This is a genomic window from Pseudomonas sp. PDM22 (assembly GCF_014851965.1).
GTDB lineage: Bacteria > Pseudomonadota > Gammaproteobacteria > Pseudomonadales > Pseudomonadaceae > Pseudomonas.
On record NZ_JACVAR010000005.1, the window covers coordinates 514,528 to 617,379 of the forward strand.

Below are 102,852 nucleotides of genomic sequence, written 5' to 3' on the forward strand. Positions count from 1 at the left end.
GCGGGGACCTGCAGGTGGTGTTGCAGGACTACGCGGCGCCAGGGTTGCCGGTGCAGCTGATCTACCGCGAAGGCCGCCGCGCGGCAGCGCGGGTGCGTACCTTCCTCGATTTCGTGGTGCCGCGCCTGCGGGCGCATCCGGCGTTGCGCGGGTAGGTTCGCCCCTCGCCTGTGGCCCCGCCGCTCGGGCTGTCGCAGGCAGGGCCGGCGCCCGCCCGGCATGCAAACGCCACCGGCATTCACCTGCACCGCCCATTCTTCCGAATTCTGAAACGCTGGATTGCCCGCCGTGGTGATTCTGCGCGCCGGTCATCGGGCGCAGCATTCACCCATCAGCTCGAGCAACCCACCCCGGACCGACTCGCGCTGCCCACCCACTCAAGCCAACGGAGTCACGGTCATGTCCCACACCATCAAACTCTTCCGCCACCCGCTGTCCGGCCACGCCCACCGCGTCGAGCTGATGCTCTCGCTGCTGCAGCTGCCCACCGAACTGATCTCGGTGGACCTCGCCAAGGGCGCCCACAAGCACCCGGATTTCCTCGCCCTGAACCCTTTCGGCCAGGTGCCGGTGATCGATGACGAAGGCGTCATCGTCTCCGACTCCAACGCCATCCTGGTCTACCTGGCGAAAAAATACGGCAACGGCCGCTGGCTGCCGGAAGACCCGCTGGGCGCCGCCCGCGTGCAGCGCTGGCTGTCGGTCGCCGCCGGGCAGGTTGCCTACGGCCCGGCCGCTGCGCGGCTGATCACCGTGTTCGGCGCCGCCTTCAACCCCGAGGAAGTCGCCACCCGCGCCCACACCCTGTTCCAGGTGATGGAACGCGAACTGGCGAAGACGCCCTTCCTGGCCGGCAGCGAGGCGACCATCGCCGACGTGTCCAACTACTCCTACATTTCCCATGCGCCGGAGGGCAACGTCTCCCTGCAGGACTACCCCAACCTGCGCGCCTGGCTGGCCCGCGTGGAGGCCCTGCCGCACTTCGTACCGATGCAGCGCACCGCCATCGGCCTGCAAGCCTGATGCAACCTTCGCTGCCGGGGTGACCCGGCAGCCCCTTCGTCGCGAGGTGCCCGTCATGTTCCAGCTGCCCAAACACCGTACCTCCCCCTGGCACGCCGGCGAGAAGGCGATCCAGGAGCGCGTCGGCGTCGCCGAGCGCATGGAAGTCCATGGCCAGAAAGTCATCCGCGACTACATGCCCGACCAGCACCGTGAGTTCTACCACCAGCTGCCCTTCATCATCGCCGGCGCCGTGGATGACCAGGGTCGGCCCTGGGCAACCCTGCTCGAAGGTGCGGAAGGCTTCGTCACCTCGCCCGACCCGAAAAGCCTGCTGCTCGACAGCGTCCCCGACAGCCAGGACCCCGCCGCCAGCGGCCTGCAAGCCGGCCACCCGATCGGCCTGCTGGGCATCGAGCTGCACACCCGCCGGCGCAACCGCATGAACGGCGTCCTCCGCGAAGTGGATGGCGGCCTGTTGACGGTGGCGGTCGAGCACTCCTTCGGCAACTGCCCGCAGTACATCCAGAAGCGCGAGTGGAGCCGCGACGAGCAGCGCTACAGCCAGCGCGCCCCGCGTGAGGATTTCGGTGCGCTGAACGAGGAGCTGGCAACCATCATCCGCAACGCCGACACCTTCTTCGTCGCCAGCTATGTCCAGCACGAGGACGGCGAGCGCTCGGTGGACGTCTCCCATCGCGGCGGCCGCCCCGGCTTCGTCCGGGTCGACGGCAATCGCCTGACCATCCCCGACTATGCCGGCAACCTGCACTTCAACACCCTCGGCAACCTGCAGGCCAATCCGCAGGCGGGGCTGCTGTTCGTCGACTTCACCAGCGGTGACGTGCTGCAGGTTCACGGCCGCACCGAAATCCTCTTCGACAGCCCGCTGCTGGCGGCCTTCGAAGGCGCCGAACGCCTGTGGACCCTGGACGTACAGCACGCGGTGCTGCGCCACAACGCCCTGGCGCTGCGCTGGAACTTCCGCGAGTACTCGCCCACCAGCCTGATGACCGGCACCTGGGCCGAGGCCGACGCCAAACTGCAGGAGCGCGAGCAGCGCCAGCAGTGGCAGGACTGGCAGGTGCTGCGGGTGGAACCGGAAAGCGAAGACATCCGCTCGTTCTACCTGCAACCACCCACCGGCCTCGCCGTGAGTTTCGTTCCGGGCCAGCACCTGCCGGTGCGCCTGGCGGCCGGCGAACAGGCGCTGATCCGCACCTACAGCCTCTCCAGCGCGCCGTCTGACGGCCAATTGCGCATCAGCGTAAAGGCCCAGGGCCCGGCGTCCCGGTACCTGCATGAAAGGATTGCTGTCGGCGATCACCTGCAGGTCCGCGCCCCCATGGGCAGCTTCACCCTGAAAAGCGACAGCACACGGCCAGTGGTGCTGATCGGCGCTGGCGTGGGCATCACCCCGCTGCTGTCGATGCTGCGCGAGCTGGTGGCAGGCCCGGCGCGGCGTGTTCACCTGTTCCAGTCTGCGCGGACGCTGGGCCAGTTACCGTTCCAGCGCGAGATCGCCGAGCTGCGCCAGCGCGCGCCGCAACTGCTGGTCCACCGCGCACTCAGCCGTCCGGAGCCCGAAGCGCTGGCCGGTCGCGACTTCGAACAGGTTGGGCGCCTGGATATCGAGGCGATCAAGGCGCGGCTGCCGCTGGACGATTACGACTTCTATGTCTGCGGCCCCGGAGAATTCACCCAGGCGATCTACGACGGCCTGCGCGGCCTGAGCATCGCCGACGCACGCATCCATGCCGAAACCTTCGGTCCCTCGACGCTCAAGCGCCGGGGTGACGGCCAGGAGCCGACGCTGATGCAGCCGCCCGCTGCCACCGAACCGGTGCCGGTGTACTTCGCCGGCTCGGCCAAGGAGGCCCGCTGGAAGCCCGAGAGCGGCAGCCTGCTGGAGCTGGCCGAGGCCCGTGGGCTGGCACCCGACTTCAGCTGCCGCGGCGGCTCCTGCGGCACCTGCAGGACGAAGATCGTCAGCGGCCAGGTGCACTACCCCAATCCACCGGCGGAACTGCCCGAAGCGGGCAGCGTACTGATCTGCTGCGCCATTCCGGCGCAGGACGACAGCGGCGTGCAACCGCTGGTGCTGGACCTCTAGGAGGCGAAACGATCATGAACGCACTGACTGCATTCGAAAGCGGGAGCGAGCGCTTCCCGCGCTGGGACGAGGAAGTCGTCGAATCGGCCGCGCCGGGTCTCTGCGGGCCGAACGAAGCGGAAGTGGGTTTCCTGCTGCCGCAGCTGCTCTCGACGCCGGGCTGTCCGTCGCGCTCGCGCGCCATGGAGATTAGCGCGGCACTGGTCCGCTGGCTCAAACGCGCCCGATAGGCGCTATTCGCGCCTATGTACAACCGCGTAGGGCGCATAACCCGGAACGGGTTATCCGCCGATGCCATGACGGCGGATAACGCTGGCGCGTTATGCGCCCTACGGAACGGGTTCAGGCGCGCCCAACCAACCACGCCAAATCACAAGGGAACGCCAACGTAGGATGGGTGGAGCCTGCGATACCCATGCTGTATCGCAGGCAGGGATCGATGGGTATCGCTGCACTCCACCCATCCTACGTGCGCATTTCCTGGCGGGTTCGGTAGCTCGGGATCACTCGTCCTCGCGCGCCGGAATCCACCACTCCTCGCCGCGCACCGTGCGGATGTACTCCGGCCAGCGGAAGCGGTGCGGGACCTTGAAATCCTTCGGCAGCAGCGGCGCCTGCCACTGTTCGCCGCCGATGCCGCCGCCGGTGCGCTGGTTGAATTCGCGGGTCGCCTCGGCCAGCAGGTCGGCATCGGTAAACAGCTCGATCAGCGTGCTGCCGATGGTCTTGGAGGCCACGTCGATCATCGGGTCGATGGTCTCGCGGATGCCGCCCAGGGCGTTGGACACCCAGTCCGGATAGGTGAAGCCGGAGGGCGCGCTGAGCATCGGCCGGGCCACGTAGAGGCGCACGGTCGGGCAGTGCCAGGTGTATTCGGGGTAGTCGTCGGAGGTCAGGTACTTCTGCCACGCCGGCATCTGCAGGCGCATCTGCCGCTCGCATTCCTGCGGCTCGATCAATGCCTGAGTGGCCGGCAGGAAGGGTTCATCCATGGGCTCGAGACCGAGGTTCACCTGGATTTCCCGCGCCACCGCGATGGCCTGTTCACCCCAGCTCGGCGCGCCGATGGCGGCGAGGTTGTCGTAGCAGGCCTGGGCCAGCGCATGGTTGGCCAGCCCGCCACGGGACTTGCAGACCCAGGTCTTCTTCCACTGGCAGCCGGTGGCCATGGCCGCGGCGGCGGCGTTGTTGTCCATCACCGTGGAGATGGTCTCGGCCTGTTCGATGGAGTCGCAGCGCAGCAGGTACTGGATCTGCGAGACGTGCGGCGGCAGGTTGTCGGCGGTGGCTTGCCCGGCAGTGAGGATGGCTTCGTTGAAGCTCCACAGCCCGGTGAACGGCAGGGTCGAGCGACGCAGGCTCTCGTTCAAGGTGTAGAAGTGCACCAGCGCATCATTGGCGCCAGGAGCGCGGGCGGCCAGGTGGTTCTGCGGGATCGGACTGTAGCGGTCGGCAGCGATCCAGTTCTGCGGCTCTTCGCAGGTGAAGGTGTAGATGTACGAGTAGGCGATGCCGCAGTGGGTGTCCCAGGTGGTGGTGTTGTTCAGCGGCAGCATGTAGGTGGGATGGAAGCTGACGGCGGCATCGAGGTCGTCGTAGTAGCCCTTGGCGGCGTGCACGGGCTTGGACGCGCGCAGTTTTTCCGCCGGTTCGCCGAAGAACTTGATGGTGCCCCGGATACCGAATTCCAGCATCGCCGCCTTGGCCGCCAGCACCCCGCCCAGGGCGCTGATACCCAGCGCAGAGTGCGGGTCGGTGTGGCCCGGCGCGTACCTGGACAGGCCATCGCGTGGCATCGGCCTGGTCGCCGCCGCCTGGCAGTTGCCGGGCACGGCGTCGTATTCGGCGTAGGTGGCGAGGATCGGCCCGTCGCCCTGGCTGCCATCGCCATTGCTGAAAGTGGCGACGAAGGCGGTGGGCATGCCGCCGCTGCCCTCTTCCACGGTGAAGCCTTCGTTACGCAGCAGCTCCACGTACCAGGCGCAGGACTTATATTCGCGGAACGCCGGTTCGGCGAAATGCCAGATCACCTGGTGCCAGTCGGACAATTGCTGGCGGTGTTCGTCGATCCACTGCTGGACGTAGGCCTTGAATTTCGACATGGCGGCTTCCTCATCGTTGCCTGTTGTTGTTGTCGTGTGGCCTAGTATTGGTGAAGCGGAATTTGCAACAAGCGCAGTATTTCGCCACCTCATGTCCTGATAGTTTCACCAATCGCCCATTGGAATCCCCATGCACTTTCCCTCGATGACCGCCCTGCGGGCGCTGGATGCCGTGGCCCGGCTGGGCAGCGTGTCTGCCGCCGCAACGGAGCTGAACCTCACCCGCAGCGCGGTCAGCCACCGCATCGCCACGCTGGAGGAACGCCTCGGCTTCGCCCTGACCGAGCGCACCGGGCGCGGCATTCGCCTGACCTATCGGGGGGAAAGGTATGCCCGCGACGTGCGGCGCATCCTCGCGGAGGTGCAACTGGCCGGCAGCAGCTTCGACGAGCAGCAGGTCAGCGGCCCGTTGTGCGTGAGCTGCAATCCCGGTTTCGCCACCTACTGGCTGTGCCAGCACCTGGGCGACTTCCTCGCGCAGTACCCGCAGGTGCAACTGCACGTAGTGACGCCGCGCGTGCCGCAGGACACCAGCGCCAGCGACGCCGACCTGTTCATCGCCTACGGCAGCGGCGACTGGCCGAACCAGACGGTGGAGCAACTGGTGGCCCTGCACTTCTTCCCGGTCTGCAGCCCGCGCCTGATCCACTCGCGCGGCGGCCTGCAGCAGCCGGCGGACCTGGCCCACTACACGCTGCTGCACATGAATGATTTCGCCGACTGGCGCCTGTGGCTCGGCGCGGTGGGCGCGAGCGCCATCGATCACCGCTCCGGCGTGCTGTTCGCGGATGCGCCCTGCACCATCGCCGCGTGCATCGCCGCCCAGGGCGTGGCCATCGGCGACAACCTGCTCAGCGGCGATGCCCTCGCCCGTGGCCTGCTGGTGCGCCCGTTCGACATCACCATCCAGTCCAGCCGCGGCTACTTCCTGGTGACCGACCCGGTGAAGGCCGAACGTGCGGTGGTGAAAGCCTTCAGCCAATGGCTGAAGGCCCGCGTCGTCGCCACCACGCAGAGCGCCAGCGACCTCAGCCGCCCGCCCCTGGCGATTCCACCAGAGGCAGAGCTGGCGCGCTGAACATCAGGCGATGCGCCGCAGCCCTTTGCGCGCCTTGGCGGAGCGGGTGTAGCGGAACAGGTCCTTGGGGTCGTTGTCCTCTTCCTCGCTCCAGGGCACCAGGTCGATGCGCTCGCCGAGGCCCAGGCGACTGGCCTGCTCATTCACGTAGCGCAGCGCGGAGTAATCCTCGAGGGCGAAGCCGACCGAGTCGAAGATGGTCACCTGCTCGGCGCCGTCGCGCCCGGCCAGCTGGCCCGCCAGCACGCGCCACAGGTCAGTCACCGGGAAGTCCGCCGGCATCTGCTGGATCTCGCCCTCGACCCGCGATTGCGGCTCGTACTCGACGAACACCTTGCCGGCGCGCAGGACGTCGGCGTGCAGTTCGGTCTTGCCCGGGCAGTCGCCACCCACGCCGTTGATGTGCATGCCCGGCTCGATCATCTCCGGGGTAAGAATGGTCGCGTAGGCCTTGTCGGCGGTCACCGTGGTGACGATGTCGGCGCCGCGTACCGCCTCGGCGGTGGAGCCGGCGCGGATGATCTTCAGGTTGGGGACATCCGCCAGGTTGCGGATCAGCTTTTCAGTGGCCTGCGGGTCGATGTCGTAGACGGCGATTTCCTCGATGCCCAGGTGGTGATGGAAGGCCAGCGCCTGGAACTCACTCTGCGCGCCGTTGCCGATCAGCGCCATGCGTCGTGAATCCGGGCGGGCCAGCGCGCGAGCCGCCATCAGCGAGGTGGCGCAGGTGCGCAGCGCGGTGGCCACGGTCAGCTCGGAGAGCAGCACCGGGTAGCCCGTCTCGACATCGGCCAGCACACCGAAGGCCATGACAGTGAACAGCCCGCGCTGGGTGTTCTGCGGGTGGCCGTTGACGTACTTGAAGGCATAGCGGGCGGTGTCGGATACCGGCATCAGTTCGATGACGCCGATCTCGGAGTGGTTGGCGACGCGGGCGGATTTGTCGAAGGATTCCCAGCGCACGAAATCCTGGGCAATGGTGTCGGCAAGTTCGCCGATGAAGCGGGCGACACCGATCTGCTGGACCAGTTGGGACATCGTGGGGACGTCGACGAAGCGAGTCATGGTGGGACCTCCGATTGTTGTGATTGGACTTTTCTGTCGGTGTATTCGAACGGCACCGCCCCGCTCCAGCATGCCTCGAACAGCGGGCACAACAACGTCGCAGAGGCCCTGGATCAGGTCTGCACTTCAGGAGAGGGGCCACACGATTCTCCCACCGGGCAAGGGGAAAACCCGGCTGTAATGCAAGGCTTCACCGGCCGATACGGCTGTATTGAAGGGTCACGACAGCCGATTCGGCTGTGCTTGAGGCAGCCGCTGGCGGGGGGATATCAGCGGAGGAAAACGCAGGAGAAAAGCGAGTCCACAGCGCTAGCTGGCGGACTCCTTGATAGTCGTCAGCTCAGGGTGGGCAACCAGCTTGTCGATGTGCAGGCTCTCATCGTTCAGCCAGGTTTCGGTGAGCGCGCGGTAGTGCTCCATGTCGCGGCAGCGCATGCGCACGCTGTAGTCGAAGGTCCCGCTGATCAGCTGGCAGTGCAGCACTTCCGGGCAGGCGATCATGCGTGCCTCGAAGGCCTTCTGCGCGGTGCGGCCACTCTGGTTGGACAACGCGACCAGCACCAGCAGCGACAGGCCCGAGGCGATCTTCTGTTCGTCGATGACGGCGCCGTAGCCACGGATGATGCCGTGCCGCTCCAGCTTGCGGACGCGCTCCTGGCAGGGGCGCGGGGTGAGGTGGACCAGCGCGGACAGCTTGCCGTAGGTGATGCGGCCCTGGTGACGGAGGATGCGGATGATCTCCTCGTCGATGCGGTCCAGGGTGAAGGGCGTACTGTCCTGATCTTTCCTGCTCATGCTGTTTCACGCTGGTTCGTCGGTGTTGGCGGCGTCCCTGCACCGCCCGATCTTTATGGGGCACGCCCCGCCGTCTGTCAAAGCGCGCCGTGCCGTCTGCGACAGCACGGCGCACCCCTTCAGATTTCCCGCGCCAGCTCGCTGCCGTTGCCGCGTCGGCTGAGCACCGCGAGGTACACCAGGCCGATGGCGATCCAGCCTGCGCCCAGCTCCTGCGCCTCGCGGCTCATGCTGAACAGCACGTAGGCGATGATCACCAGGCCGATCAGCGGGAACACCAGGTGGCGCAGCACCTGGCCGCTCTTCTGGCGAATGAAGTAGTGGTTGATCACCGCCAGGTGCAGCAGGCAGAAGCCGGTCAGCGCGCCGAAGTTGACCAGCGAGGTGAGCACGTCCGGCGAGTCGAGGAAGTAGATGCCGATGCCCAGCGACAGCACGCCGACCAGGTACAGGCTGATGTGCGGGGTCTGGTATTTCGGGTGCACCTTGGCCAGCACCCGCGGCAGCTTGCCGTCGCGGGCCATGGAGTACAGCAGGCGCGAAACGGCGGCTTGCGAGGTGATCGACACAGTCACGCCCCAGGCCAGCGCGGTGGACACCGCCGTCAGCGTGGAGAGCCAGCTACCGCCGGCCGCTTCGGCGATCTCGTAGAAGGCGGTGTCCGCCGACTTGAAGGTCATGCCCGCAGCCAGGTCAGTGGCCAGCCAGGTCTGCACGATGAAGATGGCGCCCATGACGAACAGCGCGATCAGCGAGGCGCGGCCGATCTGCTTGGCCGGGTCGCCCTTGACCTCTTCGGCGAGGGTGGAGATCGCATCGAAGCCGAGGAACGACAGCACCGCGATGGACACCGCCTTCATCACCAGGCCGAGGTTGAAATGCTCCGGCTGCAGCAGCGGTTCCAGCGTCAGCCGACCATTGCCCAGCCCGCCTTCCAGCGCGTGGTAACCCACCGCCAGGAAGATCGCCAGCACCGCCAGTTCGGCGATCAGGAACAGCAGGTTGAAGCGCGCCGCCAGGGTGATGCCGCGCAGGTTGATGAGCGTGGCGGACACCAGGAAGATCAGCATGAACACCAGCTTGGGGATCGCCGGGAACAGGTGGTTCAGCGCCAGCGCACTGAACACGTAGAGCAGCGGCGGAATCAGCAGGTAGTCCAGCAGCAGGACCCAGCCGGCGATGAAGCCAACATTGGGGTGGATGCCGCGCTGGGCGTAGGAGTACACGGAGCCGGCGATGGGAAACGCGCGGGACATCGCGCCATAACTCAGCGCGGTGAAGAGCATCGCCACCATGCCCACCAGGTAGGCCATGGGCACCATGCCGTGGGCGTCGGCATGCACCCAGCCGTACACGCCGAAGGGGGCGATCGGGATCATGAAGATCATCCCGTAGATCACCAGGTCGCCGAGCGTCAGGCTGCGGCGCAGTTGTTGCTTGTATCCGAACTGTTCGATAGCCACGGGGCACTTCCTCTGGGAACGGCAGCATTCAGGGTTCGGCGCTCATGCGCTGAATTGTTGTTGTTTTCAGAACCCGCCCGCCCCGGCCGAACGCACCAGATCGGGCTTGGGTCCTCAGAGCCAGGGAGCCAGGCGTACTGCCCAGGCTTCCACCCCTTGCGGGGTCCGCAGTCCGTCATTGCGGATTTCGATCAGCACGGCGTCCACGCCGCGCTCGTCGCCATGCACCGGGACAGTCATGTCCTCCAGCGGGTCGATCACATAGGGCTGGTTGGCGCCGATTTCTTCCCCGCTCTGGCGCAGCCCGGCAACCATGCGCTGGGCATAGGCTTCGGCTTTTGCATAGAGCACCCCGGCGACCCACGGGCGCGGCTCGCCGCGATAGCTCGGGGTGAAGCTGTGCACGCCGACCAGCCGGGTTGGCCGGGCGACGGCCAGGCGCTCGTCGAGCAGCGCGGTCAGTTGCCGGTGGAATGGCTCGAACAGGCTCGCCACCCTCTCCTGCCGGGCCGCCGCGCTCAGGTTGCGGTTGCCGGGAATCGGGTAGATCTCGCTGTGCTCGGGGATCAGGTCCGGAGCCGACAGTGGGCGGTTGAGGTCGATCAGCAGGCGCGAGTAGTTGGCCACCAGCAGCGTGGCATCCAGGCGCGCCGACAGCTCGCGGGCCAGGTCCAGCGCGCCGATGTCCCAGGCGATGTGCTCGGCGGCCGCCGCGTCGTCCAGGCCCAGCTGCGCCAGCTCCTCGGGGATGTAGCGGCTGGCGTGCTCGCAGACCAGCAGCACCGGGCTCTTGCCCTGCGGGTTGACGATCTCGAACGGTGGGCGCCGGTAGAGGCCGGATTCAGTAGAACTTTGCATAGGATTCACAGAGTTGTTCTTCGCTGAGTTCACGGGTCAGGGCCTGCTCCTGGCGCTTCATGGAGACGTAGGTCTGCAGCAGCGCCGGCGGCAGCTGGGCGCACAGTTCGCTATCGGCGAGCAGCAGGCGCTGGGCCTCCTCCAGCGAACCCGGCAGCGATTTGATCCCCAGCTCCTCGCGCTGGGCGTCGCTGAGACTGTGCGGATCGACATCGGTGACCGCCGACAGCGGCAGTTCCTGCTGCATGCCCAGGCGCCCGGCAATCAGCACGGCGGCCATGGCCAGGTGCGGGCTGGCAGTGGCGTCCATGGGGCGGAATTCCAGGTTGAACTGGCGCGCCTTGGGCTTGCCGCCGATCTCCACCACCGGGCAGATGCGCAGAGCGGCTTCGCGGTTGCGCAGGCCCAGGCAGGCGTAGGCGGCGCTCCAGTGGTGCGGCTTCAGCCGCAGGTAGGACACCGCCGTCGGCGCGGTGAGCGCGCACAGCGCCGGCAGGTGGCGCAGCACGCCAGCGGCCCAGTGCTCGGCGAGCTTCGACAGGTTGCTCGGCGCGGCTTCGTCGTAGAACACCGGGGTACCGTCCAGGCGTTGCAGGCTCAGGTGCAGGTGCACGCCGTTGGTCACGGCGCCGGGCGCCAGCAGCGGCGTGAAGGTGCTGCGCCAGCCGAACTGGCGGGCGATCTCGCGGGTGACTTCGCGGACGTTCACTGCGCGGTCGGCCGCAGCAACGCCCTGGGTCGGCCGGCAGGTGACTTCGTACTGGTTGCGGCCGTACTCGGGCAGGAACATTTCCGGCTCGGCGCCGATCTGTTCCAGCGCGCTCATCAGCCAGCCGCCGAAGTTGCCGGTTTGCCGCTGGGCTTGCAGGGAGAAAGCGGCGGCGTGTTCGTCCGCCAGGCCCAGCAGGTTGAATTCGTGTTCGAAGGCGGCGGTGACTTGCAGATCGAGCTCCCGGTAGCGGGCGATCTCCTCGCGCAGCAGCGTGCGCGGGCACACCGGCCAGGGCGCGCCGGTGGTGGTCACCAGGTCGCCGTGCAGGTAGTCCAGCGGCGCGGCCTGGGCGTCCGGGCCGTTTTCAAGACGCACCCGGCTGCTCGGGTCGGGCAGCAGGCGCAGGTCGCCGTGACTGCCCCAGGGATTGTCGTCGGCGATGATGTCCTGGGGCGTCAGCGCGCTGTTGGCGGGCACCCAGCCACAACCAGTGACAAGCTGCTCGGCGACTTCCGATTCGGGAAGCGAGCGGCCACGGGTGATGCCGCAGAGGTCGGTGGTGACGAAGCTGGTCAGGCGCATCGGAGCGGGATTGTTATTGTTCTGACTCATGGTGTTCTCCCGGCCTCAGGCCAGCGCGGCGATACGGGCCAGCACGCTGTCGGTGTCGGCGATCCAGCAGTAGCCCTTGATCGCTTCCAGGCAGGCCTGGTGGCGTTCGGCGGTGTGGGTGGCGCAGGCGTCCTCGACCAGGGTGACGAGGTAGCCACGGTCGGCGGCGTCGCGCACGGCCATGTCCACGCACTGGTCGGTGACCACGCCGCAGATGATCAGGTGGCGGGTATTCAGGTTGCGCAGCACGTAGTCGATGGCGGTGGAGTTGAAGACTCCCGAAGACGTCTTCGGCAGCACGATCTCGTTCTCGCGCGGCGCCAGGGCGTCGATCACCTGGGCGTCCGGGCTGCCCTTGGGCAGGTGCATGTCGGAGAGCTTGTGGTCCAGCGAGCGGTCACGGCCATCGGCGGTGAGGCTCTCGATGATGGTGTGCAGCACCTCCCCGCCCACCTCGCGCATGGCCGCCAGCAGGCGCTGCTGGTTGGGTATCACACTCGCCTCGACACGGTCGTAGAAGTAGCGGTGCGTCGCTGGATCGACATGAGCATCGCGACCGGGGATGACCCAGGCGTTCTGCATGTCGACGAACAGGATGGCGGTCTGGCCGCGAGTGAACGGAAGGTCACGGGGCGATTGGTGGGGCAAGCTGAACACGGTCATTCCTCGAGGATGTGGCTGCCGAAGGCAGCTCTCAGGTGGTCGATGCCTTCCAGGCGTTCGTCGAGCTGGCCGTCCATGCGCGCTACCAGGCTGGCGATCAGCGCCTCGACCTGGGCCATGGTCGGCACGAGGGTGTCGAAGGGCGATGGGGATTCCACCGGGGCACTGATGATCAGGTCGGCGAACTCGCGCAGCGGCGAGTCATAGATATCGGTGAACAGCACCACGCGGGCGCCACGGGCCTTGGCCGCACGGGTCACGCCCAGCGCCTGGGCCTGGTAGCGGCGGTAGTCGAACACCACCACCAGGCTCTGGCGGTCGAGGTCGCCCAACTGGTCGGGCAGCGCGGCGCCGTCGTCCAGCAGCAGGCAGCCACTGCGCAGCATGCGCAGGTGCGCCACCAGGTAACCGGCGAGGAAGCGGCTGAAGCGGCCGCCGTGGCAGAGCACGCGCAGCTTGGGGTCGAGCAGCCAGTCGCCGAGCAGGCGCACGTCGTCGGCCTGGGTCAGCGCCAGGGTGCGCTGGATGCCTTCGCTGGCGTCGCTCAGGTAATTGGACCAGACGTCGTCGCGGCTCATGCCTTCGCGACGCCCGGCGAGCAGGGTGCGCGGCGAGCGCAGGCGGTCATCCACCTCGGCCATCAGCGCGTTCTGGAAGTCGCTGTAGCCGCTGAAGCCAAGCTTCTTCACCAGGCGCAGGATGCTGGGGTCGCTGACCCCGGCCTGGCGCGCGAGGCGCGACATCGGCCCGAGGCCGGCGCGCGGGTAGTCATCGAGCAAGGCGCGCAGGACCTTGCGCTCGGCCTTGGTGAGCTCGACTTCCGGGGAATTCAGGCGATCTTTGAGTGTGAGCATGGAGGCGCCTCTTGTTATGGCGCCATTTGTATAATGCGCTTCAGAAACTTTCAATACGTATTTTTTGTAGCATTCACTACAAATCACCGGCGCACTCTTCCGCTCCGCGACACAGAGCCCTGGAGGCTGTTGCCCGGGGAGGGAACCGGCTTGCCCTGTGCGCGTCGAACACCTCTCAACGCAACAAGGACCCGCCTCGATGAACGAACTGGAAAAAGCTGCCGCCGGGCTGCTCTACGACGCCAACCACGACCCGCAGGTACTGCGCCAGCGTGCCGAGGCCAAGGCGAAGCTCTTCGAGTTCAACCACAGCCACCCGGATGACGGCGAGCGCCGCGAGGCAATTCTCCGCGAGCTGTTCGCGCGCATCGGCGAAGGCTTCGTGATCGAAGGCCCGCTGCATTGCGACTACGGCTTCAACATCGAGATCGGCGAGCGCTTCTACGCCAACGTCAACCTGGTGATCCTCGATGGCGCCAGGGTCACAATCGGCGACAACGTGTTCATCGCGCCCAACGTCGGCATCTACACGGCGGGACACCCGCTGGACGCCGAGCGGCGCAACCAGGGGTTGGAGTACGCGCACCCGGTGAGCATCGGCGACAACGTATGGATCGGCGCCGGGGTGAACATCCTCCCCGGCGTGAGCATCGGCGCGAACAGCGTGATCGGCGCCGGCGCCGTGGTGGTGCGTGACATCCCCGAAGGCGTACTGGCGGCCGGGAACCCGGCGCGAGTCATCCGGCCGATCAGCGAGGCGGACCGCCAGCGCTACCGCTGACGGCCGTACCACGTTGACTCAGGCGTCGTCGAGGCGCTCGACCCAGCGCTCAGCGGCGTCATGGGACGCCTGGAAGGCTTCCTCGTGGGACTCCCACGGGCCGACCACCACATCCAGCGGCGACACGCCGGCCGGCATCTTGGCCAGCGACAGCAGCACCTCGCCGACCTTCCCCGGGGCGATGTAACGCGGCGACATCAACACGGCGACGCCCGTGGACGTCAGGTATTCACTGGGTGCCATGAATTCCGGCTCGACTGACTGCTGCATGCGCTTCTCCCCCTGGCCGCGGATGGCCCGCTCTGCTCTGGATGGCGGCGACGAGGCGCACAACGCGCACTCTTCCTGATTCCTGACCCGGCCGAACGAACCACAGTTCCGGCAACTACCGCCGTCCCGCCGGCAAACGGACAAACGGCCGTTTCAGGCCGGCACCGGCTCATGTGCCGGCATCGGCCGCTTGAGCAGCGTGCCCACCAGCACGGCGAACACCAGCGCCGCGACGCCCGCCGCCAGCAATACACCCTCGAAACCGCCGATGAAGGCCTGGCGCACAGCGGGCGCCAGCGCATCACGCAGTGTCGGATCGACCAGCGACAGCGCCGCCGTGAAGTCCCCCGCCACCGCGCGGGTCGCCATCTCGGCAGCCTTGTCCAGTTGCGCAGGGGCAAGCTTTGCCAGTGCGTCGCGCAGCAACTGGGCACTGCGTGCGGCCAGGACGCCGCCGAGAATGCCGATGGCCAACACGATGGCGGCGAAGCGCGTGGTGGTGCTCAACCCCGAGGCCATGCCGGTGCGCTCGCGGGGCACGCAGGCCATGATGTTCTTCTGCGTGTCGCCGTTGAGCAGCCCGGCGCCGGCACCCAGCACCAGGCTGGCGAGGGCGAAGGCCAGGTAGCCGCCCTGCCCGGCCGCCAGCGCGCACAGCAGGTTGCCCGCGCCGACCAGCACCAGGCCGAAGGCAAAAATCTGCGCCGGGCTGAAGCGCCCACTCAGGCGCATGCCCACCCGTGGCGCCAGCAGCATCGCCACGGCGAACGGCAGCATCCCCGCGCCCGCCGCCACCGCCGACAGCTGCAGGCCGTTCTGCAGGTACAGCGGCAGCAGGGTCATCATCACCTGGGCACAGGCGGCGTAGGCGAACATGCCGAGCAAGGCGCCGATGAAGCGGCCGCTGCGCATCAGCCGCAGGTCGATCATCGGCCGCGCCTGGCTGCGCTCCACCAGCACGAACAGGCCCAGCAGGCCGGCGCTGACCAGCAACCGCGCGAGGGTCGGCGGGCTGTCCCAGCCGACGCGGTTGCCATCGATCAGCGCCCATATCAGGTAGCCCAGGCCGCCAGCGAAGGTCAGGCTGCCCAGCGGGTCGAGGCGCGCGGCAGCGCTGTCGCGGGACTCCTCGATGCTGCGCAGCGCCATCGCCCCCAGCAGCACCACCAGCGGCAGATTGAGGTAGAAGATCCAGCGCCAGCCCAGGGTGGCGGATATCACCCCGCCCAGCAGCGGCGCGAAGGTGATGGTGGCGCCCATGCACGCGCCCCAGAAGGCCCAGGCGCGCAGGCGCTCCTCGGGTTCGTGGAAGCGATGGCCGATGGCGGCCAGCGCCGAGGTCAGCAACAGCGCGGCACCGACTCCCTTGGCGGCGCGGGCGATATCCAGGAACAGCAGGCTCGGCGCCGCACCGCAGGCCAGCGACGCTGCGCCGAACAGCACCAGCCCGAGCAGCAGCATGCGCCGCCGGCCGAAACGGTCGGCCAGGCTGCCGGCGGACAGCAGGCAGGCGGCGAAGGCCAGCAGGTAGGCGCTGACCACCCACTCGATATCGGCGAAGGAGCCGGACAGATCGCGGGCGATGCTCGGCAGCGAAACCGCGACGATGTTGGTGTCGAGGATGATCAGCGCGCACACCGCCGAAGCGGTCAGCAGGGTGAAACGGGCGGAGGGTCGTGGGCGAATCACAGGGTCGGACATGGCAAGGCTTCCCGCGCTGGCCGGCGCGCCGGGTTTTGCCCTCGTCGCGCCAGCCTTGTAGTGTTGCCTCCACGGTAACGCCCGCGTGCGCCGGGCTTGTTAGCCACGGCGGCCTTCGTCATTAGCCTGCGACTAACGAACATGGAAATCCGTCATTTCCGCTACTTCCTCAGCGTCGCCCACCACGGCCACTTCACCCGCGCGGCCGAACAGCTGGGCATCGCCCCGCCAACCCTGAGCCGGCAGATCCAGGACATGGAAAAGGAGCTGGGCGTGCTGCTGTTCCAGCGTAGCCAGCGCGAGGTGCGCCTGACCGCCGCTGGCGAAGCCCTGCTGGCGGAAGCCGGACTCGCGGTACGCCAGTTCGACGCCGCGCAACTGGGCGCGCAGCGCGCCGGCCGGGGCGAAACCGGGCATCTGCGCCTGGGCTACGTGGCCTCGGCGGCTTACTCCGGCGTGCTGCAGCAGCATGTCGAGGAATTCACCCGAGCCCTGCCGGCGGTGGACCTGGACATCAGCGAAGCGCCCATGGCGCAACTGCCGGCGCAGGTACGCGACGGTACGCTCGACCTCGCCTACGTGCGCTCGCCGATGAGCCTGCCGGAGGAGCTGGAAGCCATCGCCCTGCAGGAGGAAGGCTTCGTCCTCGCCCTGCCCGCTTCCTCGCGCCTCAACGAGCTGCCGGAGATTCGCGCCGCGCGCTTGAGTGGTGAAACCTTCATCCTTCCGGAGCAGATCTCCGGCACGCTGGAAGTGGCCAGCGCCGGCGGCTTTGCCCCGCGCCTGGGCCAGCAGCCGGGCAGCCTGGTCGCGGTGATCGCGCTGGTGTCCCTCGGCCGCGGCGTCGCCATCGTCCCCGAGTCCGTGGTGCGCCGGGTGCAATTGCCGCAGGTGAACTACCGTCCGCTCGCCGACTGCGCGCCGCGCTCGTGGCTGTCACTGCTGCACCGGCGCTTCGAGAAATCACCGCTGGTGCGGCGCTATATCGAACAGGTCCGGGCTCAGTCCGCCGACCACACCGCCAGCTCGTAGCCGTCCGGGTCGATGAAGTGGAAGCGCCGGCCGCCGGGGAAGGCGAAGGTCGCGCGGCTGATGGTGGCACCGGCGGCTTCGAGTCGGGCCTGGGTCTGTGCCAGGTCGTCGGCGTAGAGGATCACCAGCGGACCGCCGGGGCGCACCGGTTCGCCGGTGGTGAAACCACCGGTGAGGCGACCGTCGCTGAATTCGCTGTAGGTGGGACCGTAGTCGGTGAAGCTCCAGCCAAAGGCGCTACCGTAGAAGGCCTTGCTGCGCGCGATGTCGCTGACGTTGAACTCGATGTTGTCGACCTGACGGTCGTTCCCGCGGATACCCATAGTCGCCTCCTGGCAAGTCATGTGGGCCTGATCCTACGGCAAATACCGCGCGAGCAAAGCGCACCGCGCCAGTTGACCGCAGGCTGATTGGCCATCTTGCGCGGATTGGCAAATAATCCTCGCGACTCAGCCAGATTCGCCGCCATGCTCAACATCCCCCTCGCCAGCGTCGACGACGTCGACCGCGCTGTGCTCGCCATCGGCACCGATTACCCGCTCGGCACGCTGCTCAAGCCCCACGCCCACCGCCGGGCGCAGTTCCTCTATGGCATGAACGGGCTGATGGAGGTGGAGACCGAGGACGGCGCCTGGGTGATCCCGCCCTACAGCGGCGTGTGGATTCCCGCCGGCAAGCAGCACCGGGTGCTGATGCGCGGGGTCAGCACACGCAGCCTGTACATCGACCCGCAGGTGCCGGTGCGCGACACCCGGCTGTGCCAGGCGCTGACCGTCTCGCCGCTGCTGCATCACCTGCTGCTGGCCAGCGTCGAGGTGCCGGCGCTGCACGACGAGCGCGGCCGCGACGGCGACCTGATCCGCCTGCTGCTCCACGAGCTGCGCCAGGCGCCGAGCCTGCCGCTGTTTGCCCCGCTGCCGGCGCACCCGCGCCTGCTGGAGCTGTGCCGGGAGTTCCTGCGCGCACCGGCCATCGACGTCACCGCGGAGCGCTGGGCCGGCGAGCTGCATTGCAGCACGCGCACCTTCAGCCGGCTGTTCCGCCAGCAGACCGGCCTCTCCTTCGGCGCCTGGCGCCAGCAGGCCTGCTTGCTCGCCGCCGTCACCCGGCTGGCGGCGGGCAACCCGGTCACCCGCGTGGCGCTGGAGCTGGGCTACGACAGCCCGAGCGCCTTCTCCAGCATGTTCCGCCGCAGCCTGGGCGTGGCGCCCAGCAGCTACCAGGCCTCGGCGGACAGCACTGCGGTGACCGCCTAGCGCCGCTGGCGCAATCGGACTGAACCCTCGCCGACCCTCTCCTTCGATATGCACATGTCGCATCCGTCGAACCACCGCTGTCGAAGGAGCCTCCATGCACAACCTGGAAACCCCGACCCTCAAGCTGGGACTGTTCAAACCTTCGGGCAGCTTCGGCCAGGCGCTGATAGCAGGCGCCCTGCAACGCCAGCACGAGGTGACCGTGCTGCTCGACGACCTCAACCGCCTGCGTGCGCGCCCCGGCCTGCGCTGCAAGCTGGGCAGCCTGGACTCGTCCATCGTGGTCAGCCAGGCCGTTTCGGGGTTGGATGTAGTCTTCGCCTTCCTCGCCGACCAGCCGGCGCAAGAGCTGCCGCCGCAGTGCGGCGCCCTGATCGACGGTGCGTTGCGCGCGGAAGTCCCGCGCCTGCTGCTGGTGGGCCATTGGGGCTGGCTGGTGGAACCTGCCGATGCCGAACAGGAACAACTCGGCGCCGGCCTCGCCCGCAGCCTCGAAGTGAGCGGCCTGGACTGGACACTGGTGGAAGCACCGCCAATGCCCGAGGGCCTGCGCATCGACGACTTCAGCCGCGCCGGAAGCGCCTCCGCCGAGGACTCCGCCCTGGCGCTGTCTTACGCCGAGGCGTTGCTGGACGAGATGCAGCTGAGCCTGCACAGCGGCCAGTGCCTGCGTCTGCGCAGCGGTGAGGAGTAGCCGCCATGTCCGGCCCCGATGCACTCAGCCAGTTTCTCGGCACCCTGCTACTGGCGCTGGCCTTCAGCGCCTTCATCCTCTTCGTGCGCGGCTATCGCCCGGCCGGCGTCAGCGGTATCTGGTACGACCTGGTGCTGGTGTTCGTCGGCCTCTGGCTCGGGTTGTGGCCGGAGCTGGGCAATTACCTGCGGAGCATGAGCATCGACAGCGCCATCGGCCTGCTGGCGGAGCTGCTTGCCACACTGCTGGGCGGAATGCTGGGGGCGGGAGTGGCGTATGGATTGCGCCGGGTCATGCGCGAAAGCCGCAGCGACAGCCGGCCGGGGGGATGAGTGAAAGCGGTGCGACGGCGGACGATGGCCTGGACCACCGTCCGCCGCGCCCTCGAGCCTCAGGGGTGATCCACGATCTGAGTGACTGCATGGGGGTAATAGGCCACCTTCAGCGTATGCGGCTGGCCCATCAGCTGGCCATCGCCGTACCAGGTGACGTTGTCCTGGCGCAGGGTCATGCCGTCGCTGGTGTATTCGTATTCACCGCCGTTGGAGGTGCTGAAGGCGAAGCGCTCGCTGTCCATCTGCTTCAGGTCGAAGCGGGTGCCAGCCGGCGGCATCTGCTCCTTCACACGATTGAGGTAGGCCGGCGCCAGTTCGGAGAACAGCTCGCGGGTGCGTGACTGGTACTGGGCATCGGTGAGACCGGGAGTCTGCTGCAGCTTCTCGGCGATCAGGGTGAAGTACTCGGCGTCGGTGCGGGCCAGGGCCATGCGCACGGCCATGACTTCGCCCAGGCGGGCCTGGTCGACCTGCAGCTTGCCGTCGGCGCCTTTGCGCGGAGCAATGAACTCGTTGCCGTCCACCTGGATCATCGGCGCGGTCGCCAGGTAGGCGGCACAGGCGATCTGCTGGCCGGCATGATTGCCGTTCACCAGCAGCGCTGTGACGCCGCCCTTCTCTTTCAGGTGCTGCGCGCTTTCGCCACTGGCCGCAACGAAGCGGTCCACATCCGCCTGGGTGGATTCACCTCGGGCCAGGCCGCAGATCTGCTGCATCACGGCGGGGTTGCGCTTGCCGTCCACCAGCGGGCTCATGCTGAACACCGCGTTGCGGATGATCGGCAGCGCCGGGTAGTCCAGCGTGCCCAGGTGTTGCTGGGCGGTGGCTTTGGCATCGCTGGCGGGAGTCTGGTCGGAGCCTTTGCAGCCGGCCAGCAGGCAGACGGGGATCAGCATCGCGGTCAGCCATTTGCTCTGGATGTTCATGGCGTGTTCCTCACTCTTGGGCTTGCGCCGCAACGGCGCTGGATTCGATGACGACCCGGCGGTCGGCCGCCAGGCAGTTGATCAGTTGGGCGCGCGGCAGGTCCGGGCAATCGGCTACCGGCTCAGCGGCCCCGGCACCGCGTACGTGCATCGAGGCGAACGGCACGCCAGCGGCGGCCAGGTATTCGCGCACCGCTTCGGCACGGCGCCGCGACAGCTCGAGGTTGTAGGCCGGCGAGCCAAGACGGTCGGTGTGCCCGGTGATGCTGATCTGCGATGGCTGCTGCGCCTTCAGTTGTTCGGCCAGGGGCGCCAGGCTGGCGCGGCCGGCCGGGCTGAGTTCAGCGCTGTTGAAGGCGAAGGTGGCGTCACCGCCGAGGGTGACGCGCTGCGAAGCAGTTGGTGCCGTCACGGGTGATTGAGCCGGGGCCGGTCGGGCCTGCTCCAGGCAGTCGGCCGGCGAGAACAGGAAGGTCTGCGCGTGCATATCCTTGTCGAACAGCACCTTGTACTGGCAGAGCAGGTCCTGCTGGCCCGGACGGCGGAAGCGCAGGACGTAGTCCCACTCATGCACGCCGAACAGGCCCTCCTGGAAGTGCGGGGTGCCGAGCAGTTCGTAGAGCTGGGCCTTGCCCATGCCTGGCTGCACCTTGCCGAGGTTTTCCAGGTTCACGTAGCTGCCCTGCGGGCGGTAGGAGTCGCTGATCGCGGGGAATTGCGGATCGGCACTGTGCCCCTGGGCATCGACCACGCTGTGGCTGCCGCAGGCCGCCAGCAGCAGTCCGCTGCAGGCCAGGGCCAGGGTGCACAGGTTGCGGATGGTGAAAGTGTTCATCTTGACCTCCTTCGCGCAGCCCGGCCGGAGCCGGGCCGCGACGCAATGACTTACCACTGGTAACCGAGACCGACTGCGACGCCGGCTTCACCCTGGCTGCTGGTACTGCCCTGCAGCTTGGTGACCCACTTGCCGTTGTCGGAGATACGCGAGACGCCAATCGCCAGCGCACCCTGGCCGCGGTAGTTGCCCAGCCCGACGGTGGCCATGCTGGCTCCGGCCGAGTGCGGCTGCGGCAGGGTCGCCATGGCCATGGCTCCGGCGATACCGGCGCTGAGGATGTCGTCCTGTTTCTTCAGGTCGTGGCGCAGCGCGTTGTAGCGGGAGTCGGTGTAGTCGTAGAACTGGTTGGAGATGTCACCCATGCTCTGCTGCAGCTGGCTGACGTTCACCGCGTCGGTCGGCGCGGTGCCGGCGGCAAGGTTGGTGATCTGCCGCTCGTTGCCGGCGCTGCCCACCGAGACGCTGTTGGCGCGGTCGGCCACCGAGTTGGCGCCCAGCGCCACCGAGTTCTGCGCCTGGGCGCTGGAGCCGTTGCCCAGCGCCGTGGCATTACTGCCGCTGGCCCGCGCACGGGTGCCGATGGCCGCACTGTTGTTGCCCGAGGCCTCCGCTCCCGCGCCGCCGGCCACCGCATCGGTGCCGGTGGGGCTCGGCTTGGGCAGGCTGCTGCTGTTGTTCACCTGGAACATGCCATCGGTGCCGTTCTGCAGCTGGGTGATGTCGGTCTTCGCCTGGGTGACGCGGTTGTCGACGTTGTTGATGGTGCTGTTGACCGTGTCGCCGTGGTCGCGCAACTGCGAGACGTTGACCGCATCGGTGTCGGCCTCGCCGGCCTTGACGTTGGTGATCTGCCGTTCGTTGCCGGCGCTGCCCACCGAGACGCTGTTATCGCGATCGGCCACCGAGTCGGCGCCCAGGGCCACGCTGTTGGTGGCTTCGGCACTGGCTCCGGCGCCGATGGCCGAGCTGCGCTCGCCGGTGGCGGCAGCACCCTCGCCCATGGCCACCGAGGAACTGCCAGTGGCGCTGGCGCCGGTGCCCACCGCCGTGGCGCTGTCAGCGCTGGCGGTTGCATGGCTGCCGATGGCGCTGGCATTGCTGGCACTGGCATTGGCGCCATCGCCCATGGCCAGGGAGGACGTCCCGGAAGCCTGGGCGGCCGGGCCGACGGCGATGGAATCGGCGCCGCTGGCGATGGAGTCGGGTTTCTGCGAATTGGCGTGGAAGTACCTGATGCCGCCCAGGGTGATGTTGTTGATCTGGGTGGTCACTTCGTACAGCTGCGAGCCGTTCACTGCGTCGGTGGAGGTGGAGTTGACATCACCGGCGGCGACGTTGGTGATCTTGTTCGGCCCGCGCCCGCCGTGGTTGGCGCTGAAGGCCCCGTTGCCGCCATTGGCGGTCGGGTCCCAGAGCAGCGCATCCTGGCTCAGTTGGTCGGTGCGGTCGGAGACCCCCTTGAGTTGCGAGACATTCACCGCGTCGGTCTCATCCGCGCCTGCCGCGACACCCGTGACACGGCGGTTGCCGACATTGACTTCACCTGTCGCACTGCCGCCCACCAGATACGCCTGATGTCCCAGGGTGCTGCCATCGGCGACGGAACCTGCGCCCAGCGCCACGCTGCCGTCATGGCTGGACACCGCGCCCATGCCAATGGCGACGGAGTCCTGGCCGAGCGCCGCCGAATCAGTGCCGGTGGAGTTGGCGTGGAAGTACTTGGTGCCCGTGTTGTAGATATTCTCGACGTGGTCGCCCAGGTTGGAGACATCTCCTTCCACGTTGGTGACGCGGCCACCCAGGTTCGTCACCTGAGTGTTGGTCGCGGACAACTGCGAACCGTTCACTGCATCGGTGGAGTTGTCGTTGATATCGCCGGCTGCGACGTTGGTGATCTTGTTCGGCCCGTTGCCGTGGTGGGTGGCGCTGAAGCTGTTGCTGCTCCAATCCCAGAGCAGCGCATCCTGGCTCAGTTGCTCGGCGCGCTCGGCTCGTTCGGAAACACCCCGCAGTTGCGAGACGTTCACCGCATCGGTGTCTTCGGCGCCGCCGGCGAGGTTGGTGATACGGCGCTCGGCGTTAGGAGAGCCCACCGAGACCTCGCCGCTTGCCCGGCCCCTGGCCGGTTGGCCGCCACCCATGAAGGCCTCCAGGCCCAGATTGGCACCGGTGCTGCTGCCCGCCCCCAGCGCCACGCTGTTGGTGGTGCTGGCGGTGGCATTTTGTCCCAGAGCCAGGGAGCCTTCAGCGGTGGCCCGTGCTTGGTAGCCCACCGCCGTGGAACCCGGGTGGGTGGCATAGGCGTCGTCCACCGGCAGGCCATTGTCATTGGTGCGAACATAGCGGATGCCGCGTCCGTTATCGGCAACGTTGGCGTCGCTGTCGTTGCCGAAGACATTGTTCACCCGGTTGTCGACATGGGTGACTCGGTTGTCGACCTGAGTGACGCGGTTATCGACGTTGGTGACACTCTCGTTGGTCTCGTTGAGCTGCGACATGTTCACCGCGTCGCTGTCATCCGCACCACGGGCGACGTTGGTGATCTTCGTGCCACCGGTCCTGGTCACCGAGTTGTAGGTATCGCCCTGCATCACCACCTTGTTGTAGTTGATGGTGCCGGTGACCGGGTTGCGCTCGTACTTGACCGCGCCGGCGTCGCCGTCGGCCACCTGGTCGCCCAGGGCTTTCAGCTGGCTGACGTTGACGCCGTCGGTATCCTGCGCGCCAGCGGCAAGATTGGTCAGGCGCCGGACGATGGGAGTGTTGGTGGTGTCGCCAGCACGACCGATGGAGAACTCGCTATCGGCAACACTGCCGGCAACGCTGGTGGCGCCAGCCGGAACGTAGGCAGTTTCCGTGCGTATGCTTCTGCCGGCAGTGCTGGTGCTGTTGGCGCCCAGCACGATGCTGTTCAGCCCGTTGGCTTGCGCACCATTGCCGATGGCCACCGAGTTGGAGCGACTGGCTGAGCTCGCGTTGCCCAGGGCAATTGCGTTACTGGCATCCACCGCAACACTGCTGCCGTTGCCCAGCGCCATGCCGTTGCTGGCACGGTCACCGACCATTGCCTTTGTACCCAATGCCACCGTGTTGCTCGCGCCGACTCCGATCTGACTGCTACTCCCCAGGGCCAGGCCATTGCTGGAGTTGGTACCAACCACGGCAGAGCTGCCCAGCGCTACGGAATTGGTCGCGCCGGTCACGGCGGATGTGCCCAGAGCCAGCGAGTTGTTGGCATTGGCAGTCGCGCCCTTGCCAAGGGCTGCAGCGTTCTGGGCACCGTCGGCGATCAGGCTGCCGCTGCCCAGCGCGAGGCTGTCGGTGGCGCTCTGGCCGACCTTCGCAGCGCTGCCCATCGCAACGGAGCCCGCTGCACCCGCCACCGAACTTTCGCCCAGCGCCGTGGACCGGGAAGCTTGAGCATTGGCTCCGAAGCCCAGCGCTGTCGCTTTGTTGGCGTCCGCGGCAACCTGGCTGTTGTTGCCCAGCGCCATGCTGTCGGTGGCGCCGTGATTGACGGCCGCGCCATTGCCCAGCGTGAGCGCGTCGTTGGAAAGGGTCTGCGCGCCGTTGCCGATGGCGATGCCCTTGCTGCCCTGCACCAGGGCGTTGTTGCCCACGGCCAGGCCCTGGCTCGACTCGCTGCCGACCTTCGCCCCTGTCCCGAAGGCGCTGGCATACTGGCTCAGGCTCTGGGCGTTGTTGCCGATGGCGATGGCATCGGCGCCAGTGGCGCTGGTGCCATTGGCATCGTTGACGTTGCCGATGGCCATGGAGTTGCTTCCATCGATCTTGTTGTTCAGACCGATTCGGCCGCCGTTGACGAAGAGTTCGTTGCCCAGGGTCAGCGAATTGGTGCCGTCTTTCTGCACTCCGGTGCCGTAGAAAAGCACCCGCCCAGTCTGGGTCGACTTGTCATCTGACTGGCACTTGGCGTTGTTGCCGTCATATTTCCAGCCCATTTCTCCGGTCATGCCGGTGTCATGCATGAAGTTGCAGCCAATGTCGGTGCTGTCGTTGACGTACAGACCGGGGTTACCTGCCACCGCACCGACCATCCCGCTGACGGCAAGGCCGACGCTCAACGCCAGCAGAGACAGGGCCTGCATTAACGGACGCCCCGCGCCGGCACCGCGATGACCACTCTTGCCGACGCGACTGGTCAGCTCCGAGGCAACACACCAGGCAGCGCGACTGCGCGACCACACCAGACGATAAATCCTGTTCATGAGAAGCTCCTTCCAGGGGCGCTGCCCCCGGATTCAGCAAAGGGAAATCAGCGGGAAGACAGCTGCAGGGCGCGGCTGGACTGGATCAGTTGCGGGCGTTCCATGGCCGTCGGGCGCGACTGCTGCAGCGCGCGCTCGTAAAGGCGCAGTGCCCCGGCGTGGTCCTGGCGGACGTAGTCGAGGTAGCCACCGGCGAACAATCCGGCCTCGGTGCGCAGGTCACGCTTGACCGCGTCGGGGGCCTGCAGGCCATCGATCTGGGCGAACACCGCGGAGCTGTCGGACTTGCCCTGGAACAGCGCGAGCATGGCGCGCTGGTGCTCGTCGACCGGTTTGATGGCACGGGCGAGTTTCTCCACACGCGCCTTGGTGACGGCCGGCTTGACTCCGGCATCGCTGGCCTGGCGGGCGGTTACCCAGAGGTTCCAGAGGCCGGCGTAGGCCTGGACCTGCGGGTTGGGGGAGGTCTTCTGCAGCTCTGCGAAGGCTTTGCCGGCCTGCTCGAAGCGGCCCAGCGCGGCCAGGTTCACTGCCGACGGCAAGGCGATCACCGCCGCCTGGTCGCTGCCCTTGAGGGCGTCGTAGAACTGCCGGGCGCGCATGTGGCGGCCGCCGGCATCCTCGATGAAGGCCTGCTCGGCCAGGGCGCGGCTGCCGCCCTGCCCTTGCGCGCCGGCTTCGCGCAGCAGCGCCTGGGCCGAAGCGAGGTCGCCTTCGAGCAGTTGCTGGTGGGCCAGCAGCACCAGGGGTTGTGCGACGGTTTGCGCGGGCGCCTGCGGCACCGGTTGCGCCGGGCCGGCCAGGGCCGACCCCGTGGCGACCAGCAATGCCAGGGCGATGGTGGAAAGCTTGCCGGAGCGACTGCGATCGGCGGTTTTCGAGAGAGGGTTCATGGCGGCAACTCCTGTAAATGTTCGAGTTGCCGTCATGCTAGGAATGGCGCGTGCGGAGCGAACTAGGAGTCCTCCCCGCCCCGGCATCAGAGTTGTTCCGCAATCAGCTGGCCGCCAGGCGCAGCTCCAGTTCCAGATCGATGGCCAGGTGCTCCGCGCTGCGCTGGATGCCCATGCGCGCATTCAGCCGCTGCGCCAGGCGCAGGACGTACTGCTGGAGGATGATGCTGTTGCCTCCGCCCACACCACTCAGCTCCAGGCGCACCAGCAGTTGCCCCTGCTGCACCGCCCGGGCCGCAAGCATCACACCCCGTGGCGCGACAAGCAGCTCCAGCGCGCCGTTCAGCCAATGGGAAAACAGCTCTGCATCCAGCCAGCTGCGCAGCCGTTCGCTGCACTGGTTGTCGAAACGGCAGGCCGGGTACTGAGCCAGGCCGCGCTCGATGAGGTCCTCCAGGTCACAAGGCGTCAGCGACGGTGCGGGGTGATCCTCTTCCGGGTTGCTGGTGCTCTTGAGCCGACGCAGCGCTTCGACGACTCCGTCCAGGCCCGGTGTTGCCGGGTGCAGTTCGAGCCCGTCCAGGCGGGAGTGCAGCTCGTCCAGCGCTGCCGTGCTGATCTCGCGGAGCCGGTGCAGCCCGGCTTCGGCGGCCAGGGCGCGGTCGCGCCATTCGAGCAGCTCGTCCTCGCTGTCGGTAATGTCCTGCAAGCCACCCAGCACGCCGCTCGGCTGGCCGCTGGAGTCGCGGCAGGGCACCATCCAGTTGTGCAGCACGCGATGCCTGCCATGCAGCTCGGCGCGCAGGGTGAAGGTCACCGGAACACCCTTCTCTATCACGGTCTGGAAGCGGCCCGGCAGCGACTCGCGATGCTGTGCCGGCAGCCAGGTGCTGCCGGCCAGCGTGGCGCCCAGCGCTTCGTCCGCGCTGACCTGGTGGAAGTCGAGGAAGCGCTGGTTGCAGAACAGCAGGCGGCTGTCGACACCCCGCACGAACATCGGGTTGGGCGCGGCATCGACCAGTTCGCGCAAAAGGCCGATCTCGGCGGGCAGCGCTTCGGCCACCGCCGCACCCGACGGATAATCCGCTACCAGGCCTGCACGACGGGCGATTTCGGCCAGCTCGACGTTGGAGCCAACGCGCAGCTTCTCCAGCAGGTGCGCCTTGTAGGTGCTGACCGTCTTGAAGCTGATGCGCAGCTGCTCGGCGATGCGCACGTTCGACTGCCCCTCGGCGATCAGTTGCAGTACCGACAATTCGCGCGGCGTCAGGCTGCCCAGCACATCTCCGGGGCCTGACTGCATGTGCTCGCGGGCGAAGTGGCCGCGCCCGGCGAGCACATCGACGATGGCCTTGCGCAGCAGGGCGGTGTCTTCATGCTTGCTGACGAAGCCACTGGCGCCGGCCTGAAAGCACAGCGGGGCGAAATGCGCCGGGTTCTGCCGGCTGTAGACCAGCACCTTCTGCCGGGCATCGCGAGCGCGCAGGCGCCGCAGCAGGTCGAGCCCGCCTGCCCCCGGCAGGTTCAGTTCGAGGATCACCAGGTCCGGGCGGGCTTCACGCGCCAGGCTCAGGGCACTGGGCACATCGATCGCCTCCGCCGCCACCTCGTGGCCCATTTCTTCCAGCAACGTGCGCAAGGCATCGCGCACTATCGGTGTCGCATCCGCGAGCAAAACCCTGGCCATAGCTACCCTGCCCCGAGCCGGTTTCCGTCCGCAACAGCATAGGCACCGCCGACCATCCACGCAGCGCCTTTATCGAGAAGATCAGCCCCCCGCCATGTCCAGCGCCGCGGCCTGCTCGTCGACCAGTTGGCGGAACAGCTCCAGCGAGCGAGAGCGCGAATCGCTGCGCCAGATCAGCCAGGTGTTCAGCCGGGCGAAGTCGCCGCTCATGGGCCAGGCGCTGACCGAGGCGCTGCCGGGCATGTTGCTCAGCATGCTGCGCGGCATCACCGCCAGGCCGCCGCCGGCGCTCACGCAGGCGAGCATGCTGTGGTAGGACTCCAGCTCGCGGATGGCGCCGGGGGCCGCGCCGTCAGCGGCGAACCAGCGTTCGAAGTGATGGCGGTAGGAGCAGTTGTCGCGGAACACGTAGATCATCTCGCCGTCGGCATCCTGGCCGCGCTGGATCGGCGCGTGGTGTGACGGCGCGACCACCAGCATGTCCTCGTCGAACACCGGCACGCCCTCCAGTGCCGGGTGCTTGATCGGCCCGTCGACGAAGGCGGCGATCAGCTCGCCGGCGATCACCCCGTCGATCATGTCGCCCGACGGGCCGGTGGAGAGGTCCAGCTCCACCTTCGGGTACTGCTGGTGGTAGCGCGCCAGCAGGCGCGGGATGCGCACCGCCGCCGTGCTCTCCAGCGAGCCGATGGGGAAGCGCCCCGTGGGCTCCTTGCCCGACACCACCACCCGCGCCTCTTCCACCAGGCCGAGGATGCGCGTGGCGTAGACGAGGAAGTCGTGCCCGGCCAGGGACAGGCGCAGGCGATTGTTCTCGCGGATGAACAGGTCGGCGCCCAGGTCCGCTTCCAGCTGCTTGATCCGCGTGGTCAGGTTGGACGGCACGCGGTGCATGGCCTGGGCGGCGGCGGCGATGCTCTTGTGGGCAGCCACGGCACAGAAGATTTCCAGCTGGACGAGGTCCATTTCATTCTCCAAACGAGAGCGTAATCGTCATTATTATTCAGTTTTCATAAGCATGATTCAACGCGACACTGGCTCCACATCCTGCAACCCACCCTCCAGGAGCGAGCCATGAGCATCTCCCCGCAGACCCACGCGATCTCCCGCAACCCCACCACCGGCGAGGTGATCGACAGCTACGCCTTCGAATCCGCGCAGGCGCTGGAGCAGTCCCTGGCCCGCGCGGCCCAGGGCTACGCGACCTGGAAGCGCACCCCGCTGGAGCAGCGCGCCGCCGCCCTGGTACGCCTCGGCCAGACGCTGCGCGCCAACGCCGATGCCCTTGCCGCCACTATCACCGCCGAGATGGGCAAGCCCATCACCCAGGCCCGTGGCGAAGTGGAAAAGTGCGCCGGCCTGTGCGACTGGTACGCCGCCAACGGCCCGCAGATGCTCGCCCCGGAGCCCACCAGCGTGGAGCACGAGCGCGCCTGGATCGAGTACCGCCCGCTGGGCCCGATCCTCGCGGTGATGCCGTGGAACTTCCCGATCTGGCAGGTGCTGCGCGGCGCGGTGCCGGCGCTGCTGGCAGGCAACACCTATGTGCTCAAGCACGCACCGAACGTCATGGGCAGCGCCTACGGAATGCTGCAGGCGTTCCAGCAGGCGGACTTCCCGGCCGGCGTGTTCGAGGTGATCAACGTCGGTAACGACCTGGTATCCCAGGCCATCCGCGACGACCGCATCGCCGCCGTCACCGTGACCGGCAGCGTGCGCGCCGGCTCCGCCATCGGCTCCCAGGCCGGCGCCGTGCTGAAGAAGTGCGTGCTCGAACTGGGCGGCTCGGACGCCTTCATCGTGCTCGCCGATGCCGACCTCGACGTGGCCGTAAAGGCCGCCGTCGCCGGACGCTTCCAGAACTCCGGGCAGGTCTGCGCCGCCGCCAAGCGCTTCATCATCGAGGACAGCATCGCCGACGCCTTCACCGAGCGCTTCCTCGCCGCGACCCGCGAACTGCTGATGGGCGACCCGACCCAGGCGCAGACCTACGTCGGCCCTATGGCCCGCTACGACCTGCGCGACGAACTGGACGACCAGGTGCAGCGCACCCTGGCCGAAGGCGCCACCCTGCTGCTGGGCGGCGGCAAGGCCGAAGGCGCGGGCAACTTCTACCAGCCCACCGTGCTGGCGGACGTGACGCCGGAAATGACCTCGTTCCGCGAGGAGCTGTTCGGCCCGGTGGCCTCGATCATCCGCGCCAGGGACGCCCGCCACGCGCTGGAACTGGCCAACGACAGCGACTTCGGCCTGACCGCCACGGTGTTCACCGCCGACCTCGCCCGCGCCCGGCAGATGACCGCCGAGCTGGACGTCGGTGGCGTATTCATCAACGGCTACAGCGCCAGCGATGCCCGCGTCGGTTTCGGCGGCGTGAAGAAGAGCGGCTTCGGTCGCGAGCTGTCGCACTTCGGCGTGCGCGAGTTCTGCAACGCACAGACCGTGTGGGTCGATCGCCGCTAAGCGCTGAGAACGCAACGGCCCGCCATGAGGGCGGGCCGTTCACGTCGCTTGGCCTTAAGGCAAGCTAAACGGTTGTCGGGTCATCGCACGAACCAAGAGCCAGCTTTCCTGCTCGATATCCCGTTCGTGCTGCCAGTCCTGGGCCACGGAATGGAACGTAAGCCGGTTCCAGGACTCCGCAACAGCACCCGCCATAGGGACTACCTGCCCCTTGCGCGTCACCCACAACATTCCCCACCGCGGTGGCAACTGGTAGGGCTGAATGGCCCCCTCGGGGCAGAGATAATAGCGGTACAGCCCCATCCCCAGCGTCTTCGCGGGTGGCTGCTTGCGCGCCGATTCATCGGCATCGGACCAGGCCAGCCGAACCTGAATCGCCACGGATTCGACCCGCTTCCCGACCGCCTTGAACCCCAATACATCGGGCACATGCGCCCCCTTCATCCACTCCCGTCCCAGCAAGCCCAAGTGGCAACCGTGGTTGCACAGCGTATTTCGCCGGGTAAGCCACATTCGGGCAATCTCGCAAAGCTCTGCGTGCGTCATGTCCATTTCTCAGCCAAAACCTCCGCCGCGGATGTCGATTGCCTGCCCGTTGCCGAGCGGGCAAGCGACTCGCGACCGTTTCAATAGCCCATCACCACCATGGGCCTCGCGGACTTCAGGTAGCCAATGCTCCCTGTCGAGTGGTCAACGGAGCCACCGTGGCCGAAGGTACCTAGGAAACACGTCAGCCTTTTCCCAAGCCCCGACCAGATAGGGAGGAATCCATTCCAGCGCCTGGAGCCCTCGCATCGGGAGTAGATAAAATAGCGACACATTTCCGGCAGTACGCCGCTCATTGCAGGCACGTTCCTGAGCGTTCGTCTTGGGCAAAGGAGCGGCGCACCGACACAGACATGATCCAGAGGTGCCGAACGGCGCGGATCAGGTAAAGGAGTTTGCGAAAACGCAAAAGACGCGGGCCGTGAGTGCGTCAACACCCACGGCCCGCTAACCACAACCAGCTATCAAGGAGCTGACCATGGCTGACGCGAATCATACGTCACACACCGCCCCAACTGAACGCCGCAACGCAGAGCGGTTCGTCCCGTTGGACACAACGTCACAACACAGCATCAACCCACGCAATGCCACGCTGTACCTGAACGCGGACGCCCCCGCTGATGCGCTGTATGAGGCGGCGGAGTGTCGCTTGCGGTCCGTCATCGAGCTGCTTACCGCAATGCGCCTGGGCGACCCGGAGCTGAATCCGTACTGCGCGATCAGTCGCTCGTTGTTGCTGCTGGCCTCCGATGCCTGGTCGTTGTACCAAGCGGACTACGAACAGCGAGTGAGGCGGTAGTGAATCGCAGGTAATAAAAAACCCCAGCTCAGTGGCTGGGGTTCTATTTCAATAGAGCATTACAACGGGTTTTCTTTTAGATAAGACCTTAAATCTTCATCTGCAATTCCTGGGGCCCCGGCATTCAACCAAGCCTCAAACTCCCCAGGGTGCGGACTTAAATATTTACCATTCTTTTGCTGGATCGTTGAAATATCACCAAACTCTGACACAAACCTTAGATGATGAACCATCAAAATCCAAACCTTTCTAAGCTCCGGACTCTGAGGAACTCCTTCTGAAGCATCCGAGATATAGACAGAATCACCTTCGACAAAATCAAGAACGTCTTTCACTCTGTCAGAGCCCATTAGGCTTCTGATTACTTCAATTTTATCCATGACCTAGCCTCACTGAAGAAACTTCACACTAGCCCCAGAAACATCAACATTTCTGAAACCCAGTGAGTTCATTGTCTTTCCTAGTGGGGTGCTCCATACAGCCTGCTCTTTAGAAAGCCCCGCAGCGGCACCAGCCCTGAAAGCATCGAGATTGTCCTTTCCTAACTGTGCTGAAACCGTCTTAACCTTATTCGGCCCAACTGTTTCAATTGCTCTCGAAACCATCTCGCTGCCAACACCCTTCCCAGAAACAGTAGTACCGTACCAGTCAATATGCAGGTTTCCATCAGGTGAATAACGAGCCACTAGATCACTTTGAGCAAATTTACTATCTACAACTGCACCTGATTTATCGAATTTCTGTCTAGCGGACAGCTCAACGTCGATATACCCATCTGATTTATTTGCAACTTTTTTTCGAAATTAAGGCCTGTTCTCTCTGCTGGGACAAATCCTTTCGTTGTTGCAGCCCCTTTTGCAACAATCTAATCTACTTTATTACGCATCCTAAGCGCATTTCTCGCCCCACAGGATGGGCAACTAATCAAGCGCTCAAATTCAACTGAGCCCTCATCTTTTTGTATATCGATCGTTTTTAACATCCCTACGAGGCAAACAGGACACTTGACTTCTGCCATTGGGTCCTTCGCTAGAGTTATCCCTGCATCAACCCAACGCCTAGATATCTCTCTACTACTCACTTGGCACCTCCGCTGAGGTACTGGCTGGCTTTTTCAGCAAACTCAAAAGCAGCTTTTGTCTCCTGCGCAGCCAATTCAGCAGACACACCTGCTGAAGATTGAGAAGTACTCAGGCGGTGTAATTCATACAAGACCGTTTTCTGTAGCTCAACTGGTGAACTGAATGCTTCTCTACCGATGAGGAAACCATTTTCACCGAACTTTATCATGCCCGAGGCTGGCAACCCTGGCTCATATTGAATTAATCGCCCTCCAATACTCACCTCTATAGGTGTACCTGCGGCATGAGCAGCTTGAATCTTAGCTAACTCACTAGAGTTAAGAATCAATTTTTCCTCATTAAGAACCCCAGACTCAACTTGACTGAACCCCGGGATCACTTTTGCAACAAATTATCTATTAAGAAAAATCTTCGTTCTCCAATGCCTGCGGCAGGAATTTCTTAGCTCTATCAAGTAACTCATTAAACTCCTCAACCCCAAGAGACAAGTTTACATCTCGCGAATAGAATACGAATTTAATATCACGACTTTCACTCACAGATATCTCCATAAAAGGCTCTTTTTCTCCCGAAAAATACACACATAAATATGGATATTCACTGTGAATATCTCCGACCTTCTCGAAAACTAAATTTTTCATCTACTTTTGCACCCCTCTAAACCCAATGAACTCGCCACTAGCTCCCCAGCTAGCCGCTCTTCCGTCTGGAAGAGTGTAGGTAACCCATCCACTGGGGTACCTGCCGCCAGCTCCCGTAGTTCTTACGCCCCCTGAAGAATCTCTTGAATCGCCTTTCCTGCGACCTCATTTAGCTGAGCATCGGTCCTATATACTTGACGCAACTCTTGAGTTGTCTCAAACCCAAAATACTCAGGATGCTTGGTTACGGCTCTGCCTGCATTACTAATAGTTTGCCCAGCTTTAAATGGTTCTTGGGCAACTTGCAAAAATGCATTGGACTCTTTTGCAACCCATCCGCCTGGAGGTGGGAAAGTCGTTTAGACACTTGGACGGGACAATAACCCCCTACAAATAATATTTTAAAATTATCTTCGCATCTATACTCTGCGCACCAGTACCGCTAGCCAGCTTTATCATTTCAGCTTTAGGTATAAAATTAAACTCCAGAAAATCGATAAATTCTCTCGGAACCCTCCCAGAGTCGACAGCAATAACACCAAATTCATCATGTGCGCTCTCGATCGCCACCCAATCATACATATCATTAAATAAAAATATTGGATAACCCACCTTTCCACCAAAGAAATTCGAGAACTTCCTACTCACCAAATCCGTGTCCTCTTCAATATTTCCCCCATCAAATCGAACACAAGAGCCAGCTATATTTTCTCGACCAGAAAATTTTACATATGGGCTAGAACCAAATGCCGACAAGCTAATCGAAATAAGACCCGAAAACAAAAATAAATAATCAACTATAGGCCTTTCAAAGAACCAGAAAGAAAGCCCCTCCTTGATAAAAACATTTAAAGGAAGATCCCTCTCAAAGAACACAACCTTAGCAAGACCATCTACAACCTTAGACATCTCGCTAGACTCAATCTCTATGATAGCCATCTCACTGCCCCGAAAACCTAATTTTAACTACTGGCTTCTTTATTCCCTCGACTGTCAAAGAGGCAGACGGTTGGCCGGTAGAAGTTGCCGACGGGTAGAATCGGTATGTTTTCTCACCATTTGTCAACACAGTAACCGTTCCATCCTGCGAGATCGTTTTATTATAGCCACTGGATTCAAGTGTCTTGATGGCACTACTTTGCGTAATATTAGCTTCCACCTGCCCCGCACTATAACGTGTTGCTTTTGGTAAAAACTCAACACCGGTTAATTTTCCGCCACCACCAAAAATTCGCCCCATTGCTCCAGCGGCGAAGGCCCCTCCCGCTGTCGCCGTATTGGGGGCAATCTGGATGCCATCGCCTTCAGCTGCGGCATCTAGCGGTGATTTTCGCTTCCCAAGCTGCTCTTTGATTTCCTGCAGCTTGTCGTTGAAGTCAATTTTTCCGTCGTGATCATGATCTTGGCTGTTATAGGCGGTGGCATTCTTGGCAATCTCCGCCCCCTTGTTCACATCGCCATTCACCGCCATGGCGGCCAGCACGCCAACGATCTGCGATTCCATCAGCTCGAACTTGGGATCGTTCTTGGCCCACTGGCTCAAGGTATTGGCCATGGCTTCGTTGGCGCCGGCGGCCATGGCGCCGGTCTTGAAGTCGCTACCGGTGGCTTCGGCGAGTACGCCACCCATCAGGACGTGGGCAATGACTTTCTGTGGGCTGCCGGGGGCGTAGCGGCTACCGCCGTAATCGCCCTGCGCCCAATTGCCCACGCTGTTGAAGCCCAGCGCCATGGCGAGGCCGGAGCCCTGGGCGCCCATGGCGTCGCCGAGGTTGTCGGCAAAGCTGCCGCCGTAAGCGGCCTGCTGCATGACCGATTGCGCAAAGCCTTCAGCGAGGCTGTAGGCGGCAAAGCCACCCACACCATCCATGCCCCAGGTGTTGAGGTTGAAGCCCTTGGTGACGTTGTAGGTGGGGTCGGTATGGACCTCGAACTCGCCGTTCAGGTAGGGGTTGACCACATAGGCGGTGGCCGCCGTGATGGCATACCCCTTGAGGCTGTCGGCGCTGGCGGCGTGTTGCAGGCCCTGGCCGATATCCCCGCCGTTGTTGATGGTGCCGATGGCAAGATTGCTGGCCATGGCGCCATAGACCGGGCCAAGGTAAGCGGCAGCGACGATGGAGATAATGAGCGACGGCCCGGCGCCCAGGCTGTTGTTGCTGTATTTGTAGGAGTCGTGGATTTCCTGCACGAGGCGCCAATCGACGTCGCCACGCGCTTCGGCGTCCTTGATCCAGGCCAGTTTGGGGTCGGCCTGGACCATGGCATCGATGGTCTGGCTGACGTTCTTCTGGTTGATCTGCTTGAGGTCAATGTGCAGGCCATCGACGGCCTTGATGACGACTTCGCCCTCAGCAGTGAGCTGGCTCTGACGCATGGTTTCATCTGTGCTGCCCTTCCCTTTGGAGCTGCTCCAGGTAACGTCACTGTCTTCCTTGTGGTGGGCTTCCTGATGCAGGTCCTTGACCGCTTCAAAGGTCACCGCCCCACCGCTGACGATGGCGATGTCGTTGCCGGATTCCAGCTTGGCGGCCTGGTAGGTCTGGTCGCCACCGCTGAGCATCGTGATGTCGCCGCCGGCGCTGATTTCGCTGCCCACGGCTTTGACGTCGGTGACTTCGTCGCGCTGGGTTTTCTTGCTGCCCCAGCTGCCTTTTTCCTTTTTGTCATACAGCGAGTAGTCGCTGTCGTTGGCGGCGAGGACTTCGATCTTGTCGCCGGCTACCAGGTAGGCTTCGTTGCCGGCGTTGATCTTGCTGCTGATGAGGGTGAGGTCGTTGCCAGCGCTGACCAGTACGTCACCGCCAGCGTTGACGGTGGTGGACTGCTGGCTGACGTGGTCTTCCTGGGCGGTTATTTTTTTGTTCTGGCTGTAGCTGTGCTGCTCGTCGGTAGCACTGGCCAGGACGACGTCACGCCCGGCGCTGATGCCGATGTCGCGGCCGGCGTCGATATGGCTGGCGATGCTGCTGACGTCGCGTCCGGCGTTGATTTGCACGTCGCGCCCGGCGCTGACGTCGCCGCTCAGTTGGCTGGTGCTCTGGTGGTAGTTGCGGCCTTCGGTCTGGCTGCGTTCGAGCTCGACGCTGTGCAGGTTGATGTCGCGCCCGGCCTGCATCGTGATGTCGCGGCCGGCGGTCACGGTGCTGCCGGGAAGGCTGATATCACGCCCGGCACTGATGTCGAGGTTGCCGGCGGCTTCGATGCGCGCGGTGTTGTCGGCGAAGCTTTGGGTCCAGGTGCGGTTCCCCTGGGTGCTGTCGATGCGGGTGATGCTGCGTTCGCTGAGTACGTCGCCGGTGAGGGCGATGAGGCTGACGTCGCGACCTTTGATGATGCCGCCCTGGGTGTTCTTGATGCCGTCCAGGGCGAGCAGGTCGAGGCGCCCGGCGGCTTCGATGAGGCCGCTGTTGCTGAGGTTGGCGGCAGTGGCGGAGAGGTCGCCGCTGGCGCGCAGGGTGCCCTGGTTGGCGAGGTCGCCGCCGCTGATGAGGCTGAGATTTTCCCCCTGGATGAGGGCGCCGTTGGGGCCCAGTCGGTTGTCGGCCTGGGCGAGGTAGAGCACCGGTACCAGGACTTTTTCGCCGTTGACGGTGGCCTCTTCGAGCCAGACGAGGTCGTGGGTCAGCGCCGCGACCTGTTCGGCGGACAGGGCCACGCCCAGTTGCAGGTGGACCTTGTCCTTGTAGGCGATGGCGTTGTCCATCAGGTAGCGGAACAGGTCCTGGTCGCTGGTGATGCCGGCCAGGTAGCGTTGGCCGGTGCGGGCGACGACGGCGTCGCGGATCAGGCGTTGTTCGTAGAGGCCGTCGCCCAGGCGCTTCTGGGATTTGTCGGGGTCGTAGCCGAGCAGGCCGAGGAGGTAGTCGGAGCTTAAGAAGCTCTTGAGGCTGGTGAGCTCGGGGTTGGTTTCGATGAGGTATTTGTGGCTGTTGTCGGGCCGGGCGGTGCTGGGGACGCCCTGGACCTGGGCGACGTTCCAGGAGGGTGCGGTGGCGCTGTCGGGGGCCTGGGGGCCGCCGTTGAGGTGGACGGCTTCGGCGCTGTCACTGGCGCCGCCGGTGCGCTGGGCGCCGCCGCTGATGCCGGTGGTGTTCCACTTGAGGTCGTCGGCGCGGCCGCTGGCGCCATCGAGGCTGCGCTCGCGCTGGGTGAGCTGGATGGTCTGGCCGCTGAAGCTGTAGCTGCCGCCGGCGTCGATGGTCTGCGCGCCGCTCTGGGTGCCTTCCTGGCCGCTGAGGCGGAACAGCCCGTTGTTGCCGGTGGGCAGGCTGAAGCCGGGCCGGCTGATGGGGTTGACCTGCTGCTGGGCGAGGTCGGGCGGTAGTTGGGCGTTGATGGAGACGACGGTGGCGGTGTTGCCGCTGACACCGGTCTCCCCCATGCGGGGAGTGCCGGATTGCTGGGGAATGCCCGCCTGGATAACGCTGTTGCTGAGGTTCTGTGTGGCATTGATGGCGATGTTGCCGCCGGCTTGAACCACAGCGTTGATGAAGGAGCTACCGCCGGTTTGAACGATAAGTTCATCGAAGAAGGTGGCGTTCTTGACCGGGTCTGGCGCATCGACCAGCGCACCCGGTTGATAATGCGGCAGCTGGAAGTCGGCGAAGGGGGAAGCACCCGGGAACTCGACACGGATGGAGCCGAACTGGCCGAAGCGCGTGGCTTCCCGGCCGCCTGCCCGAATCGTGACCAGCTCCAGCGACTCGTCCCAGTCTCGGTTCCAGAAGTGAAGGTTGGGGCGTGTCATCTCGCCGGTAGGCGAGCGTAGACCCGACTCATAGCCCGGATCATTCGCAGCGTTGTACGCCATGACCTGGTTCCAGAAACTCACAGCCCCCGAGAGACCACCGTATGCACCGGAGCCGCCGTAAGGAACGTCGAAGGAGCGCCGTACGGAGTAGTCGCCAATGGCAACTCCCCTGTTGGTAAAGGTGTCCAGCATCATCGAGACGTTGCCACTGGCAGCAATCGTCGATGCCTGGTTCAACAGGTCACTACCCTCGATGTTCAAATGGCGACCGGCGTTTATCACTGCCGAGGGAGAACTTTCCCCCTGCACTCCCCGATAGTTCTCAACCCAGACCAGGTGGCTGCTCGGGGCGCGAGCGCCGAGCTGCGGAGGTTCGCTGCAATCAAAGCAACGCACTCCAATAGCTGCTGAGACCAGTTCCCCGGCGACTGTCTCGAATACGTCAGTGCGGTTGACCAGTGAACTGGCGCGCAAGCTCATGTCGCCCAGACTTTCCAAGGTTGCCGAGATGTTCTGCAGTGCGGTCGTCCAGCCACCCGCATCATTCGCCGCGATATCCAAATTCCCCAGGCTGTAGATATCCGCATACCGATTGGTCAGCGTGCCCCCCACGCGCAGGGTCATGTCGTCGCCGCTGAAGAGCAGCGCGCCGTTCTGTTCTCCGTCGTTGAGCAGGTCCCCGGTGTTGAGGAGCAGTTGGCCCGCGCTGCCGAAGGTGCCGTGGTTGTTCAGCGTGCCGGTGTTGGCGGTGAGGTTGCCGGCGGCGGTGATGCGCCCGTAGTTGTAGAGGGTGCCGGCGCCGAGGGTGACGCTCTTCCCACCGGTAACGCTGGCGCCCTGGCTGATGTCGAGTTGGCTGGCGCTGAGGTTGAGGTCGCCCAGGCTGGTGACGCGGCCGGCGCCGCTGTAGGTGCCGGTCAGTTGGATGTCGAGGCTGCCGTCGCTGGCGAGCAGGCCGTCGTTGCTCCAGTTGCCGCCGCGGCCGGTGAGGGCCTGGCTGGCGAGGAGCTGGCCGCTGGCGGTCTGGCTGAACTGACCAACATTGAGGTTGAGCCAGCCGGCCTGCAGGACGCTGCTGTTGCTCCAGCTATCGGCGTTGATGTCGAGGCGCCCGGTAGTGATGAAGTGGCCGCCGGCCTGGGTGATCTGCCCGGCATTGACGCCGAACTGCCCGGTGCCGGCGTGGAGGAAGGTGCCGCCGTCGTTGGTGAGGCCACCGAGGTTCAGGGCGAGGTCGGTGTTGGCGGTTTCCAGGCGGCCATTGCGGTTGTCGAGATAGCCGATGGTGAGTGTCGTCACGCCGCCTGGGCCGAGGGCGCGCAGGCGACCGTTCTGGTTGTCGATGCTGGCGGCTGCGAGGGTGAGCGTGCCGCTGCTTTCGATCAGGCCGCCCTGGTTGTTCAGGGCGTTGCGCAGGCCGAAGTCGATGTGCGTGGCGCCAATCTGGCCACCCTGGTTGTCGAGGTTGTCGCCATTGAGCGCGAGGGTCTGCGCGGCATAGAGGCCGCCGCCCTGGTTGTCGAGGGTGGCGGTGCTGAGGCGGTTGTCGCCGCTGACGGCGGAGAGGTGGCCGCTACGGTTGTCGAGGCCGCTGCTGGCGGTGATGTCGAGGCTTTGCGCCTGGGTGATGCCGGCGTTGTTGCTGAACCAGCCGGTGACCAGCTTGAGCGCGCCGGTGAGGCTGGCGAGGATGCCGCCAGCACCGTTGTCGAGGCTGGCGCTGTTGCTGTCGAGGTTGCCGGCTTGGCTGAGGACGCGGCCGCCCTGGTTGGCCAGGTCTTGTTGCAGGCTCAGGCTGATGTCTTGCTGGGCTTGCAGGCCGCCGCCCTGGTTGTCGATTCGCTGGGCACTGATGTTCAGGTTGCCGCTCTGGCTGAGGACGAGGCCGTCGTTGCCATTGATCAGGGCGCCGCTGAGCAGCAGGGTCAGGGCCTGCTGGCTGGCGAGGGTGCCGCCGCGGTTGTCGAACTGGGCGGCGTGCAGCTCCAGCTGGCGCTGGCTGATGAGTTGGCCGTTGCGGTTGTCGAGGTTGCCGGCACGCAGCAGCAGGTTACCGCCGCTGGCGAGTTGGCCGCCGACGTTGCTGAGGGTGCCGGTGTTGAGGTCGAGGTCGTTCTGGCTGATCAGGCGGCCGTTGCCGTTGTCCAGTTGGCCGGCGGTGATGTGCAGTTGCTCGGCGCCGATTTCGCCGCTGGCGTTGCTCAGGCTGCCGGCGTTGATCTGCAGGTCCTGCTGGGCGCTGATCAGGCCGCCAGCGCTGTTGTCCAGGGCATCGCTGATGCCCAGGTCGATGCTCTGCTGGCCGGAGAGGTAGCCGCCCTGGTTGTTCAGACTGGCGGCCCTGACGTTTTGCTGGCCGAGGCTGACCAGGGCACCTTCGCCATGGTTGTCCAGCGTGCCGCTGAGGGTGACATCCAGGCGGCCGAGCTTGCTGGAGAGGGTGCCGCCAGCGCTGTTGTCGAGGTCGGCGGCGTTGACCAGCAGGCTTTGCCAGCCGGAGAGCAGGCCCTGGTTGGCGTTGCGCAGGGCGCCGGTGTTGAGGGTGAGTTGCTGGGCGCTGATGATCCGCCCGGCATCGCCGTTATCAATACTCGCCGCACGAAGCATGAAGCTGTTGGCGCTGGAGAGTTCCCCGCCGCGGTTGTCGAGGTGGCGCAGGTTGTCGATGCGCAGCAGGCCGCCGACGCTGAGCACGGCGCCACGGTTGTCGAGGTCACCGCCGGCAAGGTCGAGGCTGAGGTCGCCGCCGGTGATCAGCTTGCCTTGCTGCTGAATCAGTTGCTGAACCCGCAGGTTGAGCCGGCCGCCAGCGGAGAGTTCGCCGCCCCGGCGGTTGTCGACGCGGTTGGCAGAAAGGTCGAGCACGCCCTGGGTGGTGATGAGGCCAGCACGGTTGTCGAGGTTCTGCGCACTGAGGGTGAGTTGTTGCTGGCCGCTGAGGATGCCGGCCTGGTTGTCGAGGTCGCCAGTGTGGGCGTTGAGCAGCCCTTGGGCGGTGATGCGGCCGTTCTGGTTGTTCACGGCGCCGGTCACGAGGGTGAGGCCCTTCCCGCCACTGAGGCTGCCGCCCTGGTTGTTCAGGCTGGCACTGCGCACGTCGAGCGTGCCGCCGGCCGCCAGGGCGCCGTCGCTGTGGTTGTTCAGGGCGTTATCGAGGGTCGCTTCCAACGCGCCCTGGCTGGCGACGGTGCCGCCGATGCTGTTGTCCAGACTACCGGCACGCAGGGTCAGCTGGTGCTTGCCGTAGAGCACGCCGGCCTGGCTGTTGTCGATTGCGCCACCGAGCACCTGCACACTCAGTTCGTCGCTGGAGACGATGCGCCCACCCTGGTTGTTCAGCCCGGCGAGGGTGAGCCAGAAGCTCTGCTGGCTGGAGATTTCGCCGCCGGCGCTGTTATTGAGCTGCGCGAGGTTGCGCAGGAGCAATCCGCCCGGCGTGGCGAGCAGGCCGCCGGTGCTGTTGTCGAGGCTGCCGCCGACGAAGTCGAGGTCGATGCCCTGGGTGCCGATCAATTGGCCACCACCGTGCTGGTCCAGTACCCGGACCTTGCCGGCCACCTGCCCGGCGGCTTCCAGGCGCCCCTTCTCGCTGTTGTCCACCTGCGTATAGGCCAACAGCAGGTCGGCACCGCTGAGGATGCGCCCGGACTGGGCGTTGAGCAGGCTGGTGCCGCGCAGGTCGATCACGCCCTTGGCGCTGAGCACGCCGCCCTGGCGGTTGTCGAGGGTGGCCGCCGTGACGTTGAGGGCTGCGTCGGTCAGCACCTTGCCGCCTTGGTTGTTCAAGGCGTTGGCGCTGACGTTCAGCGCCTGCGCACTGGAGAGGACGCCGGCGCGGTTGTCGACCTGGGTCGCCGTGACTGTGAGCGCGCCTTCGCTGATCACCTGGCCACGGTCGTGGTTGTCCAGCGTTCCGCTGAGTGTCAGGTCGACGTTGCCCTGGCTGCTGATGCGGCCCTGGTTGTTGTTCAGGTTGCCGCCGCGCAGTTGCACAGCGCCTTGGCCGATCAAGTCGCCGGCCTGGTTGAGCAGGTTGTCGCTGCGCACTTGCAGCGCGCTATCGCTGGCGATGCGCCCGGCGCTGTTGTCGAGTTGGCCGGCATCCAGGTTCACGTCGGCGCGACTGCTGATTTCGCCGCGCTGGTTGAGCAGCTCGCCGGCGCGCAGGACGATGCCATCGGTGGCGCCAACCCAGCCGCCCTGGCGGTTCTCGAGGCTTTGCGCAGCGAGGTTCAGGGCGCCGCCGCTGAGCAGGCTGCCGCCCTGGTTGTTCAAGCCGCTGACCTGCAGCGCGAAGCTGCTCTGGCTGGACACTTCGCCACCGGCGCTGTTGTTGAGCTGCGCCAGGTTACGCAGCAGCAGTTGGCCGGGCGTGGTCAGCAGACCACCCTGGCTGTTGTCGAGGCTGCCGCCGGTGAAGTCGAGGTCGATGCCGAGCGTGCTGACCAGTTGGCCGCCGCCGTGCTGGTCCAGGCTGTTGAGTTTGCCGCTGACCCGGCCAGCGGCTTCGATTCGGCCTTTGTTGCTGTTGTCGACGCGAGTCTGGCTGAGCAGCAGGTCGGCGCCGCCGAGGACGCGCCCGGACTGGCTGTTGAGCAGGCTGGCGCCGCGCAGGTCGATCACGCCCTTGGCGCTGAGCACGCCGCCCTGGCGGTTGTCGAGGGTGGGGGTTGCGAGCGTCAGCGCGGCATCGGTCAGCACCTTGCCGCCCTGGTTGTTCAGGGTATTGGCGCTGATGTTCAGTGCTAGCGCACTGGAGATGGTGCCGGCGCGGTTATCCACCTGAGCCGCTGTGACGGTCAGCCCGCCTTCGCTGGTGAGTTGCCCGCCCGCCTGGTTGTCGAGTGCATCGGTAAGTTCGACGCTCAGGCCGCGCTGGCTGCTAAGCACCCCGCCCTGGCTGTTGTCGAGCGTGGCGCCCTGCAGGCTCAGACCCTGCTGGCTGAGCAGGCTGCCACCGCGGTTGACCAGACGATCCGCCTGCACGTGCAGGTCGGCATCGCCGACCAGTTGGCCGCCGCTGTTGTCGGCGCTGGCCGCCTGAACCGTCAGGCTGCCGCGGCTGGAGATCGCCGCGCCCTGGTTGAACAGCTCCGTGGTACGCAGATCGAGCGCGCTCATGGCGCCGATCCAGCCGCCCTGGCGGTTGATCAACTGCTGAGTCAGCACTTGCAGGCTGGCTTCGCTGAGCAGCTCGCCGCCGTTCTGTTCGAAACGCTCGACCTGAGCAAGGAGATTGCCCTTGGCCGCGAGTCGCCCGCCGCTGGCGTTCAGGACGGTACGGGCGTTGAGGGTCAGGGTGGCGGCGTCGCTCTGGATCAAGCCTGCGTTAGTCAGACTCTCCAGCGCCAGATGCAGGTCGCGCCGGGCAACGACACGGCCTTTGTCGCGGTTGTCCAGGCTGCCGCCAGAGAGGTTCACAGCGGCATCGCCGACGATCTGGCCACCCCGGTTGTCCAGCGCAGCGGCCTGCACGGCCAGCTCGCCCTGGCTGGAGATCACCCCGCCACCCTGGTTGCTCAGTTGACCGGCACGCAGGTGTTGGCCGCCATCGCTGAGCAAGCGGCCGCCCTGGCTGTTGTTCAGCACACCGTCGACTTGAGCCACGAGGGTGCCACCGCTGGACAGGGTGCCCTGCTGGCTGTTGTCCAGAGTGCCGAGCGTAAAGTTCAGCGCCTGCGCGGCGGTGAACAGGCCCAGGCGGTTGTCCAGTGCACCACCCTGCACCTGCAGGAAGGCCGCGCTGACCTCCCCTCCGCGGTTGCTCAGCTGCTGCCCGGACAGGTTCAGGGCGTTAGTGGCCAGCACCCGGCCCTGGTTGTTCAGGGTGGGCGTGTTGATCGTAGTGTTGCCCGCGCGCAGGCTGGCGCCCGGTGCGTTGTCGAGCGTGCCGCTGACGGTGGCCTCAAGGTTGCGGCTGGCGACCACACTGCCGCTGTTGCGCAGCGTCTGCGTCGCGATCGCCACGTCACCCAGCGCGTTGCGGCTGCTGTCCGGGTTGACGCCCGCCTCGACGATGCCGCCGTTGCTGATCTGCGCGGCGGACAGCTGCACGCGCGAACCTGCGGCCAGCTGTCCCTGGTTGCTCAGCGCACCGCTGGCGGTCAGTTCGACATTGCCCGCCGCGTAGCCTGAGCCCGTGACACTGATGTCCTGCGCCTTGGCGCGCAGGCTGCCCGAAGCGGCGGTCTGCGCCAGGCTCAGCTGGCCGTTGGCATCGATCTGGATATCACCCGCGCTGGCCGCCATGTTGCCGGCCAGCTTCACACCCACACCGTGCTCGGTGCCCACCAGGCGAATCGCGCCGGCATACATGCCGCCCAGCGCGGAACTGTCGATGGCCAGTTGCGGCTTGGCGCTGCCGTCGTCCGGCTTGGCGGTGGCAACGAGGCTTTCCGCATCCACCTGGTTACGCCCGACCACCACCGTGAGCTGATTGGCGTGCAGGTCGGCGTTGATTTTCGCGCTGCGTGTAATGAGCTCGAAGCGGTCGACGTTGCCAGCGTTCAGGCCAGCACCCTCGATGGCAATCTCGCCGCCGTTGACGTCATAACCCTGCAGACGGCCAGCATCCAGGATCGGTTTGCCGGTGGTCAGCGTCGCCCTTGGCGTGTTGATGAAGCCGCAACCATTGCAGGTGATGCCGTGGGGGTTGGCGACAATGACGTGGGCGGCCTGCCCGGCCACTTCGGTATAGCCGCGCAGCTGCGAGGGGTTGGCGCCGGTGACTTCGTTGAGGATCTTGTTGGCCGCGCCACCCTTGAGGTTCGGGTTGCCGACGATGATCCCGCCCAGTTGGGTGGACTGGGTCTTGCCGGTGGCGTTGTTGAGGATCAGGCCGTTCTGCCCGACGTTGTAGTCGCTGAACTTGTTGTGGGAGAGGCCCGCGCCATTGGGCGTGGCGATGTTCACCACGGGAACGCCGTTCCCCGCCGCGCCGACACTCGTGTTGCCACCCGCCGCCGCATCTACAGCCAGCTCTGCCGCCGCGGCCACCAGGGGATTGAGGATCAGAAGACCCGACAGAACGCTGGCGAGCAGTTGGCAGGCGGGGTGGCGAATGTCCATGTTGCGCGTCTCGTCGCGGAAAAAATCGAAACGAGAACCCTAATGGCTAGGCAGCAGACGAAATATCAGCCAGTTCCTTCCCTGGCGTGAGATCGGTCTTCATCCACTCGAAAGAAACAGCCCGCCATGGAGGCGGGCCGTTGTGCATCCGGTTACTGCGTCAGATGGTGCGCGAGAAGCGCTCCGCCTGCTCGCCGCCGAGGTAGGCGTCGAAGGCCATGGCCACGCTGCGCATCATCAGCTGCCCCTGGGGCAGCAGCACCAGCGCGTCGTCATGCAGTTCGATCAGGCCGTCGCCGACCTGCTCGCGCAACTGCCGCAGCGAACCCTCGAAGTACTCGCCGAAACGAACGCCGTGGCGCTCTTCCAGCGGGGCATAGTCGACGCGGCCATGGCACATCAGCGCGCTGATCACTTCGCGGCGCAGGCAGTCATCGTCGGTCAGGCGGTAGCCCTTGTGCACCGGCAGCAGGCCTTCGTCGAGCCGCGCGTAATACTGCGACAGCTCCTTTACGTTCTGCCCGTAGGTGTCGCCGACCTTGCTGATGGACGACACGCCCAGGGCGATCAGGTCGCAGTCGGCGTGGGTCGAGTAGCCCTGGAAGTTGCGCTGCAGGGTGCCGTTGCTGCGGGCCACGGTGAGTTCGTCGTCGGGCAGGGCGAAGTGGTCCATGCCGATGTAGACGTAGCCCGCTTCGGTCAGCCGCTGGATGGTCAGTTCCAGCAGTTCCAGCTTGCGCTCCGGTGGCGGCATGTCCTCGCGGCGGATCAGCCGCTGCGCGCGTACCCGCTCGGGCAGGTGGGCGTAGCTGTAGGCGGCGATGCGGTCGGGACGCAGGGCGATGATCTTGCTGAGGGTAGTGTCGAAGCTCGCCACGGTCTGCAGCGGCAGGCCGTAGATCAGGTCCACGGAGACCGACTTGAATTTCGCCTCGCGCGCCGCCGCGACCAGGTCGAAGACCTGCTGCTCGCTCTGCACGCGGTTGACCGCTTCCTGCACCTTCTCGTCGAAATCCTGCACGCCGAAGCTCAGGCGATTGAAGCCCTGGGCGCGCAGCTCGGCGATGCGCTCACGGCTGATGGTGCGCGGGTCGACTTCAATGGAGAACTCGTGGGCGTCGCTTTCGTCGAGGTTGAAGTGCTCGCGCAGGCTGTCCATCACCTCGCCCAGTTGCTCGCTGGTGAGGTAGGTCGGCGTGCCGCCGCCCAGGTGCAGCTGAGTGAGCTTGCGGGCGCCGTCGAACAGCTCGGCCTGCATGGCGATCTCGCGCTTGAGGTAGTCCAGGTATTCCACGGCGCGGTGGGTCTTCTGGGTGATGATCTTGTTGCAGGCGCAGTAGTAGCAGAGGCTCTTGCAGAACGGGATATGGATGTACACCGAGAGCGGCTTGGCTGCGCTCCCGTCGGCGGGATGGTTGCTACGCCGGGCGGCCGCGCGGTAGTCGTCGGCGGCGAACGCGCCATGGAACTGCGGCGCGGTGGGATAGGAGGTGTAGCGCGGGCCGGGACGGTCGTACTTCTCCACCAGCGCGCGGTTGAAACTCATCGATTCGGGCATGACACGGGCTCCTGAGGCGCTGGCAGTCTGTCGCTGCGAGTCGCCGCCGCACGATACTCCGCTCAAGCTACGCGCCTCCTGCGCAGGATCAAGAAGTTCTGTCGTGCAGGACGAATCTCCACGTTCCTACAGTAGTTGCTGATCGATGGCAGCACGCCTGTTCACGCAATGGCAATCCAATAGCCATCGCTATTTATATTTCTATACAGCGAAACACCAAGTTGCGCACGTTCGCAGCAATATCCCGCCTCGTTTTGGAATTCCCGGTGATCTGCGTCTAGGCTGGACCTCTGCAGCACCTGAGCGGTGCCAAGATAACCAGAGATTCCACAAGACACCGTGATTCGGCTAATGGCAATGCCCGCGAGCGCAGGTACCCACTGACCTGCCCCGGCATCGTTACGGCTGGATGGAACGAACCGTTGCTGACGGTACCTTCAAGGGACTGCGTGCAGAATGGCTACTTCAATTCCAGCCGGCGACCGCTATCGCGCTCTCGGCTTGTCGACCCTGGCCTTTACCCTGTGCTTCGCCGTATGGACGCTGTTCTCCATCCTCGGCCTGCAGATCAAGAACGAGTTCGGCCTGAGCGATACCCAGCTCGGCCTGCTGATGGCGACGCCGGTGCTGACCGGCTCGATCTCGCGCATCTTCCTCGGCCTGTGGACCGACCGCTACGGCGGCCGCTGGGTGTTCGGCCTGCTGATGCTGGTGTCGGCCGTCTGCGTCTACCTGCTGACCTTCGCCAACAGTTTCCCGATGTTGCTGGTGGCCGCCCTTGGCGTGGGCCTCGCCGGCGGCGGCTTCATCGTCGGCACTGCCTACACCGCCACCTGGTTCGAAGCCGGGCAACAGGGCACCGCGCTGGGGATCTTCGGCGCCGGTAACGTCGGCGCCGGCCTGACCAACCTCGCCGCCCCGCTGCTGATGCTCGCCCTCGGCTGGCGCGGCGCCGCGCTAGTGTATGCGATCGTGCTCGGCGTCATGGGCATCCTGTTCATCCTGCTGGCCAAGACCGACCCGCAGGCTGCCACCCGCCAGGCCAAGGCCATCCCGCTGTCCGAGCAATTGGCGCCGCTGGCCGAGCTGCGCGTGTGGCGCTTCTCGCTCTATTACTTCTTTGTCTTCGGCGCCTTCGTCGCGCTGGCCCTGTGGCTGCCGCACTACCTGATGGAGGTGTACGGCCTGGGGCTGGCCGCCGCCGGTTTCGTCGCCGCGCTGTACACGGTGCCGGCCTCGCTGTTCCGCATCCTCGGCGGCTGGCTGTCGGACCGCTACGGCGCGCGCCGGGTGATGTACTGGACCCTGAGCCTGTCGGTGATCTGCACCTTCCTGCTCAGCTATCCACCGACCCGCTATGTCGTCACCGGTGTGCGCGGCGAGGTCGAATTCGCCATGCACCTGGGGCTGATCGGCTTCGCCGCGATCATCATCGTGCTGGGCTTCTTCATGTCCCTGGGCAAGGCGGCGGTGTTCAAGCACATCCCCACCTACTACCCGCAACACGTCGGCGTGGTCGGCGGCCTGGTCGGGATGATGGGCGGACTGGGCGGTTTCCTGCTGCCGCTGACCTTCGGCATGCTCAACGACGTGGTCGGCATCTGGCAGAGCTGCTTCATGCTGCTGTTCCTCATCGCCGCCGGCGCCCTGGCCTGGATGCACTACGCGATCCGCATGGCCGAGCGGGTGGAATGGGCCGAGCGCAGTTCCTCGCGCGACCTGCCGGAGCTGTCCACCCCCAGCAGCTTCGTCCTGCGCGAATGGCACCCCGAGGACCCGGCATTCTGGGAGCAGACCGGCAAGCGCATCGCCACGCGCAACCTGTGGATCTCCATCCCCAACCTGCTGCTGGCCTTCGCCATCTGGATGGTCTGGTCGGTGGTGGTAGCCAAGCTGCCGCTGGCGGGCTTCGAGTACAGTGCCAACCAGCTGTTCTGGCTGGCCGCCCTGCCCGGCCTGTCCGGCGCCACCCTGCGCATCTTCTACAGCTTCATGGTGCCGATCTTCGGCGGCCGGCGCTGGACGGCGCTGTCCACCGCGTCGCTGCTGCTGCCGGCGCTGTGGATCGGCTTTGCCGTGCAGAACCCGAACACGCCGTACCTCGTGATGCTGATCCTCGCCCTGCTCTGCGGCCTGGGCGGCGGCAACTTCTCCTCGAGCATGGCGAACATCTCGTTCTTCTTCCCCAAACAGGCCAAGGGCGCGGCCATGGGCCTGAACGCCGGACTGGGCAACCTGGGCGTGAGCGTCATGCAGTTCGCCGTGCCGCTGTGCATCACCATGGCGGTGTTCGGCAGCCTGGGCGGCGAGCCGCAGATGACCGCCGCCGGCACGCCGCTGTGGCTGCAGAACGCCGGCTTCATCTGGGTGCCGTTCATCATCCTGGCGACCATCGCCGCCTGGTTCGGCATGAACGACATCGCCAGCGCCAAGTCGTCCTTCGCCGACCAGATGGCGATCTTCAAGCGCAAGCACACCTGGCTGATGAGCGTGCTCTACACCGGCACCTTCGGCAGCTTCATCGGCTTCTCCGCCGGCTTCCCGCTGCTGGCCGGGCACCTGTTCCCCGGCGTCGACGTGCTCAAGTTCGCCTTCCTCGGCCCGCTGATCGGTGCCCTCGCCCGCGCCTTCACCGGCGGCCTGGCGGACCGCTTCGGCGGCGGGCGGATCAGCCTCTGGGTGTTCGTCGCCATGGCCGTGTGCGTCGGCGGCGTGCTGTTCTTCATCGAAGGCAAGGACCAGCCGGGCGCCTTCTGGGGCTTCCTGACGATGTTCCTGCTGCTGTTCTTCTTCTCCGGGGTGGGCAATGCCAGCACCACGCAGATGATCCCGGCGATCTTCCGGATCATGACACCCCGCCTGTTCCCCAGCCTGCCCGCCGAGCAACAGGGCCTGCAGAGCGAGAAGGAGTCTGCCGCAGCGGTGGGCTTCATCTCGGCGGTAGCGGCCTACGGCGGCTTCTTCATCCCGAAATCGTTCGGCAGTTCGTTCGACCTCACCGGAGGCCCGGAATGGGCGCTCTACGGGTTCATCGTGTTCTACGTGCTGTGTATCGCGCTGACCTGGTTCTACTACACCCGTGGCAATGCCGAAGTTCGTTGCTGACGAACTGCGTTGCTGAAGAGTCGCGTTGCTAGAGAGGCGCGTTGCTAACCGCGCGCCCTGCCAAGGAGGAGAAACATGAGCTTCTTCATCGACCGCCTGCGCTACCTGGTCAAGCGTCCCCCGGAGTTCGCCGGCGGCCACGGCGAAACCCGCGATGAGAGCCGCGACTGGGAAGACGGCTATCGCCAGCGCTGGCAGTTCGACAAGATCGCCCGCTCGACCCACGGGGTGAACTGCACCGGCTCCTGCAGCTGGAAGATCTACGTGAAGAACGGCCTGGTCACCTGGGAAACCCAGCAGACCGACTACCCGCGCACCCGCCCCGACCTGCCCAACCACGAGCCCCGTGGCTGCCCGCGCGGCGCCAGCTACTCCTGGTACCTGTACAGCGCCAACCGGCTCAAGTACCCCATGGTGCGCAAGGCGCTGGTGCAGCTCTGGCGCGAGGCATTGGCAGCCCACAAGGACCCGGTGCTGGCCTGGGCGAGCATCGTCGAGGACCCGCAGAAGGCGAAGCAGTACAAGTCCATCCGTGGCCGTGGCGGGTTCGTCCGCGCCGACTGGGACGAGATGCAGACCCTGGTCGCCGCTGCCAACGTCTACACCGTGAAGACCTACGGCCCGGACCGCGTCGCCGGCTTCTCACCGATCCCGGCGATGTCGATGGTCTCCTACGCCTCGGGCACCCGTTACCTGTCGCTGATCGGCGGGGTCTGCCTGAGCTTCTACGACTGGTATTGCGACCTGCCGCCCGCCTCGCCCCAGGTGTGGGGCGAGCAGACCGACGTGCCCGAGTCCGCCGACTGGTACAACTCCGGCTACATCATCGCCTGGGGTTCCAACGTCCCGCAGACCCGCACCCCCGACGCGCACTTTTTCACCGAGGTGCGCTACAAGGGCACCAAGACCATCGCCATCACCCCGGACTACGCGGAAATCTCCAAGCTCTGCGACGAGTGGATGAGCGCCAAGCAAGGCACCGACTCCGCGCTGGCCATCGCCATGGGCCATGTGATCTTCAAGGAATTCCACCTGGAGAAACCCAGCGCCTACTTCACCGACTACATCCGCCGCTACACCGACATGCCGATCCTGGTCGAGCTGGAACAGCGCGACGACGGCAGCCTGGTGCCGGGCAAGCAGCTGCGCGCCAGCGACTTCGACGGCAACCTGGAGCAGGCCAACAACCCCGAATGGAAGACCGTGGCCTGGGACGAGAGCGGCGACCGCCTGGTGGTGCCGCGCGGCGCCATCGGCTTCCGCTGGGGCGAGAGCGGCCACTGGAACCTGGAGCAGGTCGACGCCGACGGCAAGGAGATCAGCCTGCGCCTGTCGCAACTCGGCCAGCATGACGAAGTGGCGCGGGTGGCCTTCCCCTACTTCGGCGGCATCGAGCGCCAGCACTTCCCCAACGTGAAAGTGCGCGACGTCATCTACCACCATGTGCCGGCCAAGCGCCTGAAACTGGCCGATGGCCGCGAGGTGCTGGCGGTCACCGTGTTCGACCTGACCGCCGCCAACTACGGCATCGACCGTGGCCTGCAAGCCACCGTCGGCGGTGCGGGCGAGGACGACGGCGCCAGCGACTACGGGCAGATGAAGCCCTATACCCCGGCCTGGCAGGAGGCGATCACCGGGGTGCCGGCGGCACAGATGATCCGCATCGCCCGCGAGTTCGCCCTCAACGCCGACAAGACCCATGGCCGTTCCATGATCATCGTCGGTGCCGGGATGAACCACTGGTACCACATGGACATGAACTACCGCGGGCTGATCAACATGCTCATCCTCTGCGGTTGCATCGGCAAGAGCGGCGGCGGCTGGTCGCACTATGTCGGCCAGGAAAAGCTGCGCCCGCAGACCGGCTGGACGCCGCTGGCCTTCGCCCTCGACTGGCACCGTCCGCCGCGCCACATGAACGGCACCTCGTTCTTCTACAACCACTCCAGCCAGTGGCGCTACGAGAAGCTGGAAGTGAAGGAGCTGCTCTCCCCGCTCGCCCGCCCGCAGGACTTCAGCGGCAGCCTGGTGGACTTCAACGTGCGCGCCGAGCGCATGGGCTGGCTGCCCTCCGCGCCGCAACTGGGGATCAACCCGCTGCGCCTGGCCGCCGCCGCCCAGGCCGCCGGCAAGAGCACCGTGGACTACACCGTCGAGCAACTGAAAAGCGGCCAGCTGCGTTTTGCCAGCGAAGACCCGGACAACCCGCAGAACCACCCGCGCAACCTGTTCGTCTGGCGCTCCAACCTGCTCGGCTCTTCCGGCAAGGGCCACGAGTACATGCTCAAGTACCTGCTGGGCACCAAGCATGGCGTACTCGGCAAGGACCTGGGCGAAGCGGGCAAGCAGCGCTCCGAGGAGGTGGTCTGGAAGGACGAGCCCATCGAAGGCAAGCTCGACCTGCTGACCACCCTGGACTTCCGCATGTCCACCACCTGCCTCTACTCCGATGTGGTGCTGCCCACCGCCACCTGGTACGAGAAGGACGACCTCAACACCTCGGACATGCACCCCTTCATCCACCCGCTCACCGCCGCCACCGACCCGGCGTGGGAAGCGCGCAGCGACTGGCAGATCTACGACGGCATCGCCCAGGCCTTCTCGCGCCTGTGCGTCGGCCACCTGGGCGAGGAAACCGACCTGGTCACCCTGCCCCTGCAGCACGACAGCCCCGGCGAGCTGGCCCAGCCCGAAGTGCGTGACTGGAAGAAAGGCGAGTGCGAGGCAATCCCCGGCAAGACCATGCCGTCGCTCATCGAGGTCAAGCGCAACTACCCGGAAACCTACGAGCGCTTCAGCTCCGTCGGCCCGCTGCTGGACACCATCGGCAACGGTGGCAAGGGCATCGCCTGGAAGACCGAGACCGAGGTCGACCTGCTCGGCAAGCTCAACTACCGCAAGCTGGAAGGCTCCGCCGCCGGCCGGCCGAAGATCGCCTCGGCCATCGACGCCGCCGAGATGATCCTCGCCCTGGCGCCGGAAACCAACGGCCAGGTGGCGGTGAAGGCGTGGGCGGCGCTGTCGAAGATCACCGGGCGCGACCACACGCACCTGGCCAAGCCCAAGGAAGAGGAGAAAATCCGCTTCCGCGACCTCGTCGCGCAGCCGCGCAAGATCATCTCCAGCCCGACCTGGTCCGGCCTGGAAGACGAGCACGTGAGCTACAACGCCTGCTACACCAACGTGCATGAGCTGATCCCCTGGCGCACCGTCACCGGCCGCCAGCAGTTCTACCAGGACCACCCGTGGATGCGCGCCTTCGGTGAAAGCCTGATGGTCTATCGCCCGCCCATCGACACCAAGGCCGCCGCCAGCGTTGCCGCGCCGAAAAGCAACGGCAACCCGGAAATCGCCCTGAACTGGCTGACCCCGCACCAGAAGTGGGGCATCCACTCCACCTACAGCGACAACCTGCTGATGCAGACCCTGTCGCGCGGCGGGCCGATCGTCTGGATGTCCGAGGACGACGCACGCTCCATTGGTGTCTCCGACAACGACTGGATCGAGCTGTACAACGCCAACGGCGCCATCGCCGCCCGCGCGGTGGTGAGCCAGCGGGTGCGCCCGGGCATGGCGATGATGTACCACGCCCAGGAGCGCATCCTGAATATCCCAGGCTCGGAGATGACCGGCACGCGCGGCGGTATCCACAACTCGGTCACGCGGGTCTGTCCCAAGCCGACCCACATGATCGGCGGCTACGCGCAGCTCTCCTACGGCTTCAACTACTACGGCACCGTGGGTTCCAACCGCGACGAGTTCGTCATCGTGCGCAAGATGCGCCGCATCGACTGGCTCGACGGCGAAGGCAACGACTATCAGCAGGAGGCCGTCAAATGAAGATTCGCTCCCAGGTCGGGATGGTCCTGAACCTCGACAAGTGCATCGGTTGCCACACCTGCTCGGTCACCTGCAAGAACGTCTGGACCAGCCGCGAAGGCATCGAATACGCCTGGTACAACAACGTCGAAACCAAGCCCGGCATCGGCTACCCCAAGGAGTGGGAGAACCAGAAGAAATGGAACGGCGGCTGGGTGCGCAACGCCGACGGCTCCATCAACCCGCGCATCGGCGGCAAGTGGCGGGTACTGGCGAACATCTTCGCCAACCCGGACCTGCCGGAGATCGACGACTACTACGAGCCCTTCACCTTCGACTACCAGCACCTGCACAGCGCCAAGCAGGGCGACCACCAGCCGGTGGCGCGGCCGCGCTCGCTGATCTCCGGGCAGCGCATGGACAAGGTGGAATGGGGCCCGAACTGGGAAGAACTGCTGGGCACCGAGTTCGCCAAGCGACGCAAGGACATCAACTTCGACCAGGTCCAGGCGGACATCTACGGGCAGTTCGAAAACACCTTCATGATGTACCTGCCGCGCCTGTGCGAGCACTGCCTGAACCCGGCGTGCGTGGCCTCCTGCCCCAGCGGCGCGATCTACAAGCGCGAGGAAGACGGCATCGTCCTCATCGACCAGGACAAGTGCCGCGGCTGGCGCATGTGCATCAGTGGCTGCCCGTACAAGAAGATCTACTACAACTGGAAAAGCGGTAAGTCGGAGAAGTGCATCTTCTGCTACCCGCGCATCGAGACCGGCCAGCCCACGGTCTGCTCGGAAACCTGCGTGGGGCGCATCCGCTACCTCGGCGTGCTGCTCTACGACGCCGACCGCATCGAGGAAGTGGCCGCCTCCAAGGACGACCGCGACCTCTACCACCGCCAGTGCGAGATTTTCCTCGACCCGCACGACCCGGCAGTCATCGCCCAGGCGCGCAAGGACGGCATCCCCGACAACGTGATCGCCGCAGCGCAAGCCTCGCCGGTCTACAAGCTGGCCATCGACTGGCAGCTGGCCCTGCCGCTGCATCCGGAATACCGCACCCTGCCGATGGTCTGGTACGTGCCGCCGCTCTCCCCCATCCAGTCCGCCGCCGAGGCCGGGCACGTGGAGTTCGATGGCGTGCTGCCCAAGGTCGAGTCGCTGCGCATCCCGGTGCGCTACCTGGCCAACATGCTCACCGCCGGCGAGGAAGCACCGGTGGTGCTGGCCCTCAAGCGCCTGATGGCGATGCGCGTGTACATGCGCGCCAAGCACGTCGACAAGGAGCTGAATACCGAGGTGCTGCAACAGGTCGGCCTGACCCAGAACCAGGTCGAGGAGATGTACCGCTACCTGGCCATCGCCAACTACGAGGATCGTTTCGTCATCCCCACCGGCCACCGCGAGCACATCCCCGAGGCCTATGCCGAACGCAGCGGTTGCGGCTTCACCTTCGGCGACGGCTGCAACGGTGGCGGCAACAACCAGGTCAGCCTGTTCGGCGGACGCAAGAACACCACCACGCTGGTCAAGCCGGTGCAGACCTTCGACCCGGTGGAGGACAGCCGCCATGGGTAACTACGAAGCCATTCCCAAACCTCACGACGGCCCCATCGTCGGCCTGCTCAGCCTGCGCGTGCTGGCGCGCCTGCTCGACTACCCCACCGCCGAGCTGCAGGCGGCCTGCGCCGAAGCCGTGGAGATTCTCGACGGCGAGGACCGCCTGCCACTGAAGCTGCGCACGGAACTGGCGCAGTGGTGCGCTGAACTGGCCGCCGGCGACCTGCTCGACCTCGAGGAAGCCTACGTCGAGCTGTTCGACCGTGGCCGCGCCACCTCACTGCTGCTGTTCGAGCACGTGCACGGCGAATCCCGCGACCGCGGCCAGGCCATGGTCAACCTGCTGGCCGAGTACGAGGCCGCCGGCTTCCAGCTCGACGCCCGCGAGCTGCCGGACTACCTGCCGCTGTTCCTGGAGTACCTGTCGACCCGCAGCCATGAGGAGATCGGCCAGTGGCTGGGCGACATCCAGCACATCCTCGCCCTGCTCACCGCGCGTCTTGAGGAGCGCGACACCCGCTACGCGCTGGTGCCGCGCGCCCTGCTCGCGCTGATCGGCGCCACCGAAGCCATCGACGAGCAGCGCCCGGTGGCCGCCGGCGAAGCACCGGACAACACGCCCCAGGCGCTGGACGCGGTGTGGGAGGAAGAAGCCGTGCGCTTCCACGCCGAAACCGACAAGGACTGCAGCCTGCAGTCAGCCGAAGGACGACGCCTGGCCGAGCGCAAGTACGAAGCGCTGCCCCAGGTCGTGCAGATCATGCCGTCAGAGCGCCCCTGAACCCGGCAAAGAATGAACGGAGGCCCATCATGTTCGAGCAATACCTGCTCCAATTCATCTACGGCATCTACCCCTACCTCGCCGGCACCGTGTTCCTGATCGGCAGCCTGATGCGCTACGACTATGGCCAGTACACCTGGAAGACCGGCTCCAGCCAGATGCTTTCGTCGAAGCACATGCGCCTGGCGAGCAACCTCTTCCACATCGGCATCCTGGCGATCTTCGGCGGCCACCTGGTCGGCCTGCTGACGCCGCACTGGGTCTACGCGCCGTTCCTCTCGGCCGGGCACAAGCAGCTGATGGCGATCATCTTCGGCGGCATCGCCGGGGTGCTCTGCGTGATCGGCGGCGCCATGCTGCTCTGGCGGCGGCTGACCAACCCGCGCGTGCGCGCTTCCTCCAGCGTGATGGACAACCTGATCATCGCCCTGCTCCTGCTGCAGGCCTGCCTGGGCCTGACCACCATCTTCGAATCCATGGACCACCTGGACGGCGGCATGATGCTGGCGCTGGCCAACTGGGCGCAGGCCATCGTGTTCTTCCGCGGCGGCGCCGCCGACTTCGTGATGGAAGCCCCGCTGATCTTCAAGCTGCACATCTTCATCGGCCTGACCATCATCCTGCTGTTCCCCTTCACCCGCCTGGTGCACGTGTGGAGCATTCCGCTGGGCTACTTCGGCCGTAACTACCAGATCGTCCGCCGTCGCGGCTAAGGAACAAAGCCAATGGACATGATTGCCGTCGAGAACCTCCCCGATGCGCCGATCCCGGTGATCCGCGTCGGCGACACCGAACTGACCGAGGCCGACATCGCCAAGGAGACGCCCTTCCACCCGGCCTCCTCGCTGGCCGATGCGCAGCTCAGCGCCGTGCGCGCACTGGTCGTGCGCGAGCTGCTGTCGCAGCGCGCCGCCATGCTCGGGCTGACAGCGAACATCGAGGATGATGACCAGGCCGTCGCGGCCCTGCTGGAACGCGAGCTGAACGTCCCGGAGCCGGACGAAACCAGCTGCCGGCGCTACTTCGACACCCACCGCGAGCGCTTCTCCGAACCGACCCGCCTGCGCGTGCGGCACATCCTGCTGCCCGCCGCACCGGAAGACGCCAAGGCCCGCGACGCGCACTACCGGCTGGGCGAGAAGCTGCTGAAGGAGCTGGGCGAGCACCCGGAGCGCTTCACCGACCTGGCCCAGCGGCATTCCGCCTGCCCGTCGAAGGACGAAGGCGGCGAACTGGGCTGGCTGACCTCCGGGCAGACCGTCGCCGAGCTGGACCAGGCCATCCAGCGCCTGCCGGTAGGCCTGCACGACCGGCCACTGGCGTCACGCTATGGCTGGCACGTGGTGAGCATCGACGAGCGCCAGGAACGCAAGCCGCTGCCCTATGCCCAGGTCGCCAACCACGTACACCACAGCCTGCGCGAGGAATCCACCCGCCACGCCCTGCGCCAGTACCTGCTGGCGCTGGAGAAGGAAATCGGTGTCCGCGGCTTCAGCCTGGATGAAGACCCCATCGAAGGCTCCGGCAACCGGCGCAGCGATATCGGGCTCTGACTCGCCAGGCTCAGGAGCGGTCGCGGCGCACCGTCGTGAGGAGGCTGGTCGGGATCGACATCAGCAGGATATAGGCTGACACCGCCAGCATCAGTCCGCCGCTACCCAGCAGCAGGTAGCGGCGCTCCTTCACCACGGTCACGTCCAGGCCACCGGAAAAGAGAATCCAGCCCAGCCCCGCCAGCGCAACGGTGAACAGGATGGCAATCAGGTAGCTGGCGGCGACGATCAGCATCCAGAACGGACTCCAGCGCCGGCGCGGTGGCTTCTCCATGGCTTCGGGCCTCCCAGCCCCCCAGCGAATACTCACGAACCCGCGCAGTCTGATGGCCACTGGCCGCTTCCGCAATGCGACGAAAGCGCAAGAAGCGCTTCCCAGACACGGCAGGAGCGCTGCAAACCCGACCGGAAGCGCCCGGCTGGCATACCGGAAAACCAGCAAGGGCGCTTACAATCACGGTTTTTGCCGACAGTGCAGTACGGTTTCGAAAATGTCGCTCGATCCACCCACCATGTTGACCATCACGGTCGCCCTCGCGGCGGCCGCAGCGCTGTACCTGGCCATCGAATGGCGCAGCGTGCGCGAACGCTCGCTGCTCTACTGGAGCGCGGGCTTCGCCACCATCACCATCGGCTCCACCCTCGCCCTGCTGCGCATGAGCGGCTACCTGCTGGTGGGCATCTGGTTCGCCAACGGCCTGCTGGTGCTGGCGCACTGGTTCTTCCTCAGCGGCGTGGCGAAGTTCACCGAAGCGAGGTTGTCGCGGGGCTGGCTGCTCGTCCCGCTCACCTGGATTGCGTTGCTGGCGCTCCCCGACGGCGGCCCGCTGTGGTCCAAGCTCATGCTGCTGGCCAACTCCTGGCTGGTGGCCCTGCTCTCCCTGCGCGCCAGTTACCTGCTGCGGCCCCACGGCAAGTCCCTGAGCGTGGGCGCAGTGCAACTGCGCTACGTGATGCTGGTGCACGGCGCCTTCTACCTGGCCAAGGGTGCAACGGTGATCATCCCCGGCACGCTGATCGACCTGGCCGCCTTCCGTGGCGAAATCATCCAGATTTCCCTGGTGGAGGGCGCCATGGCGATCATGCTGATCGCCCTGTCGATGACCGGCACCGAGCGCTATCGCCGCGAGAAGCGCATCGCACGGCTCGCCGCACGGGACCCGCTGACCGCCCTGTACAACCGCCGCGCCCTGGAAGTCCGTGCGCCCCGCGTGTTCGAGGACATCTCTGCGGAGCGCCCCGGCGCACTGCTGCTGATCGACATCGACAACTTCAAGCAGGTCAACGACCTGCACGGGCACACCGCCGGCGACCGCCTGCTGGTGGCGCTCAGCGAGATGATCCGCGCCGCATTGCCCGAGCGGGCCGTGGCGGCGCGCCTGGGCGGTGACGAGTTCGTCATCCTGCTGAGCAATATCAGCGGCGAACAGGTGATGGAACTGGCCGGCAAGCTGCGCGAGCAGTTCCAGACCACCGCCACGCAGAACTTCGCCACGCCCCAGGCAGTCACCCTGAGCATCGGCGCCAACCTGTTCGACCAGCCACCGGCCAGCCTCGCCGCGCTGATCGAGCAAGGCGACGCTGCGCTTTACGAATCCAAGCGCGGCGGCCGCGACAGCATCCGCCTGATGGACCGCACGGTTGCCGGTGGCGATCCGCTGCGCCTGGGCTGATTCGAGCGGATAGGAGCAACGCGGCCCGCGCAAGGCGGGCCGTGTGGGGACCTCAGGTGTGGCGCGCCGGCGCCGCGTACTGGGGCATGGTGATGCAGCCGATGTTGCCGCCGCCCAGGAGGATTTCCCGCGAGTTGTCGATACCGATCACGCGCTTGTCCGGGAACAGCTCGGCCAGCACGCCCTGGGCGATGCGGTCGTTGGGGTCGTTGAAGAACGGCATCACGATGGCCGAGTTGCCGGTGTAGAAGTTGATGTAGGAGGCGCAGATCTTCGTGCCTTCCTGGCGGTCGAAGCTGCCGTCGACCTGGTCCAGGCCCTCGGCCTCGGCAGCCGTCCACTCCAGCACCTGCGGTTGCGGCAGCTTGTGCACCTCCAGCGCATTGCCACGGGCGTCGCGGGCGCTGCGCAGCACGTCGTAGGCCTCCTGGTAGATTTCCCACTGCGGGTCGCTGCGGTCGTCCGTCCACTGCATCACCACCACGCCCGGCCGCACGAAGCAGGCCAGATCGTCGACGTGGCCGTCGGTTTCGTCGAACTTGCACCCGCGCGGCAGCCAGATCACGTGCTCGGCGCCCAGGTAGTCGCAGAGCCGGCGGGTGACCTCTTCCTTGCCCAGGTGGGCATTGCGGTTGCGGTTGAGCAGGCACTGCTCGGTGGTCAGCAGGGTGCCCTGGCCGTCACTGCGGATGCTGCCCATCTCGGCGATGATCGACGCGCGATAGCGGTCGAAACCTTCGATCTCGAGGATTTTCTGCGCGATCTGGTCGTCCTTGTCCCAGGGGTAATAAAGGCCGCCATCGAGCCCGCCGTAGGCGTTGAACCGGAAGTCCACCCCGCGCATCTCGCCGGTGGCGTCATTGACCAGGAACGCCGGGCCGCTATCGCGGAACCAGGTGTCGTTGCAGGTCATTTCCACCACGCGCACATTCTCGGGGAGCATGCGCCGGGCGTTGGCGTACTGCGCGGCGGAGGCGCAGACGGTTACCGGCTCACTGCTGGCGATGGCGCTGACCACCTCGACCCAGATCTTCTGCGCCGGCTTGCCGCCGTTGCGCCAGACGTCCGTGCGCTCGGGCCAGCCAAGCCAGCAGCGGGCCTTGGGTTCGAATTCGCCGGGCAGGCGGAAGCCGTCGGCCTTGGGCAGTGTCGAGTGGGTGCGAGACATCGGTGGTACTCCGCAATCAGGGACTGGAATGCCTCAAGGTTGCCGGCTCGCCGCGGAGAGCACCATTGATGAATTTCGCGGAATAGCTGAATTCAATTCATCGAAAACCAGCAAAAAGATGAGACCCACCAACAGTACCGACTTTACCGGCAAACCTCGCCGTAGGATGGGTGGAGCCTATGACACCCATGCTGCCTGGGCTTCACGGCGCATCGATGGGTATCGCTGCGCTCCACGCCATCCTACCTGGCGTTCATCCTGCCAGACGCAGGTCAAGCCGCCAGAACAGACCGCGCCGGACTCAAATGTCATTGAGCTGGTCGGTCATCCATTCGATAAAATCCGCTACCGCCGGCTTCTCCAGACGCAGGCGTTCGCAAACCAGCGCGTACTGCCCCAGAGAGGTGATCTGCGCGGCGAACGGGCGCACCAGCCGGCCGCTGGCCAGGTCCTCGGCGCTGGTCAGGTTGTCGCCGATCGCCACGCCCTGCCCGCGCACCGCCGCTTCCATGGTCAGCCCGGCGTGGCCAAGGTAGACGTGGCGGCTGGGGCGGATGTCGCTGGCATGGGTGGTCAGCCAGGCAGTCCAGGACTTGCCGTCCTGGTCGTCGTGCAGCAGGCAGTGGCGCGCCAGGTCGCGCGGGTGCTTTAGCGGCGACTGGTTGAACAGGCCGGGGCTGCACACCGGGAAGAACTGCAGGGTCGGCAACGGCCGCACGAAGTAGGTGCTGGCGTCTGCCGGACCGGTGCCGTAGGTGATCGCCAGGTCGATCTCGGCGGCCGGCCCCGGCGCCTCCAGCGGCTGTTCATGCAGGTGCAGGACTACCTCCGGATAGCGCTCGGCGAAATCCGCCAGCCGGCCCACCAGCCACTTCTGCGCCAGCTCCACCGTCACGGCGATATGCAGCTGTGCCTGGGAGCCCGGATCGCGCAACTCATCGCACGCCGTACCGATCAGCTCGAAGGCCTGCTGCAAACTGCGCAGCAGGCGCCGCGCCTGGGGAGTGGGCTGCACCTGGCGCCCCTGGCGCTCGAACAGCGTCGCCCCCAGTTGCTCTTCGAGCTGGCGTATCTGGTGGCTGACCGCACTGTCGGTGACACACAGCTCGGCGGCGGCGCGGCCGAAGTGCGCATGGCGGGCAGCGGACTCGAAGGTGCGCAGGGCGGTAAGCGAAGGCAGGCGGCGCATGGGTGGCAGGTCTTTTCGAAGAATGGCGGCCGGCATGCTGACCGAGGCGCCACGCCCAGCGCAAGCGACGGCATCGCGGCAGGGGCCTCACTCATTTCGCGACAGCCGCCACCCGCACGGGGCCAATGCCACATTGCGGGGGCGCAGTCGTCCGGTAACGGGCCAATCGACAGGCCAGGCGACTGGAGACTCTTTATGCCGCTGGTTGTGTCGCCTCCTGCACATCTATCGCGTCTTGAAGCAAAACCCGAGTTGCATATCCCGGATCGCTATCTAGGCTCTTTCACACAACCTGCTTCCCCATGTTCTATGGGTAGCAGGCTCAACGTCTCCAGAGCGCATTCGGAGCGAATGCCTTTCATGTCGCCGGGGCGACGCGAGAGCCAGTCAGGGATCAGCAGGGGATGCTCGATGACCAGAGACAGCACAGGCGCCGCAAAGGCCATCAGCGCCACCATTGCCACATCGCTTTGTATCCTGTTCTCCGGCCCCGCCTCCGCGGGCGGCATCATGATCTACGAGGCCGGGCAGGAAGGCATGGGCCTGGCCAACGCCGGCTCCGCCGCCCTGGCCAGCGACCCCAGCGTGCTGATGAGCAACCCCGCCGGTATCGCCAGGCTCAAGGGCACGCAGATCAGCGCCAACGCCCAGGTCATCCTCGGCGACCTGCGTTTCTCCCGTGACGACAACAACCAGTTCGATGGCAACGAAGGCGGCAACGCCCTGGAATGGCTGCCCGGCGCGAGCTTCTTCGTCAGCCAGCAGATCGACGAGCGCTCGGCCATCGGCTTCGGCATGTACGGCAACTTCGGCCTGGCGCTGAACTATGACGATGACTGGGCCGGCCGCTACTTCAGCCAGGAAACGGCGATCATCGGCGTGTCCTTCCAGCCGACCATCGCGCACAAGTTCACCGACGACCTCACCGTCGGCATCGGCCCGCGCATCGTCTACGGCTACTACCGCACCGAGATGGCCATCAACAACAACCTGCTGGGCCTGCGCGACAACCCCGACGGCCAGCTGGAATACAAGGACACCGACGTCGGCGTCGGCGTCAACCTGGGCCTGCTCTATGACCTGAGCGAGCGCACGCAGATCGGCTTCGCCTACACCAGCAAGGTGAAGCTGGAATTCGAAGACAGCCCCGACGTGAGCAAGATCAGCAACCCGATCATCAATGCCGCGCTCAACCGCCTGGACGTCAGCTCGCTGGAGCTGGACGTGAACATCCCGCAGACGGCGACCCTGAGCATCGCCCACCAGCTGGACCCGCAGTGGAAGCTGCTGGGCAGCCTGGGCTGGCAGGACTGGAGCGAGTTCGGCGAGATCGGCGTAGACGTCGACGCCAACGCCGGCGGCGTCGACCGTACTGTCGACCGCAAGTACAAGGACACCTGGCACGCCTCCATCGGCACCCAGTACCAGGCCACCCCGCAATGGCGCTGGAGCCTCGGCCTGGGCTACGACAGCTCGGCGGTGGACGACAAGGACCGCACCGTGGACAACCCCATGGCCGAGACCTGGCGCCTGGCGACCGGCATCAACTACCAGGTCGAGGAAGGCCTCGACCTGCACCTGGCCTACACCCTCGTCTGGCTCGGCGACATGGACGTCGAGCAGACCAAGTCACGCTCCGGCGAGACCCTTTCCGGCACTTACAACAACGCCGCCCTGCACATCATCGGCGGCGGTGCGACCTGGCGATTCTGACGGCCTACGCGACGACAAGAGCGCGGCCCTGACACTGCGATACGACACCTTCCACAAGAAACATCCCTAAGGAGCACTGCAATGAACCTGAAATTCCTGGCCCTGCCGCTGTGCGTGGCCACCCTTACCCTCTCCGGCTGCGCCAGCAAGTACGTGGAGCCGGAGAACTACTCAGGCTTCCTCAAGGACTACAGCGTCCTCAAGGAAGAGAAATCGCCCTCCGGCGCACCGGTGATGCGCTGGATCAAACCCGGCATCGACGTCAGCCAGTTCACCAGCGTCTACGTCGAGCCGAGCCAGCTCTACCCGAAACCGCAGCCCAGCGAGAAGATCCCGCAGAGCACCCTGGACGGCATCACCCAGTACTACGACCAGGCGCTGCAGACGCAATTCTCCAAGGCCCTGCCGCTCGCCACCGGCCCCGGCCCGGGCGTGCTGATCGTGCGCCCGGCGATCACCGCCGTCAGCGCCGAAACCAAAGGCCTGCAACCCTACGAGGTGATCCCGATCGCCCTGATCGCCGCCGGCGTCAGCACCGCCACCGGCATTCGCGACCAGGACACCAGCATCGCCACCGAAGCGGCCTTCCTCGACGGCAGCGACGGCAAGGTGGTCGCCCAGGTCGTGCGCAAGGGCGCCGGCACCGAGCTGGAGAACTCCTCCCAGGTCATGAGCGCCAATGACGCCAAGGCCGTGCTCGATGGCTGGGCTCGGGACATGCTCAAGTCCTATGAGCAGCTGAAACACAAGTAACCCCCTGCATGGCCCGCCAACCGGCGGGCCATGCCCACAAGGCCCCGACGCACCACCCGATGCAGTGAGGAAGTCACCGACATTCAACGCTGGCAGTTGCCCCGCAGGTACAGCGCATTCCGCAAGAAGGAGCTTGAAATGAAAGCGATTGCCCGATCCCTGAAGCCGTTTGGCCAACTGCCAGGCCAAGGCCTGTGGAAATTCAGTGCCTCGTTCGCCCTGGCCGCCGCCATCTCCATGACCACCCAGGCCTGGGCCGCCGAAGCGCCCAAGGCTGCTACCGACGCGACCAAGTCCGCCAACGACGCCCTGCTCAAGGAGCTGCCGTTCGACGACAAGACCTCGTTCGAGCTGGCGCACAAGGGCTTCATCGCGCCGCTGCCGTCCGAGCCGATCAAGGGCGAGAAAGGCAACCTGATCTGGGACCCGGCCAAGTACAACTTCATCAAGGAAGGCCAGGCCGCGCCGGCCTCGACCAACCCGAGCCTGTGGCGGCAATCGCAGCTGATCAACATCTCCGGTCTGTTCGAGGTCACCAAGGGCCTCTACCAGGTGCGCAACTACGACCTGTCGAACATGACCATCGTCGAGGGCAAGACCGGCATCACCATCTTCGACCCGCTGATCTCCGAGGAAACCGCCCGCGCGGCGCTGGAGCTGTACTACCAGCACCGGCCGAAGAAACCGGTGGTGGCGGTGATCTACACCCACAGCCACGTCGACCACTACGGCGGCGTTAAGGGCGTGGTGAAAGAGGAAGACGTCAAGGCCGGCAAGGTGAAGATCTACGCACCCAAGGGCTTCCTCGAACACGCCGTGGCCGAGAACGTGATGGCCGGCACCGCCATGAGCCGTCGTGCCAGCTACATGTACGGCAACCTGCTGCCACCGAGTGACACCGGCCAGCTCGGCGCGGGCCTGGGCACTACCACCTCTGCCGGCACCGTGACCCTGATCCCGCCGACCGACATCATCTCGCAGACCGGTGAGAAGCACGTCATCGACGGCCTGCACTACGAGTTCCTCTACGCGCCGGGCAGCGAGGCCCCGGCCGAGATGATGTACTACATCAAGGAAATGAAGGCGCTGAACACCGCCGAAGACTCCACCCACACCCTGCACAACACCTACTCGCTGCGCGGCGCGAAAATCCGCGAGCCGCTGCCCTGGTCCAAGTACCTCAACCAGGCGCTGAAGATGTGGGGCGACGACGTCCAGGTGATGTACGCCATGCACCACTGGCCGGTCTGGGGCAACAAGGAAGTCAACGAGCACATCGGCCTGCAGCGCGACATGTACCGCTACATCAACGACGAAACCCTGCGCCTGGCGAACAAGGGCCTGACCATGACCGAGATCGCCGAGCAGGTGAAGCTGCCCAAGGCGATCGCCACCAAGTTCTCCAACCGTGGCTACTACGGCTCGCTGAACCACAACGTGAAGGCGACCTACGTGCTCTACCTGGGCTGGTTCAACGGCAACCCGGCGACCCTGCACGAGCTGCCGCCGGACGAGGAAGGCAAGCGCTACGTCGACATGATGGGCGGCGCCGACGCGGTGCTGAAGAAGGCCAAGGAGTACTACGACAAGGGCGACTACCGCTGGGTAGCCGAGGTGGTCAACCACGTGGTCTTCGCCGACCCGAACAACCAGGCGGCGAAGAACCTGCAGGCCGATGCCCTCGAGCAGATGGGCTACCAGGCCGAGAGTGGCCCGTGGCGCAACTTCTACCTGACCGGCGCGCAGGAGCTGCGTAACGGCGTGCAGAAGCTGCCGACGCCGGACACCGCCAGCCCCGACACCGTCAAGGCGATGGACCTTGATCTGTTCTTCGACTACCTGGCCATGCGCCTGAAAGGCCCGGAAGTCGAGGACAAGAAGATCACCCTGAACTTCGACTTCACCGACCTCAAGCAGAAGTACCTGCTGCAGATGGAAAACGGCGTGCTCAACCACACCGAAGGTCTGCAGGCCAAGGACGCCGACGCCACCATCACCCTGACCCGCGACACCCTCAACAAGCTGATGCTCAAGCAGGCGACGCTGAAGGATGCCGAGGCCTCGGGCGACATCAAGGTCAAAGGCGACCAGGCCAAGCTCGAAGAGCTCATGAGCTACATGGACAACTTCGACTTCTGGTTCAACATCGTCACGCCCTGACCGGGCCGCAACAGCCAGGCCGGCGGCACGCGCCGCCGGCCTGGCGCTTTCCTCGCAGTCCTGGAGGCCCCTCACATGGATACCGTTCGCGGCACCGCTTTCCTCCAGTTCGGCGAACTGCTCGCCGAGCGCGGCGCCTCGCTGCGCGCTCACCTCACGCCGCATCGCATCGACCTGAACGTCGTCGGCGACTACGAGAAGAAGTTCTCCTACCGCAGCCTGGTGCAGATCTTCGAAGGCAGCGCCCGCTCACTGGCCATGCCGGAATTCGGCCTGGAACTGGCGAGCCGGCAGAAATCCACCCTGCTCGGCCCCCTGCAACACCTGGCGCAGACCGCGCCCACTGCCGGCGAAGGGCTGGCTGCGGTGGTGCGCTACATGCGCCTCTACAGCCCCTCGATCCTCTTCCACCTCGAGCGCCGCAACGACTGCACCCTGCTCTGCTTCGACAATGCCCTGCCGTGCATCGAAGAGATTCCGCAGATCGTCGAGAAGTCCCTGCTGCATGGCCGGCTGATGATGGCCGAACTGCTGGGCACGCCCTTCCAGCCGACCACCGTGCTGCTGCGCCACCAGCCGCAAGCCGAGCTGGCCTTGTACCGGCGCTACTTCGGTTGCCCGGTGCTGTTCGGCCAGGAATACAACGCCCTGGCGATCTCCCAGCGCGACCTGCAACGTCCCTGCGTACGCCACGACGCCACGCTGCACGCCATCGTGAAGTTCTACCTGGAAGCACATTCAGGCGCCGACGAGAAACTCGGCTTCGAGGTCGAGCGGCACATCCACGCCCTGCTGCCCCGGCAGCGCTGCAACCTGGAACAGGTGGCACAAATGCTCGACCTGCACCCGCGCACCCTGCAGCGTCGACTGGCCAACGACGGTATCGACTTCGAAGAGCACGTCGACCAGATCCGCCGCCGTCGCGCCGAACAACTGCTCGGCCAGTCCGACCTGCCCATCGCGCGGATCGCCCAGGAGCTGGGCTACCGCCGCACCACCTCATTCTGCCGCGCGCACCACCGCTGGTTCGGCATGGCGCCCATCGAGCATCGGCGCGCGCTGAAGGCCTGAGTCCGCCACACCCGCGATCGACTCAATGCCGCTCCGCTCCGTTGGGCGCATAACCCGGAACGGCTTATCCGCCGGCAGCCTGACGGCGGATAACGCTGGCGCGTTGTCCGCCCTACCAGAGCAAACACACTGCTGCGCCAGTGGCACCAGGCCTGTGGTCGCGCGCATGGCGCGCTCCTCCAGCAGCCCAGCGATACCGGCGATCACTCGAACATTCCCTGCAAAGCGTTATTGCCCTGAGGCCAGGCATTCGGTTATTTTGATAATAATTCGCATTTGCACGATCCATCGTCCGGCCTCCCATGACACGACCCATCGCCTGCGCCCATCGAGCCCAAGTGGCCAGCCTCTACCGCGAGAACCACGGCTGGATCCAGCAGTGGATCAATCGTCGCCTGGGCAATGCCAGCGATGCCGCCGAGCTGGCCCAGGACGTCTTCGTGCGCCTGCTGGCGCAGCCACGGGAGTTCGAGAGCGACGTCCACGCCCGCGCCTACCTGAGCCGCATCTCGCTGCACCTGTGCGTCGATTTCTGGCGCCGCAAGCAATTGGAGAAGGCCTGGCTCGAAGCCCTGGCGCTGGTGCCGGAAAGCCATTGGCCGTCGCAGGAGCACCAGGCGATCATCCTGGAAACCCTTGGCCAGCTGCAGGACCTGCTGGAACGGCTGCCGCCCAAGGTCGCCGCCGCCTTCAGCCTGTCGCAGCTGCACGGCATGGGTTACCGGGAGATCGCCGAGGAGCTTGGCGTTTCGGTCCGTACGGTGACCAAGTACATCGCCCAGGCCATGTTCCAGTGCGCCCTGCTCGAGGCGGAACTGGACGGAGTGCTGCAATGAGCGCGCGCCCCGGCCTCGACCACGCCACGCTGGAATGCGCCGCCGACTGGTTCGCGCGCCTGCAGGAATCCCCCAACGACGCCGAACTGCGCGCGCAATGGCGCCGCTGGCTCGACCAGGGCGAATCACAGCGCCTGGCCTGGAGCTACATCGAACGCATCGGCCAGCGCTTTGCCGGCCTGCAGGAGCAGGGCCCTGCCGCGCACCGGACCCTGGCCGGCCTGCGCACCGGCAAGCAGACCCGCCGTCGACTGCTCAGCCAGTTCAGCGTGCTGGCCGGCGCCGGCCTGTTCGGCTGGCTCGGTTGGCGAGCAAATCCCATCGCCAGCCTGCACGCGTGGCGCGCCCAGTACCGCACGGCGGTGGGCGAGCGCCGCAGCGAGCAGCTGAGCGACGGCACACAAGTCTGGCTCAACAGCGACAGCGCACTGGACGTTCATTTCGACGACGCCCGCCGCGAGCTGGTGCTGTACGCCGGTGAAGTGCTGATCGAGACCGGCCACGGCGACAGCCGCCCCTTCCAGGTCCGCACCCGTGCCGGCCTGCTGCAGCCGCTGGGCACGCGCTTCAGCGTGCGCGAAATCGGCCCGCGCACGCAGCTCAATGTCTACCAGGGCGCGGTGCGCGCCACCCTGCAGGACAGCGGCGCCAGCCTCACCCTGCAGGCGGGCCAGGGCGTCGTCTTCGATGCCCGCGAAGCCGGTGCGCTGACCCACGCCGAAGCCCGCCGCGAAGCCTGGAGCCGCGGCCTGCTGCTGGCCGAGGACATGCCGCTGGAAGAATTCATCGCCGAACTCGGCGGCTACCGGCGCGGCCACCTGGGCGTCGACCCCGCCGTGGCACGGCTGCGCGTCATGGGCAGCTTCCCGCTGGCCGACACCGACCAGGCCCTGGCACAGCTGGAAGAGGCGCTGCCGGTGCGCGTACAGCGGCGTTTCGACTGGTGGGTGACGGTGGTTCCACGAAGCTAGCCAGGCGCTGAACGCATTCGTAGGGCGCATAACCCGGAACGGGTTATCCGCCGTCAAGCTCGCGGCGGATAACGCTGACTCGATATCCGCGCGACGTGTGTTGGCGAGCAACAGCCTTCCCGCTCAGGTGGCACCCTGCAAAAAAAGTTTTCGAGAATGGTTCCGATTTTCCGTTCTGCTTCGGATTACTAGGAAACACTCCTAATAACCGGACGCCAAGGAACCGGAATGTCACGCCAAGACCAGCACTTCCCGAGCAAAAAGCATCCCCTGTTTCTCGCCATCGCCCTGAGCCTGGCCACCGTCGCCCCGCTCACGGCAACTTCCACGGCGATGGCCGAGCAAGCTCAGCGCCAGAGCCTCGACATTCCCGCCGGCCCCCTCGCCCGCCAGCTCAATGAGCTGGCCGCGCAGACCGGCCTGCTGCTGGCCGCCGACGCCGAGCTGACCCGCGACCGCCAGAGCCAGGCCGTGCGCGGCAACTACAGCGCCGAGGAAGCGCTGGACGTGATGCTGATGGGCAGCGGCCTCGCAGCCCAGCGCAAAGGCAACCGCTACCAGCTGGTGCCGATCCCGCGGGACGACGCCGCGCTGGAGATGACCGACACCACCATCATGGGCCAGGGCATGGGCCAGGCCACCGAGAACAGCGGCAGCTACACGCCGGGCCTGACCAGCGTCGGCTCGAAGACGCCGACTTCGCTGAAGGAAACCCCGCAGTCGGTCTCGGTAATCACCCGCCAGTTGATGGACGACCGCCAGATCACCGACATCAACGAGGCCATGAAGGCGGTACCGGGGATCACCGTGCAGAGCGGCACCTTCCGCCTGCAGGACTACTACTCGCGCGGCTTCGCCATCCAGAACATCCAGCTCGACGGCGCCGCGCCGATGGCCCTGGGCACCACCGCCGGCTCGTTCTACTCCTCCAACGTCTACGACATGGCCGAGTTCGACCACGTCGAAGTGCTGCGCGGCAGCTCGGCGCTGTTCGGCGGCACCGGCGACCCCGGCGGCATCATCAACCTGGTGCGCAAGCGCCCGCTGGATACCTACCAGCTGAAATTCAGCGCCTCCGCCGGCACCTGGGACAACTACCGCTCCGAGCTGGACGTGACCGGGCCGCTGGGCTTCGACGGCAAGCTGCGCGGGCGCGCGGTGGTGGCCTACCAGGACCGCCAGTACTTCACCGACAACCGTGCCACCGACAAGCCGATCTTCTACGGCGTGCTGGAAGCCGATGTCACCGACGACACCCTGCTCACCGGCGGGATGCGCTTCAACCAGGTCCACGAAACCGGCACCGCCAACGCCGTGCCGCGCTACAGCAACGGCGTCGACCTCGGCCTGCCGCGCCATACCGGGCTGTCCACCACCTGGGCCTACGCGGATGGTTTCTCCCGCGAGTACTTCGCCAAGCTCGACCACCGCCTGAACGACGACTGGAAGCTCAACCTCAGCTACACCAACATCTACGACACCATCGAAACCAACAACGCCACCACCCTGGGTTCGGTGAACCCGGTGACCGGCACCGGGGTCACCCGCTACGGCACCTGGATCACCCAGTGGAGCGAGCAGGACCTCTGGGACGCCAACGTCTCGGGCAACTTCAGCCTGTTCGGCCTGAACCACCAGCTCACCGTCGGCGGCGACTACCAGGACATCGACAGCCGCTGGCAGGGCACCCCGCGCTTCGCCACGGCCGGCGGCACGGTGGACGTGTTCGACCCGAACTCCACGCCCTGGACCGACCCCGGCCCCCGTCCGGACGTTACCCGCAACTACAGCCCCAACAGCCAGACCCAGTACGGCCTCTACTCCAGCCTGCGCCTGCAGCTGGCCGAGCCGCTGCATCTGATCCTTGGCGCGCGGGTGCAGCGCTACAAGTTCGACCAGACCTACCAGACCCTGGCCAACGGCACCTGGAACACGCAGTCGCGCGTCGACATGCGCGAACCGACCAGGACCACGCCGTTCGGCGGCATCGTCTACGACCTCAGCGACGAGTGGGCCGCCTACGCCAGCTACGCGGAAATCTTCAAGCCGCAGCAGAACTACATGGCCGGCCCGCTGGGCAGCGGCAGCACCCTCGACCCCATGACCGGCAAGACCTACGAGACGGGCCTGAAAGGCGAGCTGTTCGACGGCAGGGTGAACACCAGCGTGGCGCTCTACTACACCAAGCGCGAAGACCAGGCCGTGCTCGACCCGCAGTACGACGCCACCTCGGTGCTGTTCGGCGGCAACTGCTGCTACGTCAACGGCGGCGAAGTCGTCAGCAAGGGCGTGGACATGGAAATCTCCGGCGAGGTACTGCCGGACTGGATGGTGATGGCCAGCTACACCCTCAACCTCAACAAGAACCGCACCGTCGGCGGCGAGCTGAGCACCATTACGCCCAAGCACCTGGCCAAGCTGTTCAGCACCTACCGCCTGCCGGGCGACTGGTCGAAGTTCCGCGTCGGCGGCGGCGTCGATATCCAGAGCGCGACCAAGGTCAGCGGCACCGCCTCCTACTACGACAGCAACGGCAACGTGACGCAGGCCGACGTGCCGTACGACTACCAGCAAAGCGGCTACGCGGTGTGGAATGCGCTGGTCGACTACCAGCTGGACGAACACTGGAACGTCGCGCTCAACGGCAACAACCTGTTCGACAAGAAGTACTACCAGACGGTCGGCACCTCGACCTATGGCAACGTCTATGGCGACCCGCGCAACTTCATGCTGACCGTGCGCGCGACGTATTGAGAATCGGGCCTTCATCAAAGCTTAATCTTGCGCCGGCAGACTGAAGCCAGTCACCAATGGTGCGTGACCCATGAATGCTGCCTGTTCCAGGCAGCATTTTTTTTGCCTCCCCGTCGGGGCACACCGGCAGGAGAAGGCCATGTTCTTCCTGCCGGGGAATACCGGACAACCCGGCCGATTGCTGCTATATGCCTTGAGGCACGCACCGATGTGCAGCCGCCCCTCCCTGTATGGATACCGGCATGCCGATCCGCCGTTCAAGCACCATCCTTCTTGCCAGCCTGGGCCTGACCGGCGCCATCGGCGTCCTGTCGACCTGGGCCATCCTGGAAATGCGCCACGATGCCCTCGAAGTCGCCAGTGCCAACGGCCACAACATCGCCCTGCTGGTGCAGCGCGACATCCAGCGCAACCTCGACCTCTACGACATGACCCTGCAGGCCGTGGTGCACGCCCACGCCCAGCCGGAGATACGCGGGCTGTCCATGGACACGCGCAACCTGCTGCTGCGCGCCTACACCGCGCCCACCCGTGGCATGGGCTCGGTGTTCCTGACCAACGCCGACGGCATCGCCACCTACAGCTTCGGCAAGGAAGTACCGGCACGCATCGACCTCTCCGGCCGCGAATACTTCCAGGCGCTACGCCTTTCGCAGAGCGACGCGCCCTACCTCAGCCACCCGTACATCCCCTACTCCAGCGACGCCCGCAACAGCGTTGCGCTGAGCCGTCGCCTGGAGCACGAGGACGGCAGCTTCGCCGGGGTCGTCGGCGCCAACCTGGAACTGGCCTACTTCAGCGAACTGTTCAGCGACCTCAACCTCGGCGAAGGCGGCACGGTCAGCCTGCACATGCGCGACGGCACCCTGCTCGCGCACTGGCCGGACACGGAGCCCGCCGCGACGCTGGGCGAGTCCTTCGAGCGCTACCGCAGCAACGGCGCGGAGAACTTCTTCGACACCAACAGCGACGGGCTGGAGCGCTGGCACGACTTCCGCCCGGTGGACGGATACCCGCTGGTGTTCAGCGTCGCCCTGCCATCGCGCGAGATCTACGAGGACTGGTACTGGCGCGCCAGCCTGATCGGCTTGCTGGGCGTTTCCCTGGTCGGCGCGGTCATCGGCCTCGCGCTGCTCGCCCTGCGCCAGATGCGTGAGCGCGACCGCCAGGAAGCCGAACTGCGGCAGGCCGCCAGCACCGACCCGCTGACCGGCCTGAACAACCGCCGCGCCTTCGACCTGCGCGCCAACCACGAGTGGTCGCGCTACCAGCGCAGCGGCGCCGCGCTGTCAGTGATGCTGATGGATATCGACAAGTTCAAGGCCTACAACGACCACTACGGTCACCCCGCCGGCGACGCCGCACTGAAGACCGTGGCCCGGGTGATCGCCGAGTGGGCACGGCGCCCCGCCGATTGCGCGGCGCGCTTCGGCGGCGAGGAATTCGTCGTGCTGCTGGGCGACAGCGAGGAAGCCGATGCCCTGGAGCTGGCCGAGCACATCCGCGCCAGCCTGCAGGCCCTCGCCGTGCCGCACGAGCATGGCCCGCTGGGGGTGCTCACCCTGAGCATCGGCGTGGCCAGCACCTCGCAATTCAGCCCCGCCGACTGGGCCGAGTTGCTGCAGTCTGCCGACAGCGCGCTGTATCGGGCAAAGGATGGCGGACGCAACCGGGTGGTCGGCTTCCGTTGCGCCTCAGTCGAAGCCTCCTAGCCGCGCAGGCTCAGCACCTTCAGCTCGCACTCGAAGAGAAACTCGAACGCCTCCACCTGGCGCAGCGCATCGCTCATCTGCGCGCCCCAGGTGTACAGGCCATGGCCGCGAATCAGATAGCCGGGGCAATCCGGGTGGGCGTCGAGCCAGGGCTGCACCTGGGTGGCCAGGCGGGCGATGTCCTGGTCGTTGTCGAAGATCGGCACGCTGACGCGGCCTTCATGGGTACTGACGCCGGCAAAGGCCTTCTGCAGCTCGTAATCCTCCAGTTGCAGACGATCACCGACGGTCAGGCGCGACAGCACGGTGGCGTTCACCGAGTGGGTGTGCAGCACCGCGCCAATCTCCGGTCGCCACGCATAGAGCTGGGTATGCAGCAGGGTTTCCGCCGACGGCTTCTTGCCCGGCTCCAGGCTGTTGCCGGCCAGATCGGTTTCCAGCACATCGTCCTCGCCCAGCTGGCCCTTGTGCTTGCCGGAAACGGTGAGCAGAACGCGATCCGCCGTCAGGCGTGTCGAATAGTTGCTGCTGGTGGCCGGCGACCAGCCACGGCCGTAGAGGAAGCGGCCGGCGTCGATGATCTGCCGGGTGAGTTGCTGGCGGGTATCGGTCATTTCAATAAAGATCCGGATCAGGCGGTGGCGAGCAGTTCGCGCAGGTGGCGATTGACGGTCTGTGGCTTCTCCAGCATCAACTGATGGCCACAGTTCTCCAGCACTTCGAACTGCGAATTGGGTAGCCGCTGGTGCAAGGCCCGTGCGCGCTCGGCGGGCGTCAGGCCGTCGCTGTCGCCGGAGACGATTCGCACCGGCAGCAGCAGGCGATCCAGCTCCGGCTCCGGCAACCAGTTCGCCTGACTCACCAGCGCCTTGAACACATCGAGTCGGTTGCTGCGGGTCAACTGCTCTTCGTAATCGATCAACTCCGGATCGGCATCGGCGTGCCAGGCGCGCTCACGAAATCCCTTCGACAGGACAGGCCGGAACCACTCCAGCAGCCACGCCGGCAACGACAGCAGGCCGCCGCGCCCCAGCGGGCGGTTGAGCTGAGTGCCCAGCAGCAGCGCCGAATCGATCAGCGCGCCCTGCCCCTGCGCCTGCAATGCCAACAGGCTGCTGACGCTCAGGCCGGTGCCGAAGGAATGCGCGGCGAGGATGTTGCGCTCGCCGGCGTAGCGCCGCAGTACCGCTACCTGATCGGCCACCAGCTCATCCCAGGCATAGTCCGTCGCGCGCCGTGGCTTGTCGCTGGCGCCGTGGCCGAGCAGGTCCCAGGCCACCAGGCTGTAGCCCTCGGTCGCCAGCTCACGCCACTGTTCGCGCCATTGGTCCTTGTTGCCTCCGCCCCCGTGGGCAAAGAACACCACGGTCTGCGGGTAGCGATGCCCCTTGCTGTGGGCCAGGCTGATGTGCCGGCCGGGGCGGATTTCCACGCGCTCGCCGCGAACCAGCGGCAGTGCTTGCGTCCAGTGTTCAGGCATGTTCGGTAGTCTCCTTGCTGTGGGCCAGGCCCAGATGGTCGCGCAGGGTCCTGCCACTGTAACGCCGGCGGAACAGGCCGCGATGCTGCAGTTGAGGCACCACCTGCGCGACGAAATCGTCGAGGCCGCCGGGCAGGTACGGCGGCATGATGTTGAAACCGTCCGCTGCGCCGGACTCGAACCACTCCTGCAACTGGTCGGCGATATCCACGGCGGTGCCGACGACCACGCGATGGCCACGGGCGTCGGCCATGCGCTGGTAGAGCTGGCGGATGCTCAGTCCCTCGCGCCGTGCCAGTTCCAGCAGCAGGTGCTGGCGGCTGACGCCGGATTCGGTGGTCGGCAGTTCCGGCAGCGGGCCATCCAGCGGCAGTTGCGAGAGGTCAAAGCCACCGGCCACGTCCGACAACAGCGACAACCCCACCACCGGCTGCACCAGTTCCTGCAACTGCGCACGGCGCTCGTCGGCCTCCGCACGGCTCGCGCCGAGGATCGGCAGCACGCCGGGCATCACCTTCAGCGCCCCCGGAAAGCGGCCATGGTGCGCCATCCGCTGTCTGATATCGCGGTAGAAAGCCTGCGCACCGGTCAATTCCGGCTGCGCCGTGAAGAGCACTTCCGCATGCTGCGCCGCCAGCTCCTTGCCAGCTTCCGACGCGCCCGCCAGCACCTGTACCGGCGCCACGCCACGGGCGGTCCAGCGCTCGCGCACGCGCAGGAGGAAGTCCTCCGCCATGCGATAGCGGCAGGCGTGTTCGAAGTGCCGGTCGCGGCCGAAGTTGCCGGCTTCCTCGGCGTTGCTCGAGGTCACCAGGTTCCAGCCGCTGCGGCCGCCGCTGAGGGATTCCAGGGTGGCGAAGGTATCCGCCACGTTCGCCGCATCGTTGTACGAGGACGTGACGGTGGCCACCAGCCCGATGCGCCGGGTGCTGACAGCCAGATGCGCCAGCAGCGTCAGCGGTTCGAAATGTTCGGTGCGCGCCATGCGGCTCAGCGCATCCAGCCGGCCGGGCAACATGGCGAGGGTGTCGGAGAGGAAGATCGCATCGAAGCAGCCACGCTCGGCAGTCCGCGCCAGCGCCTGGTAGTGCGCCACATCCAGCCCGCCAGCAGCGTGCGCACGGGGATGCCGCCAACCGGCCAGGTGATGCCCGGTGGCCATGAGGAAAGCGCCCAGCGCCATCTGTCGCGGCGCCGTCATGCGGGCTCCTCCACTTCGCGCAACGGATGCGCGGCCAGCAGCCGGCGTGTGTAGTCATGTTGCGGGGCGCGCAATACCTGCTGCGCCTCACCCAGCTCGACGATGTGCCCGCCCTGCATGACCGCGATGCGATCGCACAGGCGCGCGGCCACCTGCAGGTCATGGGTGATGAAGACCAGGCTCAGGCCCAGTTCGCGCTGGAGTCTTTCCAGCAGCTCCAGCACCTGCTGCTGCACCAGTGCATCCAGCGCCGAGACGCATTCGTCGGCCACCAGCACCTTGGGCTGCAGGGCCAGCGCACGGGCGATGCCGATACGCTGCCGCTGGCCGCCAGAGAAGTCCCGCGGGTAACGCTCGAAGGCAGCTTCCGGCAGGCCGACCTGCTGCAGCAACTCCCGCGCGCGGCGCTCCGCCTCGGCGGCGGAAACACCATGGGCCAGCGGTCCGGCCATGATCTGCCGCCCGACACGCTGGCGCGGATTGAGCGAGGCGAACGGGTCCTGGAAGACCATCTGCACCTGTTGGCGCAGCGGACGCAGCCGGCGCTGGGACAATGACGCCAGGTCCTGCCCCCGCAGCAGGATCTGCCCGCCGTCCGGTCTCAGCAGGCGCACCAGCGCGCGGCCCAGGGTGGTCTTGCCCGAGCCGGACTCGCCAACGATGCCCAGGCACTCACCCGGACGCAGGCTGAACGAGGCGTCGGCCAATGCAGCAACGCGGCGCCGCCGCCAGAAACCCTGGCGGCACTCGTAGTGCTTGTGCAGGCCAGCCACCTCCAGCAACGGCGCGGCGTCCGCATCGAAGCGGCGCGGGCCGCGCGGTCCTTGATGCAGCGCCGCCAGCAGCTGGCGGGTATAGGGATGCTGCGGTGCATCCAGCACCTGGCGCAGTGCGCCCTGTTCCACCACGCGGCCCTTTTCCATCACCAGCACGCGGTCGGCAATGGCCTCCACCACGGCGAAATCGTGGGTGATCAGCAGCACCGCCATGCCCTTCTCGCGGCGGATGCGCCGCAGCAATTCGAGGACCTGCGCCTGGGTGCTGACGTCCAGTGCCGAGGTCGGTTCGTCGGCGATCAGCAGCGCCGGCTCCAGCGCCAGGGCGATGGCGATCACCACCCGCTGGCGCTGGCCGCCGGAGAGCTGGAAGGGATAGGCATGGTAGAGACTCGCCGGCTCGGGCAGGCCGACGTAGCCGAGCAGGTCAAGCACCCGCTCGCGCCGCTTCGCAGCCTGCGCAACGCCATGGGCACGCAGGCTTTCGTCGATCTGCCGGCCGATGCTCATCAACGGGTTGAGCGCGCTCATGGGCTCCTGGAAGACCATGGCGATGTCCTTGCCGCGCAGCTCGCGCATGCCCTCCTCGCTGCGCCCGGCGAGGTCCTCGCCGCGAAAGCGGATGCTGCCTTCCACCGGCCTCAGGTGCCCCGGCAGCAGGCGCAGGATGGCATTGGCGAGCATCGACTTGCCCGAGCCGGACTCACCGACCACGCAAAGCACTTCACCGGCCGCCAGGTCGACGGACAGGTCGCTGACCGCACTGGCACGGTCGCCGCCCGCCGGCAGATCGATGCGCAGGTCACGCACCTCCAGCAGTTTCTCGCTCATGGGCGTCCTCCCTGGTTTCCAGGCGCCTGCACGGCTTCGCGCAGCGCCTCGCCGACACGCTGCACGGACAGCACCGTGAGCAGGATCGCCACGCCCGGCAGCAGGCTCATCGCAGGGGCCTCGCGCAGCAGATTGCGCGAGGCATTGATCATGTAGCCCCAGCTCATCGCCTCGGGATCGCCCAGGCCGAGGAAGGCCAGCGCGGCTTCGGTGAGGATGGCGGCGGCAAGGATGAAGGTCAGGCTCACCAGCAGCGGCGACAGCGCGTTGGGCAGGATCTGCACGAAGACGATGCGCGCCGGCCGCTGGCCAAGTACCAGCGCCGCCTGGACGAATTCGCGCTGACGCAGGCTCATGAATTCGCTGCGCACCAGCCGCGCCACTGGCGGCCAGGCTACCAGTGCCAGGGCCAGTACCACCGAGCCCACCGAAGGCTCCATCAGCGTCACCAGCACCACCGCCAGAACGAGCTGCGGGATGATCTGGAAGCACTCGGCAATACGCATCAGCAGCTCGTCGATCCAGCCGCCGAAGTAGCCGGCCGTGGCGCCGACCAGCAGAGCCGGCAACAGGGTCGCCAGCGTCGCCAGCAGCCCGACGGTCAGCGAGGTGCGCGCGCCGTAGAGCAGCCCGGTGGCGATGTCACGGCCGAGCATGTCGGTGCCCAGCCAGTGGCTGGCGTCGCGCAATGGCGGGATCAGCGGCCGCGCCAGCATCTCCCAGGGCGAGGCCGAGCACAGCCAGGGCGCGAGGATGGCCGCCGCTGCCAGCAGGATCAGAAAACCGGCAGCGAGCAATGCACCGGGGCGGTAGAACGCGCGGCGCAGGCTCATCGCACCTCTCCCGCCGCGCCGATGCGCGGGTCGAGCAGGCGGCAGAGCAGATCGGTGAGGAAGTTGAACGCCACCACCAGGCAGGAGATCACCAGGAATACCCCCAGCAGCAGTGCGTAGTCGCGCTGGCTGAGCGCGTCGTAGAGCAGCCGGCCGATACCCGGCCAGGCGTAGACCACCTCGATCAGCAGCGCACCGCTGGCGAGTTGGCCGAGCTGCAGGCCAGCGAAGGTCACCACCGGCACCAGCGCATTGCGCAGCACGTGGGCGAGCAGGATGCGCCCTTCGCCCAGCCCCTTGGCGCGGGCCAGGCGCACGTGTTCCTGGGGCAGGATGTCGAGCATGGCGCTGCGGGTCAGGTGGACGTACATCGCCAGCGACAGGAAGCTCAGCGACAGGCACGGCAGCAGCAGGTGGCCGAGGCGATCCGCCCACCAGTCCCAGCCGCTCAGGTCCGCGCCAACGCTCTGCATGCCGAAGGCCGGCAGCCAGCCCAGCTGCACGGAGAACAGCAGCACCAGCAGCAGCGCCAGCCAGAACGGCGGCGTGGCGAACAGCACCCAGACGGCGCGGCCAATGAAGCGGTCGAGGCGGCCACTGCCCTGCTGGCTGCGTGCAGCCAGCACACCAAGAGCGACGCCCAAGGTCAGTGACACGGCGAAGGCCGAACCCATCAGCAGCAACGTCGCTGGCAGGCGCTCGGCGATCAGTTGCCAGACGCTTTCCTGGTTGCGGTAGGAGTAGCCCAGGTCGAGGTGGGCAATCTGTGCAAGGTAGCGCCACAGTTGCACGGGCAGCGGCAGGTCGAGGCCCATCTCGCCGCGCAGCCGGGCGATGTAGTCGGCGTCATCGCTGCCCGCCTCGCCCGCCATCAGCAGCGCAGGGTCGCCCGGCGCGAGGCGCAGCAGCAGGAAGGCACCGACCAGTACTGCGACTATCAGGGCCAGCGCACGCCCCAGGCGCGCGCCGGCGTACAGCAGCACATTCATTGCTTGGCGGGCTCCAGGTAGACCTCGGCGTAGCTGTCATTGAGGCTGGTGGCACTGCGGATCAGGTTGTGCACGCGCTGCTGGTAGAGCGTGGGGAAGCGCATCTCGAAGATCGGCGCGATCGGCAGGTCATCGTTGAGCTTGCGCTCCAGCTCGCCGTACACGGTCTGGCGTCCGGGGCCCTCGGGCGTATTGGCGACACGCTGCCAGAGCGCGTCCGCGGCGGCATCGCTGTAGCCGGTGATATTGGCGAAGGGTGAGGTCTTGAGGATGTAGTCGGTGCGGTACAGGTAGGCGGTGGTCAGGTAGGGATCGCCGATCTGGAAGATGAAGTTGTAGGTCAGGTCGAAGTCCCAGTCGCTGGCCCGCTGGTACCAGGTGGCCGCATCGGAGGTCGCCACCTGCACCTTGATGCCCAGCGGCTGCAGCGCCTGCTTGGTGTACTCGGCCAGACGCTCCCAGGCGCCGCCCTTCTCGCCGTTGAGCAGGCGCACGCGCAGCTTGCTGATCTCCACGCCGGACTCGGCGATCAGCGCCTTGGCCCTGGCCGGGTCATAGCCGTACTGCGGCAGTTTCGGGTCGTGGAAGGCGCCGAGGAAAGGCCCGGCGGCCACGCGGCCGGTGCCGAAGAAGATGTTGTCGACGATGAACTGGCGGTTCAGCGAATAGAGGATCGCCTGGCGTACCTTGGGATTGTCCAGGCCCGGCTTGCGGGTGTTGATCTGCAGGAAGGCCAGCCCTGGATACAGCTCGTATCCCTTCTCCGACGCCTCGACGCCCGGCAACTGAGAAAGGCGCTTGAGGTCGGCGTAATCGGCATCGCCGCTGCGCAGCACCTGTACCTCGCCACGTTCGAAGGCGGCCGCGCGGGCGGCTGCGTCGGGAATGACGTGATAGACGATACCGTCAAGGTACGGCAGGCCCTTGTGCCAGTAATCCGGGTTGCGCGCCAGGCGGATGTACGCGCCGCGCTTCCACTCCTGGAACACGAACGGGCCGGTTCCGACAGGCTTGAGGTTGTATGGGTTGCTACGGAAGTCGGTGCCGGCGTACAGGTGTTTGGGCACGATGGGCCGCAGGCCGCTGCCCAGCGCCGACAGCAGTGGCGAGAAGGGTTTCTTCAGCTGGAACACCACCTGATCGGCGCCTTTGGCCTGCACGCTTTGCACGTACTCGCCGAAGATGCTCGCCATGCGCTTGTCCACCTCCGGGTAGAAATCCTGGAAGCTGAACACCACGTCATCGGCGCTGAAGGGTTGGCCGTCATGCCATTTCACGCCGGGCTGCAGGTCGAAGGTGTAGGTCATGCCGTCCGGCGATACCGTCCAGCTGCGGGCCAGCACCGGCTGCGGCTTGAGGTCGGTGTCGAAGGTGATCAGCCCTTCGAGGATCTTGCCGCCGACGTACTGGGTCGCGACGTGGCTGACCACCGCGTGGGACAGCGATGGCGGCTCGGGCTGCGCCACCAGGTCGAGCTGGCCGCCGCGGGTCGGCTCCGCCACGGCGGCGCCCGCCATGGCCAGGCCGGCCGCCAGCAGGCCGGCAAGCAGCCGGGCGTGACGTGGGCGCCGTGACGCGAGGCGGAAAGTGGGACTGGGCATGGAAGCTCCTGCAGGATCAGCGCCGCAAATCGGCTTTGCCAGGGGCTTGAGCAAGCGCTGTGCCATGGCCCTGCAGGCCCGCCGCTACGGGGTTTGCGGCGCCTTGGCGCGAGGGCCGCTGGTGCAAATCACACAGTGCCGCCGGCGCATTGCCTGAAAAGCAGCAGCCGCTGCTGCGCAGCCCCACGCACGGCATGGCCTGCGCGACTGGCACAGGCTTTGCGACTAGCCTGCATCTTCTACTTGGAGCAGCAGCGCATGACCCAGGACTATCTCGGCAACCCCATCGACAGCGAGCGCGCGGAAACCCGCCAGGCCATCGATGATTTCACCGGCGGTGTACTCGCCTACCAGACCCGCGCGGAAAACATCCTCGCCGGTGCCGACGCAGACCCGGCCTCGGTGCTGGCCAACGCCTTCGCCGGCCTGCTGATGATGTTCGCCGAATCGCCACAGGCGCCCAGCCTCGCCGCACGCTACCTGCAACGGGCCTGGGCCGCCGGCCCCGGCATTCCCCGCGCCGAACGCTACACCGCGCTGCTCGCCGCCTGGAGCGCTGACGACCTGCCCGAGGCGCTGCGTCTGAGCGAGCTGCTGCTCGACGAGCAACCGCGCGACCTGCTGGCCGCCAAGCTCAACCAGTACTTCGAGTTCAACCGCGGCAACTCGCCGGCCATGCTGCGCATCGCCCTGAAAGCCGTGAAAGGCGCCGAGGATGTACCCCAGGCCTACGGCATGCTGGCCTTCGCCTACGAGCAGTGTCACCTGCTGGAGGAAGCCGAAGCGGCGGCGCGCTATGCCCTGCAGTTGCTGCCCGGCGAGCCCTGGGCGCAACACGCCCTCGCCCACGTGCTGCTGACCCGTGGCCACATCGAGGAAGGCACGCAGTTTCTCGAGGAAGCCAGCGCCGGCTGGCAGGGCCTCAACTCCTTCATGTACACCCACAACTGGTGGCACCTGGCGCTGTTTCACCTGGCGCGCGGCAACCAGCAGCGCGTGCTGGAAATCTACGACCGGCACGTCTGGGGCATCTTCCCCGAGTACTCCCAGGACCAGATCGGCGCGGTCTCGCTGCTGGCCCGCCTGGAGTTTGCCGGCATCGATGTCGGCCCGCGCTGGGAAGCACTGGCGCCCTACCTGCGCGAACGCCGGGCGGATGTCGTACAGCCCTTCCTCAGCCTGCAATACCTCTATGGCCTGGCCCGCGCCGGGCAGGACGAAGCCGCCGAATTGCTCGAGGCACTGCGGCAGCAGGCACGCCAGTCACCGGAGTTCAGCCGCGCGGCGTGGGCCGACGTGACACTGCCCGCCGCGGAAGGCCTGTACGCCCATGCCCGTGGCGAGTACGCACTGGCGGCGCGACGACTGGGCCAGGCTTTGCCGCGCCTGGGCGAGATCGGCGGCAGCCACGCCCAGCGAGACCTGTTCGCACTGATCGAACTGGATGCGCAACTGCGCGCCGGGGAATGGCTGGCGGCGCAACAGGCACTGGAACTGCGGCGCCGCTACGACGCCCAGGATGTGCCCGGCAACCGCCATCTCGAGCGGGTCTATGGCGCCCTCGGCCTCCCCCAGGAAGCCGCACGCGCGGCCCGCCGGGTGGCGCGAGCACTGGGCGATAATCCGCACTTGCCCAGCCACTGAGCGCCCGTGGGCGCGATCGCGGGCATTGCCCGTTCCTACAGGGAACGGGCCAGGTACACGCCACGGGCAATGGCCCGCGCCACGCAGTCGGCAGCCGCCGAGGCGATACGCGACAGCTCCACCTGACGGCGCTGGCCATCCACCAGCTCGACATCGCCGGACGCCATGGCGAACAGGCTGTCGCCGTCGAACGGCAGGTGCGCCGGGCGCACCGCGCGGGCGATGCCATCCTGGGCCATGATCGCCAGGCGCTTGCACTCGGCGGTGGTCAACCGCGCATTGCACGCCACCACCGCCAGCGTGGTGTTGGCGCCGGCCTGCAAGCGGCCCATGGAATCGAGCCGTGAGAGCTCCGGCATCGGCTCGCTGCAGTCCATCCGCTCTGCCGGTACGCGCCCACCGAATTCGCCGCCCTGCTCCCAGGGCCAGGCCCAGAAGGTCTTGCCGTCGGGCATGTAGACACTGCCGATGGGATTGGCCACCACCAGCGCCCCCACCACCAGGCCATCGCCCAGGTCCAGCGAAGCCGAACCCAGCCCGCCGGGCAGCACACCGGCCATGGCACCGCGCCCGGCACCTACCGCGCCCAGGGCGAACTCCACATCCAGGTTGGCCAGCGCCTCGCGGCCCAGCTCGCGGTATGGCGGATCGATACCCCAGCCCTTGTCGCCGCCATTGGCGAGGTCATGCAGCACGGCCGCCGGCACGATGGGAATGGCCGGCGCGCCGGCCTTCAGGTGCAGGCCGATATCCCGCGCGGAGAGCTCCGCACTCACGCCATCCGCCGCACCCAGACCGAACACCGAGCCGCCGGAAAACACCAGCGCATGCAGCTGTCCCACCATGTTCTCCGGCTCCAGCGCAGCGGACTCGCGCCCGCCGGGGCCGCCGCCGCGAATATCGACGCTGGCCGTCCACACGCCATTCGGGCGCAGCACGGTGACGCCGGTGCGCACACGTTCATCGGTGGCATGGCCGACCAGCAGGCCGGGGATATCGGTGATCAGGTTGCGCGGGCCGGGTCTGGGCATGCGTCTCTCCAGGCAGATAAGTGAAAGCAGCGCCGGAGCAAGGCCTGTGCCAGCACCACGGTGAAGGCTCGAACCTGCCTGCGTGGCCCTTGCTGCAAATGCAGCATCGCGCCGCCCGGGACCTGCGCCTCACCAGCGGCTGGATGAAAAGCAACAGCCTGGGTCGGCGCTGCTGCAAACCCAGCAGGGAATTACCAGCGCTACCGGCAAACCACTGAAAGACAAGGCCTTTCCAGACTGGCACAGCGCTTGCCTAGTCACCGCCATGAGCTTGAGCCTGCCTTCCGACTGAACGCGACCAGTCCCTCCCAGCAACAAGCCGTTCGCCAACGCGGCCCCGATGCCGTCGACACGATAACCCGCAGCGGCCACCCAGACGGGCGCCAGCCGGGAGCAAACCTTGGAGCGTAACCATGACCGCAGTCACCCGTGCCCGGAGCGCATCGACCGCCCGCACGCTGTTCACCCATAGCCTTCTGTTCCTCGCCGTTACCCAGGCGTTGCCGGCGCGCGCCGCCGATGCCGATGCCAGCGCCAACGGCAGCACCACCGACAACCGCCTGAGCACCGTGGTGGTGGTCGGCAACCGTGGCCAGGCGCGCACCCTGGCCGACAGCCCGGCACCGGTGGACGTCATCTCCAGCAAGCAGCTGGAAGCCACCGGCCAGGGCGACCTGACCCGCGCCCTGAGCCGCGCTCTGCCCTCGTTGAACCTGCCCGCCTCGTCCGGCTTCGGCTCTACCTCCGTGGTCCGCCCGATCAGCCTGCGCGGCCTCAACGGCGACCAGGTGCTGGTGCTGGTCAACGGCAAGCGCCGGCACAACAGCGCCCTGCTCAACAACGGCACCTACCTGAACTCCGGCTCGCAGCCGGTGGACCTGGACATGATCCCCACCGCCCTGGTGGACCACGTCGAAGTCCTGCGTGACGGCGCCTCCGCGCAGTACGGCTCCGATGCCATCGGCGGGGTGATCAACGTGGTGCTCAAGCAGACCGACCACGGCGGCCGCCTGGCCAGCACCTACGGCCAGAACTACGAGAACGGCGACGGCGAGACCGCCCGGCAGAGCGGCAACATCGGCTTCGAACTGGGCAACGAGGGCTTCGTCAACTTCGCCCTGGACTACAAGCACCAGAACGTCTCCGACCGCTCCGACAACGCGCCCTATACCGACTCCGCCGGCAACACCAGCCTGCAGCACACCTACTACGGCACCGGCCTGCCGAAGGTGGAGAACTTCAGCCTGGGCTACAACGCCGAGCTGCCGGTGAACGACGCGCTGACCCTGTATTCCTTCTCCACCTACACCAACCGCGAGTCGTCCAAGCCGCTGGCGTTCCACCAGCCGGCGAGCTTCAACGGCATCCCGACGCCCTACCCCGAGGGCATCGAGGACAACCTGCGGTTCATCGAGAACGACTTCCAGTTCGCCTTTGGCGGCAAGGGCGAAGCGGCCGGCTGGGACTACGACCTGTCCACCACTTACGGCCAGGACCACGCCCGCGCCACGCTGACCGATACCTACAACCTCAGCTACGGCGCGGACTCGCCGACCAACGTCGACACCGGCGTGAAGACCTTCAGCCAGTGGACCAGCAACCTCGACCTGACCCGCGCCTTCGACCTCGGCCTGGCCAAGCCCACGCAGATTTCCTGGGGCCTGGAGCACCGCTACGAGAACTACAAGATCGGCAAGGGCGAGTACGCCTCCTACGGCTATGGCGACTACCAGTACGGCGCCAACGGCGCGCTGATCGCCCCCGGCACCATCTCCGGCGCCGGCACCACCCCGGCTGACGCCGCCTCCAAGGGCCGCACCAGCTACGCCGGCTACGGCGAGATCGGCCAGGACTTCACCGACAAGTGGCACGTCGACCTCGCCGGGCGCTACGAGCACTACAACGACGGCTCGGGCGTGACCACCAACGGCAAGCTCTCCACCCGCTACCAGCTGACCCCGATCCTGGCCCTGCGCGGTACCGCCAGCACCGGCTTCCGCGCGCCCTCGCTGGCCCAGCAGATCTACAGCTCCACCTCGCAGAGCAGCGTCAACGGCAACCTGATCGACTACCGCAACGTCGCGGTGAGTTCGGACGTGGCCCAGGCTCTGGGCGCATCTACCCTGAGCCCGGAGAAGTCCACCAACTACAGCGTCGGCCTGACCCTGCAGCCGACCCCGGCCAGCAGCCTGACCATCGACGCGTACCAGATCAAGATCCGCGACCGCATCGCCCAGACCGGCTACCTGGGCGGCACCCAGGCGATCCAGGACATCCTCGCCGGCGCCGGCCTCAACCCCAACCAGTACGTCACCTATTTCACCAACGCGCTGGACACCACCACCCGCGGCGTCGACATCGTCGGCGACTACCGCCAGGAGCTGGGCGCCTACGGCAGCATCCGCTACAACGCCGGCTTCAACTGGAACACCACCGAGATCGACAAGATCCACGCCTCCTCCGTGGCCCAGTCCGCCCTCGGCCCGGACGGCGGCTACGACCGCCAGCGCCAGGGCAACCTCAAGCACGGCCAGCCCGAATCGCGCCTGCTGCTGGGCGCCGACTGGAGCATCGGCCAGTTCGACGTGAGCCTGAACCTGACCCGCTACGGCGAGTACACCCAGTACGGCACCGCCGAGGTCTACGACCGTACCTTCGACCCGCAGTGGATCACCGACCTCAACGTCGACTACCACCTGACCCGCAACCTGACCCTCACCGCCGGGGCGAACAACCTGTTCAACGTCTACCCCGACCGCACCAACCTGCCCAGCACCTCCGGCGCCTTCCCGTACGGCAACTTCTCGCCCTACGGCACCACCGGCGGCTACTGGTACACGGGCCTGGCCTACAACTTCTGACCTGGCACAAGCCGGCGGGCGCCCAGGTGGTGCCCGCCCGAACGGGAGACAAGACATGACCCGCCGCACCGACCAGCTCAAGCTCGGCGCCTTCCTCGCCAACAGCGGCCACCACGTCGCCGCCTGGCGCCACCCCAAGGCACAGGCCGACGCCAGCCTGGATTTCGACTACTTCAAGCAGGTTGCGCAGACCGCCGAGCGCGGCCGTTTCGACGCGCTGTTCGTCGCCGACGTGGTCGCCCTCTGGGGCCACCACCTCGACGCCCTGAGCCGCACCGCGCGCGGCGAGCACTTCGAGCCGCTGACCCTAATGGCCGCGCTGGCCGCCGTCACCAGCCGCATCGGCCTGATCGCCACCGCCACCACCAGCTACAACGAGCCGTACCACATCGCCCGCAAGTTCGCCTCGCTCGACTACCTGTCCAAGGGCCGCGCCGCCTGGAACCTGGTGACCTCGGTGGTCTCCGACGAGGCCTGGAACTTCGGCCGCGAAGCCCACATCGACCACGCCGAGCGCTACCGTCGCGCCGAAGAGTTCCACGACGTGGTCAAGGGCCTGTGGGACAGCTGGGAGGACGACGCCTTCCTGCGCGACAAGGCCAGTGGACAGTACTTCGACCCGGCCAAGCTGCACGTGCTCGACCACAAGGGCGAGTACTTCTCGGTGCGTGGGCCGCTCAACGTGGCGCGCCCGCCGCAGGGCCACCCGGTGCTGGTGCAGGCCGGCGCCTCGGATGCCGGCAAGGCGCTGGCCGCGCGCGTGGCGGAAGTCATCTTCGCCATGGCCGAGACCATTCCCGCCGCCCAGGCCTTCTACAGCGACGTGAAGCAACGCGCCGCCGCGCTGGGCCGCGACCCGGACGGCATCAAGATCCTCCCCGGCGTCACCCCCTTCATCGGCCGCACCCGCGAAGAGGCCCGCGAGCTGTTCGAGGAATTCCAGAGCCTGGTGGACCCGGTGCTCGGCTTGCGCCTGCTGGCCGACACCCTCGGCGAGGACATCGACCTCTCCGCCCATGACCTCGACGGCCCGCTGCCGGAAACCCCGGTCGGCCAGCGCGGCAGCCGCCGCGACAAGGTGCTGGAACTGGCGCGCAACGAAGGCCTGACGATCCGTCAGCTGTACCTGCGCCTGGCCGGCGGCAACCCGGTGATCGGCACCGCCGAAGACATCGCCGATACCTTCGATGCCTGGTTCCAGGCCCGCGCCTGCGATGGCTTCAACGTGTTCTTCCCGTACCTGCCGGGCGGCATCGAGGTGTTCGTCGACGAGGTGGTGCCGCTGCTGCAGGAGCGCGGCCTGCTGCGCCGCGAATACGAAGGCGCAACCCTGCGCGAGAACCTCGGCCTGGTGCGTCCGGCCAACCGTTTCGCCGGGAGCGCGGCATGAGGCTGGCGCCCCTGCTGCTAGCTGCCGGCTGCGCTCTTGCGCAGCCGGCGTTCGCGCTGAACATCCTGCTCAGCAACGATGACGGCTACCGCCACCCGAACATCCGCGCGCTGTACACCTCGCTGAAGGCCGACGGGCACACGGTGCGCATAGCCGCGCCCTACAGCGACCAGAGCGCGCGTGGCGGTGCCTTCTTCTTCGGGCGCGAGACACAGGTCGGCCGTGATGACGATCCGGCCTATCCCGACAGCTACTACCTCACCACCACCGAGAAGGGCCTCTGCGAAAGCGCCCGCTGCGCCGGCCAGCAGGTGGATATCCGCATCAGCGGCACGCCGGTCATGGCCGTGCTGCTGGGGCTGGAGAAGGTCTTGCCGCACCCGGACCTGGTCATAGTCGGGCCCAACCCCGGCAACAACCTCGGCGCCCTCAACAGCGCCTCGGGCACCTTCAACGCCGCCAGCGTCGCGGTGCTCTCCGGCGTGCCCGCCCTGGCCGTCAGCGCCGACCTGAAGGAGCAGGACAGCCCGCGCATCGCCGCCATCGTCACCCGCCTGGTGGACGCGCTGGACAAGCACCGACAAGCCAATGGCGCGCTGCTGCCCAGGGGCGTAGGCCTGAACCTCAACCTGCCGCCGCTGGAAAAACTCCAGGGCGCGCGACTGACCCGCATCGGCAGCTACGTGCCCTTCCACGCCCTCTACACCGAGGACCTCGGCAAGCTCGACGCGAAGCTGGCGGGCAAGCCGGGCATCGGCTTCGCCTGGTCGCCGCCGCCGGACGCCAGCAACGCCGAGGACGAAGCGGTGTGGGTCGCCAGGGGCTACCTCACCCTCAGCCCATTCAGCGCCCTGCCCGGTGCACCGGCCGACAGCGGGCGCCTCGACGCCGCGCTGAAGCCGTTGCTGGGCCAGGCCGACCTCACGGAGCAAGAACCATGACCCGCCGTACTCCCCACCGCAGCTTCCGCCTGGGCTTCCTCAACCGCGTATACGCCCCGCAGTTCGAGCCGCGCCTGTACCAGCAGACCCTGGAACTGTTCGAGGCCGCCGAGGAGCTGGGCTTCGACAGCGGCTGGCTGGCCCAGCACCACTTCGCCAGCGAGAACGGCCGCCTGCCCTCGCCGCTGGTGCTGCTCGGCGCGGCAGCCGAGCGCACCCGGAACATCCAGCTGGGCACCGGCATCGTGGTGCTCAACCAGGAAAATGCCCTGCGCCTGGCCGAGGACGCCTCGGTGCTCGACCTGATCAGCCAGGGCCGTCTGCAACTGGGCCTGGGCGCCGGCTTCGACCCCGACAGCTTCGCCGCCTTCGGCCAGAGCCTGGAAGGCCGCCACGCGCAGTACGACCAGCGCCTGGAGCGTCTACGCCAGGCCCTGGCCGGCGAGCCGCTGAATGCCGAAGGGCGCGTGCTGCGCCCCGCCGCCAATGGCCTTGAACAACGCTTGTGGGAGGCGACGTCCCGCGTCGAACAGGTCGCCACGCGCGGCAACGGGCTGATCCTCGCGCCCAACCCCAACGCCGGTGCCGAGCCGCGCTCGCTGGTGATCGAACGCTACCGCCAGGCGTGGAATCCCACCCACGCCGGAACGCCCCGCGTTGCCCTGGTTCGCGCAGTCTTCCCCGGTGCCGACGCTGCCGCAGCCGGCTCGACCCTGCGCCAGGACATCCTCACCTACGTCGAACGCCAGCGCCGCATCGGCATTGGCCACGCGGACCCGGCACAGGGCTTCGAAGCGGTGCTCGACGCCCTCGGCGTGCTGCACGGCGACCCGGCGAAGATCGCCGAGCAACTGCGTGCGGATGCACCGCTGGGCGCCGATGACCAATTGATCGTCCAGGTGCAGACCACCTCGACCGGCTTCGCCGAAGCCCTGCGCCACCTGGAAACCGTCGCCCGCGACATCGCCCCCGCGCTGGGCTGGCAACCGCGCCAGCAGCGCGCACCCGCACAGGAGATACCGGCATGAGCGCACTGCAAACCCGGAAGCCGTTCAAGCTCGGCTTCCTCACCCATGCCTTCGGCAGCGACCCGCGCCAGGTCTACCGCGACCTGCAGGAGCAGTTCGAGTTCGCCGAGGCGCTGGGCTTCGACGGCGGCTGGATCGCCCAGCACCATCTGAGCGGCGGCTTCGGCCAGCTGCCTTCACCGCTGCTGCTGTTCGCCAATATTGCCGCACGCACCCGGCGCATCGAGCTGGGCACGGCGGTCGTCACCCTGCCGCTGGAAGACGCCCTGCGCCTGGCCGAAGATGCCGCCGTGCTCGACGCACTGTCCGCCGGCCGCCTGCAACTGGGCCTGGGCAGCGGCGGCGCCAACCTGGACATGTTCAATGCCTTCGGCCGAGACGCCCAGCGCCGCCAGGAGGATTTCCAGCAAGCCCAGCGAGCACTGCAGGCCGCCCTGCTAGGCGCGCCGCTGCCCGGTGAAGCGCAGTTGCGCCTGCATCCGCCGGCGGCCGGTCTGCGGGAGCGGCTCTGGCATTCCCACGGCAGCGAAGCCGGCGCGGTGTATGCCGCCGAGCAAGGCAACGGCCTGTTGCTGGGCACCGCCACCCACGATCCGCTGACGGTGCAGAAGCCGCTGGCCGACGCCTACCTTGGCGCCTGGCGGGACGAAACCCGGCGGCCACGCATCGGTGTAGTCCGCGCGGTGTTTCCCGCTGAAGACAAGACCCAGTCCCGCGCGGAGCTCGCGCCGGACATCGAGCTGCACGTACCGAGGCTGATCCGCGAGGGCCTGATCGACGAAGCCGCCGACCTGGAAAGCCACCTGCGCCTGCTCAACGTCCACCACGGTCATCCCGAGGAGGTGATTGCCAGCGTGCGCAACGACCCATCGCTGCTGCCCTACGCGGACTACTTCATCGCCGTGGTGCAATCGGAAAGTTCCACCCAGGCCCAGGCATTGCGGCGCCTGGAGCAACTGGCGCGTGACATCGCCCCGGCGCTGGGCTGGACGAGCGCCGGCGAGCGTCTGGCGGTCGCCGGATGAGCCTGCGCTTCGCCTGGAAGCTCTGCGCCAGCGGCACCCGGCGCGGACTGGACTGGCAGGCGCAGCCATCGGAATGGGTGCAGCTGGCCCAGGCCGCGGAATACGCAGGCTTCGACGACCTCTACCTGCCCGGCGGCCCCAGCCAGCCGGACAGCCTGATGGTCGCCGCTGCCTTGTGCGCGCATACCCGGCAGCTCGGGCTGACCCTGAGCCTGCCGGCGGAAGCCATGCTCCCGGCCGCGCTGGCGGCCACCCTGCAAAGCCTGCAATCGCTGTCCGCCGGACGGGTCCGCCTGCACCTGCCCGACAGCGACCGCGGCAGCCTGCGCCGGGCCTTCGGCGAGGTGCTCAACCGCGACCAGCGCCACGAACGCATCGACGAGTTCCTCGACATCCTGCAACGCCTGCTGCACGCCCCCGCCACCCCACTGGACCACAACGGCCGCTACTTCCAGCTGGAGAACGCCGGCCTCGGCCTGCGCGACCTGCCACCCACGCCGCTGCTGCTGGACGAAACCCTGGGCGCCGAACGCATCGCCAGCCGCGCGGACCTCTGTTTCGTCCAGGGCAACGGCGTCGCGCAGCTGGGCGAAACCATCGAGCGCCTCAACCGGGCCGCGCTGGCTGCCGGCCGCTCCCTGGGCCATGTCGCCAGCTTCGGGATCATCGCCCGCGACAGCGAGGAGCAGGCCTGGGACGAGGCCGCTCGCCAGGCCCAGGCGTTAGCCGCGCCGCCCCAGGGCAACCGCCGCGCCGATGCCACGGTGGTCGAATTGCTTGCCGAGCGCGCCGAGCACCCCGCCCGGCGCAGCGAGATCCACCCGAACCTGTGGTTGCCCGCACCCGGCGAATCGCCCGTGCTGGTGGGCAGCTACAAGCAGATCGTCAGCCGCCTGCATGAGCTGCGCGGCGCCGGCCTCGAGCAGATCATCCTGCATGCCCCCAACGCGGTGCGCGAGGTCCTGCGCTTCGGCGAACGGGTCCTGCCACTGCTGCGCAACGAAGCGGAAAAGGACACCCGGATTGGTCGCTGAACCCAAACGCCAACGCATCGAGATCGACTGGTTCCTGCCCACCAACGGCGACGGCCACCACCTCACCAGCAGCGGCCTGCCCAAGGTCGGCCTGTTCCAGCAGGGTGAGCGCGCGCCGACCCTCGACTACCTACGCCAGGTGGTGCGCGCCACCGAGCAGGCGGCCTTCGACGGCATCATGGTGCCCACCGCCAGCGGCTTCGAAGACCCCTGGCTGATCGTCGCGCTGATGGTCCAGGAAGTACGCCGGCTGAAGTTCCTGCTGACCCTGCGTCCTGGCGTCGAACTGCCCGCGCACACCGCGCACAAGGCCGCCACTATCCAGCAACTCAGCGACAACCGCCTGCTGCTGCACCTGGTCAGCGGCTCCAGCCGCTTCGAGCAGCGCGCCCTGGGCGACTTTCTCGAACACGACGAGCGCTATGCCCGCAGCGCCGAATTCCTCGATGTGTTCCGCGCCACCTGGGCCGGACGCGAGCACCACGGCCGGCACTACCGCACCGGCAGCCCGGTGCCGATCGCCCGCGAAGCCGCGCTGCCGCCCATCTGTTTCGGCGGTGCTTCGGAGGTGGCCGAGCGTATCGCCGCCAGCCATGCGCAGAGCTACCTGATGTGGGGCGAGCCGCCAGCGATGATCCGCGAGCGCATCCTGCGCATGCGCGAGCTGGCCTCTGGACACGGCCGCGAGCTGCGCTTCGGCCTGCGTCTGCACGTGTTCGCCGCCGCGGACTCGCGCCAGGCCTGGGCCCACGTCGGACGCCTGCTGGAAGAGATTCCCCGCGATGCCATCGAACGAGCCCAGCAACAGCTGGCGGCCTATGAGTCGGTAGGGCAATCGCGGCAGATCAGCCTGACCCAGGGCCGCGCGCGCAGCGTGCGCGACCTGGAGGTCTCACCGAATCTCTGGGCGGGTGTCGGCCTGGTGCGCGGTGGCGCTGGCACGGCGCTGGTGGGCAGTTACGCGGAAGTGGCCGAGCGCATCGAGGAGTACCATCAGTTGGGCGTGGACACCTTCATCCTCTCCGGCTATCCGCACCTGGAAGAAGCGATCCACCTCGGCGAGGAGCTGCTGCCCCTGCTGCGCCGTGACGCCGCCGTGGCCAGCAGCAGCCAGCGCCGCCGCGACTGATCAGGCCTTGGCGCGGCCCTTGAGCAGGCCGTGGTTGACCAGCAGCGTGCGCATGGCATTGCGGCTGATGCCCAGCAGCGCGGCGGTACGCAGCTGGTTGAAGCCGCAGTGGGCGAAGGACTCGCGGACGATCAGGTCCTCCAGATCATGCAGCAGGGTTTCCCCCGGCACTTCGAAGAGGCGCTGCAACTGGTCGCGGATAATCTCCTGCGGCAGTCCGGTCGGCGCTCCCGCGCCCATGCGCTGACCGGACAGCGCAGCGGAGAACTTCAGGTGCTCGGGTCGCACCACCTTCTCCCCCGCCACCAGCAGGGCCAGGTGCACGACGTTCTCCAGCTCGCGGATGTTGCCCGGCCAGGCGTAGTCCAGCAGTGCGCTGACGGCGGCCTCGGAGAACATCGGCTCGGCAATCTTCAGGCGCTGGGCGTAGAGCCGGCGGAAGTGCTCCACCAGCGGCATGATGTCCAGCGGACGCTCGCGCAGCGGCAACACGCGGGCCTGGGCGACATTGATCCGATAGAACAGGTCGAGACGGAAATTGCCGGCATCCACCGCCTGCTCGAGGTCGACGTTGGTGGCGGTGACCAGGCGGATGTCCACCTTGATCGGCTTGCGCGAGCCGACGCGGACGATCTCCTGCTCCTGCAAGGCGCGTAGCAGCTTCACCTGCAGCGGCATCGGCAGGTCGCCGATCTCGTCGAGGAACAGGGTGCCCCCGTCGGCCTCCTCGAACCAGCCGGCACGGCGCCCGGTGGCGCCGGAGAAGGCCCCGGCCTCGTGGCCGAACAGCTCGCTCTCGGCGAGGTTCTCGTTGATCGCGCCGCAGTTCACCGCGACAAAGGCGCCCTTGCGCCCGCTGGCACTGTGGATGTAGCGCGCAACCAGTTCCTTGCCGGTACCGGTCTCGCCGTTGATCAGCACCGGTACCTCGCTGGGGCCGACGCGGTCGAGGAATTCCAGCAACTGGCGCGAGCGCGGATCGGCGAACACCAGCGCCTTGGCGCGAATGGACAGCGGCTGCTTCTCGCCCTGCGGCAAGGTCAGCACGGGCGTCGCGCCCCAGGGTGATTGGCTCATGGGTCCTGCTTGCAGCCTGCCTTAGATGAAGCCGTTACTTTATCCCCGACTTCTTATAACCATAAATATCTAAATCGCATGAGGTCATAACCCGAAACGCCCGCGCCAGAGCGATTCGCGAGAATCTTGTGGTTTCCATGTCCTGCAGGTCCTGCTCAGCCCGCCGACAGTCTTTTTATTCCATATGATTATAAAAACCAGTTAAATTCATATTGGTATATACCAAATGTCCTCCTCTTCAATACGCTCCATCGCAGTCGCCGGCCGCTGGCCGTATCGGAGATAGGTTCCATGTTTGCCTTGCGGGTCATGCTCGAATACTTCCATCCCTGGCCCAACTCGGCCGGTTTCTACCTCGCCCGTGAACGCGGCTGGTACCGCGACGCGGGGCTGGACGTGGAGCTGGTGGTGCACGACCCCTACCACGGCGACACCCTGGACCACCTGGCGCGCGGCGCTGCTGCTTTCGGCGTGTTCCCCAGCAATCGCCTGCTGGTGCGTCGCGAACTGGGTCAGCCGCTGATCGGCGTGGCGGCGATCAACCATCGCGCTCTGGAATCGATCCAGACCCTCACCGACAGCGGTATCCGCCGCCCCCGGGACCTTCAGGGCAAACGCCTGGCTCTGAACCCGACGCCGCGCGGCGTGGCCATGGTGCGCCACCTGGTATCCCGCGATGGCGGTGACCCGGACGCGGTGCAACTGGTCGATGCCGGCTTCCGCGAGCTGCGCCCGGAAGACCTGGCCGCCGGCCACGCCGATGCCAGCTTCGGCGGCTACTGGGCCTGGGAGGCACTGCTGCCGAGCTCCATCGCCGACGAACGCCGCGTCGTCCTGCCGGTGGACGAGATCGGCGCGCCGCCCTACCACAGCTACCTGCTGGGTGCCCGCGAGGACTGGCTGGATGCAAACGCAGACGTCGCCCGGCGCTTTATCGCCGTCACCGCACAGGGATTCCTCGCCGCGGCGGCCGAGCCGGACGCCGCATTGCCGGTCTACGAACGCACCATTCCCTACTTTCCCCGCGAGATGCTGGCAGAATCCCTGCGGCGCATCGCGCCCAGCTGGCTGCATCAGGGCCGCTGGGGCGAGCAGCGCGAAGAACTGCTGCAGCCCTACGCCCAGTGGCTGCATGACCATGGTGTGCTGCGCGACCCGGAAATCTGGCGCGGCGCCACCAGCAATGCCTGGCAAGGGGAGAGCCCAGCATGACGAAACGCCTGAGCCACGGCATGGGCCTGGAACCGGTGGAGGCCGACTGGCCGGCGCTGACCGAAGCGGAAGTCGCCGCCGTGCTGGCAGACTTCTCCGAGGCGGGCGGCGACGCCCGCCTGATCTGGCACAGCCCCCGCCCCTTCTCCGCTGCTGCGCTGGTTGAGAGCGCCAGCGGCACGCTGTTCGTCAAACGTCACCACCCCAGCGTGCGCAGCGCTGACTGGCTGGCGGAAGAGCACGCCTTCCTCGATCACCTGGCCAGCCGTGGCGCACCGGTCGCCCGGGTACTGCGCGATGACCAAGGCCGCAGCGCCATCGAGCGGGACGGCTGGACCTATGAGGTTCATGAGAAGGCCCAAGGCCAGGACCTGTACCGCGACGCGCTGTCCTGGACGCCCTTCCAGCACAACGCCCACGCCTTCGCCGCCGGCGCCGCGCTGGCGAAACTGCACCGCGCCGCCGAAGGTTTCGATGCCCCCTCGCGGCGTGCCGGTGTGCTGCTCAGCAACCTGAACCTGTTCGGCGCGGCGGACCCGCTCGCTGCCATTGAAGCAACCTTCCCTCAGGCCCCCGCCCTCGCCGACTACCTGCAGGCGCGGCCGTGGAAAGAAACCCTGGGCGAGTTGCATCTGCCGCTGCAACGCGAGTTGCTGCCCTACCTGCGGCGCCAGCCGGCGCTGTGGACCCACAACGACTGGCACGCCTCCAACCTGCTGTGGAGCGAGGACGGCGCGCAGGCACAGGTGATCTCGGTGCTGGACTTCGGCCTGAGCGACCGCAGCTTCGCGCTGTTCGACCTGGCCACCGCCATCGAGCGCAACCTGGTGCCCTGGCTGGAGCTGGACCAGGGCCGCGCCGCCGTGGCCGACCTCGAAGCGCTGGACGCACTGCTGGCGGGTTACTCCAGCGTGCGCCCGCTGAGCCGCGACGACCTGCTCGCGCTGGCCGCGCTGCTGCCGCTGGTGCATGCGGACTTCGCGCTGTCCGAGGTCATCTACTTCCACGGCATCCTCGGTTCGGCCGAAAGCGCTTCGCTGGCCTACGACAATTACCTGATCGGCCACACCCGCTGGTTCCTCGGCAGCGAAGGCCAGCGCCTGCTGGACCATATCCGCCAACTGGCCGCAAAGGTGGATTGAGATGAGCGACATTCTGATCAGCGCCAAGGCGCTCGCCGCCACGCTGGACGACCCGCGCCTGTGCCTGCTGGACGCCAGCGTCGAACTCGCTGCCCCGCAGTTCGACGGCGACTACCGCGCACAGAGCGGCTACGCCGGTTGGCTCGCCGGGCACATTCGCGGCGCGCGGCATGCCGACCTGCTGGGCGATCTGGCGGATGCCCACGCGCCCTTCAGCTTCGCCCTGCCGGAAGCTCGGGCAGCGCTGGACGCGTTGCAGAAGCTGGGCATCCACGACGATTCGCTGATCGTGATCTACGACCGCACCGATGGTTTCTGGGCCGCACGCCTTTGGTGGATGCTGCGCAGCCTGGGCATCGACGCGGCCGTGCTGGATGGTGGGCTGCGGGCGTGGATCGCTCACGGCTTCCCCCTGGAAGAAGGTGAGGGGGTCGTTGCCCGACGCGGGAAGCTTTCGACCCCGGCGAAGTACCAAAGCGGCTTCTGGATCGAACGTCACGACGTCGAGAAGGTGGTGGCCGGCAATGCTCACGGCACGCTGGTCTGCGCCCTGTCCACCGCCCTGTTCGACGGCAGCGCCGTCACCCGTTATGCCCGTCGCGGGCACATCCCCGGCAGCAGCAACCTGCCGGCGCGCAACCTGTTCGACGAAGACGGCTGCTACCGGCGCGGTGCAGCCCTGAGCGAGGCCCTCACCGGGCTGCGTCAGGCTGAACCACCCTTGCTGCTGTACTGCGGCGGCGGCATCTCCGCCGCCGCCCTCGCCCTGGCGCTGACACTGGCCGGGGAAACGCGGGTCGCGATCTACGACGGCTCGCTGCAGGAGTGGGCCGCAGAGCCTTCCCTGCCATTGACCACCGGAGCAGCTCCGGTCTGACAGCCCGCCCGCGGGCAATCACGTCTCACATCCAAGGCCATCCGTTTCGCGCGGAAGGGGTTCTGCCCCGCACATTCCCGGCGCACGCCCCGGCAATATTCAGGAGCGTTCCATGCAGTACCTGCCGCGCCCCGCGCGCACGCGATTTCCCCTCAGCCTGCTGACCCTGGCCGTGCTGCTGGCCAGCGGCACCGGCCAGGCCGAAGAAGCCACCACCCTGGATACCGTCACGGTGATCGGCCAGGACACCGGGAGCTACGCCAGCGACCGCGCCTCGGTCGGCGGCTTCGGCGAGGCGCCGCTGCTGGATACGCCCGCTTCCATCTCGGTATTCAACCAGGCGTTGCTCAAGGACCAGCAGGCGCGCCTGCTCAGCGACGTGTTGAAGAACGACGCCTCCACCGGAGAAGCCTACGCGCCGGTGGGCTACTACGAGAACTTCGAGATCCGCGGCTACTCGCTCAATGCTGCGAGCAGCTACAAGATCAACGGCCGTACCATCACCGGCGAGCAGAACGTGGCGCTGGAAAACAAGGAACAGGTCGAGGTGCTCAAGGGGCTGTCCGGCCTGCAGAGCGGCGTGTCCGAACCCGGCGGGGTAATCAATTACGTCACCAAGCGGCCACAGGACGTGCGCTCGGTGACACTCGGCACCGACGCGGAAGGTGGCCGCTACCTGGCCACTGATGTCGGCGCCTGGCTGGACGCCGAGCAGACCGTCGGCGTGCGGGTGAACCTGGCCCACGAGGACCTGCGTTCCTACATCGACCACACCGACGGCAACCGTGATTTCGCCTCCCTGGCACTGGACTGGAATCTTTCGCCCAACGCCCTCTGGCAGTTCGACGCCGAGTACCAGAATCGCCGCCAGCCCTCGGCGCCGGGCTACCAGCTGCTGGGCGGCAGCGAACTGCCCCACGGCATCGACCCGCACGACCGCATCGGCTACCAGAGCTGGGCCGACCCGGTACGCATCGAGTCGCTGAACCTCAACACGCGCTTCGAGTACCGCTTCGACGACGCCTGGACCGGCACCCTCAGCGCCTCGCGCAGCAAGGTGGTGATCGACGACTACAGCGCCTTCCCGTGGGGCTGTTACGGCGCCGCCAGCTGCGCCGACTCGGCCGTACCGAACTACTTCAGCCCCGAAGGCGACTACGACCTCTACGACTTCCGCAGCCCGGACGACACCCGTCGCAACGACGAACTGGAAGCCGCGCTGCACGGCCAGTTCGCCACCGGCTGGCTGCGCCACGAGCTGACTGTCGGCACCTCGGCCTTCCGCCGTGTACTGGACAGCCGCCCCGAACTCAACGAATGGGTCGGCACCGGCAACATCTACACCGGCATCGGCGCCGTGGAGCCCTTCGATGGCGAGCCCGGCCACAGCTACCGTCACCTCGACAGCCGCCAGTACGGCCTGTTCGCCAGCGACCGCATCAGCCTGAACGAGCAATGGCAACTGGTGCTCGGCGGTCGCCAGGTGCGTCTGGACGAACGCACCTTCGACAGTGACGGCGACACCACCCGCCACACCCGGCGCTCGGAGTTCCTGCCCAATGGCGCGCTGATCTTCAAGCCGCGCGAGGACATCTCGATCTACGGCAGCTACAGCAAGGGCCTGTCCCTGGGCGGCGAGGCACCCTGGTTCGCCAGCAACGCCGGCGATACCCTGGCGCCCACCTCTTCGCGCCAGGTCGAGTTAGGCATCAAGCAGGAACTGCCCGGCTTCGACTGGAGCGCCGCGCTGTTCCAGATCCACCAGGCCTACCAGTTCGCCCGGCCCAACGGCGATGGCACCTTCACCTATGTGCAGCAGGGCCAGCAGAAGAACAGCGGGCTGGAGTTGTCCGCCAGTGGCCGGGTAACCTCCGCGCTGCAATTGAGCGGCAGCGTCGCAGCCATCCGCTCGCGGGTGGTGGGCAGCGACACGGACGACTACGAAGGCCACCAGGCGATCAACGTCCCGCGCCTGCGCGCCAGCCTCCAGGCCGACTACGCGCTGGCCGAAGTGCCGGGGCTCTCGCTGCTGGGCACGGCGCGCTACAGCGGCGCCAAGTACGCCGACCGTGACGGCGCGGTGGAGGTCGGCGGCTACACCGTCTATGACGCCGGCGCGCGCTTCAGCACACGGATCGGCGACTACCCGACCACGCTGCGGCTGAGCGTCGACAACCTGTTCGACAAGCGCTACTGGCGCGATGTCGGTGAATATTTCGGCGACGGCTACCTGTTCCAGGGTGCGCCGCGCACGGCTCGCCTGACGGCGAGCGTCAACTTCTGAGGAAAGCGGCAATGTCTGCTCTGGAAATCATCGCGGTGATCGTCAACGTGCTCGGCGTCTGGCTCACGGCCCGGCGCATCCGCTGGTGCTGGCCGGTGAACGTGGTGGCGGTGCTGCTCTACGCGTGGATCTTCTTCAGCGTGAAGCTCTACTCCGACATGCTCCTGCAACTGGTCTTCGTGGTGCTGCAGTTCTACGGCTGGTGGCAGTGGAGCCAGGGTGGCAGCGACCACGGCAAGGTTCGCGTGGAACGCCTGCCGCTGGCGACCGCCCTCTCCAGCTGCCTGGCCGGTGCCGTTGGCGCCCTGGCCCTGGGCTGGGCCATGCATACCCACACCGACGCCGCCCTGCCCTGGCTGGACGCCGCGCTCACCGCCTTCAGCCTGGTGGCGAGCTTCTGGGCCGCGCGCAAGTACGTCGCCAGCTGGTGGCTGTGGATCATCCTCGATGTGCTCTACACCGGGGTATTCCTCTACAAGGCGCTGTACCTCACCGCCGGGCTGTACGCCGGTTTCGTCGGCCTCGCTGTCTACGGCCTGCTGGCCTGGCGGCGCGAACTGCACGACGAACCACCCAGCACTCCGGCGCTGGCCAGCGGCAATTCCTGAGGACCGTCATGCTCTACCAGGCCATCCCGCCGCACTACGCGCGCATCCGCGACCAGCTGGCCGCGGACATCGCCCAGAAGCGCTTTCTCGCCGGGCAGAAACTGCCTCCCGAGCGCGACCTCGCCGAGCGCTTCGAGTGCACCCGCGTGACCTTGCGCCAGGCGCTGCAGCAACTGGAAACCGAGGGGCTGATCTACCGCGAGAACCGCCGTGGCTGGTACCTCAGCCCGCCGCGCATCGACTACGACCCGACGCGGCTGGTCAGCTTCATGGACTACGTGCGCCTGCAGGGCCGCGAACCGCAGACCGAATGCCTGAGCGCCGAACGCCGCCGCGCCGGCGCCTGGCTCGCCGCGCGGATGAGCCTGCCATCGCCGGACGAACCGGTGTTCCGCCTGCACCGCCGCCGGCTGATTGACGGCCGCCCGGTGCTGGTGGAGATCAACACCCTGCTCGCCAGCTGGTGCCCGGACCTGCTCGACGCGCGACTGGATCGCTCGCTGACCACCGTGCTGCGCGAGCGCTTCGGCAAGGTGCAGACGCGCTGCACGCTCAACCTGCGACTGGGCACGGTCAACGACGACCACGCCGAGCTGCTGCAACTGGCCTCCGGCGCCAGCAACCTGGTGCTGGAGCGGCTGAACTACGCCGAGGACGGCTTGCTGGTGGAATTCGACCAGGAATTCTGGCGGCCGGACGCAGTGTCCGTGGCGGTTCAGGCGGATTTTCCTTCACGCCCGATATAGCCGAATAAGTAATTACCAAATGCTAATTCAGTATTTCTGGTTCTAACAGAATCACGGCTAAGGTAGCTCCAACTCACCGCAACCGGCTTGTCTGCAAGCCTTCTGGAGCCGCCATGGACCGCACCGACAACATCATCGACCTCGCCCGCCACCGCACGCGCCGTCAGGCCCGCCGCCAGGCCGAGCTGATGTGGATGCTGTATGCCCAGCGCGCCGGCTACGACGCCTTCCAGATCGTCCAGCAGAGCCGCGACAGCGGCCGCCGCGAGGCTTGATCCATGGGCCTGCCGCTCGCCACGGACCTGCCCGCCGTGGCGTTCGACGCTGCACAAAATACCTCCAGCGCGTCGGATGATCCCATCGGCGAGCGCGTCGCCAGCAACCTGCTGCGCCTGCGCGCCAAGCGCAACCTCTCTCTCGACGGCCTCGCCCGCCTGTGTGGCGTGAGCCGTACCATGCTCGCGCAGATCGAATCCGGCCGCAGCGTGCCGTCGATCAAGGTCCTGAGCAAGATCGCCCAGGGCCTCAAGGTCTCGGTCGCCGCCTTCCTCGACGACCGCGCCTTCGACGGCGTGGCGCTGCTGCCGGCGCGCGACAGCAAGCGCCTGGTCAGCGGCGACGGCGCCTTCGTCAGCCGCGCCCTGTTCCCCTTCGACGTCTCGCGCCAGGTGGAATTCTACGAACTGCGCCTGAAGGGCCTGGCCACCGAACACTCCACCGGCCACGCCCCCGGTACCCAGGAAAACCTGGTGGTCGCCCAGGGCGTGCTGGAAATCAGCGTCAACGAAGAACGCTTCCTCCTCGGCACCGGCGACTCCATCCTGTTCTACGCCGACCAGCCGCACAGCTACCGCAACCCGGCGGACAGCGAGGCAGTGGCGTACCTGGTGACGACCTATGCGGAGCGGTTGGACTGAGGATAGGCAGGCATACATGCCGACCAATCGGACGGCCGTTACGGACTGGTCCGACTGACAAGGCGACAGCCTAACTGGTGGGATGACCATTCCTCTGGAATGGACGCCCGCCATGCTCATCGATGCCGCCCACCGCTTCTTCGACCACAGCCGTCATACCTTCAGCGTCAGGGACGTCGATGCGCCTCTGGATGTCCTGGCCTTCAGCGGCGATGAAGCCCTCAGCCAACCCTTCACCTACCGCATCGAATTCACCAGCACCCACCGCGATCTCCCGGCCGACGCCTTCCTCTGCAAGGACGCCAGCTTCAGCTTGCGCGCGCCGTCCGAACAGTTGGGCATTCCCGGCTACACGCCGCCAATCGCTCCGCCACTGCGCACCCTGTACGGCACGATCAGCCGCTTTTCCCTGCTGGCCATGTCACGGGACGAATCCCGCTACGAGGTGGTTTTTGTGCCCCGCTTTGCGTTGCTGGGCCTCGCCCGCCAGTACCGCCTCTACCAGAACC

General features: G+C 66.5%; 80 protein-coding genes (1 of these 80 only partly in view). 44 read left to right on the forward strand and 36 right to left on the reverse strand.

Going from position 1 to position 102,852, the window contains the following annotated elements:
* The 4 genes from IB255_RS20145 to IB255_RS20160 all read left to right on the forward strand — a co-directional run.
* On the forward strand, nt 1-155 hold the final stretch of the coding sequence (locus tag IB255_RS20145; RefSeq protein ID WP_192210766.1) for a LysR family transcriptional regulator. It extends 748 nt beyond the left edge of the window; 155 of the gene's 903 nt are visible here — the last part of the coding sequence; its start codon lies off the left edge, out of view; the stop codon is at nt 153-155.
* 244 nt (nt 156-399) lie between these two features.
* Complete coding sequence (locus IB255_RS20150; RefSeq protein ID WP_081518291.1) at nt 400-1,023, forward strand: glutathione S-transferase family protein; 624 nt, start codon at nt 400-402, stop codon at nt 1,021-1,023.
* A 55-nt stretch (nt 1,024-1,078) separates the two neighbouring features.
* Nucleotides 1,079-3,115, forward strand: a complete 2,037-nt coding sequence (locus IB255_RS20155) for a pyridoxamine 5'-phosphate oxidase family protein (protein ID WP_192210767.1) — start codon at nt 1,079-1,081, stop codon at nt 3,113-3,115.
* Nucleotides 3,116-3,129: 14 nt separating this feature from the next.
* The gene (locus IB255_RS20160; RefSeq protein ID WP_151187436.1) at nt 3,130-3,345 is read left to right on the forward strand and encodes a hypothetical protein; all 216 of its coding nucleotides are present in this window, start codon (nt 3,130-3,132) and stop codon (nt 3,343-3,345) included.
* Nucleotides 3,346-3,618: 273 nt separating this feature from the next.
* On the opposite strand, the gene IB255_RS20165 is transcribed toward IB255_RS20160, so the two are convergent.
* Nucleotides 3,619-5,217, reverse strand: coding sequence for an amidohydrolase (locus tag IB255_RS20165; protein ID WP_192210768.1), 1,599 nt, complete (start codon nt 5,215-5,217; stop codon nt 3,619-3,621).
* Nucleotides 5,218-5,347: 130 nt separating this feature from the next.
* Here IB255_RS20165 and IB255_RS20170 point away from each other — a divergent pair, with 130 nt between their 5' ends.
* A complete protein-coding gene (locus IB255_RS20170) occupies nt 5,348-6,295 on the forward strand; it encodes a LysR substrate-binding domain-containing protein (RefSeq protein WP_081518295.1) in 948 nt (315 codons plus the stop codon).
* A 3-nt stretch (nt 6,296-6,298) separates the two neighbouring features.
* On the opposite strand, the gene IB255_RS20175 is transcribed toward IB255_RS20170, so the two are convergent.
* From IB255_RS20175 to IB255_RS20205, 7 genes are all read right to left on the reverse strand, one after another.
* On the reverse strand, nt 6,299-7,360 hold the full coding sequence (locus IB255_RS20175; RefSeq protein WP_081518296.1) for an ornithine cyclodeaminase: 1,062 nt from the start codon (nt 7,358-7,360) through the stop codon (nt 6,299-6,301).
* 309 nt (nt 7,361-7,669) lie between these two features.
* Nucleotides 7,670-8,155: an Lrp/AsnC family transcriptional regulator gene (locus tag IB255_RS20180; protein WP_081518297.1), complete on the reverse strand. Its 486-nt coding sequence runs from the start codon at nt 8,153-8,155 to the stop codon at nt 7,670-7,672.
* Nucleotides 8,156-8,274: 119 nt separating this feature from the next.
* Complete coding sequence (locus IB255_RS20185) at nt 8,275-9,618, reverse strand: APC family permease (RefSeq protein WP_081518298.1); 1,344 nt, start codon at nt 9,616-9,618, stop codon at nt 8,275-8,277.
* A 114-nt stretch (nt 9,619-9,732) separates the two neighbouring features.
* A complete protein-coding gene (locus IB255_RS20190) occupies nt 9,733-10,476 on the reverse strand; it encodes an N-formylglutamate amidohydrolase (RefSeq protein WP_192210769.1) in 744 nt (247 codons plus the stop codon).
* Nucleotides 10,460-11,800 carry a glutamine synthetase family protein gene (locus IB255_RS20195; RefSeq protein WP_192210770.1) on the reverse strand — a complete coding sequence of 447 codons (1,341 nt, stop codon included), beginning with the start codon at nt 11,798-11,800 and terminating at the stop codon, nt 10,460-10,462. Before IB255_RS20195 ends, IB255_RS20190 begins: the two co-directional genes overlap by 17 nt.
* A 15-nt stretch (nt 11,801-11,815) precedes the next feature.
* The gene (locus tag IB255_RS20200; protein WP_081518701.1) at nt 11,816-12,457 is read right to left on the reverse strand and encodes an isochorismatase family cysteine hydrolase; all 642 of its coding nucleotides are present in this window, start codon (nt 12,455-12,457) and stop codon (nt 11,816-11,818) included.
* A gap of 2 nt (nt 12,458-12,459) precedes the next feature.
* Nucleotides 12,460-13,317 carry a MurR/RpiR family transcriptional regulator gene (locus IB255_RS20205; protein WP_081518301.1) on the reverse strand — a complete coding sequence of 286 codons (858 nt, stop codon included), beginning with the start codon at nt 13,315-13,317 and terminating at the stop codon, nt 12,460-12,462.
* A 199-nt stretch (nt 13,318-13,516) separates the two neighbouring features.
* Between IB255_RS20205 and IB255_RS20210 the strand changes: the two genes are divergently transcribed.
* On the forward strand, nt 13,517-14,098 hold the full coding sequence (locus IB255_RS20210; RefSeq protein ID WP_081518302.1) for a sugar O-acetyltransferase: 582 nt from the start codon (nt 13,517-13,519) through the stop codon (nt 14,096-14,098).
* 18 nt (nt 14,099-14,116) lie between these two features.
* On the opposite strand, the gene IB255_RS20215 is transcribed toward IB255_RS20210, so the two are convergent.
* Together IB255_RS20215 and IB255_RS20220 are read right to left on the reverse strand one after the other, a co-directional pair.
* The gene (locus IB255_RS20215; protein WP_192210771.1) at nt 14,117-14,368 is read right to left on the reverse strand and encodes a hypothetical protein; all 252 of its coding nucleotides are present in this window, start codon (nt 14,366-14,368) and stop codon (nt 14,117-14,119) included.
* A 153-nt stretch (nt 14,369-14,521) separates the two neighbouring features.
* Nucleotides 14,522-16,069 (reverse strand): MFS transporter, encoded by a 1,548-nt coding sequence (locus IB255_RS20220; protein WP_192210772.1) that lies wholly within the window; start codon nt 16,067-16,069, stop codon nt 14,522-14,524.
* Nucleotides 16,070-16,210: 141 nt separating this feature from the next.
* Between IB255_RS20220 and IB255_RS20225 the strand changes: the two genes are divergently transcribed.
* Entirely contained in the window at nt 16,211-17,101 is an 891-nt protein-coding gene (locus tag IB255_RS20225; protein ID WP_081518305.1) for a LysR family transcriptional regulator, read from the forward strand.
* On the opposite strand, the gene IB255_RS20230 is transcribed toward IB255_RS20225, so the two are convergent.
* A complete protein-coding gene (locus IB255_RS20230) occupies nt 17,071-17,424 on the reverse strand; it encodes a VOC family protein (protein ID WP_192210773.1) in 354 nt (117 codons plus the stop codon). The two genes, IB255_RS20225 and IB255_RS20230, sit on opposite strands and share 31 nt — an antisense overlap.
* Nucleotides 17,425-17,568: 144 nt before the next feature.
* Here IB255_RS20230 and IB255_RS20235 point away from each other — a divergent pair, with 144 nt between their 5' ends.
* The 3 genes from IB255_RS20235 to IB255_RS20245 all read left to right on the forward strand — a co-directional run bounded on the left by IB255_RS20235 (nt 17,569) and on the right by IB255_RS20245 (nt 19,383).
* The gene (locus IB255_RS20235) at nt 17,569-18,357 is read left to right on the forward strand and encodes an AraC family transcriptional regulator (RefSeq protein ID WP_192210774.1); all 789 of its coding nucleotides are present in this window, start codon (nt 17,569-17,571) and stop codon (nt 18,355-18,357) included.
* Between the two features lie 94 nt (nt 18,358-18,451).
* Nucleotides 18,452-19,051, forward strand: a complete 600-nt coding sequence (locus IB255_RS20240) for an NAD(P)H-binding protein (RefSeq protein ID WP_151187448.1) — start codon at nt 18,452-18,454, stop codon at nt 19,049-19,051.
* A 5-nt stretch (nt 19,052-19,056) separates the two neighbouring features.
* Entirely contained in the window at nt 19,057-19,383 is a 327-nt protein-coding gene (locus IB255_RS20245) for a hypothetical protein (protein WP_192210775.1), read from the forward strand.
* 59 nt (nt 19,384-19,442) lie between these two features.
* Here the strand turns inward: IB255_RS20245 and IB255_RS20250 are convergent, their stop codons facing one another.
* The 6 genes from IB255_RS20250 to ptrR form a co-directional block, all read right to left on the reverse strand.
* Entirely contained in the window at nt 19,443-20,312 is an 870-nt protein-coding gene (locus IB255_RS20250; RefSeq protein ID WP_192210776.1) for a hypothetical protein, read from the reverse strand.
* A 10-nt stretch (nt 20,313-20,322) separates the two neighbouring features.
* Nucleotides 20,323-21,147 (reverse strand): OmpA family protein, encoded by an 825-nt coding sequence (locus IB255_RS20255; protein WP_081518311.1) that lies wholly within the window; start codon nt 21,145-21,147, stop codon nt 20,323-20,325.
* 50 nt (nt 21,148-21,197) lie between these two features.
* Nucleotides 21,198-25,379, reverse strand: a complete 4,182-nt coding sequence (locus tag IB255_RS20260; RefSeq protein WP_081518312.1) for a YadA-like family protein — start codon at nt 25,377-25,379, stop codon at nt 21,198-21,200.
* Nucleotides 25,380-25,426: 47 nt separating this feature from the next.
* Nucleotides 25,427-26,272 carry a hypothetical protein gene (locus tag IB255_RS20265; RefSeq protein ID WP_081518313.1) on the reverse strand — a complete coding sequence of 282 codons (846 nt, stop codon included), beginning with the start codon at nt 26,270-26,272 and terminating at the stop codon, nt 25,427-25,429.
* A gap of 103 nt (nt 26,273-26,375) precedes the next feature.
* Nucleotides 26,376-27,959, reverse strand: coding sequence for a response regulator (locus tag IB255_RS20270; protein WP_081518314.1), 1,584 nt, complete (start codon nt 27,957-27,959; stop codon nt 26,376-26,378).
* 81 nt (nt 27,960-28,040) lie between these two features.
* On the reverse strand, nt 28,041-28,925 hold the full coding sequence (gene ptrR, locus IB255_RS20275; RefSeq protein WP_081518315.1) for a putrescine utilization regulator PtrR: 885 nt from the start codon (nt 28,923-28,925) through the stop codon (nt 28,041-28,043).
* Between the two features lie 108 nt (nt 28,926-29,033).
* Between ptrR and IB255_RS20280 the strand changes: the two genes are divergently transcribed.
* Nucleotides 29,034-30,422, forward strand: coding sequence for an aldehyde dehydrogenase family protein (locus tag IB255_RS20280; protein WP_081518316.1), 1,389 nt, complete (start codon nt 29,034-29,036; stop codon nt 30,420-30,422).
* Between the two features lie 54 nt (nt 30,423-30,476).
* Here the strand turns inward: IB255_RS20280 and IB255_RS20285 are convergent, their stop codons facing one another.
* Nucleotides 30,477-30,974, reverse strand: coding sequence for a hypothetical protein (locus IB255_RS20285; RefSeq protein WP_081518317.1), 498 nt, complete (start codon nt 30,972-30,974; stop codon nt 30,477-30,479).
* 472 nt (nt 30,975-31,446) lie between these two features.
* Here IB255_RS20285 and IB255_RS20290 point away from each other — a divergent pair, with 472 nt between their 5' ends.
* Nucleotides 31,447-31,767: a hypothetical protein gene (locus IB255_RS20290; protein ID WP_081518319.1), complete on the forward strand. Its 321-nt coding sequence runs from the start codon at nt 31,447-31,449 to the stop codon at nt 31,765-31,767.
* 59 nt (nt 31,768-31,826) lie between these two features.
* Here IB255_RS20290 and IB255_RS20295 read toward each other — a convergent pair whose 3' ends face one another.
* The 6 genes from IB255_RS20295 to hemN form a co-directional block, all read right to left on the reverse strand.
* The gene (locus tag IB255_RS20295) at nt 31,827-32,147 is read right to left on the reverse strand and encodes a hypothetical protein (RefSeq protein WP_139791573.1); all 321 of its coding nucleotides are present in this window, start codon (nt 32,145-32,147) and stop codon (nt 31,827-31,829) included.
* Nucleotides 32,148-32,156: 9 nt separating this feature from the next.
* Nucleotides 32,157-32,453 carry a hypothetical protein gene (locus tag IB255_RS20300; RefSeq protein WP_139791574.1) on the reverse strand — a complete coding sequence of 99 codons (297 nt, stop codon included), beginning with the start codon at nt 32,451-32,453 and terminating at the stop codon, nt 32,157-32,159.
* 391 nt (nt 32,454-32,844) lie between these two features.
* Nucleotides 32,845-33,177, reverse strand: a complete 333-nt coding sequence (locus IB255_RS20305) for a hypothetical protein (protein ID WP_139791575.1) — start codon at nt 33,175-33,177, stop codon at nt 32,845-32,847.
* Nucleotides 33,178-33,877: 700 nt separating this feature from the next.
* Nucleotides 33,878-34,429, reverse strand: coding sequence for a hypothetical protein (locus tag IB255_RS20310; protein WP_139791576.1), 552 nt, complete (start codon nt 34,427-34,429; stop codon nt 33,878-33,880).
* 1 nt (nt 34,430) lies between these two features.
* Complete coding sequence (locus tag IB255_RS20315; RefSeq protein WP_192210777.1) at nt 34,431-45,311, reverse strand: filamentous hemagglutinin N-terminal domain-containing protein; 10,881 nt, start codon at nt 45,309-45,311, stop codon at nt 34,431-34,433.
* 160 nt (nt 45,312-45,471) lie between these two features.
* Entirely contained in the window at nt 45,472-46,869 is a 1,398-nt protein-coding gene (gene hemN, locus IB255_RS20320) for an oxygen-independent coproporphyrinogen III oxidase (RefSeq protein ID WP_081518321.1), read from the reverse strand.
* A 456-nt stretch (nt 46,870-47,325) separates the two neighbouring features.
* Here hemN and IB255_RS20325 point away from each other — a divergent pair, with 456 nt between their 5' ends.
* The 6 genes from IB255_RS20325 to IB255_RS20350 all read left to right on the forward strand — a co-directional run bounded on the left by IB255_RS20325 (nt 47,326) and on the right by IB255_RS20350 (nt 57,686).
* Nucleotides 47,326-49,974 (forward strand): nitrate/nitrite transporter, encoded by a 2,649-nt coding sequence (locus IB255_RS20325; protein WP_081518322.1) that lies wholly within the window; start codon nt 47,326-47,328, stop codon nt 49,972-49,974.
* A 75-nt stretch (nt 49,975-50,049) separates the two neighbouring features.
* A complete protein-coding gene (locus IB255_RS20330; RefSeq protein WP_081518323.1) occupies nt 50,050-53,814 on the forward strand; it encodes a nitrate reductase subunit alpha in 3,765 nt (1,254 codons plus the stop codon).
* The gene (gene narH / locus IB255_RS20335; protein WP_081518324.1) at nt 53,811-55,370 is read left to right on the forward strand and encodes a nitrate reductase subunit beta; all 1,560 of its coding nucleotides are present in this window, start codon (nt 53,811-53,813) and stop codon (nt 55,368-55,370) included. The genes IB255_RS20330 and narH overlap by 4 nt, the downstream gene beginning before the upstream one ends.
* Entirely contained in the window at nt 55,363-56,133 is a 771-nt protein-coding gene (gene narJ / locus IB255_RS20340; protein WP_081518325.1) for a nitrate reductase molybdenum cofactor assembly chaperone, read from the forward strand. Before narH ends, narJ begins: the two co-directional genes overlap by 8 nt.
* A gap of 29 nt (nt 56,134-56,162) precedes the next feature.
* Nucleotides 56,163-56,846, forward strand: coding sequence for a respiratory nitrate reductase subunit gamma (gene narI, locus IB255_RS20345; protein WP_081518326.1), 684 nt, complete (start codon nt 56,163-56,165; stop codon nt 56,844-56,846).
* Nucleotides 56,847-56,858: 12 nt separating this feature from the next.
* Entirely contained in the window at nt 56,859-57,686 is an 828-nt protein-coding gene (locus tag IB255_RS20350) for a peptidylprolyl isomerase (protein ID WP_081518327.1), read from the forward strand.
* A 10-nt stretch (nt 57,687-57,696) separates the two neighbouring features.
* On the opposite strand, the gene IB255_RS20355 is transcribed toward IB255_RS20350, so the two are convergent.
* Complete coding sequence (locus IB255_RS20355) at nt 57,697-57,960, reverse strand: hypothetical protein (RefSeq protein ID WP_139791577.1); 264 nt, start codon at nt 57,958-57,960, stop codon at nt 57,697-57,699.
* A gap of 217 nt (nt 57,961-58,177) precedes the next feature.
* On the opposite strand from IB255_RS20355, the gene IB255_RS20360 reads away from it, so the two are divergent.
* On the forward strand, nt 58,178-59,359 hold the full coding sequence (locus tag IB255_RS20360; protein ID WP_081518329.1) for a GGDEF domain-containing protein: 1,182 nt from the start codon (nt 58,178-58,180) through the stop codon (nt 59,357-59,359).
* A 52-nt stretch (nt 59,360-59,411) separates the two neighbouring features.
* Here IB255_RS20360 and aguA read toward each other — a convergent pair whose 3' ends face one another.
* Both aguA and IB255_RS20370 read right to left on the reverse strand, forming a co-directional pair.
* Nucleotides 59,412-60,527, reverse strand: coding sequence for an agmatine deiminase (gene aguA / locus IB255_RS20365; protein ID WP_192210778.1), 1,116 nt, complete (start codon nt 60,525-60,527; stop codon nt 59,412-59,414).
* Between the two features lie 301 nt (nt 60,528-60,828).
* Nucleotides 60,829-61,716 carry a LysR substrate-binding domain-containing protein gene (locus tag IB255_RS20370; protein WP_192210779.1) on the reverse strand — a complete coding sequence of 296 codons (888 nt, stop codon included), beginning with the start codon at nt 61,714-61,716 and terminating at the stop codon, nt 60,829-60,831.
* 411 nt (nt 61,717-62,127) lie between these two features.
* On the opposite strand from IB255_RS20370, the gene IB255_RS20375 reads away from it, so the two are divergent.
* From IB255_RS20375 to IB255_RS20410, 8 genes are all read left to right on the forward strand, one after another.
* Nucleotides 62,128-63,429: an OmpP1/FadL family transporter gene (locus tag IB255_RS20375; RefSeq protein ID WP_192210780.1), complete on the forward strand. Its 1,302-nt coding sequence runs from the start codon at nt 62,128-62,130 to the stop codon at nt 63,427-63,429.
* A gap of 81 nt (nt 63,430-63,510) precedes the next feature.
* Complete coding sequence (locus tag IB255_RS20380; protein WP_081518333.1) at nt 63,511-64,182, forward strand: DUF3313 domain-containing protein; 672 nt, start codon at nt 63,511-63,513, stop codon at nt 64,180-64,182.
* A gap of 138 nt (nt 64,183-64,320) precedes the next feature.
* Nucleotides 64,321-66,342, forward strand: a complete 2,022-nt coding sequence (locus IB255_RS20385) for an alkyl/aryl-sulfatase (RefSeq protein ID WP_192210781.1) — start codon at nt 64,321-64,323, stop codon at nt 66,340-66,342.
* A gap of 75 nt (nt 66,343-66,417) precedes the next feature.
* A complete protein-coding gene (locus IB255_RS20390) occupies nt 66,418-67,413 on the forward strand; it encodes an AraC family transcriptional regulator (protein ID WP_081518334.1) in 996 nt (331 codons plus the stop codon).
* A 302-nt stretch (nt 67,414-67,715) separates the two neighbouring features.
* Nucleotides 67,716-68,249 carry a sigma-70 family RNA polymerase sigma factor gene (locus IB255_RS20395; protein WP_081518335.1) on the forward strand — a complete coding sequence of 178 codons (534 nt, stop codon included), beginning with the start codon at nt 67,716-67,718 and terminating at the stop codon, nt 68,247-68,249.
* The gene (locus tag IB255_RS20400) at nt 68,246-69,220 is read left to right on the forward strand and encodes a FecR domain-containing protein (RefSeq protein ID WP_081518336.1); all 975 of its coding nucleotides are present in this window, start codon (nt 68,246-68,248) and stop codon (nt 69,218-69,220) included. Before IB255_RS20395 ends, IB255_RS20400 begins: the two co-directional genes overlap by 4 nt.
* A 228-nt stretch (nt 69,221-69,448) precedes the next feature.
* Nucleotides 69,449-71,974: a TonB-dependent siderophore receptor gene (locus IB255_RS20405; protein WP_192210782.1), complete on the forward strand. Its 2,526-nt coding sequence runs from the start codon at nt 69,449-69,451 to the stop codon at nt 71,972-71,974.
* A 242-nt stretch (nt 71,975-72,216) separates the two neighbouring features.
* Nucleotides 72,217-73,686 (forward strand): sensor domain-containing diguanylate cyclase, encoded by a 1,470-nt coding sequence (locus tag IB255_RS20410; RefSeq protein WP_168190513.1) that lies wholly within the window; start codon nt 72,217-72,219, stop codon nt 73,684-73,686.
* On the opposite strand, the gene IB255_RS20415 is transcribed toward IB255_RS20410, so the two are convergent.
* From IB255_RS20415 to IB255_RS20445, 7 genes are read right to left on the reverse strand one after another with little or no spacing between them, the layout of a single operon-like run.
* Nucleotides 73,683-74,300, reverse strand: a complete 618-nt coding sequence (locus tag IB255_RS20415; RefSeq protein ID WP_081518339.1) for a methylthioribulose 1-phosphate dehydratase — start codon at nt 74,298-74,300, stop codon at nt 73,683-73,685. The genes IB255_RS20410 and IB255_RS20415 overlap by 4 nt on opposite strands.
* A 17-nt stretch (nt 74,301-74,317) precedes the next feature.
* On the reverse strand, nt 74,318-75,166 hold the full coding sequence (locus IB255_RS20420; RefSeq protein ID WP_081518340.1) for an alpha/beta fold hydrolase: 849 nt from the start codon (nt 75,164-75,166) through the stop codon (nt 74,318-74,320).
* The gene (locus tag IB255_RS20425) at nt 75,159-76,367 is read right to left on the reverse strand and encodes an LLM class flavin-dependent oxidoreductase (RefSeq protein WP_218189945.1); all 1,209 of its coding nucleotides are present in this window, start codon (nt 76,365-76,367) and stop codon (nt 75,159-75,161) included. Before IB255_RS20425 ends, IB255_RS20420 begins: the two co-directional genes overlap by 8 nt.
* Complete coding sequence (locus tag IB255_RS20430) at nt 76,364-77,974, reverse strand: ABC transporter ATP-binding protein (protein ID WP_081518341.1); 1,611 nt, start codon at nt 77,972-77,974, stop codon at nt 76,364-76,366. The genes IB255_RS20425 and IB255_RS20430 overlap by 4 nt, the downstream gene beginning before the upstream one ends.
* Nucleotides 77,971-78,807, reverse strand: a complete 837-nt coding sequence (locus tag IB255_RS20435) for an ABC transporter permease (protein ID WP_081518342.1) — start codon at nt 78,805-78,807, stop codon at nt 77,971-77,973. Before IB255_RS20435 ends, IB255_RS20430 begins: the two co-directional genes overlap by 4 nt.
* Nucleotides 78,804-79,796, reverse strand: a complete 993-nt coding sequence (locus tag IB255_RS20440) for an ABC transporter permease (protein ID WP_045214324.1) — start codon at nt 79,794-79,796, stop codon at nt 78,804-78,806. The genes IB255_RS20435 and IB255_RS20440 overlap by 4 nt, the downstream gene beginning before the upstream one ends.
* Nucleotides 79,793-81,313: an ABC transporter substrate-binding protein gene (locus IB255_RS20445; RefSeq protein ID WP_318652767.1), complete on the reverse strand. Its 1,521-nt coding sequence runs from the start codon at nt 81,311-81,313 to the stop codon at nt 79,793-79,795. Before IB255_RS20445 ends, IB255_RS20440 begins: the two co-directional genes overlap by 4 nt.
* Before the next feature lie 342 nt (nt 81,314-81,655).
* Between IB255_RS20445 and IB255_RS20450 the strand changes: the two genes are divergently transcribed.
* Nucleotides 81,656-83,041, forward strand: a complete 1,386-nt coding sequence (locus IB255_RS20450) for a tetratricopeptide repeat protein (RefSeq protein ID WP_192210784.1) — start codon at nt 81,656-81,658, stop codon at nt 83,039-83,041.
* A 35-nt stretch (nt 83,042-83,076) separates the two neighbouring features.
* On the opposite strand, the gene IB255_RS20455 is transcribed toward IB255_RS20450, so the two are convergent.
* Nucleotides 83,077-84,072, reverse strand: coding sequence for a P1 family peptidase (locus IB255_RS20455; protein ID WP_192210785.1), 996 nt, complete (start codon nt 84,070-84,072; stop codon nt 83,077-83,079).
* Between the two features lie 413 nt (nt 84,073-84,485).
* Between IB255_RS20455 and IB255_RS20460 the strand changes: the two genes are divergently transcribed.
* From IB255_RS20460 to IB255_RS20490, 7 genes are read left to right on the forward strand one after another with little or no spacing between them, the layout of a single operon-like run.
* Complete coding sequence (locus IB255_RS20460) at nt 84,486-86,933, forward strand: TonB-dependent receptor plug domain-containing protein (protein WP_192210786.1); 2,448 nt, start codon at nt 84,486-84,488, stop codon at nt 86,931-86,933.
* Nucleotides 86,934-86,988: 55 nt separating this feature from the next.
* A complete protein-coding gene (locus IB255_RS20465; RefSeq protein ID WP_192210787.1) occupies nt 86,989-88,323 on the forward strand; it encodes an LLM class flavin-dependent oxidoreductase in 1,335 nt (444 codons plus the stop codon).
* Nucleotides 88,320-89,264, forward strand: a complete 945-nt coding sequence (locus IB255_RS20470) for a 5'/3'-nucleotidase SurE (protein WP_192210788.1) — start codon at nt 88,320-88,322, stop codon at nt 89,262-89,264. The genes IB255_RS20465 and IB255_RS20470 overlap by 4 nt, the downstream gene beginning before the upstream one ends.
* The gene (locus tag IB255_RS20475) at nt 89,261-90,292 is read left to right on the forward strand and encodes an LLM class flavin-dependent oxidoreductase (protein WP_192210789.1); all 1,032 of its coding nucleotides are present in this window, start codon (nt 89,261-89,263) and stop codon (nt 90,290-90,292) included. Before IB255_RS20470 ends, IB255_RS20475 begins: the two co-directional genes overlap by 4 nt.
* Nucleotides 90,289-91,317: an LLM class flavin-dependent oxidoreductase gene (locus IB255_RS20480; protein ID WP_192210790.1), complete on the forward strand. Its 1,029-nt coding sequence runs from the start codon at nt 90,289-90,291 to the stop codon at nt 91,315-91,317. The genes IB255_RS20475 and IB255_RS20480 overlap by 4 nt, the downstream gene beginning before the upstream one ends.
* On the forward strand, nt 91,314-92,351 hold the full coding sequence (locus IB255_RS20485) for an LLM class flavin-dependent oxidoreductase (protein WP_192210791.1): 1,038 nt from the start codon (nt 91,314-91,316) through the stop codon (nt 92,349-92,351). Before IB255_RS20480 ends, IB255_RS20485 begins: the two co-directional genes overlap by 4 nt.
* Nucleotides 92,341-93,480 (forward strand): LLM class flavin-dependent oxidoreductase, encoded by a 1,140-nt coding sequence (locus tag IB255_RS20490; RefSeq protein WP_225594934.1) that lies wholly within the window; start codon nt 92,341-92,343, stop codon nt 93,478-93,480. The genes IB255_RS20485 and IB255_RS20490 overlap by 11 nt, the downstream gene beginning before the upstream one ends.
* On the opposite strand, the gene IB255_RS20495 is transcribed toward IB255_RS20490, so the two are convergent.
* A complete protein-coding gene (locus IB255_RS20495) occupies nt 93,481-94,557 on the reverse strand; it encodes a sigma-54 interaction domain-containing protein (protein WP_192210793.1) in 1,077 nt (358 codons plus the stop codon).
* Between the two features lie 291 nt (nt 94,558-94,848).
* Here IB255_RS20495 and IB255_RS20500 point away from each other — a divergent pair, with 291 nt between their 5' ends.
* From IB255_RS20500 to IB255_RS20540, 9 genes are all read left to right on the forward strand, one after another.
* On the forward strand, nt 94,849-95,769 hold the full coding sequence (locus tag IB255_RS20500) for an ABC transporter substrate-binding protein (protein ID WP_192210794.1): 921 nt from the start codon (nt 94,849-94,851) through the stop codon (nt 95,767-95,769).
* Nucleotides 95,766-96,911 (forward strand): phosphotransferase enzyme family protein, encoded by a 1,146-nt coding sequence (locus IB255_RS20505; protein ID WP_192210795.1) that lies wholly within the window; start codon nt 95,766-95,768, stop codon nt 96,909-96,911. The genes IB255_RS20500 and IB255_RS20505 overlap by 4 nt, the downstream gene beginning before the upstream one ends.
* 1 nt (nt 96,912) lies before the next feature.
* Entirely contained in the window at nt 96,913-97,788 is an 876-nt protein-coding gene (locus tag IB255_RS20510; RefSeq protein WP_192210796.1) for a sulfurtransferase, read from the forward strand.
* Between the two features lie 112 nt (nt 97,789-97,900).
* Nucleotides 97,901-100,072, forward strand: a complete 2,172-nt coding sequence (locus IB255_RS20515) for a TonB-dependent siderophore receptor (protein ID WP_081518357.1) — start codon at nt 97,901-97,903, stop codon at nt 100,070-100,072.
* An 11-nt stretch (nt 100,073-100,083) separates the two neighbouring features.
* Nucleotides 100,084-100,680 carry a nicotinamide riboside transporter PnuC gene (gene pnuC / locus IB255_RS20520; RefSeq protein WP_192210797.1) on the forward strand — a complete coding sequence of 199 codons (597 nt, stop codon included), beginning with the start codon at nt 100,084-100,086 and terminating at the stop codon, nt 100,678-100,680.
* An 8-nt stretch (nt 100,681-100,688) separates the two neighbouring features.
* Nucleotides 100,689-101,426, forward strand: coding sequence for a UTRA domain-containing protein (locus tag IB255_RS20525; protein ID WP_192210798.1), 738 nt, complete (start codon nt 100,689-100,691; stop codon nt 101,424-101,426).
* Between the two features lie 113 nt (nt 101,427-101,539).
* Nucleotides 101,540-101,701 carry a hypothetical protein gene (locus IB255_RS20530; protein ID WP_017519129.1) on the forward strand — a complete coding sequence of 54 codons (162 nt, stop codon included), beginning with the start codon at nt 101,540-101,542 and terminating at the stop codon, nt 101,699-101,701.
* Nucleotides 101,702-101,704: 3 nt separating this feature from the next.
* Nucleotides 101,705-102,343, forward strand: coding sequence for a helix-turn-helix domain-containing protein (locus IB255_RS20535; RefSeq protein WP_192210799.1), 639 nt, complete (start codon nt 101,705-101,707; stop codon nt 102,341-102,343).
* 112 nt (nt 102,344-102,455) lie between these two features.
* Nucleotides 102,456-102,852, forward strand: a 397-nt coding sequence (locus IB255_RS20540; RefSeq protein WP_263866024.1) for a contractile injection system protein, VgrG/Pvc8 family, incomplete at its 3' end; no start/stop codon positions are given.

Coding starts and splice junctions, on each gene's coding strand:
- IB255_RS20150 (WP_081518291.1), top strand. CDS start 400: ATGTCCCACACCATCAAACTCTTCCGCCACCCGCTGTCCGGCCACGCC.
- IB255_RS20155 (WP_192210767.1), top strand. CDS start 1,079: ATGTTCCAGCTGCCCAAACACCGTACCTCCCCCTGGCACGCCGGCGAG.
- IB255_RS20160 (WP_151187436.1), top strand. CDS start 3,130: ATGAACGCACTGACTGCATTCGAAAGCGGGAGCGAGCGCTTCCCGCGC.
- IB255_RS20165 (WP_192210768.1), bottom strand. CDS start 5,217: ATGTCGAAATTCAAGGCCTACGTCCAGCAGTGGATCGACGAACACCGC.
- IB255_RS20170 (WP_081518295.1), top strand. CDS start 5,348: ATGCACTTTCCCTCGATGACCGCCCTGCGGGCGCTGGATGCCGTGGCC.
- IB255_RS20175 (WP_081518296.1), bottom strand. CDS start 7,360: ATGACTCGCTTCGTCGACGTCCCCACGATGTCCCAACTGGTCCAGCAG.
- IB255_RS20180 (WP_081518297.1), bottom strand. CDS start 8,155: ATGAGCAGGAAAGATCAGGACAGTACGCCCTTCACCCTGGACCGCATC.
- IB255_RS20190 (WP_192210769.1), bottom strand. CDS start 10,476: ATGCAAAGTTCTACTGAATCCGGCCTCTACCGGCGCCCACCGTTCGAG.
- IB255_RS20195 (WP_192210770.1), bottom strand. CDS start 11,800: ATGAGTCAGAACAATAACAATCCCGCTCCGATGCGCCTGACCAGCTTC.
- IB255_RS20205 (WP_081518301.1), bottom strand. CDS start 13,317: ATGCTCACACTCAAAGATCGCCTGAATTCCCCGGAAGTCGAGCTCACC.
- IB255_RS20210 (WP_081518302.1), top strand. CDS start 13,517: ATGAACGAACTGGAAAAAGCTGCCGCCGGGCTGCTCTACGACGCCAAC.
- IB255_RS20215 (WP_192210771.1), bottom strand. CDS start 14,368: ATGCAGCAGTCAGTCGAGCCGGAATTCATGGCACCCAGTGAATACCTG.
- IB255_RS20220 (WP_192210772.1), bottom strand. CDS start 16,069: ATGTCCGACCCTGTGATTCGCCCACGACCCTCCGCCCGTTTCACCCTG.
- IB255_RS20225 (WP_081518305.1), top strand. CDS start 16,211: ATGGAAATCCGTCATTTCCGCTACTTCCTCAGCGTCGCCCACCACGGC.
- IB255_RS20230 (WP_192210773.1), bottom strand. CDS start 17,424: ATGGGTATCCGCGGGAACGACCGTCAGGTCGACAACATCGAGTTCAAC.
- IB255_RS20235 (WP_192210774.1), top strand. CDS start 17,569: ATGCTCAACATCCCCCTCGCCAGCGTCGACGACGTCGACCGCGCTGTG.
- IB255_RS20240 (WP_151187448.1), top strand. CDS start 18,452: ATGCACAACCTGGAAACCCCGACCCTCAAGCTGGGACTGTTCAAACCT.
- IB255_RS20245 (WP_192210775.1), top strand. CDS start 19,057: ATGTCCGGCCCCGATGCACTCAGCCAGTTTCTCGGCACCCTGCTACTG.
- IB255_RS20250 (WP_192210776.1), bottom strand. CDS start 20,312: ATGAACATCCAGAGCAAATGGCTGACCGCGATGCTGATCCCCGTCTGC.
- IB255_RS20255 (WP_081518311.1), bottom strand. CDS start 21,147: ATGAACACTTTCACCATCCGCAACCTGTGCACCCTGGCCCTGGCCTGC.
- IB255_RS20260 (WP_081518312.1), bottom strand. CDS start 25,379: ATGAACAGGATTTATCGTCTGGTGTGGTCGCGCAGTCGCGCTGCCTGG.
- IB255_RS20265 (WP_081518313.1), bottom strand. CDS start 26,272: ATGAACCCTCTCTCGAAAACCGCCGATCGCAGTCGCTCCGGCAAGCTT.
- IB255_RS20270 (WP_081518314.1), bottom strand. CDS start 27,959: ATGGCCAGGGTTTTGCTCGCGGATGCGACACCGATAGTGCGCGATGCC.
- ptrR (WP_081518315.1), bottom strand. CDS start 28,925: ATGGACCTCGTCCAGCTGGAAATCTTCTGTGCCGTGGCTGCCCACAAG.
- IB255_RS20280 (WP_081518316.1), top strand. CDS start 29,034: ATGAGCATCTCCCCGCAGACCCACGCGATCTCCCGCAACCCCACCACC.
- IB255_RS20285 (WP_081518317.1), bottom strand. CDS start 30,974: ATGGACATGACGCACGCAGAGCTTTGCGAGATTGCCCGAATGTGGCTT.
- IB255_RS20290 (WP_081518319.1), top strand. CDS start 31,447: ATGGCTGACGCGAATCATACGTCACACACCGCCCCAACTGAACGCCGC.
- IB255_RS20295 (WP_139791573.1), bottom strand. CDS start 32,147: ATGGATAAAATTGAAGTAATCAGAAGCCTAATGGGCTCTGACAGAGTG.
- IB255_RS20310 (WP_139791576.1), bottom strand. CDS start 34,429: ATGGCTATCATAGAGATTGAGTCTAGCGAGATGTCTAAGGTTGTAGAT.
- IB255_RS20315 (WP_192210777.1), bottom strand. CDS start 45,311: ATGGACATTCGCCACCCCGCCTGCCAACTGCTCGCCAGCGTTCTGTCG.
- hemN (WP_081518321.1), bottom strand. CDS start 46,869: ATGCCCGAATCGATGAGTTTCAACCGCGCGCTGGTGGAGAAGTACGAC.
- IB255_RS20325 (WP_081518322.1), top strand. CDS start 47,326: ATGGCTACTTCAATTCCAGCCGGCGACCGCTATCGCGCTCTCGGCTTG.
- IB255_RS20330 (WP_081518323.1), top strand. CDS start 50,050: ATGAGCTTCTTCATCGACCGCCTGCGCTACCTGGTCAAGCGTCCCCCG.
- narH (WP_081518324.1), top strand. CDS start 53,811: ATGAAGATTCGCTCCCAGGTCGGGATGGTCCTGAACCTCGACAAGTGC.
- narJ (WP_081518325.1), top strand. CDS start 55,363: ATGGGTAACTACGAAGCCATTCCCAAACCTCACGACGGCCCCATCGTC.
- narI (WP_081518326.1), top strand. CDS start 56,163: ATGTTCGAGCAATACCTGCTCCAATTCATCTACGGCATCTACCCCTAC.
- IB255_RS20350 (WP_081518327.1), top strand. CDS start 56,859: ATGGACATGATTGCCGTCGAGAACCTCCCCGATGCGCCGATCCCGGTG.
- IB255_RS20355 (WP_139791577.1), bottom strand. CDS start 57,960: ATGGAGAAGCCACCGCGCCGGCGCTGGAGTCCGTTCTGGATGCTGATC.
- IB255_RS20360 (WP_081518329.1), top strand. CDS start 58,178: ATGTCGCTCGATCCACCCACCATGTTGACCATCACGGTCGCCCTCGCG.
- aguA (WP_192210778.1), bottom strand. CDS start 60,527: ATGTCTCGCACCCACTCGACACTGCCCAAGGCCGACGGCTTCCGCCTG.
- IB255_RS20370 (WP_192210779.1), bottom strand. CDS start 61,716: ATGCGCCGCCTGCCTTCGCTTACCGCCCTGCGCACCTTCGAGTCCGCT.
- IB255_RS20375 (WP_192210780.1), top strand. CDS start 62,128: ATGACCAGAGACAGCACAGGCGCCGCAAAGGCCATCAGCGCCACCATT.
- IB255_RS20380 (WP_081518333.1), top strand. CDS start 63,511: ATGAACCTGAAATTCCTGGCCCTGCCGCTGTGCGTGGCCACCCTTACC.
- IB255_RS20385 (WP_192210781.1), top strand. CDS start 64,321: ATGAAAGCGATTGCCCGATCCCTGAAGCCGTTTGGCCAACTGCCAGGC.
- IB255_RS20390 (WP_081518334.1), top strand. CDS start 66,418: ATGGATACCGTTCGCGGCACCGCTTTCCTCCAGTTCGGCGAACTGCTC.
- IB255_RS20395 (WP_081518335.1), top strand. CDS start 67,716: ATGACACGACCCATCGCCTGCGCCCATCGAGCCCAAGTGGCCAGCCTC.
- IB255_RS20400 (WP_081518336.1), top strand. CDS start 68,246: ATGAGCGCGCGCCCCGGCCTCGACCACGCCACGCTGGAATGCGCCGCC.
- IB255_RS20405 (WP_192210782.1), top strand. CDS start 69,449: ATGTCACGCCAAGACCAGCACTTCCCGAGCAAAAAGCATCCCCTGTTT.
- IB255_RS20410 (WP_168190513.1), top strand. CDS start 72,217: ATGCCGATCCGCCGTTCAAGCACCATCCTTCTTGCCAGCCTGGGCCTG.
- IB255_RS20415 (WP_081518339.1), bottom strand. CDS start 74,300: ATGACCGATACCCGCCAGCAACTCACCCGGCAGATCATCGACGCCGGC.
- IB255_RS20420 (WP_081518340.1), bottom strand. CDS start 75,166: ATGCCTGAACACTGGACGCAAGCACTGCCGCTGGTTCGCGGCGAGCGC.
- IB255_RS20425 (WP_218189945.1), bottom strand. CDS start 76,367: ATGACGGCGCCGCGACAGATGGCGCTGGGCGCTTTCCTCATGGCCACC.
- IB255_RS20430 (WP_081518341.1), bottom strand. CDS start 77,974: ATGAGCGAGAAACTGCTGGAGGTGCGTGACCTGCGCATCGATCTGCCG.
- IB255_RS20435 (WP_081518342.1), bottom strand. CDS start 78,807: ATGAGCCTGCGCCGCGCGTTCTACCGCCCCGGTGCATTGCTCGCTGCC.
- IB255_RS20440 (WP_045214324.1), bottom strand. CDS start 79,796: ATGAATGTGCTGCTGTACGCCGGCGCGCGCCTGGGGCGTGCGCTGGCC.
- IB255_RS20445 (WP_318652767.1), bottom strand. CDS start 81,313: ATGGCGGGCGCCGCCGTGGCGGAGCCGACCCGCGGCGGCCAGCTCGAC.
- IB255_RS20450 (WP_192210784.1), top strand. CDS start 81,656: ATGACCCAGGACTATCTCGGCAACCCCATCGACAGCGAGCGCGCGGAA.
- IB255_RS20455 (WP_192210785.1), bottom strand. CDS start 84,072: ATGCCCAGACCCGGCCCGCGCAACCTGATCACCGATATCCCCGGCCTG.
- IB255_RS20460 (WP_192210786.1), top strand. CDS start 84,486: ATGACCGCAGTCACCCGTGCCCGGAGCGCATCGACCGCCCGCACGCTG.
- IB255_RS20465 (WP_192210787.1), top strand. CDS start 86,989: ATGACCCGCCGCACCGACCAGCTCAAGCTCGGCGCCTTCCTCGCCAAC.
- IB255_RS20470 (WP_192210788.1), top strand. CDS start 88,320: ATGAGGCTGGCGCCCCTGCTGCTAGCTGCCGGCTGCGCTCTTGCGCAG.
- IB255_RS20475 (WP_192210789.1), top strand. CDS start 89,261: ATGACCCGCCGTACTCCCCACCGCAGCTTCCGCCTGGGCTTCCTCAAC.
- IB255_RS20480 (WP_192210790.1), top strand. CDS start 90,289: ATGAGCGCACTGCAAACCCGGAAGCCGTTCAAGCTCGGCTTCCTCACC.
- IB255_RS20485 (WP_192210791.1), top strand. CDS start 91,314: ATGAGCCTGCGCTTCGCCTGGAAGCTCTGCGCCAGCGGCACCCGGCGC.
- IB255_RS20495 (WP_192210793.1), bottom strand. CDS start 94,557: ATGAGCCAATCACCCTGGGGCGCGACGCCCGTGCTGACCTTGCCGCAG.
- IB255_RS20500 (WP_192210794.1), top strand. CDS start 94,849: ATGTTTGCCTTGCGGGTCATGCTCGAATACTTCCATCCCTGGCCCAAC.
- IB255_RS20505 (WP_192210795.1), top strand. CDS start 95,766: ATGACGAAACGCCTGAGCCACGGCATGGGCCTGGAACCGGTGGAGGCC.
- IB255_RS20510 (WP_192210796.1), top strand. CDS start 96,913: ATGAGCGACATTCTGATCAGCGCCAAGGCGCTCGCCGCCACGCTGGAC.
- IB255_RS20515 (WP_081518357.1), top strand. CDS start 97,901: ATGCAGTACCTGCCGCGCCCCGCGCGCACGCGATTTCCCCTCAGCCTG.
- pnuC (WP_192210797.1), top strand. CDS start 100,084: ATGTCTGCTCTGGAAATCATCGCGGTGATCGTCAACGTGCTCGGCGTC.
- IB255_RS20525 (WP_192210798.1), top strand. CDS start 100,689: ATGCTCTACCAGGCCATCCCGCCGCACTACGCGCGCATCCGCGACCAG.
- IB255_RS20530 (WP_017519129.1), top strand. CDS start 101,540: ATGGACCGCACCGACAACATCATCGACCTCGCCCGCCACCGCACGCGC.
- IB255_RS20535 (WP_192210799.1), top strand. CDS start 101,705: ATGGGCCTGCCGCTCGCCACGGACCTGCCCGCCGTGGCGTTCGACGCT.